This is a genomic window from Luteibacter anthropi (genome assembly GCF_011759365.1).
Taxonomy (GTDB): Bacteria; Pseudomonadota; Gammaproteobacteria; order Xanthomonadales; family Rhodanobacteraceae; genus Luteibacter; species Luteibacter anthropi.
The window spans coordinates 451,343-549,020 of sequence record NZ_JAARLZ010000003.1 but is presented as its reverse complement, the minus strand read 5'-3'; the positions used below and the strand labels follow the sequence as shown (position 1 = coordinate 549,020).

89 protein-coding genes, 2 tRNA genes and 1 pseudogene (1 of these 92 only partly in view) are annotated in these 97,678 nt (G+C 64.1%); 52 read left to right on the top strand and 40 right to left on the bottom strand.

Annotated elements, in window-relative coordinates; all coding sequences use genetic code 11:
* Window positions 1-402: 402 nt before the first annotated feature.
* Window positions 403-1,899, bottom strand: coding sequence for an aminotransferase class III-fold pyridoxal phosphate-dependent enzyme (locus tag HBF25_RS08040; protein ID WP_166947319.1), 1,497 nt, complete (start codon window positions 1,897-1,899; stop codon window positions 403-405).
* 234 nt (window positions 1,900-2,133) lie between these two features.
* On the opposite strand from HBF25_RS08040, the gene HBF25_RS08035 reads away from it, so the two are divergent.
* From HBF25_RS08035 to HBF25_RS07930, 22 genes are all read left to right on the top strand, one after another.
* Complete coding sequence (locus HBF25_RS08035; RefSeq protein WP_166947318.1) at window positions 2,134-3,057, top strand: ABC transporter ATP-binding protein; 924 nt, start codon at window positions 2,134-2,136, stop codon at window positions 3,055-3,057.
* Window positions 3,054-3,833, top strand: coding sequence for an ABC transporter permease (locus HBF25_RS08030; RefSeq protein WP_166947317.1), 780 nt, complete (start codon window positions 3,054-3,056; stop codon window positions 3,831-3,833). The genes HBF25_RS08035 and HBF25_RS08030 overlap by 4 nt, the downstream gene beginning before the upstream one ends.
* A gap of 21 nt (window positions 3,834-3,854) precedes the next feature.
* Window positions 3,855-5,000: a sensor histidine kinase gene (locus tag HBF25_RS08025; RefSeq protein ID WP_166947316.1), complete on the top strand. Its 1,146-nt coding sequence runs from the start codon at window positions 3,855-3,857 to the stop codon at window positions 4,998-5,000.
* Window positions 5,001-5,026: 26 nt separating this feature from the next.
* Window positions 5,027-6,193: a sensor histidine kinase gene (locus HBF25_RS08020; RefSeq protein WP_166947315.1), complete on the top strand. Its 1,167-nt coding sequence runs from the start codon at window positions 5,027-5,029 to the stop codon at window positions 6,191-6,193.
* Window positions 6,190-7,317 (top strand): histidine kinase, encoded by a 1,128-nt coding sequence (locus HBF25_RS08015; protein WP_166947314.1) that lies wholly within the window; start codon window positions 6,190-6,192, stop codon window positions 7,315-7,317. Before HBF25_RS08020 ends, HBF25_RS08015 begins: the two co-directional genes overlap by 4 nt.
* Window positions 7,314-7,916 (top strand): response regulator transcription factor, encoded by a 603-nt coding sequence (locus tag HBF25_RS08010; RefSeq protein WP_166947313.1) that lies wholly within the window; start codon window positions 7,314-7,316, stop codon window positions 7,914-7,916. The genes HBF25_RS08015 and HBF25_RS08010 overlap by 4 nt, the downstream gene beginning before the upstream one ends.
* Before the next feature lie 580 nt (window positions 7,917-8,496).
* Window positions 8,497-9,687, top strand: a complete 1,191-nt coding sequence (locus HBF25_RS08005) for a DUF3142 domain-containing protein (protein ID WP_208392461.1) — start codon at window positions 8,497-8,499, stop codon at window positions 9,685-9,687.
* A complete protein-coding gene (locus HBF25_RS08000; RefSeq protein WP_166947312.1) occupies window positions 9,684-12,053 on the top strand; it encodes a hypothetical protein in 2,370 nt (789 codons plus the stop codon). The genes HBF25_RS08005 and HBF25_RS08000 overlap by 4 nt, the downstream gene beginning before the upstream one ends.
* 147 nt (window positions 12,054-12,200) lie before the next feature.
* Window positions 12,201-13,238: a tRNA preQ1(34) S-adenosylmethionine ribosyltransferase-isomerase QueA gene (gene queA, locus HBF25_RS07995; RefSeq protein ID WP_166947311.1), complete on the top strand. Its 1,038-nt coding sequence runs from the start codon at window positions 12,201-12,203 to the stop codon at window positions 13,236-13,238.
* A gap of 80 nt (window positions 13,239-13,318) precedes the next feature.
* Window positions 13,319-13,636 carry an STAS domain-containing protein gene (locus tag HBF25_RS07990; RefSeq protein WP_166947310.1) on the top strand — a complete coding sequence of 106 codons (318 nt, stop codon included), beginning with the start codon at window positions 13,319-13,321 and terminating at the stop codon, window positions 13,634-13,636.
* A 10-nt stretch (window positions 13,637-13,646) separates the two neighbouring features.
* The gene (locus tag HBF25_RS07985; RefSeq protein WP_166947309.1) at window positions 13,647-14,009 is read left to right on the top strand and encodes a response regulator; all 363 of its coding nucleotides are present in this window, start codon (window positions 13,647-13,649) and stop codon (window positions 14,007-14,009) included.
* 37 nt (window positions 14,010-14,046) lie between these two features.
* The gene (locus tag HBF25_RS07980; RefSeq protein ID WP_166947308.1) at window positions 14,047-16,017 is read left to right on the top strand and encodes a chemotaxis protein CheA; all 1,971 of its coding nucleotides are present in this window, start codon (window positions 14,047-14,049) and stop codon (window positions 16,015-16,017) included.
* A 249-nt stretch (window positions 16,018-16,266) separates the two neighbouring features.
* Window positions 16,267-16,779, top strand: coding sequence for a chemotaxis protein CheW (locus HBF25_RS07975; protein ID WP_166947307.1), 513 nt, complete (start codon window positions 16,267-16,269; stop codon window positions 16,777-16,779).
* 83 nt (window positions 16,780-16,862) lie between these two features.
* On the top strand, window positions 16,863-18,566 hold the full coding sequence (locus tag HBF25_RS07970; protein WP_166947306.1) for a methyl-accepting chemotaxis protein: 1,704 nt from the start codon (window positions 16,863-16,865) through the stop codon (window positions 18,564-18,566).
* Between the two features lie 3 nt (window positions 18,567-18,569).
* Entirely contained in the window at window positions 18,570-19,442 is an 873-nt protein-coding gene (locus HBF25_RS07965; RefSeq protein ID WP_166947305.1) for a CheR family methyltransferase, read from the top strand.
* On the top strand, window positions 19,439-20,098 hold the full coding sequence (cheD, locus tag HBF25_RS07960; protein ID WP_166947304.1) for a chemoreceptor glutamine deamidase CheD: 660 nt from the start codon (window positions 19,439-19,441) through the stop codon (window positions 20,096-20,098). Before HBF25_RS07965 ends, cheD begins: the two co-directional genes overlap by 4 nt.
* Window positions 20,099-20,169: 71 nt before the next feature.
* Window positions 20,170-21,297, top strand: coding sequence for a protein-glutamate methylesterase/protein-glutamine glutaminase (locus HBF25_RS07955; RefSeq protein ID WP_166947303.1), 1,128 nt, complete (start codon window positions 20,170-20,172; stop codon window positions 21,295-21,297).
* 17 nt (window positions 21,298-21,314) lie between these two features.
* On the top strand, window positions 21,315-22,493 hold the full coding sequence (locus HBF25_RS07950) for a methyl-accepting chemotaxis protein (RefSeq protein ID WP_166947302.1): 1,179 nt from the start codon (window positions 21,315-21,317) through the stop codon (window positions 22,491-22,493).
* A gap of 11 nt (window positions 22,494-22,504) precedes the next feature.
* On the top strand, window positions 22,505-22,810 hold the full coding sequence (locus tag HBF25_RS07945) for an STAS domain-containing protein (protein WP_208392458.1): 306 nt from the start codon (window positions 22,505-22,507) through the stop codon (window positions 22,808-22,810).
* Between the two features lie 465 nt (window positions 22,811-23,275).
* Window positions 23,276-25,030: a collagen-like triple helix repeat-containing protein gene (locus HBF25_RS07940; RefSeq protein WP_166947301.1), complete on the top strand. Its 1,755-nt coding sequence runs from the start codon at window positions 23,276-23,278 to the stop codon at window positions 25,028-25,030.
* Window positions 25,031-25,141: 111 nt separating this feature from the next.
* A complete protein-coding gene (locus HBF25_RS07935; protein WP_166947300.1) occupies window positions 25,142-26,812 on the top strand; it encodes a ShlB/FhaC/HecB family hemolysin secretion/activation protein in 1,671 nt (556 codons plus the stop codon).
* Between the two features lie 218 nt (window positions 26,813-27,030).
* Window positions 27,031-28,134 (top strand): catalase family protein, encoded by a 1,104-nt coding sequence (locus HBF25_RS07930; protein ID WP_166947299.1) that lies wholly within the window; start codon window positions 27,031-27,033, stop codon window positions 28,132-28,134.
* Between the two features lie 91 nt (window positions 28,135-28,225).
* Here the strand turns inward: HBF25_RS07930 and phbB are convergent, their stop codons facing one another.
* Window positions 28,226-28,966 (bottom strand): acetoacetyl-CoA reductase, encoded by a 741-nt coding sequence (gene phbB / locus HBF25_RS07925; RefSeq protein WP_166947353.1) that lies wholly within the window; start codon window positions 28,964-28,966, stop codon window positions 28,226-28,228.
* A gap of 61 nt (window positions 28,967-29,027) precedes the next feature.
* Entirely contained in the window at window positions 29,028-29,918 is an 891-nt protein-coding gene (gluQRS, locus tag HBF25_RS07920; RefSeq protein ID WP_166947298.1) for a tRNA glutamyl-Q(34) synthetase GluQRS, read from the bottom strand.
* Window positions 29,919-30,106: 188 nt separating this feature from the next.
* Between gluQRS and htpX the strand changes: the two genes are divergently transcribed.
* The 5 genes from htpX (at window position 30,107) to HBF25_RS07895 (ending at window position 35,228) form a co-directional block, all read left to right on the top strand.
* Window positions 30,107-30,997: a protease HtpX gene (gene htpX, locus HBF25_RS07915; protein WP_166947297.1), complete on the top strand. Its 891-nt coding sequence runs from the start codon at window positions 30,107-30,109 to the stop codon at window positions 30,995-30,997.
* 226 nt (window positions 30,998-31,223) lie between these two features.
* Window positions 31,224-33,089: a molecular chaperone HtpG gene (htpG, locus tag HBF25_RS07910; RefSeq protein ID WP_341778058.1), complete on the top strand. Its 1,866-nt coding sequence runs from the start codon at window positions 31,224-31,226 to the stop codon at window positions 33,087-33,089.
* 183 nt (window positions 33,090-33,272) lie between these two features.
* The gene (locus HBF25_RS07905; protein WP_208392455.1) at window positions 33,273-34,175 is read left to right on the top strand and encodes an AEC family transporter; all 903 of its coding nucleotides are present in this window, start codon (window positions 33,273-33,275) and stop codon (window positions 34,173-34,175) included.
* 39 nt (window positions 34,176-34,214) lie between these two features.
* Entirely contained in the window at window positions 34,215-34,613 is a 399-nt protein-coding gene (locus tag HBF25_RS07900) for an RNA-binding S4 domain-containing protein (protein ID WP_166947296.1), read from the top strand.
* 255 nt (window positions 34,614-34,868) lie between these two features.
* Window positions 34,869-35,228 carry a VOC family protein gene (locus HBF25_RS07895; protein ID WP_166947295.1) on the top strand — a complete coding sequence of 120 codons (360 nt, stop codon included), beginning with the start codon at window positions 34,869-34,871 and terminating at the stop codon, window positions 35,226-35,228.
* 308 nt (window positions 35,229-35,536) lie between these two features.
* Here the strand turns inward: HBF25_RS07895 and mutS are convergent, their stop codons facing one another.
* Entirely contained in the window at window positions 35,537-38,125 is a 2,589-nt protein-coding gene (mutS, locus tag HBF25_RS07890; protein ID WP_243853112.1) for a DNA mismatch repair protein MutS, read from the bottom strand.
* 343 nt (window positions 38,126-38,468) lie between these two features.
* Between mutS and HBF25_RS07885 the strand changes: the two genes are divergently transcribed.
* The 5 genes from HBF25_RS07885 (at window position 38,469) to HBF25_RS07865 (ending at window position 43,308) form a co-directional block, all read left to right on the top strand.
* Window positions 38,469-38,987, top strand: a complete 519-nt coding sequence (locus tag HBF25_RS07885) for a hypothetical protein (protein ID WP_166947294.1) — start codon at window positions 38,469-38,471, stop codon at window positions 38,985-38,987.
* A gap of 102 nt (window positions 38,988-39,089) precedes the next feature.
* Entirely contained in the window at window positions 39,090-39,836 is a 747-nt protein-coding gene (locus tag HBF25_RS07880) for an NAD-dependent epimerase/dehydratase family protein (protein ID WP_166947293.1), read from the top strand.
* 10 nt (window positions 39,837-39,846) lie between these two features.
* Entirely contained in the window at window positions 39,847-40,383 is a 537-nt protein-coding gene (locus tag HBF25_RS07875; protein ID WP_166947292.1) for a cupin domain-containing protein, read from the top strand.
* Between the two features lie 385 nt (window positions 40,384-40,768).
* A complete protein-coding gene (locus tag HBF25_RS07870; protein ID WP_166947291.1) occupies window positions 40,769-41,485 on the top strand; it encodes a lysozyme inhibitor LprI family protein in 717 nt (238 codons plus the stop codon).
* A 32-nt stretch (window positions 41,486-41,517) separates the two neighbouring features.
* Window positions 41,518-43,308 carry a peptidoglycan-binding domain-containing protein gene (locus HBF25_RS07865; RefSeq protein ID WP_166947290.1) on the top strand — a complete coding sequence of 597 codons (1,791 nt, stop codon included), beginning with the start codon at window positions 41,518-41,520 and terminating at the stop codon, window positions 43,306-43,308.
* 151 nt (window positions 43,309-43,459) lie between these two features.
* Here HBF25_RS07865 and HBF25_RS07860 read toward each other — a convergent pair whose 3' ends face one another.
* The 28 genes and pseudogenes from HBF25_RS07860 to HBF25_RS22140 all read right to left on the bottom strand — a co-directional run bounded on the left by HBF25_RS07860 (window position 43,460) and on the right by HBF25_RS22140 (window position 70,074).
* Window positions 43,460-45,142: a type IV secretory system conjugative DNA transfer family protein gene (locus HBF25_RS07860; RefSeq protein WP_166947289.1), complete on the bottom strand. Its 1,683-nt coding sequence runs from the start codon at window positions 45,140-45,142 to the stop codon at window positions 43,460-43,462.
* Window positions 45,143-45,169: 27 nt separating this feature from the next.
* Entirely contained in the window at window positions 45,170-46,648 is a 1,479-nt protein-coding gene (locus HBF25_RS07855) for an XVIPCD domain-containing protein (RefSeq protein ID WP_166947288.1), read from the bottom strand.
* Complete coding sequence (locus HBF25_RS07850) at window positions 46,645-47,241, bottom strand: hypothetical protein (protein WP_166947287.1); 597 nt, start codon at window positions 47,239-47,241, stop codon at window positions 46,645-46,647. Before HBF25_RS07850 ends, HBF25_RS07855 begins: the two co-directional genes overlap by 4 nt.
* Window positions 47,241-48,653 (bottom strand): XVIPCD domain-containing protein, encoded by a 1,413-nt coding sequence (locus HBF25_RS07845; protein WP_166947286.1) that lies wholly within the window; start codon window positions 48,651-48,653, stop codon window positions 47,241-47,243. Before HBF25_RS07845 ends, HBF25_RS07850 begins: the two co-directional genes overlap by 1 nt.
* A complete protein-coding gene (locus HBF25_RS07840; protein WP_166947285.1) occupies window positions 48,650-49,168 on the bottom strand; it encodes a hypothetical protein in 519 nt (172 codons plus the stop codon). Before HBF25_RS07840 ends, HBF25_RS07845 begins: the two co-directional genes overlap by 4 nt.
* 239 nt (window positions 49,169-49,407) lie before the next feature.
* Entirely contained in the window at window positions 49,408-50,700 is a 1,293-nt protein-coding gene (locus tag HBF25_RS07835) for an XVIPCD domain-containing protein (protein WP_166947284.1), read from the bottom strand.
* Window positions 50,701-50,723: 23 nt separating this feature from the next.
* Window positions 50,724-51,248: a hypothetical protein gene (locus HBF25_RS07830; protein ID WP_166947283.1), complete on the bottom strand. Its 525-nt coding sequence runs from the start codon at window positions 51,246-51,248 to the stop codon at window positions 50,724-50,726.
* A gap of 24 nt (window positions 51,249-51,272) precedes the next feature.
* Window positions 51,273-52,478 (bottom strand): XVIPCD domain-containing protein, encoded by a 1,206-nt coding sequence (locus HBF25_RS07825; protein ID WP_166947282.1) that lies wholly within the window; start codon window positions 52,476-52,478, stop codon window positions 51,273-51,275.
* 230 nt (window positions 52,479-52,708) lie between these two features.
* Window positions 52,709-53,977, bottom strand: coding sequence for an XVIPCD domain-containing protein (locus tag HBF25_RS07820; RefSeq protein ID WP_166947281.1), 1,269 nt, complete (start codon window positions 53,975-53,977; stop codon window positions 52,709-52,711).
* Between the two features lie 81 nt (window positions 53,978-54,058).
* Window positions 54,059-54,706, bottom strand: a complete 648-nt coding sequence (locus tag HBF25_RS07815; protein ID WP_243853111.1) for a hypothetical protein — start codon at window positions 54,704-54,706, stop codon at window positions 54,059-54,061.
* A gap of 87 nt (window positions 54,707-54,793) precedes the next feature.
* Complete coding sequence (locus HBF25_RS07810; protein WP_166947280.1) at window positions 54,794-55,336, bottom strand: DUF4189 domain-containing protein; 543 nt, start codon at window positions 55,334-55,336, stop codon at window positions 54,794-54,796.
* The gene (locus HBF25_RS07805; RefSeq protein ID WP_166947279.1) at window positions 55,336-55,842 is read right to left on the bottom strand and encodes a DUF4189 domain-containing protein; all 507 of its coding nucleotides are present in this window, start codon (window positions 55,840-55,842) and stop codon (window positions 55,336-55,338) included. Before HBF25_RS07805 ends, HBF25_RS07810 begins: the two co-directional genes overlap by 1 nt.
* 1 nt (window position 55,843) lies before the next feature.
* On the bottom strand, window positions 55,844-56,299 hold the full coding sequence (locus HBF25_RS22665; protein ID WP_425483449.1) for a DUF4189 domain-containing protein: 456 nt from the start codon (window positions 56,297-56,299) through the stop codon (window positions 55,844-55,846).
* Between the two features lie 339 nt (window positions 56,300-56,638).
* Window positions 56,639-57,151, bottom strand: a complete 513-nt coding sequence (locus HBF25_RS22660) for a DUF4189 domain-containing protein (protein WP_166947277.1) — start codon at window positions 57,149-57,151, stop codon at window positions 56,639-56,641.
* 147 nt (window positions 57,152-57,298) lie between these two features.
* The gene (locus tag HBF25_RS07790) at window positions 57,299-57,670 is read right to left on the bottom strand and encodes a hypothetical protein (protein ID WP_166947276.1); all 372 of its coding nucleotides are present in this window, start codon (window positions 57,668-57,670) and stop codon (window positions 57,299-57,301) included.
* Between the two features lie 125 nt (window positions 57,671-57,795).
* Complete coding sequence (locus HBF25_RS07785; RefSeq protein ID WP_166947275.1) at window positions 57,796-58,374, bottom strand: DUF4189 domain-containing protein; 579 nt, start codon at window positions 58,372-58,374, stop codon at window positions 57,796-57,798.
* A 137-nt stretch (window positions 58,375-58,511) separates the two neighbouring features.
* Window positions 58,512-58,952, bottom strand: coding sequence for a DUF4189 domain-containing protein (locus HBF25_RS22655; protein WP_425483448.1), 441 nt, complete (start codon window positions 58,950-58,952; stop codon window positions 58,512-58,514).
* A gap of 50 nt (window positions 58,953-59,002) precedes the next feature.
* Window positions 59,003-60,076, bottom strand: coding sequence for a TrbL/VirB6 family protein (locus tag HBF25_RS07775; protein WP_166947273.1), 1,074 nt, complete (start codon window positions 60,074-60,076; stop codon window positions 59,003-59,005).
* A 74-nt stretch (window positions 60,077-60,150) separates the two neighbouring features.
* A complete protein-coding gene (locus tag HBF25_RS07770) occupies window positions 60,151-60,927 on the bottom strand; it encodes a hypothetical protein (RefSeq protein ID WP_166947272.1) in 777 nt (258 codons plus the stop codon).
* A gap of 40 nt (window positions 60,928-60,967) precedes the next feature.
* Window positions 60,968-63,433, bottom strand: coding sequence for a VirB4 family type IV secretion/conjugal transfer ATPase (locus HBF25_RS07765; RefSeq protein ID WP_166947271.1), 2,466 nt, complete (start codon window positions 63,431-63,433; stop codon window positions 60,968-60,970).
* A 63-nt stretch (window positions 63,434-63,496) separates the two neighbouring features.
* Window positions 63,497-63,808, bottom strand: a complete 312-nt coding sequence (locus tag HBF25_RS07760) for a VirB3 family type IV secretion system protein (protein ID WP_166947270.1) — start codon at window positions 63,806-63,808, stop codon at window positions 63,497-63,499.
* The gene (locus HBF25_RS07755; RefSeq protein ID WP_166947269.1) at window positions 63,801-64,235 is read right to left on the bottom strand and encodes a TrbC/VirB2 family protein; all 435 of its coding nucleotides are present in this window, start codon (window positions 64,233-64,235) and stop codon (window positions 63,801-63,803) included. The genes HBF25_RS07760 and HBF25_RS07755 overlap by 8 nt, the downstream gene beginning before the upstream one ends.
* 763 nt (window positions 64,236-64,998) lie before the next feature.
* Window positions 64,999-65,487, bottom strand: a pseudogene (locus HBF25_RS22145) (lytic transglycosylase domain-containing protein); the annotation flags it as partial.
* A gap of 55 nt (window positions 65,488-65,542) precedes the next feature.
* Entirely contained in the window at window positions 65,543-66,583 is a 1,041-nt protein-coding gene (gene virB11, locus HBF25_RS07745) for a P-type DNA transfer ATPase VirB11 (protein ID WP_166947267.1), read from the bottom strand.
* Window positions 66,584-66,590: 7 nt separating this feature from the next.
* Entirely contained in the window at window positions 66,591-67,862 is a 1,272-nt protein-coding gene (locus HBF25_RS07740) for a TrbI/VirB10 family protein (RefSeq protein WP_166947266.1), read from the bottom strand.
* Complete coding sequence (locus tag HBF25_RS07735) at window positions 67,859-68,614, bottom strand: TrbG/VirB9 family P-type conjugative transfer protein (RefSeq protein ID WP_166947348.1); 756 nt, start codon at window positions 68,612-68,614, stop codon at window positions 67,859-67,861. Before HBF25_RS07735 ends, HBF25_RS07740 begins: the two co-directional genes overlap by 4 nt.
* 53 nt (window positions 68,615-68,667) lie before the next feature.
* Complete coding sequence (locus HBF25_RS07730) at window positions 68,668-69,726, bottom strand: VirB8 family type IV secretion system protein (protein ID WP_166947265.1); 1,059 nt, start codon at window positions 69,724-69,726, stop codon at window positions 68,668-68,670.
* A gap of 12 nt (window positions 69,727-69,738) precedes the next feature.
* Window positions 69,739-70,074 carry a hypothetical protein gene (locus HBF25_RS22140; protein WP_243853110.1) on the bottom strand — a complete coding sequence of 112 codons (336 nt, stop codon included), beginning with the start codon at window positions 70,072-70,074 and terminating at the stop codon, window positions 69,739-69,741.
* 1,274 nt (window positions 70,075-71,348) lie between these two features.
* Between HBF25_RS22140 and HBF25_RS07720 the strand changes: the two genes are divergently transcribed.
* From HBF25_RS07720 to HBF25_RS07690, 7 genes are all read left to right on the top strand, one after another.
* Window positions 71,349-71,861, top strand: a complete 513-nt coding sequence (locus HBF25_RS07720; RefSeq protein WP_166947264.1) for a CinA family protein — start codon at window positions 71,349-71,351, stop codon at window positions 71,859-71,861.
* An 89-nt stretch (window positions 71,862-71,950) separates the two neighbouring features.
* On the top strand, window positions 71,951-72,997 hold the full coding sequence (gene recA, locus HBF25_RS07715; protein ID WP_166947263.1) for a recombinase RecA: 1,047 nt from the start codon (window positions 71,951-71,953) through the stop codon (window positions 72,995-72,997).
* A complete protein-coding gene (locus HBF25_RS07710) occupies window positions 72,978-73,493 on the top strand; it encodes a regulatory protein RecX (protein WP_166947262.1) in 516 nt (171 codons plus the stop codon). The genes recA and HBF25_RS07710 overlap by 20 nt, the downstream gene beginning before the upstream one ends.
* Window positions 73,494-73,558: 65 nt before the next feature.
* Window positions 73,559-76,192, top strand: a complete 2,634-nt coding sequence (gene alaS, locus HBF25_RS07705; protein ID WP_166947261.1) for an alanine--tRNA ligase — start codon at window positions 73,559-73,561, stop codon at window positions 76,190-76,192.
* A gap of 302 nt (window positions 76,193-76,494) precedes the next feature.
* Entirely contained in the window at window positions 76,495-76,692 is a 198-nt protein-coding gene (gene csrA / locus HBF25_RS07700; protein WP_166947260.1) for a carbon storage regulator CsrA, read from the top strand.
* 71 nt (window positions 76,693-76,763) lie between these two features.
* A tRNA-Ser gene (locus HBF25_RS07695) sits at window positions 76,764-76,856 on the top strand.
* Window positions 76,857-77,012: 156 nt separating this feature from the next.
* Window positions 77,013-77,417, top strand: a complete 405-nt coding sequence (locus HBF25_RS07690) for a globin (RefSeq protein WP_166947259.1) — start codon at window positions 77,013-77,015, stop codon at window positions 77,415-77,417.
* Between the two features lie 66 nt (window positions 77,418-77,483).
* On the opposite strand, the gene HBF25_RS07685 is transcribed toward HBF25_RS07690, so the two are convergent.
* Window positions 77,484-77,560 (bottom strand) — tRNA-Pro (locus HBF25_RS07685).
* Between the two features lie 154 nt (window positions 77,561-77,714).
* On the opposite strand from HBF25_RS07685, the gene hisS reads away from it, so the two are divergent.
* Window positions 77,715-79,097: a histidine--tRNA ligase gene (gene hisS, locus HBF25_RS07680; RefSeq protein WP_166947258.1), complete on the top strand. Its 1,383-nt coding sequence runs from the start codon at window positions 77,715-77,717 to the stop codon at window positions 79,095-79,097.
* A 36-nt stretch (window positions 79,098-79,133) separates the two neighbouring features.
* Entirely contained in the window at window positions 79,134-81,023 is a 1,890-nt protein-coding gene (locus HBF25_RS07675) for an HAL/PAL/TAL family ammonia-lyase (protein WP_166947257.1), read from the top strand.
* Between the two features lie 8 nt (window positions 81,024-81,031).
* On the opposite strand, the gene HBF25_RS22530 is transcribed toward HBF25_RS07675, so the two are convergent.
* Entirely contained in the window at window positions 81,032-81,727 is a 696-nt protein-coding gene (locus HBF25_RS22530) for a response regulator (protein ID WP_166947256.1), read from the bottom strand.
* A 149-nt stretch (window positions 81,728-81,876) separates the two neighbouring features.
* Here HBF25_RS22530 and HBF25_RS07665 point away from each other — a divergent pair, with 149 nt between their 5' ends.
* Genes HBF25_RS07665 through hisIE form a run of 9 tightly spaced genes read left to right on the top strand, consistent with a single transcriptional unit; the run spans window position 81,877 to window position 89,212 of the window.
* Window positions 81,877-82,194: a YerC/YecD family TrpR-related protein gene (locus tag HBF25_RS07665; RefSeq protein WP_166947255.1), complete on the top strand. Its 318-nt coding sequence runs from the start codon at window positions 81,877-81,879 to the stop codon at window positions 82,192-82,194.
* Window positions 82,191-83,084: an ATP phosphoribosyltransferase gene (gene hisG / locus HBF25_RS07660; protein WP_166947254.1), complete on the top strand. Its 894-nt coding sequence runs from the start codon at window positions 82,191-82,193 to the stop codon at window positions 83,082-83,084. Before HBF25_RS07665 ends, hisG begins: the two co-directional genes overlap by 4 nt.
* The gene (gene hisD, locus HBF25_RS07655; protein ID WP_166947253.1) at window positions 83,081-84,388 is read left to right on the top strand and encodes a histidinol dehydrogenase; all 1,308 of its coding nucleotides are present in this window, start codon (window positions 83,081-83,083) and stop codon (window positions 84,386-84,388) included. Before hisG ends, hisD begins: the two co-directional genes overlap by 4 nt.
* The gene (gene hisC, locus HBF25_RS07650; RefSeq protein WP_166947252.1) at window positions 84,385-85,449 is read left to right on the top strand and encodes a histidinol-phosphate transaminase; all 1,065 of its coding nucleotides are present in this window, start codon (window positions 84,385-84,387) and stop codon (window positions 85,447-85,449) included. The genes hisD and hisC overlap by 4 nt, the downstream gene beginning before the upstream one ends.
* Window positions 85,446-86,510 (top strand): bifunctional histidinol-phosphatase/imidazoleglycerol-phosphate dehydratase HisB, encoded by a 1,065-nt coding sequence (gene hisB / locus HBF25_RS07645; RefSeq protein ID WP_166947251.1) that lies wholly within the window; start codon window positions 85,446-85,448, stop codon window positions 86,508-86,510. The genes hisC and hisB overlap by 4 nt, the downstream gene beginning before the upstream one ends.
* Window positions 86,510-87,100: an imidazole glycerol phosphate synthase subunit HisH gene (gene hisH, locus HBF25_RS07640; protein WP_166947250.1), complete on the top strand. Its 591-nt coding sequence runs from the start codon at window positions 86,510-86,512 to the stop codon at window positions 87,098-87,100. The genes hisB and hisH overlap by 1 nt, the downstream gene beginning before the upstream one ends.
* Window positions 87,097-87,849 carry a 1-(5-phosphoribosyl)-5-[(5-phosphoribosylamino)methylideneamino]imidazole-4-carboxamide isomerase gene (hisA, locus tag HBF25_RS07635; RefSeq protein WP_166947249.1) on the top strand — a complete coding sequence of 251 codons (753 nt, stop codon included), beginning with the start codon at window positions 87,097-87,099 and terminating at the stop codon, window positions 87,847-87,849. Before hisH ends, hisA begins: the two co-directional genes overlap by 4 nt.
* Window positions 87,843-88,613, top strand: a complete 771-nt coding sequence (gene hisF, locus HBF25_RS07630) for an imidazole glycerol phosphate synthase subunit HisF (protein ID WP_166947248.1) — start codon at window positions 87,843-87,845, stop codon at window positions 88,611-88,613. The genes hisA and hisF overlap by 7 nt, the downstream gene beginning before the upstream one ends.
* On the top strand, window positions 88,610-89,212 hold the full coding sequence (gene hisIE / locus HBF25_RS07625) for a bifunctional phosphoribosyl-AMP cyclohydrolase/phosphoribosyl-ATP diphosphatase HisIE (RefSeq protein ID WP_166947247.1): 603 nt from the start codon (window positions 88,610-88,612) through the stop codon (window positions 89,210-89,212). Before hisF ends, hisIE begins: the two co-directional genes overlap by 4 nt.
* 145 nt (window positions 89,213-89,357) lie before the next feature.
* On the opposite strand, the gene arsC is transcribed toward hisIE, so the two are convergent.
* The 4 genes from arsC to HBF25_RS07605 all read right to left on the bottom strand — a co-directional run bounded on the left by arsC (window position 89,358) and on the right by HBF25_RS07605 (window position 92,916).
* Complete coding sequence (arsC, locus tag HBF25_RS07620) at window positions 89,358-89,699, bottom strand: arsenate reductase (glutaredoxin) (protein WP_166947246.1); 342 nt, start codon at window positions 89,697-89,699, stop codon at window positions 89,358-89,360.
* On the bottom strand, window positions 89,696-91,192 hold the full coding sequence (locus tag HBF25_RS07615; RefSeq protein WP_166947245.1) for a pseudouridine synthase: 1,497 nt from the start codon (window positions 91,190-91,192) through the stop codon (window positions 89,696-89,698). The genes arsC and HBF25_RS07615 overlap by 4 nt, the downstream gene beginning before the upstream one ends.
* Window positions 91,189-92,022, bottom strand: coding sequence for an SMC-Scp complex subunit ScpB (scpB, locus tag HBF25_RS07610; protein WP_166947244.1), 834 nt, complete (start codon window positions 92,020-92,022; stop codon window positions 91,189-91,191). The genes HBF25_RS07615 and scpB overlap by 4 nt, the downstream gene beginning before the upstream one ends.
* Window positions 92,023-92,112: 90 nt before the next feature.
* Entirely contained in the window at window positions 92,113-92,916 is an 804-nt protein-coding gene (locus HBF25_RS07605) for a segregation and condensation protein A (RefSeq protein ID WP_243853126.1), read from the bottom strand.
* Window positions 92,917-93,315: 399 nt separating this feature from the next.
* Between HBF25_RS07605 and dinB the strand changes: the two genes are divergently transcribed.
* Both dinB and HBF25_RS07595 read left to right on the top strand, forming a co-directional pair.
* Entirely contained in the window at window positions 93,316-94,503 is a 1,188-nt protein-coding gene (gene dinB / locus HBF25_RS07600; protein ID WP_279588185.1) for a DNA polymerase IV, read from the top strand.
* A 133-nt stretch (window positions 94,504-94,636) separates the two neighbouring features.
* Window positions 94,637-94,993 carry a PilZ domain-containing protein gene (locus tag HBF25_RS07595; RefSeq protein WP_166947241.1) on the top strand — a complete coding sequence of 119 codons (357 nt, stop codon included), beginning with the start codon at window positions 94,637-94,639 and terminating at the stop codon, window positions 94,991-94,993.
* A 186-nt stretch (window positions 94,994-95,179) separates the two neighbouring features.
* Here HBF25_RS07595 and HBF25_RS07590 read toward each other — a convergent pair whose 3' ends face one another.
* Both HBF25_RS07590 and acnA read right to left on the bottom strand, forming a co-directional pair.
* A complete protein-coding gene (locus HBF25_RS07590; RefSeq protein ID WP_166947240.1) occupies window positions 95,180-96,877 on the bottom strand; it encodes an AMP-binding protein in 1,698 nt (565 codons plus the stop codon).
* A 510-nt stretch (window positions 96,878-97,387) separates the two neighbouring features.
* Window positions 97,388-97,678, bottom strand: the end of a protein-coding gene (gene acnA, locus HBF25_RS07585) for an aconitate hydratase AcnA (RefSeq protein ID WP_166947239.1). The gene runs 2,451 nt beyond the window's last position; the window shows 291 of its 2,742 coding nt (coding positions 2,452-2,742); its start codon lies off the right edge, out of view; it ends in the stop codon at window positions 97,388-97,390.

Sequence of the window (97,678 nt, the reverse complement as noted above, 5' to 3'; positions counted from 1 at the left end):
AGGAGCGCGCCTCGCGCGCGACCGTTCCAGAGGCCATGAACAGCAGATGCCCAAATGGGCTGCTATCGCAGCCCGTCGCGCGCAGGCGCGCTCCTACAGGGTAGTGCCCTGCGCGGCAGCCTGCCCGCCACCTCACCCTTGTAGGAGCGCGCCTCGCGCGCGACCGTTCCAGAGGCCATGAACAGCAGATGCCCAAATGGGCTGCTATCGCAGCCCGTCGCGCGCAGGCGCGCTCCTACAGGGTAGTGCCCTGCGCGGCAGCCCGCCCGCCACCTCACCCTTGTAGGAGCGCGCCTCGCGCGCGACCGTTCCAGAGGCCGTGAACAGCAGATGCCCGAATGGGCTGCTATCGCAGCCCGTCGCGCGCAGGCGCGCTCCTACAGGGGAAGTAGGGGGCCGAGGTCAGGCGGCCTTGGACTCGCTGCGGCGAGGGCCTTCCATCAGCGCATGGCGCACCTCGTCGACGATGAGGTCGACCTCGGCGCTGGTCACGCGGAAATGCGGGGTGAAGCGCAGCGAATTCGCGCCACCATGGATCACGCCGATACCGCGTTCGCGCATGTATTCCTCGGTGGAACCCTCGCCATAACACTTGAACTCCGACGCCAGCTCGCAGGAGAACAGCAGGCCGGTGCCCTGCACCTTGGTGATGAGCCCGCCCAGCTCGCCCTTCAGTGTCTCCAGCTTCTCGACGAACTCCTTGCCACGCTCGCGGATATTGCGGCGGACATCGTCGGTGAGCTCGTGCATGGTCGCCACCGCCACGTCGAGCGCGCGCGGGTTAGCGGTCATGGTGTTGCCGTAGATGCCCTTGCGGTACAGGCCGGCGACACGCTCGGAGACGGCAAGCACCGACAACGGATACTGGCCGGCATTGAGTGCCTTGGAGAAGGTTTCCAGATCCGGTGCCTCAAGCGACTCGAAGCCCGGGTAATCGATGATCGACAGCACGCCGTGCGCACGCAGGCCGGCCTGGATGGAGTCCACCAGCAGCAGGGTACCGTGGGCGCGGGTTAGCTCGCGTGCGGCCGCATAGAACTCGGGCGTGAGGGCCCGACCCGGGTCGCCTTCGCCCATCACCGGCTCAAGGAACATCGCCTCGATGAACCAGCCCTGGCGATCGGCCTCGGCGAACACCTCGCGCAGCTGCGCGACGTTGTACGGCTCAACCGTGACGAGGGTGTCTTCGTGACGGAAGCTCGCCAGATGCTGCTGGTAATTGCGGCGGGAGGAATCCGAATAGATAGCAGGACGCTCGGTGCGGCCATGGAAAGCACCCTTCACGGCGAGGCGCTTGATGGTGCGGCCGGCGTGACGCGCACCCGGATCGGTCATGAGCTTGGCGTTGACGTCGGCGATGCGGCCAGCGAGCGTCACCGACTCCGACCCCGAATTCAGGCACAGATAATGCGAATAGGGGCTGCCGCCACGGGTACGGCCGAGCTCGCGGTTCAGCGCTTCGGAAAGACGCAGCTGCGCGACGTTGGCGGTCATCACGTTGGCCATGACCTGCGGGCGCGACATCGCCTCGATGATGGCTTCGGGATTGTGGCCGAAACCCAGCATGCCGTAGCCGCCGTTGTCGTGCAGTACGGCGCCTTTCAGGGTAACGACCCAGGGACCACGCGCGGCAGCGGGCACGTAGGGATTCACGCCATCGTCTGGATAGAAGTTGACCAGCCCGGCCTGGAGGTGGTGGATCTGCTCGGCCTCGTCCAGACGCAGGAAGTCGCCCATGTCGGCGCGCAGCGCGCGGTGATAGGCCACGGCTTCTTCGACGGCGCGTACCAGCGAGGCATCGGAGCGGGCGAAACGGTCGACAGTGGCATCAGGCAGCCCTCGCGTACGCTGCTGACCACCAAACTCGCGCAGTTCGCGCAGGAGACCGATCACGTCCATAACCCACTCCTCAACAATGCCTGAAATGACGGCGGTGCCGCCAGGGAATCCCAATGCGTCTATATATCGAAAACGTGCCTAAGTGCAGATAATTAAAGGGATTATTGACCCAGCATATCATGCGGTTTTTACACGCGTAACCCCCTGGGTGACGCTTGTCACATCCGCACAATGACGCAAGCGACTGCCGCCAAGGGCTTGCCTCGGAATATGTTGCATCGCAAGGGAGGACATATGACCGAAGACACCCGCATCGCACGACTCGAACAGGTTTCCAGGCGCTATGGCGCGATCGTCGCGCTGGACCGCATCGACCTCGATATCCACCGCGGCGAACTGCTCGCCCTGCTCGGCCCGAACGGCGCCGGCAAGAGCACCAGCATCGCCCTGCTGCTCGGCCTGCAACGGGCGGACGAGGGGCGGGTGACGCTGTTCGGTCGCGATCCGCAGGACATCGATGCGCGTCGCCGCATCGGCGTCATGCTGCAATCGGCGGCCCTGCCGCCCACGCTCAAGGTACGCGAACTGCTGAGGCTCACGGCCAGCTATTACCCGGAACCGCGTACTGCCGGCGAATGCGCCGAATTGGCCGGCATCGACGACCTGATGGTACGCCGCTACTCCGACCTCTCCGGTGGCCAGCAGCGACGCGTCCAGTTCGCCATGGCACTCATCGGGCGTCCGGAACTGCTGTTCCTCGACGAGCCCACGGTCGGCATGGACCTCGCCGCGCGCCAGGCGCTCTGGGCGGCGGTCCGCCGCCTGGTGGCCGAAGGCTGTGGCGTGGTGCTCACCACGCATTACCTGGAGGAAGCCGAGGCGCTGGCCGATCGCGTCTGCGTCATCGCGAAGGGCCGGGTGATTTCCGAAGGCACCGTCGATGCCCTGCGCGCGCACGTGGCCGTGCGGCGTATCCGTTGCATCACCACGGTCGATGCGGATGTCGTATTCCGCTGGCCCGATGTGGCCAGTGTGGAGCGTCAGGCAGGCGGACGCCTGAGTATCGCCACCGCACAGGCGGAATCCGTGGTGCGTCGACTGCTCGATAGCGACCCCATGCTTTCCGAACTCGAAGTGCAGCGCGCGGGCCTCGCCGAGGCCTTCACTGAAATCACCCGCGAAACCGATGTGGCCGATGCCACTCGGGAGGCCGCATGAGCACCATCGAAAGCACGGCCACGCCGGTGATGACCACCGCGCGACTGCTCAATGCCTACCTGCAGGAGATCCGCAGTGAATGCCTGCGCTACATGCGCAATCCGGGCTTCCTCCTGCCGATCCTGCTCTTTCCGACCACGTTTTACGTGATGTTCGGCATCGTGCTGGCGCACTCCAATTCGCCGGAGGCTACCCGTTACCTGCTGGCTTCCTACGGCACCTTCGGCGTCATGTCCCCGGGCCTGTTCGGCTTCGGCGTGTCGCTGGCCATCGAGCGTGAGAGTGGCCTGCTCACGCTCAAGCGCGCGTTGCCCATGCCGCCGGGGGCCTACCTGTTCGGCAAGATGTGCATGGCCCTCTTCGTCGCTACGGTGGTGTGCTCCGCCTTGCTGATCCTCGCGATCTTCGTGGCCGGCGCTCCGATGACGGCATCGCGGGTGGCGGCGTTCTATCTCGTGGAAATCCTTGGCACGCTGCCGTTCTGCGCCCTCGGTCTCATGATAGGTACCCTTGTGAAGGGCCAGGCGGCACCCGGTACGGCCAACCTCATCTACCTGCCGATGGCCTTCCTGTCGGGGCTGTGGTTTCCGCTGTCGGCCATGCCGCACGTGATCCAGTCGATCGCCCCGCTGTGGCCGGCGTACCATCTGGATCGCCTCGCACTTTCGGCGGTGGGACTGGGCGAGGGGGGCGATGCGGTGCATGTGGCCGTATTGCTCGGGTTCACGGCGGTTTTCCTGTTTGTCGCCGCGCGGCGTCTGCGCCACCAGGGTTGAGGGGGAAAAAGGACGATGGTCATGGGAAGTACGTGGTTTCAGTCGGCGCCAGATTCGCTGTGGTCGCGATTCCGCGACAAGCCGCGCACGCGACTGGCCAGCTATTTCCACCTGATCTGGATCGTCTACGTCTTCGTCGATCTGTTCAACAAGGGTGGCCTGCCCATCGACTGGTACGCCATCACGGCCTTGTCGCTTCCGGTGTTCCTTCTGTTGTACTGGCAGGTGCATCTGCGTCCCGCGCGTTATGCACCGCTCTTTGCACTCACCATGGCCCTGCTCGGGCTGGCGATGCTCGCCGACGGACATAACGGGGGCGTCTGCTACGTCATTTATGGCTGCTCGTTTATCGGTGTGAATGCGTCGCAACGCGCGGCCGTCGTACGCCTCATCGTGCTCACAGTCATCAGTGTCGGCTTGGTCACCATCTTCAATGGATGGCCCTGGCCGGCCTCGCTGATCGTGGCCGTCATGGCTTTTGCAGTCGGCATCCTCAGCCAGTTCTACCGGGCCACCGCGCAACACGATGCCGAGCTGAAACTCTCCCACGACGAGGTGCGACGGCTGGCCGCCACGGCCGAGCGTGAGCGCATCGGCCGTGACCTTCACGACCTGCTGGGGCATACGCTGTCGCTGATCACGCTGAAGCTGGAGCTTTCGCGTCGCCTCATTGATCGCGATGGTGCTGCGGCACGCCGTGAGCTTGAAGAGGCCGAAGGAGTGGCCAGGCACGCACTGGGCGAGGTGCGTTCGGCAGTCACCGGCGTCCGCACCACCGGCATGGCCGCCGAGCTGGCGTCGGCGCGCTTGTTGCTCAACGCCTCCATGGTGCAGTTCGACTACCTCAATGACCTGCCCACCTTACCCGAACGCGTTGAGACGGGTCTGGCGCTGGTACTGCGCGAAGCTGTCACGAACATCCACCGGCACGCCCGGGCGTCTATCGCCGAAGCCCGGGTAGAGATGCGGGGAAACACGCTCATGTTCTGTATTTCCGACAATGGCCAGGGCGGGGTGACGGAAGGAGGTAACGGCCTGAACGGCATGCGCGAGCGGATCCGGGCACTGGACGGCACGCTCAGCATCGACTCGCCGCGAGGAGCAGGCACGCGCCTGCGCATCGCATTGCCGGTGCGTACGTTGACCCACAGGGGTGAAGTAGCATGATACCCAGCCTCCCGACGGATACCCTCATGGCAAGCTCGTGGTTCCAGCCGGCACCGGATTCGTTGTGGACCCGTTTCCGCGACAAGCCGCGCGCGCGCTTCGCCAGCTACTTCCACCTGATCTGGATCGTCTACGTCTTCGTGGACCTGTTCAGCCGGGATGAGCTGCCGCCCTACTGGTACCTGGTCACGGTCGTCTCGTTGCCCGTGTTCCTGCTGATGTACTGGCAGGTGCAGATCCGGCCTGTTCGTTATGCGCCGCTGTTTGCCATCGGCATCGCCGCGCTGGGTTTTGCCACGCTCTATACCAATAACAACGGCGGTGCCTGCTACATCATCTATGCGTGTTCATTCATTGGGGTGAACACCTCGCAGCGCATGGCGATCCTGCGCATCGCGCTGCTGGTGGGCCTGTTCGTCGTTACCACGATGACCTTGCACCACTGGCCCTGGCAGGCGGCGATGATGATTTCGCTCATCGCGTTCTCCGTGGGCCTGGTCAACCAGTTCTACCGGGCCAATGCCCAGCATGATGCCGAGCTGAAGCTTTCACATGACGAGGTGCGCCGCCTGGCCGCCACGGCCGAGCGCGAGCGCATCGGTCGTGATCTTCACGACCTGCTGGGGCATACGCTTTCGTTGATCACGCTGAAGCTGGAGCTGTCGCGGCGACTCATCGATCGCGACACCGACGCGGCGCGGCGCGAGATCGAGGAAGCCGAGCGGGTGGCCCGGCATGCGCTGGCCGAGGTGCGCTCGGCGGTGACGGGTATCCGGGCCACTGGCATTGCCGCCGAACTGGCGTCGGCGCGCTTGCTGCTGAGTGCCTCGATGGTCCACTTCGAGTACGTCAGCGATCTGCCGGCACTCCCCGAGCGCTTCGAGGCGGGACTGGCGCTGGTGCTGCGCGAGGCAGTCACGAATATCCACCGACATGCGCGGGCTTCCATTGCCGAGGCGAAGGTCGAAGTGCAGGGCACCGTGCTGACCCTGTGCATTGCCGACAACGGGCAGGGCGGGGTGACGGAGGAAGGCAACGGCCTCTGTGGCATGCGTGAAAGAGTGCGCGCCATGGGTGGCACGCTGGCGATCGAATCGCCTCGTGGCAAAGGCACGCGCCTGCGCGTATCGGTGCCCTTGCTGCCGGTGGAGCGCCTGCACGCGCCCCTGACGCAGGCGGAACTGCCATCGTGATCCGCCTGCCTGTACCGGCCAGGGATTCGCTGCTTGGCAGCCTGAATTCGCCACCGTTCCTGAAGTGGCAGTTTGTCCTGCAGACGTTCTGGCTGGTGGCGTTGATCCAGGCGCCGTGGTCCCTGAAAGGGGGAGACTGGACATGGCTGGTGCCCACCCTGCTGTCCATTCCGGTCTACTTCGCCTGCTATCGGCAGGTGTTTTTCGGTCCGCAGCATCGTATGAGCCGGTTCGCGGTGGCTATCGTCGTACTCGGCTTTGTGCTCTGGCCGGTCAATCCGCTGGCTCTCGGCTACGTAGTGATCGGACTGTCGTTGCTCGCGTTCGAGGGGCGGTTGCGCCTGTGGTTGAGCCTGTCGGTTGCGGCGTCGCTGTTGACCGCCCTCTGGCATGTGATGTTCCAGGTGCCCTGGCTTCATGTCGCCCTGGTGTTCGTCAGTGGCATCGTCGGCGGGGTGAGCAACTATCTCTATGTCCGCTCGGCACGCCGCGATGCCGAACTACGTTTGTCACAGGCCGAGGTGCGCCGTCTGGCTACGCTGGCAGAGCGCGAGCGCATTGGCCGCGATCTTCACGACCTGCTGGGGCACACGCTCTCGCTCATCACCCTGAAATCCGAACTGGCCCGGCGCCTTGCGCTGGCCGATCCGGCAAGGGCACAGCAGGAGATGGAAGAGGTGGAGCGTGTCGCGCGGCATACCTTGACCGAGGTGCGCAGCGCGGTGAGCGGCCTTCGTTCGGGCGACCTGGCCAGTGAACTGGTATCGGCGCGCGTGATGCTGGAAGCCTCAGGCATCGCGTTCGATATGGATCTGCCCGATTCGCTCGACCTGCCGCCTGCCGTGCAGGCGTCGCTTTCGCTGGTATTGCGCGAAGCGGTCACCAACATACATCGTCACTCGCAGGCCACCGCCGCGCGGGTGGTCATTACCCGGAACGGACAGGAATTCTCGATGCGGATCACGGATAACGGATGCGGCGGTCTCGCCGCGCATGGCAATGGCGTGTCGGGCATGCGCGAGCGCGTGCGCCAGATCGGCGGGCGGCTGGCGATCGACTCGCCGGCGAAGCAGGGCACGTCGCTCCAGATCGGACTGGCGCTGGTTTCGGAGCCGGCCGCATGATCCGCGTCCTGCTGGCGGAAGATCAGGCCATGGTGCGCGGCGCGCTGTCGGCGCTGCTGAACCTGGAGTCGGATATCGAGGTGCTGGGTTCGGCGCCGGATGGCGAAACCGCCTGGCGCGAGCTGCAACGCCTGAAGCCGGACGTGCTGGTGACCGACATCGAGATGCCGGGGCTGACGGGACTGGAGATCGCCCAGCGCGTGCGTCGCCATGAGCTGCCGGTGAAGGTGGTGATCGTCACGACGTTTGCCCGCCCGGGTTTCCTGCGCCGCGCGCTGGATGCGGGGGTGGGCGGTTACCTGCTGAAGGATGCGCCGGCCGAGAACCTGGCCGATGCGTTGCGTACCGTGCACCGGGGCGGCCGGGCGATCGATCCGCAGCTGGCGCTGGAGGCGTGGTCGGAGGCCGATCCACTGAACGACCGCGAGCGGCAGGTGCTGCGCCTTGCGGGGGAGGGCCATTCCGCAAGCGACATCGGCACCCAGTTGAACCTGTCGCACGGCACGGTACGCAACTACCTCTCCGAAGCCATCGGAAAGCTCGGCGCAGCAAACCGCATCGAAGCCTACCGCCTGGCCAGACAAAAAGGCTGGCTCTAACACACCCCTGTAGGAGCGCGCCTCGCGCGCGACCGGTTGAAACGTTGCCGCTCCGTAGTAAAGCAGCCCATGTGGTGCGTCGCTCCGTAGGAAAGGCTCGCCTAACGGCCTCGCACTCGGCGCGTGAGCGTGGCGGCGAACGAGCCGACGGGGGCGGCCCTTGTCGCTCCGGCCTACGGTGTCCCTCGGGAAAGGAGGAGCCGCTGCGCGGCTCAGTGTCTTATGGCTTCGCCCCTTCGGGCACGGGGAGCGGGCGGGGTTTCTCGACTCGGCCTCCGTGCCTCGGCGAGAAAGACGGGTCATCCTGACCCGTCCCCTTCGGGCCTTTTCCGCCCACTCCCCTCACCTCCATCAAGTCGCGCCAAGGGCCGCCCCCGCCGCCTCTGTCCAACGTGGTCGCGGCTTGTTGTAGGAGCGCGCCTGCGCGCGACCGGTTGTCGCGAATATCTTCATCGATTCGATACCACCGGTCGCGCGCAAGGCGCGCTCCTACATGGGTCGGGGTTTTCAGCGTTGATCCATCTGCGGTCTGGATAGAATGGGCCATGCCCGCATCTCGCGCGGGGGAAGGGCTTGCCGTGTGACGAAATTCGTCCGGACCATGTTGACGCTGGCGGTGCTTGTGCCGCTTGCTGCCTGTCATCGTCCGCCGCCGCTCAGCCACGATGCTTATATCTGGCAGCGGCAATGGACGCCGGGGCTGCGCGATGCCATTGCCGCGTCGGCCGATCTGGTGCGCGACTGGCGGGTGCTTGCGGCGCAGGCGGATCGCGACGGTCGTTTCCATGCCTTTACCCCGGACACGGCCTCGCTCGGGGGGCGTCCCGCTATCGCCGTGATACGCATCGATGGACGCCTGGCCCGTTTTGATGCGGATGATCTCGTCGACCGCATCGACGAGGTGCGCAAGCGCTGGCCGGCAGTGGCCGGGGTCGAGATCGACTATGACTGCCCGACGTCGCGGCTGCCGGCTTATGCGGATTTCTTGCAGCGGTTGAAACAACGGCTGGGCAAGACGCCGCTTTCCATCACGGCCTTGCCTACCTGGCTGGGGTCGGCGGATCTGAATGCGTTGCTGGCGATTCCCGATGAGTCCGTATTGCAGGTGCATGCCGTTCAGGCGCCCCAGGCCGGACTGTTCAATCCCGACGTGGCGTCACGCTGGGTCGCTGATTTCGCGAAGCGGACGCGCAGGCCGTTCCGGGTGGCGTTGCCGACGTATGGTTCGCGGGTGAGCTGGAATGCCGATGGCTCGTTGCTTGCGGTGGAGAGCGAATCCGCCGCCCTGGCGGCGGGTGCCGTGGCTTCCGAACTGTATGCCGCGCCGGCCACGGTGCTGGCGTTCGTGGAGCACTTGCGCGATCACCGGCCGCCCCGGCTTGCCGGTGTCGTCTGGTTCCGGTTGCCTACCGTTGAGGATACGCGGGCCTGGAGCCTCGCCACCTGGCGTGGCGTGGTCAGCGGGCATCTCGAAACCGAACCGGTGAAGGTGTCGCTGAGCGTGGCCGGGCCGGATCAACCCTCCGACGTCATCATCGAGAATCCCGGTGCCGTGGATGCCGAGGCGCCGGTACGCGTGGATCTGCCCGCAGGTTGTACGCTGGCCGACGGTATCGATGGTTATGCATTGAAACGTACCGGTGAATCGCTTTCGCTTGTCGCGGTGCAGGCGCGTCCTTTGCCTGCGCATGCCTCCCGTCCCATTGGCTGGGCGCGCTGCGCGCCTGGTACTACCGTATCTCTTTCAGCCCAAGGAAAGCCCGTTTCATGATGAAGCCCTCCACGCTCGCGATCGGTTGCGCCATCGCCTTTGCCGGCGCGGTTGCCTGGGCCTGCGGCCCGGACTTCCCGTCGCAGATGCTGGACAACCGCGCGGTCACGCTTGCCGCCGTACCGCAGAACACGTTCGCTTTCGAGGCGGCGCACCTGTTGCCGGCCACCGATGGCCTGAAGGCGGTCGAGTCCGGTCCCTATGATGCGGAGCCGAAGGCCGGGCCCGATCTGCCGGCGGATCAGGCGGAGAAGGTGAAGGCCCTGATGGCGGCAGGTTCGGGTGACGAGGCTTATTCGGCCGGTGCGGGTCTGCCGGAGGATGTGCGCCTGTATGCCGCCGGCGCCGTGGACTGGAACCTTGCCATGAAGGCTTGCGCTTCTGCATCCGACACGGATGGCAACGCGGGCGGTGGCGGCGATGCGTCGTGCACCACCTTTGATGGCGGTGCGCTCAATCGCGCGCAGGCGCGGTTCGAAGCCGTGCTGGCGTTGCCACAGGATCAGGCCGTGCGGCGGGGCGCATGGGCAGCATACATGCTGGGTCGCTCGCATGCCTTGCGTGCCGGACACGCGAACGGTGCGGGTTTTACGACGGAGCGCGATGCGTCGGCGAAGGCGTTCCAGCAGGTGCGTACTCGCGTACTGGCCGGGGCGTCCGATGCGCAGGGGCTGGCAGTGGCCAGTTTTGGCGAGGAGGCCGCACTCAGCCTCTATGTGGATGGCAAGCCATGCATGTGGGTGGATTTCGTCAATGATCGCGAATGCGTGGCGAAGCTGGCGCCGGGCGATCTGAAGCACGCCATCGCGCTTTATGCCGCGCAGGCCGGTCACGGTTCGCAAAGCGCCGTGCAGTCGCTGGCGTCGATCGCGGGCGCGGTGCTGGGGCATCCGGAGCAGGTGGCGGCACTGGTGGATGGGCCAGTATCGCAGCGTCTGCTGGTTACGTATGCGCTGGCCCGCGTTGCGCCGCAGACGGCGGATGGTAAGCCCGAGCCGGTGCTGGTGACGCTTGTCGAGGCGCTGGCGAAGGTGGCGCCCGACAAGATCGCCTCCGCCGATCGACTGGCTTCGCTCAACTACCAGCTGGGGCGCTATGACGACGCGGAGCGTCTCGTGGCGAAGGCCGACGGTCCGCTGGCCGCGTGGGTGCGTGCAAAGCTCGCGTTGCGCAAGGGCGATCGTGATGCGGCGGCGCGTGCCTATGCCGAGGCCGCGCAGGCGTTCCCGCGTGTGGACGATCCGAAGGCTTCGCTTGAACCATCGAGTATCGAGCAGGTGATGGGCGAGCGCGGCGTGTTGTCACTGGCGCGCGGCGAGTATGTCGAGGCGATGACGCGCATGTACGAGGCCGCGACGAAGGTCGGTGGCGATGGCAATGTGTATGACTACGACGGTGAGGTGTCCGGAGCCGGTTACGGCAACGACATGAACTACATCGCCGAGCGCGTGCTCACGGTGGATGAGTTGAAGTCGTTCGTGGATGCGCATGCGCCGGCATCGCCGCCTCCGGCGACGAAGCCGGACGACAAGGACGCGCCGTACCAGCCTTTGCCTGTGAATGATCGCCTGCGATGGCTGCTGGCGCGTCGGCTTATGCGTGCGGAGCGTTATGACGATGCCTATGCGTACTTTCCACAGGGCATCGACAAGCGCTTCTCCGACGTCGATCTGCGCGCCACGGCGAAGGCCTATGCGGAAGCGCTGCACGATGGCGATCATGCCTGGACGGACATCGGCAAGGCCGAGGCACGCTACACGGCGGCGAAGATCGCCCGCGAGCACGGCATGGAGCTGATCGGCTACGAGCAGGGGCCTGACTACGCCGACAACGGCGGCAACTTCCAGGGTGGCAGCGGCCAGTCGATGGATTCGCTCAAGGGCGACGACGTGACCGAAGGTGAGCGCCAGCGATTCCAGGCCAGCGCGGCGCAGCCGGATCGTCGCCTGCACTATCGCTATCTCGCCTCCGACAAGGCGGCATCGGCCGCCGACCTGCTGCCGCCGCGCTCGCAGGCCTTCGCGGCCAGCCTGTGCATGGCCACCCACTGGATGCTTGAAGGGCCGCCGGATTACAGCGAAGCGGATGATGGCGATACCACCAAGCCATTGAACGAGCGGCAGCGCCGGGCGAAGGCGTACTACGCCCGGTATGTGAAGCAGGGGCCTTACGTGGAATGGGCCGATTCGTTCGGCTGGAACTGCGAGGAGCCGGATTTTGCCAGGGCGCGCGAGTTGAAGCGGGCCGAGCAGATCGTGGCGGCGAAGCGCTTCGTGAGGCACTGGCTGCCAGTGGAAATCGGCGTGGTCGTCCTGCTCCTGGCCGGCATAGGCTGGCGCATCACCCGCCGCCGCAAGCCCATGTAGGAGCGCGCCTGCGCGCGACCGGTTGTCGCGAAAATCGGCAACCTTCCGTATGGAACGGTCGCGCGCAAGGCGCGCTCCTACAGGGGCGGGGCAGGCGGGGGCCGATTGCGCGATAATCCCCTGCCTTGTGCACCACCGGCCTGCTCCGTGAAGAAATCCGACTTCGACTTCGAACTGCCCCCCGACCTGATCGCCCAGGCTCCCCTGGAGCGGCGTTCGGGCAGCCGGCTGCTCGTGCTCGACGTGCCGGGGCATAGCAAGAAGGACCGCAAGTTCTACGAACTGCCCGACATGCTCCAGCCGGGCGACTTGCTGGTGTTCAACGACACTCGCGTGCTGCCGGCCCGTCTTCACGGCCACAAGGAATCGGGCGGGGCGGTCGAGATCCTGATCGAGCGGGTCACCGGGGCCCACGAGGCCCGGGCCCAGCTCGGCGTCAGCAAGAAACCCAAGGAAGGCGGCCGCATCATCCTGGCTGACGGCAGCCTCATCACGGTGCTGGGGCGTGACGGCGAGTTCTTCCTGCTGCGCTTCGAGGGCGACGAGCCCCTGGAGCGCGTGCTGTCCCGCCTGGGCGAGATGCCGCTGCCTCCTTATATCGAGCGCGGCGCCGACACCTCCGACAAGGAGCGCTACCAGACCGTGTTCGCCCGCGAACCCGGTGCGGTGGCGGCCCCCACGGCCGGCCTGCACTTCGACGAGGCCCTGCTGCAACGCCTGCGCGACCGTGGCGTGGACTTCGGCTACGTCACCCTGCACGTGGGTGCCGGCACCTTCCAGCCGATGCGCGCCGAAGACGTGCGCGACCACACCATGCACCGCGAATGGCTCAACGTGGGCGCCTCGCTGGTGGAGAAGATCCGCGCCACGCGCGAGGCCGGTGGCCGCGTGGTGGCCGTGGGCACCACGGTGGTGCGGGCGCTGGAAAGCGCTACGGTCGAGGGTGTGCTGCGCCCGTTCGCGGGCGAAACCCAGATCTTCATCTTCCCCGGGTACCGCATCACCAGCATCGATGCGCTGATCACCAATTTCCACCTGCCACAGTCCACCCTGCTGATGCTGGTGTCCGCGCTGGCGGGCAAGGACGCGATCCTCGATGCCTACCGCTACGCGGTGCTCCAGCGTTACCGCTTCTTCTCCTACGGCGATGCCATGCTGATCCTGCCGCCGCCCCGGCCGGCCTAAAGCTTTCCCATGGGCGGCCGATAAGCCTGCCGAACACCTCCCCGGGGCAGTGTGTGCCGGGGGTTTCGACGGTAGGGATCATGGCCAGGAAATCCTCCAAAGACAGCGGGCGCGCGACGATCGCGCTTGACGCGGACCTGCGCATCGGCGCGGCTCCGGCGCTCCGTGACACCTTGCTGGCCGCCCTGGGCGGCGGCACACCCGTCGAACTGGACGGCACGACGGTGAGCCAGGTGGATACGGCCGGCCTCCAGGTGCTGGCCGCGTTTTCTCGCGACGCACGCGCGGCTGGCTTGGCGGTCAGCTGGACCGGTGCGAGCGACAGCCTCCGGCGCGGCGTGGCCGTGCTGGGCCTCCACGAATTGATTGAACTGCCGGCGCCTGCCGGCGTGAACTGAAGGTGCACCGATGGCAAAGATTCTTGCGGTAGACGATTCGGCTTCCATGCGCAGCATGGTCGCCTTCACCCTGCGCGGCGCGGGCCACGACGTGGAAGAGGCCGATAACGGTCGTGCGGCGATTGACCAGGCCAACGTGCACAAGTTCGACCTGGTGCTGGCTGACGTGAACATGCCCGTGATGGACGGTATCTCGATGGTCCGCGAAATGCGCACCATGTCCGGCTACAGCGGCGTGCCCATCCTCATGCTGACCACCGAGTCGGACACCAACAAGAAGATGGAAGGCAAGGCTGCCGGTGCCACCGGCTGGCTGGTGAAGCCGTTCGATCCCGACCAGCTGCTGGCCACCGTCGCCCGCGTGCTCGGCTGATCCATCCCACGACGTTCGGTCTCTTCAGGGTTCCACCATGTCCAAAGTCGATCTGGCGCAGTTCCACAAGGCCTTCCACGAGGAGAGCCTCGACGGTCTCGACGCCATGGAGCAGGCGCTCCTTGCGTTGGACGAGGGTGCCGACGATCCGGAGCTGATCAACGTCGTGTTCCGTGCCGCCCATTCCATCAAGGGCGGCGCGGCCACCTTCGGCTTTGCCGACGTGGCGGCCTTCACCCATGTAGCCGAAAACCTGATGGACGAGGTCCGCAGCGGCCGTCGTGCGATGGAAAAGGCCGTGGTGGAGCTGCTGCTGCGCTCGGGCGACATCATCCGCGACATGCTTTCGTTGCAGATGGCCGGCCAGTCCGGTGCCACGGCCGAAAGCCAGGCCTTGCTGGCCGAGCTGTCGGCCATGGTGTCGGGCGGTTCTGCGGCTCCCGCGGCCGCGAAGCCGGCCACCCCGACCGAGACGGTCGAAGGCTGGGACATCGCCTTCCGTCCGTTCGACTACCTGCTGAAGTCGGGTAACGACCCGGCGCGCATGTTCCGTGAGCTGGAAACCCTGGGCCCCCTGACGACCACGGTGGATGCCTCGACGCTGCCATCGCTGGCGGACATGGATCCGACGGCGTCGTACCTTGCCTACCAGTTGCGCCTTGATGCCGGTGCCAGGCGCGCCGTCGTGGAAGGCGTGTTCGACTGGGTCGATGGCGACTGCGAACTGACGGTGACTCCGCGCGTGGCCGCTGCGCCGGCCCCCGTGGTGGCGGCGGCCGCGCCCGCTCCGGCCGCGCCGCGTGCCGTGCGCGAGGTGGCGACCAACACCGAGGCCAGCTCGGTTCGCGTGGGCATCGAGAAGATCGACATGCTCATCAACCTGGTGGGCGAGCTGGTCATCACCCAGGCGATGCTGAGCCAGTTCAACGATGGCGTGCCCGCCGCGCAACTGGAAATGTTCCGTCACGGCCTCGGTCAGCTGGCGCGTCACACGCGCGAGATGCAGGAGAGCGTGATGAGCATCCGCATGCTGCCTATCAGCACGGTGTTCAACCGTTTCCCGCGCCTGGTCCGCGACCTGGCGCAGAAGCTCGACAAGAAGGTGGTGCTCGACCTGCGCGGCGAGACCACCGAGCTGGACAAGACGGTGCTGGAGAAGATCGGCGATCCGCTGGTCCATCTGGTCCGCAACGCTATCGACCATGGCCTGGAGGGGCCGGACAAGCGCCTTGCCAGCGGCAAGTCGGATACCGGCACCCTGCGTCTGGAAGCCTTCCATCGCGGTGGCTCCATCGTGGTGGAAGTGGCCGACGACGGCGCGGGCCTCAATCGCGATGCCATTGTCGCCAAGGCCATCCAGCGCGGCATCATCGCCTCGGGCGAGGGCATGTCCGACGACGCCGTGGCCGAGCTGATCTTCGAGGCGGGTTTCTCCACGGCGGCGGCGACAACGGATCTTTCCGGTCGGGGCGTCGGCATGGATGTGGTCCGCCGCAATGTAATGGACCTGGGCGGCACGGTTGGCATCCGCAGCGTGCAGGGGCAGGGCACCACCTTCACCATCACCTTGCCGCTCACCCTCGCGATCATCGACGGCCTCACGGCTGCCGTGGGCGGCGAGACGTATATCGTGCCCCTGGTCTCCATCGTGGAATCGGTGCAGGTGAAGACCGACGCCGTACGCAGCGTGGTGGGCGGCGGCGAGCTGTTCCGGTTCCGCGAGGACTGGCTGCCCATCGTGCGCCTGTACGACGTGTTCGGCTGCGACGGCCAGCGCCTGGGCGTGGAAGAGGGCATCGTCATCGTCGTGGAGGCCGAGGGCACCCGCATCGGCCTGTTCGTGGACGAGCTCATCGGCCAGCAGCAGGCCGTGGTGAAGTCGCTGGAAGCCAACTACCGCCGCGTGGCGGGCATTTCCGGAGCCACCATCCTCGCCGACGGCTCGGTGGCCCTGATCGCCGACGTCACCGGCCTGGTCCGCATGCAGACCCGCCGCAAGGCCGCCTGAAGCCCGCCGTGTAGGAGCGCGCCCTGCGCGCGACCGGCACAGGGCGCCCCGCACACGGCTCCGCACCGCCCCCTGTAGGAGCGCGCCTGCGCGCGACCGGTATTGGCGTAGATGTTGTCTTTCGCGAAAACCGGTCGCGCGCAAGGCGCGCTCCTACATAAAGAGAAAGGGCTCAAGTCCGGGCGGTTGCTGCCGATACCCATGCCGAAGGGGGCCATAGGCTCTGTATCGATTCGCCGTGGGAAGGACATGAACCAGCCAGCCAGCACCGTCGCCGCGACCGCCGAGGCCGCGCAGTACCTGACCGTCAACCTCGGCAACGAGGAATACGGCGTGGATATCCTCGCCGTCCGCGAGATCCGTGGCTGGACGCCCGTCACCCGTATCCCGCAGGCCCCGTCCTACGTACTGGGCGTGCTCAACCTGCGCGGCGCCATCGTGCCCGTGCTGGACCTGCGCCTGCGCTTTGGCCTCACCCGTGAGGAATACACCGCCACCACCGTCTGCGTGATCGTGATGGTGGCCGGCCGCCAGTTCGGCATCGTGGTCGATGCCGTGTCCGATGTGGTGGAGGTCGCCCCCGGCGGCGTCCGCCCGGTGCCCGACATGGGTACCACCGTCGATACCGAATACCTGAAAGGACTCACCTCCGTCGGCGAGCGCATGGTTCTCCTGCTCGACGTGGACCGCCTGCTTCAGCCGCAGGACGCACAGATGCTGGAAGCCGCGCTGGCTTCCGCCGAAGCGAAAGCCGTCGCCTGAGCGTAAGAACGCCGGCGGGGGGGAGCCCGTTCGGTGTGTGAAGCCTGGACCGCCCTTGCCGCACCTTGACGATTGGAACCGTGATGAAGAAGTTCAACTTTAAGATTCCCGCCCTGACCATTCGTGGCCGCCTCTATGGCGTGCTCGGGCTGCTCACGCTGATGTTGTTCGGCGGTGCGGCGGTGGGTCTGGGTGCCATGCACTTCCAGAATGAAGGCATGCGCCAGATTTACGAGGAAGAGCTGGTTCCGTCGGAGCTGCTGAGCCGGATCAACACCGAATCGCTGATGTCGTTCGTGGTGCTGGGCGAGGCGGCCGCCAAGGTCGGCAGCCCCGACCAGGTGAAGCAGAAGATCGCCGAATTCCAGAAGTACCAGACGGAGATGGAAGGCAACAAGGCCGTCTTCGTGAAGGTGCCGATGTCGGACGACATCAAGAAGCTCTTCGCCAAGTGGGAGTCCACCAACGACGACTACGCCTCGGCCAAGAACGACATGGTGGATGCCCTGAACCAGGGTGACCAGGGCGCCACCGACGTGCTCGAGCTGCAGGTCCGTCCGTTGCTGATGGATCGCCAGTCGCAGCTGGGCAAGCTCATCGAAGCCAAACGCGACGAAGCCTCGAAGATCTTCGACAAGGAAACCTCGCAGTACAAGACGATCCGCACGCTGTCGATCGCCTCGCTGATCATCGGCCTGGTGATCTGCCTTGCCATCGCCGTGCTGGTCATCCGCTCGATCATCCGCACGCTGTCGCACACCGTGTCGGTGGCCCACGAAATCGCCGCCGGCAAGCTCGGCCACGATATCCAGGTCACGCGTAACGACGAACTGGGCCAGCTGCAGTCCGCCTTCCGCGCCATGGACGATCGTCTCGCCGCCATCGTCACCGAAGTGCGCCACGGTTCCACCTCGGTCAGCACGGCGGCGCAACAGATTTCGCGCGGCAACGACGATCTCTCGCAGCGCACGCAGGAACAGGCTTCCAGCCTGGAAGAAACGGCCTCGTCGATGGAGGAAATGACCTCCACCGTGAAGCAGAACGCCGAGAACGCCAGCCACGCCAACCAGCTCGCCCGCGGTGCCCGCGAGCAGGCGGAGAAGGGCGGCGAAGTGGTCGCGCAGACCGTCGTCGCCATGCGCGAGATCAATGCCTCGTCGAAGAAGATTTCCGACATCGTCAGCCTCATCGACGAAATCGCCTTCCAGACCAACCTGCTGGCGCTCAACGCCGCCGTGGAAGCGGCGCGTGCGGGCGAGCAGGGCCGTGGCTTTGCCGTGGTCGCCACCGAAGTGCGCAACCTGGCCCAGCGTTCGGCCGGTGCCGCCAAGGAGATCAAGGGCCTCATCAACGACAGCGCCGGCAAGGTCAAGGCCGGTTCGGAGCTGGTAGACCAGTCGGGCAAGGCGCTCGCCGAGATCGTCGACAGCGTGAAGAAGGTGACGGATATCGTTGCCGAGATCGCCGCCGCCAGCTCGGAGCAGTCGGCCGGTATCGACCAGGTGAACCACGCCGTGCTGCAGATGGACGAAATGACCCAGCAGAACGCCGCGCTGGTGGAAGAGTCCGCCGCTGCCGCCCGTGCGATGCACGAGCAGGCCACGGAACTCAGCCGCCAGGTGTCGTTCTTCCAGGTCAGCGGCCAGGCCGCTGCCCGCGTGCAGCGCAAGGACGCCACCCAGGTCGAGATGGAAACCGTGTTCGCCTCCGTGCGCAGCAGCGCCCCGGCGCAGCGTCCGTCCCGTCCGGTGGAATCCGCCGACAACGGCGTGTGGAAGGAATTCTGATCGATGGCCGCGCTCGCCAACAACGGCGATGCCGTCGTGCTGGCGGGCGCCACCGGTCCGTCCCTGGGTGACGCCGATTTTGCGTTCCTGCGCGATTTCGTGCTCCAGCACTGTGGCATCTCGCTGGGCGAGCACAAGCGCCAGCTCGTGCAGGGACGCCTGTTGCGTCGCCTGCGCGCGCTGAACCTCTCCGGCTTCGGCGCGTACTGCGACCTGCTGCGCAGCGATCCGGACGGCGAACTGGGCGAGCTGGCCAGCTGCATCAGCACCAATGTCACCTCGTTCTTCCGCGAGATGCATCACTACGACCTGCTGGTGGACGAGTTGCTGCCTCGCTGGCTGGCCGAGAAGAAGGGCGGTCGCCTGCGCATCTGGTCGGCCGGTTGCTCCACGGGCGAAGAGCCTTATGCGCTTGCGATGGTGCTGGCCGAGGCGCTGGAGCGCAGCGGTTCGTCCATCGACGCGAAGATCCTCGCCACCGACCTGTCGCCGCAGGCACTCGACGTGGCGCGCAAGGGTGTCTACCCGGTGGATCGCCTGGGCGGTGTCGACGAAGCCCGCCGCAAGCGCTGGTTCCAGCGCGGCGAAGGTGCCTACGACGGCTATGCCCGCGTGCATCCGCGCCTGCGTGAACTGGTGACGGTGCAGCCGCTCAACCTGCTGCACGAGTGGCCCATGCAGGGCCAGTTCGATGCCATTTTCTGCCGCAACGTGGTCATCTATTTCGACAAGCCCACGAAGCAGCGCCTGTTCTCCCGTTATGCCGGCATGCTGGAAAGCCGCGGCTATCTTTTCCTCGGGCACTCGGAATCCATGTACGGACTGTCCGAGGACTTCGACCTGATCGGCCGCACGGTCTACCGGAAACGCACATGAGCGACACCTTCGTCGCGCAGCCCCGCACCTTCGTGGGTTTCGACCCGAAGAGCGTGCTGCCCGGCTTCGAGCACGTGCGCCGCTTCTGGGATCCTGCCCAGGAGGTGGTGACGGTAAAGATCCTGCCTGGCGAGTACTACGTCAGCGTGCAGGAAGAAATGATCTCGACCGTGCTGGGGTCGTGTGTCTCCGCCTGCATCCGCGACACGCGCCGGCGCATCGGCGGCATGAACCACTTCATGCTGCCGGAGCCCACGGGTGAGCGCGACGGCTGGAGCTCCACGGTGGGCCGCGCGGCGCGCTACGGCAACGACGCGATGGAACAGCTGATCAACGCCATCCTGAAAGCGGGCGGCCGTCGCGACGACCTCGAAGTGAAGATCTTCGGCGGCGGTCGCGTGCTGTCCACGATGACCGACATCGGCCAGCGCAACATCGCCTTCGTGCAGCGGTACATCGCCACGGAGAAGCTGAAACTGTGCGCAGCCGACGTGGGTGATATCTATCCGCGCCATGTCCAGTTCTTCCCGGTGAGCGGCAAGGTACGTGTGCGCCAGCTGCGCGCCGTCCATGACACTCATCTCGCCGATCGTGAGAAGCGATACCTCAAGCGATTGGCCGACGATCCGATAAAGGGAGAGGTGGAGCTCTTCTGACGCTCCATCTTGCGTTTCACGATCCGGTCGGCTTGCCGACAAGGATGTCCAGCCACTCAGCGGCAGAGCCCATGCAGAAAGTACGCGTTCTCATCGTCGACGACTCGGCCCTGGTTCGTAAGGTGCTGACCGCCATGCTCGAATCCGATCCCGGAATCGAGGTGGTCGGTACGGCCCCGGATCCGCTGATCGCGCGTGAGAAAATCAAGGCGCTCAATCCCGACGTGCTCACGCTCGACGTCGAGATGCCGCGCATGGACGGCCTGACCTTCCTCGAAAACCTGATGCGCCTGCGGCCGATGCCCGTGGTGATGGTGTCCACGCTGACCGAGCGCGGGGCGGACGTCACCCTGCGTGCGCTGGAATTGGGCGCGGTCGATTTCTTCACCAAGCCGGCCGCCGATCTGGCCAACACCTTCATGGACCACGCGCCGGACATCTGCGCGAAGGTGCGCCTCGCCGCGGGCGCGCGTCCGCGCGAGCGCACGGCAGTGAACAAGATCGACGTTACGAAGCTCGATGCGGCCAGGCTGGAGGTGGCTCCGCGCCTGTCCGCCGACGCGGTGCTGCCGCGCGCGCAGTCGGCCGGCACGCGTGGCGGCATGCGGATCATCGCCATCGGCGCGTCCACGGGTGGCACCGAGGCCATTCGCGTGGTGCTCGAAGCCATGCCGCCCACCGCGCCGCCCATCGTCATCACCCAGCACATCCCCGCCGCCTTCAGCGGCCCCTTTGCCGCGCGCATGGACACCTGTTCCGCGATGAAGGTGTGCGAGGCCCGCGACGGCCAGCCCATCCAGCCCGGCCACGCCTATATCGCCCCCGGCAGCCAGCATCTGCTGGTGATGTGGGACGGCGCACGCCACGTCTGTCGCCTGCACGACGGCCCGCCGGTAAACCGGCACAAGCCGTCGGTGGACGTGCTGTTCCGTTCCATGGCCGCCAGCGTCGGCGCCGCCACCATCGGCTGCCTGCTGACCGGCATGGGCGACGACGGTGCGCGAGGCCTCGGCGAGTTGATGGAAGCCGGCGCACCGACCCTGGTCCAGGACGAGGCCAGTTCGGTCGTCTGGGGCATGCCCGGCGCTGCCTGGAAAGCCGGCGCGGCCAGCGAAATGCTGCCGCTGGACGCCATCGCCGCGCGCCTGCTCGCGCTTGCCCATACACCCGTTTCCGCCGCCGCACGCGTCGGCACCTGATAACCGAGAAGTTCATCATGGTCATTCCCAAGAACGAACGCAGCATCGGCTTCGCCGCCAGCGGCGTGGCGCTGGTCCTGGTCCTCGTGTTCCATGCGGCCTGGGTCGCCCCGGTCGTGGTGGCACTGCTTACCGCGACCTGGATCGCCATCAGCCTGCGTCCGGCACCGTTGCCGGCCGTCGAGGTGGTGCTCAACAGCTCGTCCAGCGAGGAAGCCTCGGTACGCGAGGCCATGGAAGACGTGCGCAGCGCCATCGTTGACGAACTGGGCCACGCCAGCCGCGAACTGAACCAGGCCCTCGACCTGCTGCGCGATGCCGTGGCCGAACTGGGCGGTGGCTTCAACGGCCTGTCGCAGAAGACCGGCAAGCAGCAGAAGCTGCTGAGCGAGATCATCGAGAGTGGAGGCAAGGGCATCTCGGTGCAGGACTTCGCCTCGCGCACTGCCGGACTGCTCGAACACTTCGTGGGCCTCATCGTGCAGCTGTCGCGCGAAAGCCTGCGCATCGTCTACCGCATCGACGGCATGGCGAAGGAAATGGACGCCGTGTTCGCCCTGCTGAAGAACGTGAACACGATCGCCGAGGAAACCAACCTGCTGGCGCTCAACGCAGCCATCGAAGCGGCCCGCGCCGGTGAATCCGGTCGTGGCTTCGCGGTGGTGGCGGGCGAGATCCGCAACCTCGCCCAGCACAGCAACCAGTTCAACGAGAAGATCGGCACCCACGTGGAGCGTTCGCGCACGGCGATGGAACAGCTGCGCGAGCTGGTGGGCCACATGGCCTCGCAGGACATGAACGTGGCGCTGCAGGCCAAGGGCGACATCGACGAGATGATGTCGAACATCACCGAGACCAACGCACGCACCAGCGCCGCCGCCGACGAGGCGGCCACGATCAACCGTGGCCTCGGCAACGACGTGTCCACCACCATCCGCTCGCTGCAGTTCGAGGACATCCTGAGCCAGCTGCTGCACCAGACGCGCTCGCGCCTGGTCGATCTGCAGGAGATCACGGCCGACTGCACCCGCGATATCGAAGAGCTGGCCTGCGCGCCGGCCGACGCCAACGAGCTGGCGAGCCGCGCCCAGCGCGTGCGCACCCGCCTGGCCGAGCAGCGCGAACGCGCCCGCCTGCGTTCGCGCGGACCTGCGTTGCAGCAGTCCATGGCCGCCGGCGACATCGACCTGTTCTGAAGGGATAACCCATGGCGATCAACATCCACCACGATACCGAGCAGGGCTGCCTCACCCTTCACCTGGGCGAGCGCTTCGACTTCTCGATCCACCGCACCTTCCACGACGCCTGCCTGGGCGACGTGGCGGCCGTGCGCAGCTACGTCCTCGACCTGGAAGACGTTACCGCCATGGACAGCTCCGCGCTGGGCATGCTGATGCTCCTGCGCGAACACGCCGGTGGCGACCGGGCCGACATCCGTCTGGTCAATGCGAACCCGCAGCTGCGCAATACCTTGCGTATCGCCGGCTTCGACAAGCTTTTCACCGTGCACTGACGGAACCGACACCGAAAGGGATGTCACGGAGACGTCCCGGAAGACCTGGCGCGCCTGTCTGGCGCGTTGGGTTTTCCGGGGCGTTTTTTTATTTGGGGGTAGGGGGCGCCGGACCGGTCGCGCGCAAGGCGCGCTCCTACAACTTAGCCCTACCGGTCGCGCGCAGGGCGCGCTCCTACAACCTAGCCCTGTAGGAGCGCGCCTTGCGCGCGACCGATCAGGCGATACCCCTCGAGAAAATCAATTTAACCATTTCAATCGAACGTCTTTCCGCCCGCTGCGACGCCCCTGAACAACTCTCCGAATTTGCACAGAACAACCCCTGCCCCTAGCCAATTTTGCGTAATCCGTCTTTCGCGCCAGGCGTTTGATGGAGACAAGGATGTGACGTGGGTCACAGTCCTCGAATCGCTCCCACATGGCAGGGGGGCACTACCCAGAACGCAACGCGTTCAGGAGTGAATCATGAGCGAGCAGACATTCGGCAAGGTTTTTACCCGCACTTTGTTGGCCAGTTGCATCCTCGCGGCCATGGTCTCGATCACCGCATGCAGCGGACACAGCTCCACCCATTCCGGTGGTGGCTCCGGTGCGACGGTGAATCCGAGTGGTGCCGGCGGGTCCGGCGGAAGCAGCGATAACGGCGGCGGTTCCGGCGGCTCGGGTAGCGGTGGCACCGGCTCGGGTGACAACGGCGGTTCCGGCTCCGGCGGCACCGGCTCCAACGGCGGTGGCGGCAGTAATGGTGGAGGCGGCACCAACGGCGGTGGCGGAACCAATGGTGGAGGTGGGACCAACGGCGGTGGCGGCACCAATGGTGGCGGCGGGAATAACGGCGGTGGTGGTAACAACGGTGGAGGCGGTAACAACGGAGGCGGTGGCAACAACGGTGGAGGCGGCAACAACGGAGGCGGTGGAACGACGCCCACCCCGCCGCCCAGCAATGCCGTTGGCGCCGTGAGCACCGGCCTGGGCAACATCATTTCGGCCGTCGGCGGCACCGTTTCCGGCGTTGGCAGCCAGATCCCGGCCATCACGGCACTGGGTGGCACCAGCGGCCTCACCACGTCGCTCGGCGGCGCCGTCGGCGATCTCGGCAATGCCGTGACGGCCTTGGGCAACGGCGTCACCAACGGCCTCGGCCAGACCGGCAACATTTCCAACCCGGTGGGCGTGACCCTTGGCAGCACGGATAACGTCGTCACCGATGTAGGCAAGGCGGTGAACAACGTCGGCGCTGGTGTCAGCAGCGTGGGCGGCGGTACGCCGATCAGCCCGATCACGGCCACGGTCGGTACCGTCGTGGACAAGCTCGGTACGGGTGTGCAGCAGCTGGGTGGTCAGCTCGGCGGAGCCCTCGGCTCTTCCGGCGGCACGACCCTGACCCAGACCCTGAGCAGCGTCGTGACGCCGCTCGCCGGCGCACTGGGCAGCAGCGCCAGCCCGGTGAACTCCGGCAACCTCGTGGCAGCGGCGGGTTCGGCGGCCGGTGGGGTGACCGGCGGCGTCGCCACGGGCATCAGCAACCTCGGTGCGCAGGTCTCGGCCACCTCGGCGCCGGGTGCGGCAGGCGGCGTGACCTCGCTGGCCGGCAACCTGCTGTCGAATACCGGCGGCACGCTGGGCGCGCTCAGCACGACGCTCAACACGGGTGTCGGTGCGGCGGGTGGCGCCAACGCGACGATCGCGAATACAGGCACCGGCCTGGGCAATACGATCAACGCGGCAGCGACCACGGTGTCCGGCCTGACGGCGTCGGGCAGCCCGCTGGCCGCACTGTCGCCGGTGACTACGCCGGTGGCGAGCCTGCTGAACAACACGGCCAGTACCGTGGCGACGATCACGTCCGCCAGTTCGCCTGCCGCCGCCGTGACCCAGCCGGTGAACAACCTGGTCAACCAGGTCGCCAATGCCACGGGCCTCACGGGCGCCAGCGGCGGTACCGGCAGCGGCACCGGCGGGGCGGGCAACGTGGTCAGTGCGCTCACCAGCACCGTGGCCTCCACGGTCAGCAATACGGTAGCGACGGTCAGTAATGCCGCAAATGCTGGGACCGGAACGGGGGGCGGCGCGCAGAATGCAGTCAGTTCCCTGGTGGGTGGTGTGGTCAGCGGCGTGAGCAACACGGTCGGGTCAGTGGCCGGTGGCACGAGCAGCACGGGTGGCAGTGTCGACGTGGGCGCGGGCCTCGGCGCGGTGCTGGGCATCAAGAAGCACTAGGGATGGACCGGAGCAGGTGGCGCGATGCGCCACCTGCCTCCCGGGTAGTGGGATCCACCGATGGCGTCGACCGGGCAGGGCGACGTTCGTCATCGTTTGCAGGGAGAACCCATGAATCGATGGTTCGGCTGCCTCGCTGGCATCACCGTCGTATGTTCCGCCCAGGCGCAGGTTCGCGTCCCGGCCAATCCACTGCAAACCCTTCCGCGCGTCGAAGTCCCCAAAGAGGCGCCCGCGGTCAAGGTCAACGTGCAGGCTCCGACCCAGGCCATGGAGGCCTTGCTCGCCAGCCGGATCACGCCATCCCGTTTCGACGTGAGCGGGGTGAAATCGATTTCCTTCGACAAGGTCGCCGACGTCTTCTCGCCGATGCGCGGGAAGGAAGTGACGGTGCGCGACCTGATCGCCGCCTGCGACAAGGTCACGGCGATGTACAAGCAACAGGGCTATGCGCTGTCGTTCGCCTTCGTGCCGTCCCAGGATTTCGCCGGTGGCGTCGTGCGCATCACGGTGGTGGAAGGCTACGTCGCCGACGTGCAGGTCAAGGGTGACACGGGCAACATGGACAAGCGCATCCGCGCCATGGCCCAGCACCTCGTCGACGAACGTCCGCTGCGACAGGAGACCTTCGAGCGTTACACCCAGCTTCTGGGCATGCTGCCCGGCGTGAAGGTGGCGGCCAACGTACCGGCGCCCACGACCACCGACGGTGCAACGCGGCTGGATCTCGATGTCACCCGGCAGCGCTATGACGCGAGTTATGGCGTCGATTTCAACCACCCCGGTACTCAGGGCGTGTTATCGCTGCAGGAGAACGGACTCACGCCACTGGGTGAGCAGCTGAGCATATCGACGCTGATTCCCAATGGTGGCGGGCAGCGCTATTACGCGGCGACCTGGCTGGAGCCGATCGGTTCGCGTGGCTGGCAGGCCAAGGTGGATGCCAGCCGCTACTGGGGCAACCCGGATACCGACAACAGCCAGCTGCCGTCGTACCTCGATCATCGACTGAGCCAGAGCAAGCTGGCGCTTTCCACCAGCTATCCGATCATCCTCACCAACACGAAGCGCCTGAACCTGACGATCGGTTTCTATGGGTCGAAACAGGACGACCGTTATCACAACGTGGATACCGGGGCATTCATCGCGTTGCAGTCGAATGTGCGCGTACTCAATGCAGAGCTGGCATGGCTGAAGATCGCCGAGAAACACACGGAGCAATTCAGCTTCGCCGTGGCACATGGTTTCGACGGCATGGGGGCTTATTCGCGGGCACTGACCAATGTACCGGGAGGCGTGTCGGTGGCGTTGCCAGACACTACGTTCACCCGCTACATGATCAATGGGCTGTGGTCACAGCAGCTAGGCCACAAGTTCGGTGCCGTGTTCCGGCTGACGGGCCAATACAGCAAGGATTCGCTGCCGTCGACCGAGCAGATCAACTTCGGTGGACCGAGCTACGCCTATGCCTATGACCCCGGCGATGCGGCCGGCGACAGTGGCTGGGGTGCATCGGCGGAAGTGAATCGAGCGTTCGTGTCAGGCGATACGTGGGTGAAGTCGATCGTGCCGTACGTGGCGTATCAGAGTGCGCGCGTCTACCTCAACGGTGCACGGCCACTGATCAACCATCTCGACTCGGCGGCGGTTGGCGTGCGTTTCTCCGATGCGAAGCACTACACCATTGATCTCGCCCTGGCCAAACCCACCGGCGACAAGCCACCGGAAAGCACCACCCGCGAGAAGCGCTGGAACCTGACGTTCAGCTATCGCTTCAAGTAATAGCAACGCCTGCGCGCTACCTCACCCACCGGTCGCGCGCAAGCACGCTCCTACAAAAGCGGGGAAGATCGCGCCTCGCGCGACCGCACTCTCCTGTAGGAGCGCGCCTCGCGCGCGACCGGACAGGCGGCTTCGCTCAAGTCGCGCGCAAGCACGCTCCTACATGGAGTTCACGTGGGCGCGGTGACGATCTTCCGATCCCGTCCGGAGGTCGTGCCATGCCCTTGTCGCTTCATCCCGCTCCGATCCTCTACAACGATGCGCTGGAGCACGTCGGCGACGATGAAGCCGAGACGGCCGAGGAATTGATCGAAACCCTCACCGGCATCAACACCACGACGCTGGAACACGAAAAGCACGCCTACCGCTCGGTACATGCGAAGAGCCACGGACTGCTGACAGGCGAACTCATCGTCCCCGGCGACCTGCCCCGGGAACTGGCGCAAGGCATCTTTGCCAGGCCCGGCACGTGGCCCCTCGTGATGCGACTGTCCACGATTCCCGGCGACCTGCTTGACGATAGCGTGTCCACCCCGCGTGGCATGGCGGTGAAGATCGTCGGTGTGGACGGCGAGCGTCTGCCGGGTAGCGAAAACGACGTCACGCAGGATTTCGTGCTGGCCAACGGCCCGGCATTCAAGGCGGCGACGGCGAAGAAATTTTCCGGCTCGCTGAAGCTGGTGGCCGCCACCACCGATCGTGCCGAAGGCGCCAAGAAGGCCCTTTCCGCCGTACTGCGTGGTGCAGAGCGCGTCGTCGAAGCCTTCGGTGGAAAGAGCTCGACCTTGCTGGCCCTCGGCGGGCAGCCGGAGACACACCCGCTGGGCGACACCTATTACAGCCAGGCACCGCTGCGTTTCGGCGATTATGTGGTGAAGCTGTGCATTGCACCGCGTTCGCCGAATCTCACGAAGCTGACCGGCGCGCATGTCGAGGTCAACGGACGGCCCGATGGCCTGCGCGAGGCGGTGCAGGAACACTTCGCAGCGCAGGGAGGCGAGTGGGACGTGCGTGTGCAATTCCTGACCGACCCGGAGACGATGCCCGTCGAGGACGCCTCGGTGCCGTGGCCGGAAGAAAAGAGCCCGTACATCGATGTGGCGCGTATCGTGCTGGCGCCACAGCCTGCGTGGAACGAGTCGCGTCGACAAGCCATCGACGATGGCTTGTCATTCAGCCCGTGGCACGGCATCGCCGCACACCGGCCGCTGGGTTCCGTGATGCGTGCGCGCCGGCTGGCCTATCAGGTGATGGCGAAGTTCCGCGCGCACCACAATAAGGTGGATATCCGCGAACCCCGCGACATCGCAAACCTGTTGTAGGAGCGCGCCTTGCGCGCGACCGGACTGTGCGACGAGCCCCATGGGTTTCGTCAGAACCGGTCGCGCGCAAGGCGCGCTCCTACAGGGGCGTTTACCAGCCCATGTAGTGGCCGCCGTTGATGGCCAGGTTCGAGCCGGTGATCCAGCTGGATTCCTCGGAGGTGAGGAAGGCCACCGCGTGCGCGATTTCATCCGGACGCCCGAGGCGGCCGACAGGAATCTGCGCGACGATCTTGGCGCGGATATCTTCCGGCACGGCCATCACCAGGTCCGTACCCACGTAGCCCGGCGATACGGTATTCACCGTGATGCCGAAGCGGGCGTTTTCCTGCGCGAGCGAGATCGTGAAACCATGCACGCCGGCCTTGGCGGCGGCGTAGTTGGCCTGGCCGTACTGGCCCTTCTGGCCGTTGATCGAGCTGATCTGAACGATGCGACCCCATTGGCGGGAGCGCATGCCCTCGATGACCGGGCGGGTGACGTTGAAGCAGGCGTTGAGGTTGGTGTTCACCACCTCGGTCCACTGCTGGTAGTCCATCTTGTGGAAGGTGGTGTCGCGGGTGATGCCGGCGTTGTTGATGAGGATCTCGACCGGACCAGCCAGTTCCTCCACGCCGCGGATCATGTCCGCCGCCGAATGAGGATCGGAAACGTCTCCCTTGACCATCACCACGTCGATGCCGTCGCGGATCATGTCCTCGCGCCATGCCGCGGCCCTGGCGTCGTCGCGGTAGTTGGTGGCCACCCGGTGGCCCTGGCGGGCAAGGTAGCGCACGATCGCCGTGCCTATGCCCCCGGTGCCGCCGGTGACCAGCGCCGTGCGTTGCGTGATGCCGTGCTTCATCCCAGCCGTGTCCCGTAATGGAGTGGCCCGCGTGGCGGGCAAACGATTTTTATAACGCCGGCGCCGGGGTAAGACTACTGCGGCGAAGCGCCGCAGGCTGGAATCCGTTCAGCGCCGAGGCCAGCAGGGCCCCGGGACTGTCCCCGGCGTCGCCTGCCGGCACGCCCAGCCATGCCAAGGCCCGTCGGAGGGCGGGCAGGGGATCGGCCGGGTCCACCGGTAGCGACGCGGCCGACTTGGACAGCTTGCGGCCCTCGCCATCCAGTACCAGTGGCAGGTGCAGGTAGCCGGGCGTCGTCAGGCCGAGAACGCGTTGCAGATAGATCTGCCGGGCGGTGGATTCCAGCAGGTCGGCTCCGCGCACCACGTGGGTGATGCCCTGGTCGGCGTCGTCCACCACGCAGGCCAACTGGTAGGCCCACAGGCCCTCGACGCGGCGGATGACGAAGTCACCTGCCACGTCACGCAGGTTTTCCTCTTGAGGGCCCTGGAGTTCATCGGTCCAGCGCAGGGTTTCGTCCGGCACCCGCAGGCGCCAGGCAGGCGGACGTTGCGGATCAGGTGCCGCCACACACCGACCGTCGCGATGGATACCCCCATGCGGCGCCAGGTCGGCCCGGCTGCACCAACAGGGGAACACCTCCCCGGCCTCGCGAAGACGCTCGAAGGCGGACTCGTAGAGGGCCTGGCGACGGGACTGGTAGACCACCGGCTCGTCGGCATGCAGGCCGAAGGCATCGAGGGCGGCGAGGATGCCTGCCGCGGCGCCGGGAACCTCGCGCGGCGGGTCGATGTCTTCCACGCGCAGCAGCCAGTCACCACTGGCGTGTCTTGCTACCAGCCAGCTGCCGACGGCGGCCACCAGCGAACCGAAGTGCAGGGCGCCGGTGGGAGAGGGGGCGAAACGCCCGCGATAGCGCGTGCGGGTAGACGGATCCAATGGTGAGACGTTTCTCAGCGCGAGTGGGACGCGAAGCAGACAGTGTAGGACAAGGCTTCATTCGCTGAACGGCGCCATACCGGGACGGGCGCGCTTGTGGGTACATCGGGCATTGAATCGTTCAGCCTAAGCCCCGAAAACTGCATCCGGGCGGCGCCACATAGACAGCCGTCGTGAGAGAGAACCCCATGTTCAAACGTATTGCCCTGTTCATCGCGACCAACCTCGCGGTCATCTTCCTCCTCAGCGCGGTCTGTCACCTGCTTGGTATCGACCAGTGGGCTGCCCAGCGCGGCATGGGCCTTGGCGGCCTGATCGTGTTCGCCGCCGTGTTCGGCATGGGCGGCGCGTTCATCTCGCTGGCCATGTCCAAGTGGATGGCGAAGATGTCCACGGGCGCCAAGGTCATCACCACGCCGAGCAACGAAACCGAGCGCTGGCTGCTCGACACCGTGCGCCGCCACGCCGACAAGGCCGGCATCGGCATGCCCGAAGTGGCCGTCTACGACGCGCCGGAAATGAATGCCTTCGCCACGGGCATGACCCGCAACAGCTCGCTGGTGGCCGTCAGCACCGGCCTGCTCCAGCAGATGGACCGCGAGCAGGTCTCGGCGGTGCTGGGCCACGAGATCGGCCACGTCGCCAATGGCGACATGGTCACCCTGACCCTGATCCAGGGCGTGCTCAATACCCTGGTAATCGTGCTGGCCCGCATCGTGGGCCGGGTGATCGACAGCTGGCTGTCCGGCGGTCGCGAGCGCGACGGCGAGGGCGGCATCGGCTACTTCGTCACCGTGATGATCCTGCAGATCATCTTCGGCCTGTTCGCCTCGATGATCGTGATGTGGTTCTCGCGCTGGCGCGAGTTCCGGGCGGACGCGGCCGGCGCCAACCTGGCTGGCCGGGCCTCGATGATCTCGGCCCTGCAGCGCCTGTCCGGAAACCACGGCGACACCACGCTGCCGCAGACCATCCAGGCCTTCGGCATCTCGGGCCAGCTGGCATCGGGTTTCAAGCGCCTGTTCATGAGCCACCCTCCCATCGAGGAGCGCATCGCGGCGTTGCAGAACGCCCGCTGATCAAAAGGCCGCCCCCGAGGCGGCCTTTTCTTTCCTGTAGGAGCGCGCCTTGGTGGGAGCGGATCGTATCCGCGATGGGTGCTCGCGAAAGCGCATCGATCACCCATAGCCATCGCCGACACGGTCGGCCCCCATCAATGCGCGCTCCTACACGGCTCCCCTGCTTTTGTCCTTCGCCCGGCGCCCCCATAATCCGGTGTCTGTCCCATCCTGAAGGAACGGCATCGTGAGCCAGGAAACCCGTAAGTTCGAAGCCGAGGTCGCCCAGGTCCTGCACCTGGTGACCCACTCCCTCTACTCGCACAAGGAAATCTTCCTGCGCGAGCTGATCTCCAACGCGTCCGACGCCTGCGACAAACTGCGGTTCGAAGCGCTGGCCGATGCCAGCCTCACCGCCGACGACGCCGACCTGCGCATCCAGATCACCTGGGACCCCGACGCCCGCACCATCAGCGTGCGCGACAACGGCATCGGCATGACGCGGGACGACGTGGTGGCCAACATCGGTACCATCGCCAGCTCCGGCACCCGCCGCTACCTCGAAGCGCTGTCCGGCGAGCAGAAGGCCGACGCGCGCCTGATCGGCCAGTTCGGCGTGGGCTTCTATTCCGCCTTCGTGGTGGCCGACAAGGTCACCGTGATCACCCGTCGCGCAGGTCAGCCCACCGGGAGCGGCGTGCGCTGGGAAAGCGACGGCAAGGGCGAATACACCCTCGAAGAAACCAACGTCACCGAGCGCGGCACCACCGTGGTGCTGCACCTGAAGGCCGACGAGGACGAATTCCTCAAGGCCTGGCAGCTGCGTTCGCTGGTGAAGAAGTACTCCGACCACGTCGCCTTCCCGATCCGCATGCCCAAGGAAACCGACGGCAAGCCGGACCCGACCGAATGGGAGACGATCAACTCGGCCTCGGCCCTGTGGGCCCGCTCGAAGAGCGAGATCACCGACGACGAGTACAAGGCCTTCTACAAGGCCCTCGGCCACGATTTCAACGACCCGCTCGCCTGGACGCACAACCGCGTCGAAGGCAGCCAGAGCTTCACCACCCTGCTGTTCGTGCCGGAGCAGCCGCCGTTCGACCTGATGATGGGCGGTCGTGACGAGCGCAAGGGCCTGAAGCTGTACATCAAGCGCGTCTTCATCATGGACGCCGCCGAAGAGCTGCTGCCCAACTACCTGCGCTTCGTGCGCGGCGTGGTGGACGCCGACGACCTGCCGCTCAACGTGAGCCGCGAGATCCTCCAGCAGAACCGCCAGCTGGACAAGATCAAGGGCGCCTGCACGAAGCGCGTGCTTGATCTGCTGGAAAGGCTCTCGCGCGATGAGCCGGAGAAATTCGCCGGCTTCCTGTCGGCCTTCGGCAATACGCTGAAGGAAGGCATCGTCGAGGACGCCTCCAATCGCGAGCGCATCGCCAAGCTGCTGCGTTTCGCGTCCACCAAGGGCGATGGCGCGGCGAAGACGGTGTCTTTCGACGACTACATCGGTCGTATGGTCGTCGACCAGGATGCCATCTGGTACGTCACCGCCGACAGCTATGCGGCCGCCGCCGGTAGCCCGCAGCTCGAAGCGCTGAAGGCCAAGGGCATCGAAGTGCTGCTCATGTTCGACCGTGTCGATGAGTGGATGCTGGGTTACCTCAACGAATACGAAGGCAAGCGCCTGCGTAACGTCGCCAAGGGCGAGTTCCCGCTCGACGAAGCCGACAAGGCGAAGCAGGAAGCGGCAACCAAGGAAGCCGAACCGCTGCTGGAGCGCGCAAAGACACTGCTGGGTGATCGCGTCGGCGACGTCCGCGTGTCCGCCCGTCTCACCGACTCGCCGTCGTGCCTGGCCCTGGCCGATTACGAGATGGCCCCGCACCTGGCACGCCTGCTGCGCGAAGCCGGCCAGGATGTGCCGGACAGCAAGCCGGTGCTCGAAGTGAATCCGGAGCATGCGCTGGTGAAGCGCCTCGCTGCGGAAACAGACGACGCGAAGGCCGGCGATCTCGCCAGCCTGCTGCTGGAGCAGGCTGAAATCACCGCCGGCGCCCAGCTCGCCGACCCCGCTGCCTTCGTGCAACGCATGAACCGCGTCCTCCTGGGCTAAACGCCTCGACCTGCTTTTGCCGGAGCGCGCCTCGCGCGCGACCGGCCGAAGCAAAACGCGCCGAACGCGCTCTTGCAGGAGCGCGCCTTGCGCGCGACCGGTATCGCGATAAGCAACCTTTTTGCGATACCGGTCGCGCGCAAGCACGCTCCTACAGGAAGTGCTCTGGTATGTTCCGGGGCCATGTCAGCCCTGCTCATCCTCTTCACCTGCCTCGCCCTCGGCATCCTGGCCCGCCGTTACGCCAATCTGCCCGATGGCATCGTGCAGGGCATCAACTGGTGGGTGCTCAACGTCGCCTTGCCGGCGCTGGTACTCGCCCTGGTGCCACAGGTGCCGCTGGACTCGCACCTGTGGTTTCCCGTGGCGGCGATGTACGTCACCTTTTTCGGCGCATGGGCCGTCTTCGCATCGCTGGGCCGCGCCTTCGGCTGGTCACGGCACCGCATCGGCTGCCTGATCCTCGTCTGCGGACTGGGCAACACCTCGTTCATGGGCTATCCGATGATGGAAGCCATGCACGGCAAGGCCGGCCTCTCCATTGCCGTCATCGCCGACCAGCTCGGCTGTTTCCCGCTGCTCGCATCGGCCGGTATCGTGGTGGCCTCGCTTTACTCGGGCAGGGCGACCTCGGCGACCGCCATCGTGCGCCGCGTATTCACCTTTCCTGCCTTCCTGGCCTTGCTGGTGGGCATCCTCGTCGGCGTGGCAGGCGGTTGGCCGGTCGCCGTGGACAAGGTGCTGATGCAGCTCGGCCAGACGCTGACGCCGCTGGCGCTGTTCTCGGTGGGTCTCCAGTTCCGTCTGCACCTGCAACGCGAGCAGGTCGGAGCGCTCGTTGCCGGACTCGGCTGGAAGATGCTGCTGGCACCGCTGCTCATGCTGGTCATCGGACTTGCCGCCGGTGTCGGTGGCCTCACGCTGACGGTGGGCGTGCTCCAGGCCGCCATGGCACCGATGATCTCGGCGGCCATCCTTGCCGACCAGCATGGCCTCGAACCGCGGCTGGCCAATACCGTGCTTGGTGCGGGCATCCTCCTTTCTTTACTGACGATTCCCCTGGGCAATGCGCTCCTGCCGGCCTGACGCTTGGGATCGGGCGCCAACGGCCTCACACTTCCCCGCATGACCGAACACTCGACCAATGCCGGCGTACGCGCCGATGTGTGGCTCTGGGCCGCACGCTTTTTCAAGACCCGCAGCCTCGCGAAGGAAGCCATCGACGGCGGCAAGGTGGAGCTCAATGACGTTACCTGCAAGCCGGCCAAGACCGTGCAGATCGGCGACACCCTGAAGGTCACCCGGGGCGAGGAGCGGCTGACCTGTGTCGTGGCGGCACTGTCCACCAAGCGTGGGCCGGCGCCCGAGGCGCGCAAGCTGTATGAGGAAACCGCGGCCAGCATCGCGCAGCGCGAGCGCCAGCGGGAGGACCGGCGTCTTACCGGTGGGGCGTTGTTGCGGCCGGGTTCGCGGCCGGACAAGCGGTCGCGACGGTTGATCCAGGATTTGAAGAAGCAGCTTTAGGTGGTGGGCCTGGATTGTTGGTTGGCGTCGGATGGCTTGCGCAGAAGCGGCAGGTGGCGAGATAGCGCAGAGATGGGTGGTTTGGGGCGGGATTGGCGTTGAGGGCTGGCCGGTCGCGCGCGAGGCGCGCTCCTACGAGGGGGTGCGATGTCAATCGTTTCGTGTTACTTGTGCACGGTGCGCTGGTCACCCGGGGAGTGAACGCCCGGGTTGTTTTCGTTTTGTTGCCCGAGCGCAGGCCGGGTGCAGCAGGAGATGCAGGTGGGGAAGGAACGGATCGACTATATCGAGCTCAATGTCGCCGACACGGGGCGCAGCAAGCAGTTCTACGGCGAGGCGTTTGGCTGGAAGTTCACGGATTACGGTCCGCACTACACCGAGTTTGACGATGGCCGGATGAAGGGTGGTTTTGCCGCAGGTTCGCAGGTGGTCACCGGTGGGCCGTTGGTGATTCTTTATGCCGAGCATCTGGAAAAGACCCTGGAGCAGGTCACGAATGCCGGGGGCAGCATCGCCAAGCCGATCTTCGAGTTTCCGGGTGGACGACGCTTTCATTTCCGCGACCCCGACGGCCATGAACTGGCCGTATGGTCCGATAAACCGAACCCCCTGTAGGAGCGCGCCTTGCGCGCGACCCAGGGGGCACCGCCAGATCCGGTCGCGCGCGAGGCGCGCTCCTACATGAGGCTTTAAAAAAGCCGTCCCCCGAAACATCCGGCCCGGGCTGCTGACTCGGGCGGATGCGGGGGACGTCACGAGGCCGAAGATGGAGAGTCATGAGGCCTGGTGAAACGAACGCGCCACAGGGAGCGACAGCGCGATTGAACCCAACGAAAAACAGGTGGAACGACGTCACTATAGAAAGGCATCGCCCCACAGTGAATTCGATTGTTCAGATCGTTTCGATAGATAGCCTCAATGAATCAGCGCAGCATCTTGCGCAGCTTGTAGAGCTGCTCCAGGGCATCGCGCGGGCTCAGGTCGTCCGGGTCGATGGAGCGCAGCGCTTCTTCCACGGGTGAGGGCAGGGACGGCGCGAACAGCCCCAGCTGCGGCGTAGTGGCCGCAGGCGGCGCAGCTACCGCGGCCGTGACTTCATGGCCCTGTTCCAGCGCAGCGAGGTAGCGCCGTGCATCGGCGATCACCGTCTTCGGCAGGCCGGCGAGTGCCGCCACCTGCAAGCCGAAACTACGGTTGGCCGGGCCGTCCTTCACCGTATGCATGAAGACCAGCTGCTCGCCGTACTCCACGGCATCCAGATGCACGTTGGCGATGGTGCGGAATTCGCCCGCCAGCTCCGTCAGCTCGAAGTAGTGCGTGGCGAACAATGTGAAGGCACAGCTGGTGGCCGCCAGATGCACGGCGGCGGCACGCGCCAGCGAGAGGCCGTCGTAGGTGCTGGTGCCGCGACCCACCTCGTCCATGAGCACCAGGCTGCAATCGGTGGCGTTGTGCAGGATGTTGGCCGTCTCGCTCATCTCGACCATGAAGGTCGACTGGCCGCGCGAGAGGTCGTCGCCCGCGCCGATGCGGGTGAAAATGCGGTCGATCGGGCCGATGGTGGCCGCCGATGCAGGCACGTAGCTGCCCACGTGCGCCAGTAGCACGATCAGCGCGTTCTGGCGCATGTAGGTGGACTTACCGCCCATGTTCGGACCAGTGATCACCAGCATGCGACGACCGCGATCCAGCACCAGATCGTTCGGCTCGAAGGGTTCGTCGCGCACCTTTTCCACCACGGGGTGGCGACCGCGATCGATGTGGATGCCCGGCACGTCGGTGAGTTCGGGGGCGGCCCAGTCCAGCGTCTCGGCACGCTCGGCCAGGTTGGCGAGCACATCGAGCTCGGCAATGGCCGAGGCGGCGACCTTGAGTTCCGAAAGACGCTCGATGAGCTTGTCGAGCAGTAGTTCGTAAAGAGCCCGCTCGCGCATGAGCGAGCGTTCCTTTGCCGACAGCACCTTGTCTTCGAACTGCTTCAGTTCTTCGGTGATGTAGCGTTCGGCGTTCTTCGTGGTCTGCCGGCGCGTGTAGTGCTGCGGTGCCTTGTCGGCCTGCGCCTTGGTGATCTCGATGTAGTAGCCGTGCACGCGGTTGTAGCCCACCTTGAGGGTGGGAATACCGCTGGCCGCCTTCTCGCGTTCTTCCATGTCGACCAGGAACTGGTCGGCATGGGTGGACAGGCGACGCAGTTCGTCGAGGTCTTCGTCGTAGCCTTCGGCAAGCACGCCACCATCGCGCAGCAGCACGGGCGGTGCCTCGACGATGGCTCGGGCGAGCAGGGCGGCGGTATCGGCGTGGTCGCCGATTCGCTGCACGAGGCCATGTAGCAGCGGGCTGTCCAGGCCGGCGATTTCATCGCGCAGTTCGGGAGCGGCGGCAAGGCCGTCGCGCAGCGTGGAAAGGTCACGCGGACGCGCCGAACGCAGCGCGACGCGCGCCAGGATGCGCTCGAGATCGCCCACGCCACGCAGGCGCTCACGCAGGCTGCCATGGCGGCGCTGGTCGATGAGGCTGCCGATGGCCTGGTGACGGCCGCGCAGTACGGCACGATCGCGCAGTGGGCGATTGAGCCAGCGACGCAGCAGGCGCGCGCCCATCGGCGTCACCGTTTCGTCGAGCACGCCGAGCAAGGTGTTGTCGACGTTGCCGCTCTGGTGCGCGTCGATTTCCAGGTTGCGTCGCGTGGCGGCGTCCATCGCGATGGTTTCGCTCGCGTTCTCCACGGCCAGGCCGGTGAGATGCGGCAGCGCGCTCTTCTGGGTTTCCTCGACATAGCCGAGCAGGCAGCCGGCAGCCGCCACGGCCAGCGGCAGGCCTTCCACGCCGAAGCCGAGCAAGTCGCGCGTACGGAAGAAACGGCACAGCTCGCGCGTGGCGGCATCGCCATCGAAATGCCAGGGCTGGCGCTTGCGCACGCCGGGTAGCGTGCTGACCAGCTTCGGCCATGCCACGTCCTCGCTGACCAGGGTCTCGGCCGGTTGCAGGCGCGCCAGTTCGGCGGCGAGGCCTTCGGGCGAGTTCACTTCGGTCAGCAGGAAACGGCCGGTGGAGAGATCCACCCAGGCCAGGCCATAGCCCTTCGGACCGGCGGCGATGGAGAGCAGCAGGTTGTCCCTGCGCTCTTCCATCAGGGCGGCATCGGTGACCGTACCCGGCGTGACGATGCGCACGACCTCGCGCTTCACCGGCCCCTTCGAGGTGGCCGGATCACCGATCTGCTCGCAAAGGGCCACTGACTCGCCCAGCTTCACCAGCCGCGCCAGATAGCCTTCCACCGCGTGGTAGGGCACACCCGCCATGGGAATCGGCGCGCCGGCCGACTGCCCACGCTGGGTCAGGGTGATATCGAGCAGTCGCGCCGCCTTGCGTGCGTCGTCGTAGAACAGCTCGTAGAAGTCGCCCATCCGGAAGAACAGCAGGATGTCCGGATGTTCCGCCTTCGCAGCCAGGTACTGGCGCATGAACGGGGTATGCCCCGCGGCGGCCGAGATGTCTTCAGCTAAAGCCATGATTTTCCAAAAAATGCGACATAAGGCGTGCCGCCCATGGCACGCCGGCCGCCCATGATACCGCCCCACCCCCCTGTAGGAGCGCGCCTCGCGCGCGACCCGGCCCAGCGCGCCCGGCTCGGCACGCGCCCCGTCGCTTCATCCTTGATAGCCGGAAGCCAGCCGGGCCATCAACAAATCACCCCCTCGGCAGCGTTCAGGGCCCGGCCAAGGACAGGAATTTCTTGCGAATCAATGCACGTTTCTGGCAATCGCACATGCAACATCGGCAGCTGCCCAGCGGCAACACTATATTGCGACCTCGGCATCACCCACCATCCCACCGCGCCCACAAGGAAACCGGATGACCCTGCGCAAAGAATGGATTGCCGCCCTGGCACTGACGGCTCTGGCCGGTCCCGCGCTGGCCCAGTCGCTACAGCCCGACACCCAGGAATACAAAATCAGCGATTCCAGCCAGACCTTCGTGCTGACGCCGGGATCGAAGCTTTACGAGCAGTGGGCGGCCTGGATCAAACACCAGCAGGCAACCACCAGGAAAGCAGATGGCACGCCATGGGGGACGGAGGCAGGCCAGATCTCGATCACGATGACCACCTCGTCGGCAGACGCGAAGCAGGCCATGGCGGCTCAAGCCGGTGTGCCGCAGGACAAGGGTCCGCCAGTGCGATTGCCGCCATCAGGGGAGGAGGGCCAGATCATCGAGCTGATAGACCAGAGCCCAGCGGTTTTCCAGCAATGGATCTACGAGTGGCATGGAAAGGCGGGTAGTGCCGGCGGCTGGTCCGAGAAGTCCTATGCTGCCCGTGCATGCGCAGTCAGCGACGACACCGGCAAGCTTTGCCCCAGCCCTCCGAAGTGATGCGTCGGCGGGCGTTGGTACATTCTTCTGCCCTGAACTTGGGCCTGCCCTGGCCGCCATGCCAGGCCTAGAGTGTGCCCATCGTTTCCCAGGCGCACCCTCATGAACCACCCATCATCCACCACCATCCTGGTCGCTGGCGCCACGGGCGTCATCGGCCGTCGTCTGGTGCCTGAGCTTGTGTCGGCCGGCTACAGGGTCTTCGGCCTTACCCGCGATCCGGCCAGAGCCAGCGAACTTCTTCATGCCGGTGCCGTGCCGCTGGTGGTCGACGTGTTCGATGCGTCGCGGTTGCAGCAGGCGGTAGTGGCGGCGCGACCGGATATCGTCGTTCATCAGCTCACCGACCTGCCGCGCAGTCTCGATCCGTCTCGCATGGAAGAGGGTATCCAGCGCAATGCGCGCATACGTCGCGAAGGCACCGCCAACCTGGTGCAGGCAGCGAAGGCAGCGGGTGTTCGCCGGATCGTGGCACAGAGCATCGCCTGGGCCTATGCAAGTGGACCGGAGCGATTCGTCGAAAGCGATGCACTGGATGTGGCGGCCAATGGCCTGCGCGCCATCAGCGTCGGTGGCGTCGTGGCGCTGGAAGCAGCCGTGCTGGATGCAGACGGGATCGATGGGCTCGTGCTGAGATACGGTCAGCTGTGGGGCGATGGCACTGGAGCGGATACCTCCGAGGGCAAGGACATGCCCCTGCATGTAGACGGCGCGGTGAGTGCCGCCCTGCGAGCGGTCGGGCACGGCCAGCCGGGCGTCTACAACATCGCCGACGACGAGCGCCGCCTCGACCTGAGTCGCGCCCGGCAGGTGCTGGGCTGGTCGCCGACGTCCGGCGTGACCGCGTAGGGAATGAGTCATGGCGGTCCTGTCCGCCTCGCTTCGCCATCCAGCCCGGCGATCAATGCTCGTGCTGCTCGTCGCTACCGGTGCCATGGGGCTGATAGCGGCGGTCTCCATCGACAGGGTTCCTTCCATGCCTGCCTGGACCGATGCCCTCTGCGGCGGCGTCACCCGGATGTTCACCACACCGTTCGCAGGCACCGATGCGCGCCCACAAACGACGGTAAAGCCGCTCTCCTGCGAACGGTTGCCACACCTACCAGGAAAGGCGATTACAACGGCACTTGTCTACTTTCCGCCAGGTGCGTACACCCCCGCACACCGTCATCCGGGATCCGTCACCGCCGTGGTGCTGAAGGGGCTTATCCGCTCGCAACTCCAGGGCACGCCAGCCAAGAATTATGCAGCCACGCAGACATGGTTTGAACCGCCCGGCGCGCTTCACTTGTTTGCCGAAAATCCCAGCCTGACGGAAGACGCAGAGCTGCTTGCCACCTTCGTGGCGGATGAGAACTGCGGACCGCTGACGGTTCCCGAGCCTGTTGCTCGGTAGAAACCCGCCCTTTGTACGCGGGATATGAATGCACGTTCAGGATGGCGACTTCGGGAATGTCTGCACGTTTTCGTGATGCCTGTCTCTGCTATCCTCCGAGTGGGGATCAGGATGACGATCACAGGAGTTCCATCATTTCTCGGACGAAAGCGCGGGGCGCCTACTGGAGCCCTTATTGTGTTGCGCGCGCATCGGACATCATGGCCGATGACAGTCTTTCTGGAGCTAGGCCCAATAAAAGGCCGATACCACGGTTGCCTCAATAGCTGCATCGGCGACGAGTACACCTGCCAGGAGACGTATTGCGCGGCAGTCCGCACGGTTTTCCAGGCGTTACCTTGATAACCTCGCGCAGGAAATGAGTGACCCAATCACAGGAGTTGCAATGTTTTTCAGGCAGAAGGACATATCCAGGGTGCTGTGCGCCGCATTGGCCGTAGCGATGTCGCATGCAGCCGTCGCGCAGGCCAGCGATTACGATGCGCAGGACGCCCGGCTCAACGCGGCCTACAAGAAACTCTCGCAAGGGCTCGATGACGCGAATCGCAAGGCCCTGCGCGACGAGGAGCGTCAATGGATCCTCGGACGCGACAAGGCCTGTGGTGCCACTGCCGGCCAGGTGCTCAAGAATGCGTGTACGACGGCCAGCACCCGCACTCGTGCAGATGAACTCGAACGACGCGCCGGTAGTGCGGCTTCTGCCGGCAAGCCGTCGGCCGACACGGCGATAAGCGGTGACTGGGGTTATCGCACCGACTGCGATTTCGGCCATTACGTCAATGTCACCGTGACCAAAGCGAGCCCCGATGCGGAAGGAAAATGGGGCGATGGCACCCGTAATGACGGCAGCCAGGGGCTTTTGAAGGGGCAGTGGCGCGACGGCAAGCTCTATGTGCGTTTCTGTTCCGACGACGGGCAGCAGGGCGACTACCCGGCCTGTCCGGCCTACAGCGAAGAAGTTGCTTATTTCACGCCACAGGGCAGGCAGCTCGTGTGGTTCCAGCGTTCAGGAGAAACCTATGACAGGTATGTCGCCCTCGATCGCGTTCCCAAGGGCGGAAAGGCTCCGCTCGACACCCATTGCAAAGGTGGCGATCGCTAACCCTCAGTAGCAGGTAAACCAGGAGTTGGACCATGGCAGGATTGACTGACAATGAGCTTCGCGCGCTGTCGTACTTCGCGATAGGCGTGAGCTCCGAAGGCGGCGATGTCGCCTACCGGCTTAGTTTCGCCGGCAACATCCGCAACGATGCCCACGGCAATCCCGTGATGCATCCCGCGGGCAACAGTGGCTATTCCATCGGCACGCTACAGACTGACCTCGGCCAGCGACCGGCCGTGGCCACCGAGCTGACCGACGCGTACCAGAACTGGGCGCGCACGGCTCATCCGGACTGGGTACTCTCCGATGCGCAACGCACGCATACCATCGCCGACCTCAGGCGTACCGGGCACCAGATCAACGACCAGCACGGCCGGCCTCTCGACGCCACGGTGAAGTCGCATCTCGACGCTTTCATGGCCAGCGAGGCTGGCATGAACTTCGTCCACCAGCACGATATGGCCCAGGTCGACAAGTTGATGACGAATGTCATCGGCCCGCTGCAGAAGACGGATCTGTACAAGCATGCTTCGGAACAGGAGCAGGCCCAGCTCGCCACCATCACGGCCAAGCTCTACAACCAGAGCGAAAAGTACGGCAAGGATGTGCTTGGCCAGATCGAGCGCGGTGAGCTTCATAGCGTGAAAGAAGTGAGCAGCGCGCTCAATGGCTACCCCGACTATGTCACCGCGGGCCGCGACCACGCGCTGGCCGGCACGGCGTTGTTCAACGACCTGCGGGCCGCAGGTGCGAATAACCCGATGCATGCGGCGTGGCAGGATGTGGCGGCGAATCCGGGTGTCAATCCGACGCGCCTGGGCGCAGACTCCACGCATCCCCATCTTCCTCACGAGTATGCGGTGATCAAGGGTGCCTTCGTCGATCCGCATCATTCGCGATCGATGGTGCAGGCCCTGGAGCAGGGCGGTTCATACGCGAACACCCAGAACAACCGTGGATATCTGTCAGAAGGCCGCGATATGGTGGTCTGGGACAGGGCGGGTCATGGCCATGCCCTGGTCAACGGCCAGTGGAGCGACGTCAACAGCAAGGACATCTCGCTGCACAATAATGCCGACAAGACACTGGACGTCAACGTGCATCGCGATGGCGCGGACCAGCGGCTGCTTCATGTAACCCATCCGGGTAATCACGTACGCGTCCAGCCGGCCCACGCTTCTCCGGGAGTGGCATCAGGGGATCACATCCAGCGCGCGGGTACCCTCCGCGAGCATGATCACGCGCCGCCGGTAAAGGATCTCCAGCAGCAGCTGGCGAATCTCGGTTACAAGGGAGGCGACGGCAAGCTCATTCACCCGGACGGCGACTTCGGCAAGAACACCCGGGTGGCTCTGGAAGCCTTCCAGAAAGACCATGGCCTGACATCCGATGGTATCGCTGGCGCAAAGACGATGGACGCCTTGCGCAACGCCAATCGCGTGGCAGCGCCGGGGCTTGCCGACAAGACCCATCCGGGTCATGCCATGTACGAGCAGGCATTGAAGGAAGTTGCCAACCTCGACGCGAAGCTTGGCAGGGCATCGGATCATGCCAGTAGCAATCTTGCGGGCGTGGTTGCCATCGCGGCGCACGAGAAAGGGCTGACCCGTGTCGATAGCGTGGTGCTGAGCGACGACGGCAAGCGCGCTTATGCGGTGCAGGGTGATCTCAACTCCCCGCACAAGCAGATAGCCGAGGTCGATGTCTCGAAGGCCGTCGGCCAGCCGCTGGAGCAGAGCAGCCAACAATGGCAGCCGGCGGCGCAGCAGCAGGATGCTTCGCAGCAGCAGCAACAACAGCAGCAGGGTCAGATGCAGCGTTAATCCCGCCAGGGTGTTGCTCGTATCATCGCGGATACGATCCGCTCCCACCCCTTCGGTAGTGAACCTCCCACTCCTTCGGCAGCAAATTCTCTACCGAAGGAGTGGGAGCGGACCGTGTCCGCGATAACGCTTCATCAGAAGCGGCCTGCTGTCACACCGTGAGCTGCGGCACCTTCACCTTGTCCATCAGGCGCGAGGTGAAGTACTTGTCCTGGTAGTAGCGGATCTTCTCGCACATCACCGGATGCGGAATGCCTTCATAGAACAACACTTCCTTTTCCATGCCAAGGGCCTTCAGTTCCTGGGGAAGCATGAGTGCGCGCTTCTCCTCGGAATGGCTGCGGCTCACGTCACCCTTCTTGCTCTTGGTGATGTTCTCCCGACGCACGGTCGTATACCCGAGCATCTCGGAATAATCGTTTGCATCCTGCTGTTCGCGGGGAGCGTAGACGATCTGCAAAGCATGGTTGGTGATGACCGTGCGCGATACGTCCTTGCCGTATACCGCATCGAGCTGCGCCATGCTCTGGATGATGGGCAGCAGGCGGATGTTATAGCCAGCCATGTACGACACGGCAGAAGCGATGATCTCTACCTTGCCGATCGACGTGAACTCATCCATCAACAGCAGGCACTGGTGCTTCAGCTCCGGATTGTTCTGCGGAAGCTCCTTGGTGTTGAGGTTGATGAGCTGGCTGAAGAACAGGTTGACGATCAGGCGGCTTTCGGCCAGCTTGTTCGGCTGGATGCCGATGTAGATCGTCATGCGCTTCTTGCGCACGTCGGTGAGCTGGAAGTCATCGTCGCTGGTGGCCGCATCCAGTACCGGGTTGATCCACGCGTTCAGCGGCTCCTTGAAGGTGCCCAGGATTGACGCGAAGGTTTCGGCGGCCTGTGACAGCATGTTGGCGAAGGCCGACCTGGCATTGCCGCTCAGGAAGGGCTCCTTCGACAGGCGCGTATACAGCTCACGAAGATCGGTGCCGTCACCTGAAGACAGGCGATAGATCATGCCCAGCGTGGGCTTGCTGCGCAGGATCATGGGCAGCCCGTTCTTCTCGTCGTGCTCCCACTTTTCGCACAGGTACAGCGAGAAGGCCATGAAGGCATTGCGCGCCTGGCTGACCCAGAATTTCTGGTCGTCCGAGCCATCCGGATAAAGCATGGAAGAAATGCTCATCAGGTCGGATACACGGAATGCGGGATCCTTCGAGACGTAGCTCAGGGGATTCCAGCGATGCGTGCGGCGATCTTCGGCGAAGGGGTTGAACAGGTAGATCTCCTGCCCCTGGCTGGCGCGCCAGCCGCTGGTGAGGTCGAAGTTCTCCTGCTTGATATCGAGTACGACCACCGACTCCTGGTAGTCGAGCAGGTTCGGGATAACCACGCCGACACCCTTGCCCGAGCGGGTGGGGGCCGCGAGGATCACGAACTGCTGGCCGGGCAGGCGGACCAGATCGCCCTTGAACTTGCCGACGAGGATGCCGTTGGGCGCTTCGGAGAGCATCTTCTGCTTGCGCAGGTCGCCGGTAGTGGCGAAGCGGGCATCGCCATGCATCGACTGCTTGCGCTTGCGGAAGATGAAGTAGGCAACGACTGCCCAGATCAGCAGCGGAATCAGGAATCCGACAGCGCCGGCGACCTTGATCTTCCACGCGAAGGGCTGCACCTGGGGCAGATCGAGCGCCTGCAGATAGCCGATATAGGTGTTCCACTGTACCGGCACATCACCTCGGCCGATGGACAGCAGGCTGAAATAGCCTGCCAGGTATTCGCCTGCCACAAGGGCGGCCAGAAAGAGGCCGGCCGCCCAGTATCCCCTGGTTTTACTCATGATCTGATCTACCTTTCCGATGGTTCGTCACAGTCCTGGCGCTGGGTTGTCGCGGCCGGGTACGTGTTGTTGGTTGGCCTGCATGGCAAGCGCCTGCTCATGTTGCTTCGCTGCCTGGTGCCAGGCATCACTGCTAGCGGCGACCGGGGTGGCCACGGCCTGCCGGGTATCCACCTCGGCCACGCGTTTGAGCGGTGAATCCAGCGGTCCCTGCACCGCGTAGGTGCGGGAAGCATCCGCGCTCATCACTGCCCGGTCGATGCGGTCCAGCCCCTCGCGCCTCGCCGTAACGGCCAGCACGCCAGCGAGATTATCGCTGGAACCGTCGGGCTTGCGCTGGTGCGCCGCATCCAGTTCATGCACGGCCTTCTGTGCCTGCCGGAACATGGCGTGGTCAGGATGCGCCTCGTGGTCGAGGGGAACGGCTGGCTTGTCGTGCTCGAACCATTCCTTGGGGTGGGTAAGGGTGTGCCAGGCGCCGGAGGCCTTTTCCTCGATGGCATGAATGCCTTCGCCGATCTCGTGCGCCATGTGTCCGACGCCCTCCTTGAGATGTTCGAAACCTTCCCGGGCCTCGTGGACTACGTGCTCCACCCCATGCTCCACGGCCGTGACGCCTTCGGCCACGGTCTGCATGGCCTTGTGCTCGATGGCATCCTTGATGTCACCCAGGGTCTTGGGAATCTGCCAGGGAGCGGAGATGCCCTTGCGGATATCCATGACATCGTCGCGATAGCGGTCGACCATGCCCTCATGGGCACGATAGCGGGCCTGGCTTTCCTCGCTGATGATGGAGTGACCCAGCAGCTTGCTGCCAGGCACGAAATTGTCGATGGCGTGTGCGCTGAAATCGGTGGCTTTCAGGGGATTGCGCAGCGAGAACAGGCCGCTGTCGTCCCGGTAGCCGGCCTTCGTCAGGGTGTCGATATCCTGCTGGGCCGCATAGACGCGTACCTCGCCGAAGTGAGCGCTGGCCGCGCTCACGAGATCGCCGGCGCGCACATGGTCGATGACCTGGTTGCCGCCCTCAGGAATGCCCTGGCGAAGTCCAGCCGCACCATAGGCGTTGAAGGTCTCGCCATGCAGGCCGAATTTCGCGGCGCTGATTTCGGCCAGCGTGCCGCCGAGAGAGTGGCCGGTGACGGTGATCTCCGGCGGTTTGCGATCCTCGTCCGCAGCGGCCTTGTTGACCTTGTCCATGACACGTTTCGTGAAGGCAAGGGCGTCGCCGCTCTGCAGGTTGATGCCGGTGAGCACCATTCCTGCATCGACACCACCGTCGCGTACAGGCTGCCGGTCGAACTCGGTGCCGCGGAAGGCGACGATCACCTGCTGGGGCTGGACATCTTCACGTACGTAGGCCTGGGCCTGGAAGCCGGTGATCGGATCGTCGGCCGCGTCGATGACACGGTAGGTGATGCCGTCGAGCTCGACGGTCTTGTTGATGGCGGTGTCGTGATAGACGTCCTGCGAGAGCAGGGCGTAATCCGTCGACCGCGGGCTCACGGCAGCCGCTCCGTCGCATGCAGGCGGATGGAGAACGTGGCGTGCGGATCGTTGAAGGCGCTGGCCTCATTGGCGCCGGTGTCGATGCGCTCGTCGTCGGCACGCTGGTAGGACTTGTGTGAGAAGTACTTCACGACCTCGCGCTTGCCAAGGATGTCGTCCTTGTAGATCGCGGGGCTGAAGTTGACCTGCCGGTGATGGAAGTCGGCCGTGGCACCGACCACGGCCCAATGGCAAACGCCATGGCCGAAGTAGTCCTCGTCCTGGATGCGGTCCATGAAGATCTCGCCGCGGAATTCGTTGTCGCTCGTACGCGTGAATTCGACCGGAACCCGTTTCTCCGGCACCACCGTGGCGCCCATGACCGGTGTCATGGGTACGCAGGCCGGGTTGTCCACGCGGTAGTCCACGTGGCCGTCGATACGATCGAACTGCCCCGGCGCGCCATCAACCTTGACGGTGATCTCGTAACGCATGCGCGGCGCGGGATTGAGTTTGACTTCAGGCTGGTTCATGGCTTCACCGTAGGATGGGACGGTCAGGAAGAGGGACAGGGTGGTCAATGAGCAGGCGAGGTAGCGTCGCAGGGTCATCAATGCAGGCTCCTTCCGGGGGATGGCACAGCTTGATCCTGGGCAGCCTGCTGGCTGCGCTCCATGGCCTGGGCAAGCTCCGCCTGCTGTCGTTGTGCGGATGCCTGCGTCCATTCCTTGCTGCTCTGCTCGATGGACGCGGAGATTCCTAGTTCGGTCTGGACCTGGGCGATTTTCTTGAAGGGCGAGGACAACTCACCTTGCACGGCATACGCCTGGCTGGCGTCATCACTGAGCAGGACGTGGTCGATACGGTCCATGCCCTGGCGTTGGGCGGCCACGGCGAGGGAGCCTGCCAGGTTGGTGCTGAGTTTGTCGGGGGAGCGGCCCTGTTCGGCGTCCAGGCGCTGGGTGCCTTCGAGGGCTTGCTTGAAAAGAGCATTGCCGGGGTGTGCGGCGTCGGTTATCCGAGGGTCCTTTTTTTCTTCCGACTGAGGGAGTGAAGACCACGTTCCGCGAAAGCTGGACGATGAAAAGGCAGAAGTATGCATCGATTTATCGACTACATACCCCTGATCCGCTACCGCCGTTGCCGCATCCCGTATGGCCTTCACCTCGTTCCTCAGTTTTGCAGTATAAGCGTGGGCAGCCAGACCCACACCAAGTGTTGCGACAGCCTGCGGGTGGTTGATGGACAGTGCTGAGAGCTCGCGTGCGCTCATTACATCCGATCGGTAGTTATCAATCATTTTCTTGTTATTTTGATAGAGCCTTTCAGCATCTTCGTTTAGCAGAGAGTATCCTTTTTCGTCAGGTACAAAATTGGAAATCTCGTGCGACTCGAGGCTTATGGATCTAACGACGTTTCCGATTCCCCGACTGCTTTCATATCCGGCCTTACTAAGTGCGGATATGTCATTTTCTGCTGCGTATATCTCGACATCCCCGAAATGCGGGTTGGCAGCGCTCACGGGGTCTCCTGCGCGAACATGGTTGATCAGCGAATGGCTTGGCTTGATTGTTTCGGAGGTCAGTCCGCTGGCTCCGTAGGCATTGAAAGTTTCACCTTTCAGACCGAAATGCGCGGCATTGATTTGTGCAAGAGTGCCTCCGAGCGAATGCCCTGTAACGGTGACGTCCAGCGGCATGTTGTTGGCATCTGCATATTGTCTGGCAATAGATATGGCATGATCGGTAAATGCTTCAGACTCAAACTCTTGAGCATTTACCTTGGCTATCACCATACCTAGATCAACAGCTCCGTCATCAAGCGCCTGGGTTCCCCTGTAGGCGAGGATAGTTTTTCCGCTGCTGTCCTCTCGGAAGGCTGTCGCCTGGAATCCTGTAAAGGGGCCTGAAGCACTGTAGATGGCTTTGAAATGGTGGCCGCCCACGTCAATGGACTCACCGACCGAAAGGTTGTTATACGCCTCGCTGGATAGCGTGGCGTAAATTCGTGATTCTTTAGTCATGGCCTGGATTCCTCCAGGCTAAGCGCGAGGGAAAACGCGGTCGAAGGGTCTTTTATTCGTTCCTTATCCGTGCTTCCGGTGTCAATGAAATCATCTGAGGCGGAATCGTAGCCAGATTTCGAGAAGTACTTGACGAGCTCACCATGAGGCGACTTCCCCTGGGTATACATATCCACTGAAAACGTAGTACGTCCCCTTTTTGCTGATGCCTCAATAGAGACAAGTTGCCAATGGCATACCCCAAGACCAAAGTAGTCCTCATCCAGGAAGGGAGACAGGGCGAATTGTCCACTGTAGGTGGCGTCATCTTTCTTGATAAGTTCAATCGGGAGACGCTTGTGCGGAATGAGGCGAGCTCCAGAGACGGGCTGCTTGGGCACGCATTCCGGGTTCGTCACCCGAAATTGTGCGAAGGCGAGGACATTGTCAAATATCCCTGGCGTATTTCCAGTCCTGACAAGAACGGAGATGTCGTTCGAGGTGGTCGGGTTTAACTGTACTTTCGGTTCTTCCATGTTTCCACCACATGCGGCAAGTGAGAGAAACAGGCCGGGGACGGCGACCTGTGCGAGTCGCCTGGCGAGCCGGTATGGGCTCGCCAGGCTGGACGCGTCAGGGGCATAACGCGTGGATCGAGTGGCACGCGGTGGTGACGATGAGCGTGCACAACCGGACGCCAGCGATGCTGGCACGGTGGGTGGTGCGGGCGGGCGTCCGTCGTGTGCCATGGGTTTGCTTTCCTTCGCGGTTTGGATCAGCGGTGCTGGGACTGCTGGTGTTGTTGCTGTTGCTGCTGGGATTCCTGGGTCTGCTGAGCAGCCTGGCCCTGCTGCGTGGCGTGATGCTGGCTCGCCATCTCGCTGCTCTTCTCCAGTGGCGTGGCCAGGGCCTTCTGCATGTCGACCTCCGCAGTCTGCTTGAACGGCGAATTGAGATCGCCCTGCACGGCGTAAGCCTTGCTCGCGTCCTGGTTGGTCACGACGTGGTCGATGGAGGTCAGGCCCTGCTGACGGGCGGTCAGCGTGGTGAGGCTGGCGACGCGTTCGCTGCGCTCGTCCCATACGTGACCATGCTGGGCGTCGAGGCGCTTGATGGCATCGCGGGCCTGTTCGTACAGCTTGTGATCGGGGTGTTCGGGCGAGTCCATGCGGGGGCCGTGAGCGCGTAATTTTTCCGCTGCTTCGATGGCATCGAGGGTCTTCTTGCCTACCACGCCGTCCGGATCGAGCTTGTGTTCGCGCTGGAATCGTTCCACGGCTTCCTGCGTGTGCTTGCCGAAGTTGCCGTCTGTATCCAGGTGCTTGCCGTTCGTATCCGTGACGCCGAGGGCGTTGAGGCGCTCCTGGAGGCGATGAACATCGTTGCCTCGGTCACCTTCGCGAAGCGTGCCGGCGTGTGTCGGCGGTGTGTGGCTTTCCGGCTTGACGGTTGCGGCCGGCTGCCTGGGCGTGGCCGGTTCCTGGGCCTTGTCGTGCGGGGCCTGGCCACCGTGCAGCGGCGCCTTGGTCTGAAATTCAGGCTTGGCGCGCAGAGCCCCGACGATTTCCATCTTGTCGCCATCCCAGTAACGGCCGGGCTGGACGGTAACTTCGGCAGGGCCGGTGCTCACCTGTGAGCCGATGAAACGGATATTCCCGTGGGAGTCGTAGTCGCGAACGATGCCCACGTGCTGACCGGTGCCACCCTTGTCCTTGAACATGATGATGTCGCCCGGCTGCAGATTGCCGTGCGGCTTGCGCGCCTCGCCGGCGGGAATTACGTCGAAATGCGACTTGGCGTAGTCGGTGGTGTGGGTGCCGTTGAACAGCTTGCTGGTCGCGAATGGCTCCTTGCCCACGTCGTAGCCGGCATCGTGCAGGCCGCGCCAGACGAACGACGAACAGTCCACGCCACGCTTGCCGTCGTGGTCGAGATCCTGCTCGGTACGGCTGGGATCGGTGGTGCCGTTGTGCTTGGTATGGATCGTCATGTCCGGTCGGCCGTATTCGAACTTCTGGCCCGACTCGAAGAAGTGGATCCGCGCTTCGTTGTAGATATCCGGATTCATATGTAACTCCTGGTTGATTGACGTCAGATGCCGTCGGCGTACTGGTCGAGTTCTCCTTGGTCGACCCATCCCGCCGCACAATCGCCGGTGTACTTGCCGTCACCGACACGCTGGCACGACTGTCCCGTCGTCGCCGTTTTCCACTGGACGGGCAGGTCGGCTTTCTTGCACAGATCCTTGCCCTTGCACTCCGGCACGCTCGCGGTAGGCACGGCGATGACGTAGTGGCGCTGGTTGTCGTTGCCGCGAGCCGTCGCGGCGATGCAGACGAACTGGCGATCCTTCAGGCGCGCGACGGCCCGGCCCTTGCCGTCGAGCTTGTCGTTGAGGTCCACGCCGTCGGCGCCGTCCTGGGCGGCGATCGAGCCGAAAAGCGCGCCCTTGCCACAACCGGCGTAGTCGACGCTGAAGCCATCGATCTTGCAGGACGACTTGCCGTCGCATGGCGCAGCCGGTGTCGCATGGGTGGCAGCCCCTTCGGCGTGGACGGTTGCGACCGCCTGCGCGGCGAGAAGGGCGCTGGCGAGAACGGCGAGGGAAATCTTCATGAAGGCATCCATGGTGTCGATACGTTAGTGGCCGTGCGGTGGCTTGATCGCCGGCGCGGGGGGGATGGATTCGGGGGCGGCCTTGGCCGTCGCCTCGGTGGGCGTACTGCTGTCCTTTTCCTTGGGCCCCAGGACGGCCTGCTCGGTGTTCACCTCGGCGATTTTCTTCAGCGGCGAGTTGAGGTCGCCTTCCACGGCGTAGGTACGCTGGGCATCATCACTCAATGCCACATGGTCGATACGGGTCAGACCCTTGTCGTGCGCTTCCATGGCGAGGGCGGCGGCGAGGTTCTCGCTGCGCTCGTCCGATCGGCGATGATGGCTTTCGTCGAGTTTGTGCACTGCTGCGAGTGCCTGGGTGTAGAGCAGGTGCTGCGGGTGGGCGTGATGTCGGAGCGCCGCCGCGTTGGCATGCTCGTGGCACGGGTGATGAGGATGGAACCAGTGCCTTGTTTCGAGCATGCGTCGCTGCTGTTCGTACAGCGCGTCCTGATCGAACTCGGGTGCATCCGTTTCCGTGGTGGATTTGCGTCGCTTCTTCGTACGCTCTTTCACCGCGGCCTCTTTCTTTTCCTGGGCCGCCGCCGGAGAAAGCGTCGCGCGGGACCGGGGTGACGCGGTCTTTGCCACATCGCTTTCGGCCAGGCGTCCCATCAGCGACGGCGTCAGTCGTTTCTCCCACGTGTCGAACCGCGTCTTGCGGTCGTCCAGGCCGTAAAGGCGGCCGTTCAATGCCTGCGTGGCTGCCCTGACGTCCTCGCGAGCCTCCTGGGGCACGTGGCTGCGCCAGTACCAAACCGCGATGGTGGCTGCGTGGGCGGGTTCCGCGGCAAGTTCGGGCCTGCCGACGAGATCGATGCCGAGCGCGCGACCTGCGGCGCGATAGTGGTCTTTACCTGGGATGGGGAGATAACCCCGGCCGTGGTAGCGAAAACCGTCGCCCGGGCGATCGTTGCCATTGCGCTCGCCGTACATCAGTTCGGCCAGCTGCTGGGGCTTGCCTTGCAAGGCTTCCCGGCGCGCGGTTTCGAGCGCCTGCGGACCTTCCCGCCAGGCGGCCTGTCCGGGGATCTGCGCCACGCCCCGCATATATCGAAAACTCTCCTCGAGACGGTTCAGGCCATTGGATTCATGGCCAATCTGGGCCATGAAATTAGCCAGCTCCCTGGGAGAGCGGATCCCGCCCGCATAGGCCGCGGCCAGGACCTGGGTCTCACGATCAATCGCCATATGGAACTCCTGGTTGACCATCGTTCGGCGTCGCTTCCAGCGTGCCGTTCACTCGTCATCCCGACGAGTCTGTCGAGGCCCCGCGAATCGGCATGTTCCCCTGTGCCAATGGACCCCGGTCCCACGAACTTACCCTGTTTTCCGCTCCCGAAATGTGCACGATCCGGCAACTTCGGCATGTTTTCGTCCAGACACTATCGCCTGAGGAATGTCATGGCATCGCCAACGTGTCAGTGCCCCGATCCCGGCAGCATGGGGCGTTGTTGCGGTTGTTCAGGTTGCGGCTGCGGCTGTTTCGATGTCGTCTGCTCCATCGCCGCCTTGCTTTGCTCTAGCGGGGTATTCACGGCCTGCGCGGTCTGTACCTCCGCCATTCGCTTGTGCGGGGAGTTCATGTCGCCCTGCACCGCGTAGACCTTGCTGGCGTCGTCGCTCAGGACGACATGATCGATCCGCGTCAGTCCGTCGCGCTTTGCCGCCGCGGCGAGGGATCCGGCGAGGTTTTCGCTGAGCTGGTCGGATTTGCGACCGTGCTGGGCGTCCACCGCGTGCACGCCTGTCCTGGCCTGTTCGAGCAGGGCGAGGTCGGCAGCGCGGGTTCCCTGCGGGTGGGCATGTTCCTGCCTGATGGCATCGGCATGCTTTTGCGCCGTAATGGCTTCTTGAGTCTTCGCTCCGGCGACGCCATCGGCGGAGAGATGATGATCGCGCTGGAAACGTTCCAGGGCGCCGCGTGTGCCGGGGCCGAACTGGCCGTCGGTATGCAGTGCCTGCCCTTGGGCATCGGTGTAGCCCAGGCGCGCCAGGTTGGCCTGCAGCATCCGGACATCCTCTCCCTGCATGCCTTCCTTGAGCAGGCGCTGCTCCGCCGTGCGCGGCTCCGGCGCCGACTGGCCGACGCTGCCGCTGGCGAGGCGCTCCATGACCTGCGGGTTGAGCTTGCGCTGCCAGTCCTGGAACCGGTGCTCCCGATCCTCTAGGCCGTTGTATTTGCCGTTGACCGCATGGGTGGCGGCCTTGACGTCCTCCTTGGCCTGGTCGGGGACGCGGTTTTCCCAATACCAGGTGGCGATCTTCGAGGCGTTCTTCGGGTCGGCGGCGAGCTCCGGTTTGTGGACCAGATCGAGGCCCAGTGCTTCGCCGGCAGCGCGGTAGTTGTCCTTGCCGGTGAGCTGGATGTAGCCACGGCCGTGGTACTTCCAGCCGTCGCCGGGCTCGTCGTTGCCGTTGCGACCGCCGTACATCAGCTCGGCAAGGCGCTCGGGCTTGCCCATCAGGGCATCCTTGCGGGCGCTCTCCAGGGCGGCAGCGCCTTCGCGCCAGGCCGACTGGACCGGAATCTGGGAGATCCCACGGGTGTACCGGAAGCTTTCTTCCAGGCGGTTCAACCCATTGGACTCATGTGTCACTTGTGCCATGAAATTGGCCAGTTCCCGGGGCGAACGGATGCCAGCGGCATACGCGTCCGTCAGGACCTGGGTCTCACGATCAATCGCCATGTGCAGCTCCTGTCTTACTTTCAATGGCGACAGCTTGTCCCGCTGTCTTTCATCTTCCTCCGTTCAAGCGGAGGTCTCGACTCAAGGGAGGGTCACCTCAGGCACCTTTCCCGGGTCGAATTCGTGGAACGACACCTTCCCCAACTCATGTGGGGTCAATTCGATCTTTTTCTCGTGGCCGGTCTCACTGTCGGAGACCTGACGATTCACCTTCGTGACGAACCAGTCTTGGCTATCCTTCGCATAAGTGAAAGTGAATTCATCCGTCCAACGCTCTCGGCTTCCACCCCCGTTCACGATGGTGAACGAGCCGGCGTCGATCCGTACGTAGCCGAATGGATCGCCCGATACGCCACCGCAGGTGGCACAGAGCACGATGTGGCCGTTGGAGGCCTTTCGTACCAATTGGCCCGACGCGTCACGCAGAAGCAGAAGAACGGTGCGATTGGGCCCCTCGCCGAGCTTTTCCTTGCCCGTGGTCGGCGGATCCAGCACCAGCAGGACATCCTTGTGCCCTGCGCCTGTGAGGTCGCCCGTCTTCGATTCGAGGATCCGGTTCCCTTCCGTCGCAAACGACTTCAAGTCATCCATCTTGCTTCCTTTGTCCGTCGGAACGGACGTCGTGGCGCGGTTCTGCGTGGCATAGGGGTTCGCGTACTGGGCGAACGCGCCCTCCGCGGAGAGGAGCAGGGCAAGCAATGTCGTGCCCGCTCTTTTAAAGGACATCATGGAAAGCTCCCTCCCTGTAGATCGTGAAGCGCATGCGTAGCTGACTCTGCGTTAGGCTCATCCGACACGATTCTGCGCTATCCATAGTTATAGAACCTTGATCGTGATCGCGCCGGAGCACGCGGCGTAAATTACCGTACAGCCGTTGCGGTGATCTTTCTGGCATTGATTCATGCCTATGCCAACGGCGACGTCTTCCGTGGTGCCCGTGCCATAGACCTCGGTCGTGTCATGTGTCACGACGGCGAGGCACTCGTTGTGGAACGTGCGGGTCGCCCTGCAACCTACGCCACCGTAGAACCGACAGTCGCTCACCGCCGCCTCGCGGGCGTCGTCCTCGCTTTGTGCCTGTACCGCTGCGCCAAAGGTGCCGCCCGTGGCATCCGCAGCCAAGGCGCCCCAGGTCTGACGTGTTTCGTCATGAGGTACCGGAGGTGGCGGCGGAGGCGGTGGCGGTTGGGGCTGATAGCCGGGAGGAATCGGCATGCAGGACTGCAGGTTGCTTCCTTGAGCCGGAACCATGCCGGGTGGACATCCACCTTCGGCCATGACCTTCAACGGCAACAGGAGCAACGCCAGAAGCGCGACCCGGATCGCCAGCGAGTACGAGCGTACGAATGCTGGCGTCATCACAGATCCTTGGAGCAAGCGGACAGCTTCGTCTGGCATGCGCTTGCACCGCTGGCGGCACAGGCAGCCTGCAGATGTTCCTCCACATCGATCTTCGTCTTGCCGGATGCGGTGAAACTGAGGGTCTTGCGCCCGCCCTCCGAAAGCGCCAGTCCAGCGCATTCGTCCGTGCTGGCCAATGGGACGGCGCAGTGGGTTCCTGGTACGGATTCGCACATGGATCGGGCCTTGGCGACAGCCGCGTCCTTGGTCGATTCCTTGAAGGCAAAACCGTAAAGCCCATCCACCGACGTGGCGATGGCGACCCACGATGCCGTGTCGACAGCCATGCCCGCCACGCGCTGCTTGCCGATATCGCGGTAGCCCTGCATCGGGATGCAGGTGCGCCAGCCACCCTGGCGTTGCATCTGGTCCGCTGGGCAGTCGATGTGCGTATCGGCATGAACCGTGGTCGCGGATAAACCGAGCAAAGCGATGATTGAAAGCACCGTACACCATGACTTCATATTAGTTGACCATGATCGGGCTCGCGCACGCTGAGTAATGCAGTTCGCAATTGGCATCCTTTTTTTTACAGTCATTTAGGCTCTTGGATTCGGCCCTGTCCTTTCTGACATCGGAATTGGTCCAAAGCTGCTTATCGCCGATAGTGATAGCCAGGCAAGGGTTGAGGACTGTTCCCGCTGTATCGCACAACTTCCCGCCCTTCGCCTGGCAGTGGTCAATTGCCGTGCTCATAGCAAATTCGCGGGAGGACGGATCCGACGAAATGTCGAACGCCCCGTTACTAGGATCTACAGCGAAGGAAAGCCATTGGTTTATGAAACGAGGCTGTTTTTGTCGAGTCGGCGGTTCCGCGCCATGACCGTGAATCGGTACGCAGGTCTGCCAACCGGCCCCTTGCTGAGGATACTGTCCTGTCGGGCAGCCTCCCTTAGCATGGGCTAGGGCACTCAAAAACATAAAACCAATAGAAGTAAGAGCGCGGCGAAAGGTTGTCATGGCGGATTCGGGACCGAATTGTTTTTTCTGACGGCCTCGGGCGTGGGCGCACTGGTGTTTCTGGGTGCGGCGAGGTATCGCATGTGATATGGACTCACTGTTTGATACGTCCCGTATGTCAGGCAACGGCGACCCACCCATCGATCCCGCTGACTGTCCCTGGGTCCCCGTCGCACACCCGGCGTAAATGCCGAGCACGCCAGCTCACCACCGAGGGCACCCTGGAAAAACATGCCCGCCAACGGCGGTGCCGATGCGATAAGCACGGCACTGAAGAGGGAGAGTGAACATGATTACGGTTTAGGGACGATGGGTAAGATTCTGAGATTCATGTGCCATCACTATGTTGGCGCACATTGAGTAATTTAGCTCGCAATTGTCATCATTTTCCTTGCACGCTTGAATGCTCTTGGTCTCAGCATTTACCTTCGTGGTTCCCGAGTTCGTCCACCACTTCTTGTCCCCTTCGGTAATCGCTAGGCAAGCATTCAGAACTGTTCCCAGGTTCGTACAAGTCTTTCCGCCTTTCGCACGACAACCATCGGTGGCACTCCGGATCGCCGATTCCCTGCTGGATGGATTTGAGGATATTCCGAATGCGCCATTGTCTGGGTCAGCAGAAAAAGATATCCACTGGTCGATATATCTCACCTGCTTTTGATTGGATGCGGGATTTGATTCGTAGCCTGGGATCGGTACGCAGGTCTGCCAGCCAGGTCCTTGCTGGGGATATTCACCCGGAGGGCAGCCACCTTCCGCGTGGATAGCGAAAGAGCAAAGGAGGAGTAGGAGCGCTGGAAAGAACTGTTTCATAAAGAAGGTTGTGATCCGAATCCTTCTTGCCATTCGTTCGTCACCGGGAGGTGATAAATCGAAAAGCATATTGGTACTGGATGAGGTGTACGCATTCAACGCACGTCCTTGGCGTGACGAGTTACCTAGCCATCAATCAATTGAAAATCAAGGGCTGGCATCAGCGGGATCCCTGGCGACGAAATTCGCCTTGGGCACGATGTCCGGATTGGGTGTCAGGTTCGGATTGGGCATTTTCGGCTGGTCGGCCGATTCCTGGCCGGTTGGCTTGCCGTTAGCTCCGTTGGGGAATGCCTGTGGGCAGACGCGGCTATAGAGGTTGGCAGAGTATGGATTGAAGCAATGGCGGCCAGTTTTGTGGTAAGTCCCATATTCCTTCTGATCGGGCACCCAGCAATCCTGGGGGACGCCGAGTGTGCAGAACAGGAACGGATTGTTTCCATAGTACGGAATGAATTCGCCAGCTGTCGCGCTGGCGCTAAGGCCGCCAATAAGAAGAGCGATGATGTACTTGTTCATAAAAGTTCCTCTTGGAGGATCGCACGCCGTGAACGCGAAACGAGTGTCATCGCTTATGTCATTTCAAGTCACAGGCAGATGGTTAATGATGATCTGTTTTATCGAATCGTCGCGGCGAGGCATTCCTACTGAATGATGATCGGTGCGCTGCATGCGGCGAAGTATCGCTGACAATCGGAATCGTCTTTTTGGCACACCTCTAGAGTGTTTCTTTCAGCCTCCGATTTGCTGAGGCCCGGCTTTACCCATATGTTCTTGTTACCGGTGTACATGGCAAAGCATTCGTTAAGTACGCTGACCATGAGCGTACATTCCTTGCCTCCCTTGGATTTGCAGTCTTTTGTGGCTGCTTCGGAAGCTTCTTTTTTTGTGTCAGCCGTCAGAATGACGCCAATTACGCCATGATCAGGGTCCACGGAGAGCGCGCCCCATTGATCCTTGATGCGGGGGCGTCGGGCTTGAGGTGCATTGTCGTAGCCAGGGATGGGCACGCATGATCGCCAGCCGGGTCCTTCCTGAGGATATTCACCCGGAGGGCAACCGCCTTCCGCGTGGATAGCGAAAGAGTAAAAGAGAAATAGTGCCGCTGAGAGGAACTGTTTCATAAACAAGTAGTGATCCGAATCCTTCTTGTCATCCGTGCCATCACCGAAAGGTGATGAATCGAAAAGCATGTTGGCGCTGGATGAGATATACGCATTCAACGCACCTCCTTGGCGTGACGAGTTACCTGGCCATTTTAAAGATGTGATGACGGTGATCTTGCGGCATCATCTGGTCGCCTTGAACTATGTGTTGTTGGTGATGGTTGGTTTATTGCATGTGCTCGGGTATTCACATCTCAATTGACTATGATGGGGCTTGCGCAACCTGCGTAGTGAAGGCTGCAGTTTTTATCGCTCAACTTGCAATCGTCGAGACTTTTGGATACAGCTTTTTCCTTGCGTACATCTGAGTTGAGCCAGAATTTTTCGTCACCTTGGGATATAGCCATGCACGCGTTAAGAGCCGTGCCTACGGTGGCGCAAGAGCGCCCGCCTGCCGCATGGCAATCAGAAATTGCCGTGCGAATCGCCGACTCGCGAGAGGACGAATCTGAACTTACGCCGAATCCCCCGCTATCAACGTCCACCGCGAAAGATATCCATTGGCTGATGTATCGAAGTGGCTTCTGGCTGGGGGTGGGTTCTGTATCGTACCCAGGGATGGGGACGCACGCCTGCCAGCCAGGGCCTTGCTGCGGATATTGCCCCGGTGGACAACCGCCCTCGGCGCTAGCCATTCTGGTTGTGAGCATGAGTCCAATGAGTGCGATAGTGCGAAGAACAATTGTCATTTCTGATTCTGTCCTGCTTGATGATTTCGAATTGCTTCAGAGGCAGGTGTATTGGCGTTGCCTGACGACGAAACAAGTCGGGCGTGCATTACTCCGGCGTTTTGTGGAGCTTGATTATCAATTTTGTGCAGGCCTCCCATAGACCCAGCCGGTTGCCCCTGCGGCCCCGGGCGCCCACCTGGCGTGAACGCCGAATACGTCAGCGCACTACCCAGAACGCCCTGGAAGAACATGGCTGCCATCGGGGGTACCGACACGATAAGTACGGTGAGCAGCAAGCCGATGCCGCCTTGCTGCAAGGCAAGGCTGGAAAGGCCTTCGGTCGCTCCGGGGATGAAGCTGCTGGCAAGCTTCGATCCCCAGGTGGCGACGCTGACGCGAATGGTGAGTTCGAGAACCATGCTGGATACGGCGCTGAGCAGGGCCATGGAGAATAGCGTGCCCAACCCGTACATGAGCCAACGGCGGAACAGCTCCTTGGTCTGGTCGAAGATCAGGCAAAGGATGAACAAAGGTCCAAGACCGATGAACAAGGCCATGGCGAACTGGTAGAGCAGCAGCATGGCGCCGGCGGCCATCGGAGGTGACGAGCTGCCGAATCCGGCCATGAAGAGCGAACGGGTTTTCTCGGCCTGCATTTCCGGGTCGGAACCGACGATCTGGACGGCGTCGATGGATGCCAGGGCCAGCTGCGTGTAAGCCAGGTTCTTGTCGATGGCGTCCGCAGTGGTCGTGCCGCTGTCTCCGGTGAACAGGTAATGGATGTTCTTGTCGAGATCCGTGGTCAGGAAGGTGTTGATGTTGGTGCTGCCGATTGCCATGGCCGTCGCCGCGGAGACGATGACGACGATGCGGCCGAGATTGATCACCAGTTCCATCATCGGCTCGCGGGCGCGACCGGTCATGACGCGGTAGCCCTGGACGATGATGTAGATAGTCACCAGGATCAGCGCGAAGAACGCCGCCCAGCTCATCATCCGGCCCATGAGGTCCATGCCGAACTTGTTGATCTTATCTACGAGGTAGTCGTAAATAAGTCGGTAGAATACGTAGTCACCAATATTCGCCATGTCTGCCTTTCTTCCTGATCTTGCCGTGCGCTAGCGCCGCCGGCTGAATGGATGTGTTCGTCTTCCGTGAACGGTCAGTGGACTTCCAGCGCCGCCTTGAGGATGCCGGCGTTCACCACCGTGCCGAGGGGGGAGGGCGCACCCTTCAGGACGATCCGCGACAGCGTCTTCTGCTTGTCTTCGAGGGCGGTGATCTGAGCCGTTAGCTGCTCGTCGGTGGTTTTCCAGGAGTCACGGGCTTGCTGGACGTTGACATTGAAGCGCGCCGTGTCGTCCTGGAGGGCCTGCAGCTTGCCGGGCGAATCGCCCACGCTGGTGAGGCGCATCTGGGCAAGCTGCGACAGGAAGCCAGTCTGGGTAGATACCTGCTGGAGATAGTCCACCGTGTTGTTGTAACGCTGGTTGTAGGTACGAGCGATCAATACGCAAACCATGTCCTGCTGACTCTTGTAGTCGCCCGAGAGCTTGCCGAGGACGGACGTCAGCGCTGAGGTGATATCACCCTGCATGAGCGAAGCACCGGGGCACTTTTCGGCGACGCCGAAGTTGTCGTCGACTTTCTGGAACTGCTGCTGGGTACGAAGCAGGTCGTACTGGAGGCTTTGCAGCTTGATGAGATTGTTTTGCCAGAACGCTACCTGGTCGGTGTAGTGCTTGGCGGTTTCTCCCCAGCGCTTGGCCTGCTCAAGGAACTCCTCGATGCTCTTTCCCATGGAAAGCGGGTCGTTCACGATCCACTGGGCCTTCGTGGGGGCGGCATACATGCCGACAGCCACGGTCATGCCGATCGCGATTGCTACCCGGCTGACGTAGCCGACCCATGACTGGCGCTTGTTCTGCTTGGTGTTCATGTGGCTCACTCCGATGTGATTACCCATGCGGCTGAATTGGTCAGGCGGCACGTCGGGACGAATTGGGAGTAGGGCGTGGCGAGGGATTGCCCTTGCCGCTGCCCTTGCGGTTTTCATAGAAGGTTTCCAGCCACTGCTCGGGACGCAGGTCGGCGGTGGAAACTCCTTCGGCCTCGGCACGCACCTGGAGCACCTCGTGCATGATCTCGATGTTGTCCGTGGAGGCGGAGATGACCGCCAGCGCATCGTCCATGCCGCGCAGGTTGAGCTGGCAAACGGCCGACGCGTGGCCTTGCTTCACCAGGAAGCAGCGCGAGCGTTCGTCGAGGCTGACCACCACCTGGTATTCGGCATCGGTCAGCTTGAGGCCGTCGACGTAATCTTCGCGGCTGGCGTTCGGGTTGGGCAGGAGGATCATCGTGGCGGTCTGCTCGATCAGCGCCGATGCGATATCGCTGGCCAGCGCGTCCTCCGGGCTCTGCGTGGCGAAGATGCCCATGCCGTTCTGCTTACGGATGGTTTTCTGCTTGTTCTTGGCGAACTCCTTGAGGCCTCCCTTGCCATCGAGGATCTTCCAGAACTCGTCCATCACGTAGATCAGGCGGCGGCCGTCGATCAATGCCTCGAGGCGGTGCAGCAGGTAGTTGATGACCGGCACGCGGACTTCGGCGTTGTCGATGATGTCCGTGTAGTCGAAGCCGATGATGTTGGCGCGCGTCAGGTCGACCGTATCCTGGGGGTTGTCGAAGACCCAGCCCAGTGAATTGCCCGCTGTCCACTTGCGCATGCGAATGAACAGGCCGTCGTCTCCCAGGTTGGGAAGGCTCTTCTGGAAGTTGGTCATGTTGCGCAGGTGCATGGGCGTGTCGAGCATGTTGTCGACCGCCCGATAGATGTCTTCCTCCTCGCGGGAGCTGTAGACGCTCTTGCCTGCCAGCACCTTGATCAGTTCGGCAAGGAACTGCGCGTTCTCTTCGTTGCGCTCGCAGTGGAACGGATTGAAGCCGGTCGGCTTGCCGTTTTCCAGGGCGAGATAGTTGCCGCCACATGCACGCACGAAGATCTCGGCGCCGCGATCCTTGTCGAAGAAGAATATGGTGGGCGACGGGTCAAGCTTCTGCACCTGGCTGAGCAGGAAGTTGATAAGCGCCGTCTTGCCGGTACCGGACTTGCCGATGACCATGGTATTGGCGATCGCCTTCTCCCCTAGCGAGTTTTCGGCGGGGTGCGTGGCGTGGAAGTTGAAGTAGTAAGGCTGGCCGTTGGTCGTCTGCAGCGTGGTGACGCAGGCGCCCCAGGGATTGTTTTCCTTCTTGCCCGTCGCGAAGTTGTGCAGCGGCGAAAGGCCGAGGAAGTTGAGCGAGCTGACGTTGGCCAGGCGGGTGCGATATTTCCAGTTACCCGGAAACTGCGCGTAGAACGCCGCGGTCACGGCCAGGTCCTCTTTCACCGTGACGAAGCCCGCGTTGGACAGTTCCGCTCGCGTCGTGGCGATCTGCGAGGACAGTGCTTCCTGGGTCGGCGCGTAGATCGAGATGGAAAAATGATACTCACCAAGCACGAAGTTGCCGGATGCCAGCTGGTCCATGGCGTGGTCGAGCTCGATGATCTGGCTCACGGCCTTGTCGCCGGACGACACCATCATGCCCTTGGTGCGCTCCAGGGCACGTAGCGCGTCCTGGCGGCCCATCGGCGTGAATGAATGCGTGATCACATACTCGAAGTCGAGGAACTTCAGTCCATTGAGGATCCCGGGGTAGGTTCCGTCGACATACTCCTTGATATTGAGGATGGCGCCGAAGTGATTCTTGCCGTCCGGTGCGGTGAGCACGAAGTCACCGGTCTTGGCCGAAAATCGCTGGCGGCTGACGGCGAGGTAATCGTAGATCGGCGCCTTCAGCACGGGCACCGGCTCGTCGATGCGGTTGAGGATGAAGCCGAACAGCTCCAGGACTTCAGAGAAGACGAGGCCGTTGGCGGCTTCGTACATGCCCAGGCGAGTGGGAGCGTAGTCCTTGAGCACCGCTTCGATATTGCCGGCGAGTTCCAGGATGGTAGCGACCGCCTGGGCCTGCTCGGCCTCCAGGCGTTCTATGTTCGAGGTTTTTTCAGCGAAGCGCTTGCCGTGCACGATGGGGCGATAAATCATCGTCAGGTAGAGCTCGTTCTGCATGAGCTTCTGGCTGGCGAGCGAGCTGTAGTACGCGTCGGACAGCTCCTGGTTGAAGGCCTGGCCGAACTTCGACTTGTCACGGATGCCCCGGCGGCGACGAATATCGTGCACCCAGAAGGCGACGTTGGTGTAATCCGGTGCTCGCAGCGTCTGCAGCATGCGATTGAAGGTGTTGTGGCGGTGCTCGAGCTCCCATTCTTCGCGACCGACGAATGGCAGGCCTTCGAGGCGCCAGGTCAGCAGGTAATCGCCTCCGGTCGTCTTGACGACGGAAGGGGATACATGCGCGGACAGCGTGATGTGGGTCGAGATGGGAGCGTCGGGTGTGAACATGGTCAGGAGCCGTGAAGATCGATAGATGCCCCGGCAGATGGGTCTGCCGGGGCGCCTGTTCTACTACTTGCGTCTATCCTTGGAAGGATCGCGATAGCTGTTCGGCGTGAATACCCACATTCCGTCGTGCTGGGGAACATTCCGTACGCGGGTCTTGAACTGAAGGCGAAGGGCCAGCAGTCGGAAGATCATCTCGTCGCGTCGAGCCATCATGCGCATGATGAAAATCACGCACGGAATGAACAGCAGGAACCAGAAGTTGAAGTACATGCTGAGGAGCAGCCCGGTGCCCGCACCCATGAAGAATGGGATGTAAGGCACACCCATGAACATGGGCGGTCGGGTGCAACCTCGGAACAGCGGATTCTTATGCATGGATCTGCAGCAGATGCATCGCGGTGTTGACGGCATCCATCAGGAACGCGCCGCCGCTGCTCGACTGGCAGGCCGTGGCACCCGAACCCGTGCCATTGCCGCCAACGACCATGCGAGCTACCTGCGCCGCGGCGCCGATCAGTACGCCACCGACCAGGGCCGGCGCCACTTCGGCGATACGCTTGTGGGCGAAGGCGATCTGGTAACCGGAGAAGATCACCGCAATCGTCACGACGACAATCGATGCCGCGTTGAGAAGAGAGTTGATGTTCTGGAAGAAGCCGCACACTTTGGTGCCGGTCTGGTCGATCTGGGCGAACGCCAGGCTCGGCATCAGCAGGGCGGTGACGAGGGCGGCGAGGGCAAGAGCATGCTTCGCCGGGGTCTTCGACTTCGCGATAACCTTGGACAGGGCGGACAGGGCCATCTGGTAGTTCCTTTCGACTGAGTAGGACGGTGTGAAACGGCGATCGCGTGATGCCGTGTGTGGGTGCGACGTATGGCTCACGCCCACGTCGTGAACCTGCCCAGCACGATGGTCATGCGTGGCAGGGGTGGCCCGAGGGCCGGCACGGCGGGACAGGGACCCTTCCGTGCTTATGCATGCGCCGTATGCGCGATCAGAAGACAAAGGCACCATCGCCTCCTCCTGTTCGCAGATCGGCCGGGTCGCGTGCCGGGGCGGCGGGCTGGGCCTGCGTTGGGCGCGCGACATTCATCTGGGCAGGATCGTTGGGGCCGTGCACCTGAGGCACGAACACGCCATTGTCCTGGGCTTGGGGCATGGGGGCCGGAGCGTTGCCGTTTGCGTTGGCTGACACGCCGATCTGCGACATCACGGCGGCCGTGGCGGGATCGGTCGCGATACGGCCAGCCTGGGTATTGAGATCGCTCTGCGGCAGGCGAGGCCCCACCAGCGACATCGCGGCGGCGGTGCCCGGGTCGGTGGGAATGCGTCCCGGCGGAGGCGTGGGCCCCTGGTCGAGCACCGGGTTCATACCGGGATATCCCGTACCGATGGGCAGGTTGTTCTGCACGTCAGCCGGCAGCTGTTGCTGGGCCACCGTCTGGGGGGCAGCGTCCGCGGCCGATGCGACGGGAACCAGCGCCGATGCGGCGGCGTCCAGGACGCTACGCATGGCGACGCGGTAGGCCGGTGTATCGGCGACCATTCCGGTGACGCCATTGCCGACCTTCACCACCCTGACGGGGATTTTCTGGCCTTGCAGGGGAATCGCACTGGCGGAGGCCAGGGTGCTCCGGGCGATGGATTCGTATACGCGCTGGACATACCCATCGCGGTAACCCGTCGTGAAATTTCCCGAGTAGTAGCAGCTGAACGCCTTGCCCCAGTCCTTGCCGGCGCTGGCATAGCACTGCGCGAGGATCTGCGAGCCCGCCTGCACGTTGGGACATACATCGAAAGCTTTCTCGAAGGTGTCCAGGCCGTACTTGCCGAGATTGCTGCGGTTGACCTGCGCGACGCCCAGCGAGTAGTTGTATCCCTTCTCCTCGAGCATACGCACGGTGGCTACCGCCTCAGGAAGGTTCTGGGGCTGGCGCACGAGCTGGCCACCCACGACGCCGATGGCGAAGGGGTTGCGGCTCGACTCCACATTGACGACGTGCTGCATCACCTCTGCCGGTACGGCAAGGTTCTGGCAACCCATCATTTCCAGTCCTGGTAGCACGGTGGCAACTCCTGGTCGATGACCCGATATACGTTTTCGCGCGTTACCCGCCGTCTGCGCCAAGGGTGCGCGCAGGGTTGAAATCGATGCCGGTGATGTAACGTCGACCAGCGTGTGCCTTGATATGCACGACGATGTCGATGGTCAGCATCAACAATCGCTTGATCGTGGCGAACTCCAGCCCTGCGCCTTCCGTGGAGGCCTTGACCATGAGGGCGAGCTGGTCCCACGTCTGTTCCACGCTGCCGGCATGGCAGCTGGTGATCGAGCCGGGGTGGCCGGACGCGCAGTTACGAATGAAGTAGAACGACTCGTCACCGCGAAGCTCCGCAAGGATGATCCGGTCTGGCTTCATGCGCAGGCAGGCTTCCATGCAGCTCTTGGCCGTGACGTTGCTCGCGCTCTGCCCGCCTTTGGAGTAGAGCAGGTGCACGACATTCGGCTGGTCGATGAACAGCTCGCGTGCATCTTCGATGGTGACGAGGCGCTCATCGGCCGGAATGTGGTTCACCAGCGACTTCATGAAAGTGGTCTTGCCACTGCCCGTGGCGCCAGCGACGACAATGTTCTTCTTGCTCAGCACGGCGTGCCGGAAGAAGTCCGCGTAACGGCGCTCCGCGCGCAACTCGAGAAGCTCCTTGTCGGAATCGCTGATGGTGTTGGCGCCTTCGAGGATTTCGTCGAAGAAACCATCATCGCTGTATTGGGCGAGGGTGCGCGTCTGCTTCGAAGGCAGGCGGATGGTGATGGATACCTTGCCCGCCTCGCATGCCGGCGGGATGACGAACTGGGCGCGCTGTCCGGTGGGGAAGGTCAGCGAGACCACGGGGTCCACGTCCGTGATGCGTTGTCCCGTGTTGCTCTCGTTGACCACCGCCGTACAGAACTGGCGTGCACGCTCGAATGTGAGCGTGGGCACTTCCATCCGCTGCCAGCCGCCACGGCGCTCAAGGTACAACTCGCCCGGGCGATTGATGCAGATTTCGGTGACATCCGGCTCGGCAAGGAAATCCTTTACTCCCAGCACTTCGTACTGGTAGTCGAGGAAGTCGTTGCCGACGGCGGCTAGCGTGCTTTCGCTCATGCTGTTCTCAGTACCGTGCCACGACGCCGGAGAAATCCACGTCCTTCGCCACGTAGATAGCGAGGATGGTGCCCTGGTTGATCGTCACGGTAGCCGGACGGTTGGCTTGGCGGCGCACGGCCTGGTTGGCGAGCTGCTGGATCGTTTCCGCCGTGTTGCTCTCGAACGGGGTGTCCGTAACCATGTTGTTGGTCACCGTGGTCGTTCGCGGGCCGTGCTTGGCGGCTTCGTACTTGAACGCGTCGCTGAGCATGCTGATCAGCAATGCGGCACCGATACGGCTACCCCAGTGCGCATTGTAGTAACCGGGATGGCCGGCACCGCCCAGGGTATCCACGCCAGGGCTGGCCATGTTCACGTCGATACCCGTCGGAGTGATGATGCGGTCCCAGATCACGGCGACGCGCGGACCACTCGGCTCCATTTCGTACTTGCCCATGACCTTCGAGCCCTTGGGCAGGAGCAGGCGCTTACCGGTGAAGGAGTACACGGGTTCGGTCACCACGCATGAGGTGAAGCCGGGCATGTCCGTGATGATGCGTGTCTCGAGCACGCAACGGATGAAGGTACCACGCGTCATCAGCGTATCGGGATGCTGCAACGGCGTGGCGCTGGACACCTCGGGCAAGTCCTTGCCGTTGTAAGCGATATTGTCGTTGGCGCTGAACGGATTGCGGACCGGCGTCGGGCCGCCGGCTCCCGGCATTCCCGGAAAACCGGGGACGCCGCCGGCTCCGGCTCCAGCCTGGGTCTGGGCCGCCGCGTCACCAGGTGTCTGCACACCCCCATTGGCGGCCGCGATGCGACGCTCCAACAGGGTGGGCACGTGCGGCGCCGCCGCAGCCTGTGCGACCGGGATCGCCGGCGCCTCTTGCCTCTTCTCCGGCAGGGGAAGGGTGGGGGCGAGCTGGATCGGCTGTGCAGCAGTCTGATTGGGCATCGCAGGCATCGCGGTGGGCGCGTCGGGCACGCTCACCGTCTCTTCCTTCGGTTTTGCCGCGGGCGAGTTGTTACCGCTGCTATGGAAAAGCCAGAACGCGACAACGACCAGCAACAGGACGATACCGGCCAGGAGGCCGAGCGCGCTGCGATTCATGCGGCGCAGGTCGTTCGATGTCAGCTGGGGCGCCGATGCGTCGAGGTCAGGCTGCGGCGCTTGCCGCTGCTGTGACGCATACGGATTGCTCGCCAGCGGATCGGCGGCCTGTTCATGATTGCCGTTCGGCACGTGGCCGTGGTTGGACTCGTCGTCCGGGGTATGGGGAGTGTTCGGGCTCACTTCTTGGTATTCCTTCGCAGACCCACGACGTTGGTGTCGTGACGAATAACCAGGTAGGGATACGTACCGTGGACAACGATGGTGTTGCCCTCGATGGTCGTGTTCACTACCGAGTCCTCTCCGTGTTCCTTCTCGCGCATGTACACCGTCGGGAAGTTGCCCGTCGGAAACTGCTTCAGGTCGGGCATCTTGATGTAGGTGAACCGACCATCGTCGTAGACGTTGACGGGTACCATCCAAGGAGCGGTGCGACGGGTCTTCGCGTAGTCATAATCGAAGTTGTAGTCGCGGCCCTTCACCAGGTCGGTGTCGAGCATTGGGCTTTCCTCGACCTTCTTGGATTCCGACATGAAACTGGTGTCGGATGGGTAGGTGAAGACCACCTTGTACTGCACGCCAGCACGGCGCGCCTGGTCGAGGGTCTTCCAGTCGGTGGCCACCACCTTCAGCTCGATGATGTACGAGTGCGTCTCGGTACGGATCATCATGTTGGTGTCGACGTCGACGTTCTTGGGTTTGACGTAGAACACGTTGTCGCGACGCGTCAGGTCCCAGCCGCTGCTGAAGCCGGTGCTGTAGTCGAGGATCTTTTCGTGCGGACTGAGCTGGATCTGAGTGGCGATGCCCAGGCCGGTGCGTACCGTGTAGATACGATCTGCCTGATATTCATAGGATTCCACGGCCGGTGCGCCGGCATTCTGCGGCGAAGGCATGGTTCCCGGGGCGGTTTCCGCCTGGGCGGTAGGAAGCATGGCGGCGAGGGCGATACCCAGGCTGCACGCCAGGCTCAGCTTGCTGGATGGATTCATCGACGGCGCCCTCCATTGGCGGCGCTTCGGGGCTCAGGAGATGCCGCGGGCGCGGCGGGAGTGGGGGTGGCGGCACCGGGCGCCTGGGTGGGATAACCCGCTTCGGTCGGTATCGTCGATGCCGGCATGCCATTGGCCATGGCCGGGGATGCGCCGCCCTGTGCATACGGCTGGGCCTGGGCGCCATTGGCAAGCGGCACCGGAGCGACACCGGCTTGCGGCAGCCCGGTGACGGGCTGTCCTGGTACGGTCGGCTGGCCAGGCGCCGCCGTCGCGGGTGCCGTCGACGGGAGCGCGCCCTCCGGCGCGGCCGTCGGCACTTCGCCGGGGGCGGCGTTGCCGTAGTCGTTGTCGACACGATAGGACGTCACCTGGAACCCAAGCGGGTTTTCGAGGCGATTCTGATCGTCCATGCGCAGGTTCGGTTTGTACGCGAACGCCATCGTGGCGATCTTGCTGTCCAGGGGGTACGTCGCCCCGTTCACCTTGTCGTAGACGCTACGCTGAAATCGCACCGTGGCGCCGGTTGGTGGCTGGCCCTGGCCGCCACCGATCATGACGATGCTGAGGATCTTCACCCGTATGGCGCGGTTCTTTCCGTAAACCTTGAACGGCGCTTCCGGGTTCGCCTGGGAGTGCAGGTCGAGGTAGGGCTGGGCGACGGTGCTTGACGACATGGTCAGCACGGTTGGCCAGTCACGCATGTTGCTGATGGCGAGGTCGTACGACTCGCGCGCGATGATGAAGCGAGCGATATTGCTTCGGTTCACCGCTTCGCTGCTGGTGATCTGGCGATTGATCACGTCGTCCGAGAGGCGGGCCAGCGAGGTGGTTCCCGTATAGGCGTCCGCCATGATGAAGTAGGGCACCTTCTCCTTCAGCGGAAGGATGTAGAAGTAGCCACCCACCAGGCATAGCGAGACGATGACGGACGCCGTGGCAACCATCCAGGCGCGCCGCTCGCTTTTCCTGGCCAGGTCCGCGATGGTTACCTCGAAGTTCACCGATTGGGCGAGCACTTCGTCGATCTTTGGCGATTGTTTTTTCTTGAGCATGTTCGCGGTCCGTTACTTCGTATCAGGGGTAACGGGCTTGGCTGGCGCGGACGCCTGCGTATTTGCCGGTGCGGTGTTGCCTGCCGGCGGCGCCGTCACGCTGCTGACTTCCTCGACGATGATCTGCGGGCCTTCGATCACCACGGCGATGCCCTGCGGCGCGTAGATGGCGCTGAGCTGAGACGCTGCGTCCCGTGCTTCCGAGGTGTGGATTTGTGACGCAGCCTTCGGAAGTGTGTAATCGGAACGGAGACGATAGGACAACTTAAGGCCCGTATCGGTGCTCCAGCGACTGAGCATGACCTTGAGCGTGCCGTCCATGGGCGCCGCGTAGTAGGCGTAGGGCACAGCCAGAGGAATTTCGGTAGGCGTGTCGTCGTACCGGTTGACCGGCTTCCAGGAGCCCCCGAAGTCCTTGGCTGGCGGGGTTCCGCATCCAATTAGGGCAAGGCAAATCACGGAAGACGTGCCAATTTTTCGCAAAATGTGAGGGTCTGTTTTCACGTTTGACTCGTAATGCGTTGAAAGATAGATACTTTCTGATTACGGGCTACGGCATCGGTCCATCGACGGACACCGGATTCAACCCGGTACGACTCGACTGCTATTCGGCAAAAAAGCGTTCGTGCGCGCACACTGCGCCGCAGCGATCGCTGGTGCATCCGTAAAATGGGCACGCGCCTGCATTCGCGCAGGGCGCGGCCCCTTGATGATGATCGCAGGCCACCATGGCCCGCTTCATCGGTTTGTCATCCATACAACTTCCAACTCCTGGCGACCCCTGTCGCTCTTCTCCACTTGGTGTCTCCGAGAGGGCACCGTCGAGGCCGGGAGCCGCTCTGTCGAAGACAGCAGCTCATCGAAAGAACCGGCGAACGATAGTGGACTCCCCGTAGCGGACTCAGTCCGCGTCAAAAAAATAACTCATCATTCATCATTTGGCTAGACCGGAAAAAATTTATCTTCGTGATTGATTTCACAGAATAAAGACGCGAAACATGCCTTGACATCCATGGCATGTATGACGGTTGCGTATTTGACCATTGTCATAAAGTCGGAATGTTGACGGTCGTATTTTTTGTTGGTGACTCGTGTGGAAAGCGGGAGACTTGTCCATCCATGCGTACGTGTCGGCGCGACTTCGGCGGCTCTATCCTCGACCCATATCGACATGCATTACCCCTTTGACTGGACGTCCAGACGGCCATCACCAAGTCATTCGAAAAGCAACGGCCAGCGATGCGCGTTAATGACGTTCCGCGATATGTATCGTCGAATTTCCTCCCCTTTTTGGAGGAGAATGCGAGATAAAAAGCATACGCACGCGCATGGCTTTCATAACGTGTATTGGCTATTTTGACCGTCACAAAAGGGTTGCGTTAGTCGGTCTGGCCCGCGGCGCCCCTCAGCCCGCTGTCCCTGTGTTGCGTGGATGAAACAGTAGGTGGCGTGTAGGCGGCGTCAGCGACTTCATGCTGTTTCGGGTGTGACCGAGGCTGTTTGGCTCTGGGCCGGGCAGGAGTACCTGGCAAGCAGGCCTGTCTGCCCCCAATTGCGCTTGGCGCCCCCTTTGCGAGGGTGTAGAACGTGCCGATTCCGCATTGCACTAGAAGGCAGCCTTTATGACCCCGATCCCCGTTCCTGCCGATTCCGACCTCATGGCCCTGGCCGAACAGGTGGCGACGGCCGCCATCGAGCGCCGCGTGATGGTTGCCACGGCCGAATCCTGTACCGGTGGCTGGATCGCCAAGTCGCTCACCGACCTGGCGGGCAGTTCGGCGTGGTTCGAGGCCGGCGTGGTCACCTATAGCTATAGCGCCAAGGAATCCCTGTTAGGGGTCAACCCGCGCACCCTGGAGCGCACCGGTGCGGTGAGCGAGGAGACCGTGCTGGAGATGGTGTCCGGTGCCGTCGCCCGCTATGGCGCCGGCGTGGCGGTGGCGGTCACCGGTATTGCGGGCCCCTCCGGTGGTACCGCGGACAAGCCCGTGGGTACGGTCTGGATCGGCTGGAAGCGCCGCGGGGGCTACGCCCACGCCACGCTCTTCCATTTTGCAGGCGATCGCGAGGCGGTGCGGCGGCAGACGGTGGCGGCCGCACTCGCTGGAATGGTCGAGGAACTGAAGAAGCCCTGAGGCTATGGCACACTTGGGGATTGCGGATCGCAGTCCCTGAGACCACGGTCGGGCAACATAACCTCACTACTTACGAGACCGGAATCACGATGGACGACAATAAGCGCAAGGCGCTGGCCAGCGCCCTTGGCCAGATCGAGAAACAGTTCGGCAAGGGTGCCGTGATGCGTCTTGGCGACCGGGTCGACGACCAGATCGACACCGTGTCGACCGGTTCACTGGGTCTCGACATCGCCCTCGGCATCGGCGGCCTGCCTCGCGGCCGCATCGTCGAGATCTACGGCCCGGAATCCTCGGGCAAGACCACGCTTACCCTGCAGGCCATCGCTTCGTGCCAGCGTGGTGGCGGCACGGCGGCCTTCGTGGATGCCGAGCACGCACTCGACCCGTCCTACGCCGAAAAGCTGGGCGTCAACGTGGCCGACCTGCTGGTCAGCCAACCGGATACCGGCGAACAGGCGCTCGAAATCGCCGACATGCTCGTGCGCTCCGGCGCCGTCGACATGGTGGTGGTCGACTCCGTGGCAGCACTCACGCCCAAGGCCGAAATCGAAGGCGAGATGGGCGATTCCCACGTGGGTCTGCACGCCCGCCTGATGAGCCAGGCCCTGCGCAAGCTCACGGCCAACATCAAGAAGTCGAACTGCCTGGTCATCTTCATCAACCAGATCCGCATGAAGATCGGCGTGATGTTCGGCAGCCCGGAAACCACCACCGGTGGTAACGCGCTGAAGTTCTACGCCTCGGTGCGCCTCGACATCCGCCGCATCGGCGCAGTGAAGAAGGGCGAGGAAGTCATCGGCTCCGAAACCCGCGTGAAGGTGGTCAAGAACAAGGTGGCGCCGCCGTTCCGCCAGACCGAATTCGAGATCCTCTACGGCGAGGGCACCTCGCGCGAAGGCGAGATCATCGAGCTGGGCGTTCGCGAGAACCTCATCGACAAGTCCGGCGCGTGGTACAGCTACAAGGGCGACCGCATCGGCCAGGGCAAGGAAAACGTCCGCCAGTTCCTGCGTGACAACCCGGCCATTGCCAACGAAGTCGATGCCGAACTGCGCGCGCGCCTGCTCGTGAAGCCGGGCAACGGCAACAGCGCCTCGAACGACACCGAGCAGGATGAGGCCGAGGAAGCCTGACCGTAGCGGCGGGACGGGCGAGTCCGGCAACGCCGGCCGCCCCTCCCGCAGCGCCTACGACAAGGCGCTGGGCCTGCTGGCCCGCCGTGAACACTCCCGTCGCGAACTCCGGCAGAAGCTGGAGCGCGGCGGTTTTGCGCGTGAGGAAACCACGGCCGCCGTCGAGCGGCTGGAAGGCCAGGGCTATCAGGATGACCGGCGATTCGCGGAGTCGTTGCTCCGCACCCGGGTAGGGCAGGGCTATGGGCCGGCCCGCATACGGGCCGAGCTGCGCAGCCAGGGCCTTGCCGACAGCGAGGTCCGCACCCTGCTGGAGGAGGCCGGTGTCGATTGGCACGAAATTGCCGCGGATCAGTTGCGCCGACGCTATGGCGCGGGCAGCGCGGACCCGGCTGAGCGGGCCCGAAGGGCGCAGTTCCTCTTGCGTCGAGGCTTCGCGGCCGCCACAGTACGTGTTCTTACCCACGCCGATGCGGAAGACCCCGACGACGACTGAAGGCAACGAGCCTTGATTCCGGCCGGAGCGTCTCCGTGACACGCAGCCGCCAGCCACGATCGCTCATGAAAACCGCCGACATTCGTTCGACCTTCCTCGACTTCTTCCGTTCCAAGGACCACACCATCGTGCCTTCGGCATCGCTGGTGCCGTCGAACGACCCCACGCTGCTGTTCACGAACTCGGGCATGGTCCCGTTCAAGAACGTGTTCCTGGGCAGCGAAAAGCCGGGCTACGTCCGGGCTGCCGACGTCCAGCGCTGCCTGCGCGCGGGTGGCAAGCACAACGATCTCGACCAGGTGGGCTACACCGCCCGCCACCACACCTTCTTCGAGATGCTGGGCAACTGGTCGTTCGGCGATTACTTCAAGCGCGACGCCATCGCCTACGCCTGGGAGCTGCTTACCAGCGTCTACAAGCTGCCGGCCGACCGCCTTTGGGTCACCGTGTATCACACGGACGACGAGGCCTTCGACATCTGGAACAAGGAAGTCGGCGTGCCGGCCGATCGCATCGTGCGTATCGGCGACAACAAGGGCGCACCGTTCGCCTCGGACAATTTCTGGCAGATGGCCGATACCGGCCCCTGCGGTCCGTGTACGGAAATCTTCTTCGATCACGGTCCGGATGTTGCCGGCGGCCCCCCCGGCTCGCCCGACGAAGACGGTGATCGCTACATCGAAATCTGGAACCTCGTGTTCATGCAGTTCGACCGCGCACCGGATGGCACGCTGTCGCCCCTGCCGGCGCCGTGCGTCGACACGGGCATGGGCCTGGAGCGCCTTGCGGCCGTACTCCAGCACGTGCATTCCAACTACGAGATCGACCTGTTCGCCCACCTCATCGGCGAGGCATCGCGCCTGACCGGCACGGCCGACTTGTCCAACAAGTCGCTGCGCGTCATTGCCGATCACATCCGCGCCGCATCGTTCCTCATCGTCGATGGCGTGCTGCCGTCGAACGAGGGGCGTGGCTACGTTCTTCGCCGCATCATCCGCCGCGCATTGCGCCATGGCTGGATGCTGGGCGTGCGCGGTGACTTCTTCTGGAAGATGGTCGCGCCGCTCGTGGAGGAAATGGGCGAGGCTTATCCTGAGCTGGCCGCAAAGCGTGCCTTCGTTGAGCAGGCGCTCCGGACGGAAGAAGAGCGCTTCGGCGAGACACTGGAACACGGCATGCGCCTGTTCGACGACATCGCCGCGAAGTCGGGCCAGGTTATCCCGGGCGCCGATGCGTTCCGCCTGTACGACACCTATGGTTTTCCGGTCGATCTCACGGCAGATATCGCGCGTGAGCGTGGCATGACCGTCGACATGGCCGGCTTCGAGCAGGCCATGGGCGAGCAGCGTGCACGTGCACGTGCCGCCAGCAACTTCGCCACCAAGGCGCAGCTGCCTGCCGAAGTGGCCAGCGTGCTGGCGCCGACGGTGTTCACCGGCTACGAGGTTCTGGATCTCGCCGATGCACGTGTCGTCGCCATCGTTCGCGAGGGCAAGGCGGTGGATACCCTCGCCGATGGCGAGGAGGGTTTCCTCCTGCTTGATCGCACGCCGTTCTACGCCGAATCCGGCGGCCAGGTTGGCGACACGGGCATGTTGCGCAATCCGTCGGGCGCGCTGGCCGTGCAGGACACCCAGAAGGTCGGTGGCGTGTTCTTCGCGCATTTCGGCACGTGGCAGGGCTCTGCCGCGTTAAACAAGGGTGACCTCGTCACGGCCTCGGTGGATGCCGCGCAGCGTCAGTCCACCGTGCTCAATCATTCGGCAACGCATCTGCTGCATTCGGCCCTGCGCACGGTCCTGGGTGATCATGTGGCGCAGAAGGGTTCGCTGGTGGCGCCGGAGCGTCTTCGCTTCGATTTTTCGCATTTCAAGGCACTTTCGGCCGAAGAACTCGCGCAGATCGAGCGCATGGTCAACGATGAGATCCGTCGCAACGATCAGGCCGAAGTGCATCACATGGGCTACGACGACGCGATCGAATTCGGTGCCATTGCCCTGTTCGGCGAGAAGTACGGCTCGGAAGTGCGTGTGTTGAAAATGGGTGACTTCTCCACCGAATTGTGCGGCGGCACGCATGTGTCGCGCACGGGTGATATCGGCCTGTTCAAGATCGTGTCCGAGTCGGGCGTGGCCGCCGGTGTGCGCCGTATCGAGGCCGTCACGGGTGCCGGTGCCATGGCCCGTATAGCCGACGAAGAGCGCATTCTCGGCGAGGTGTCAGGCCTTCTTGCCGCCACGGGTGACGACGTCATCGAGAAGCTGCGGCAGCTGTTCGATCGCCAGAAGAAACTCGAGCGCGAGATCGAATCGTTCAAGGCCAAGGCCGCCAGCTCGGCTTCGGCCGATCTGGCCGCTTCCGCTGCCGATATCGCGGGTATCAAGGTGGTTGCCGCACGCCTGGAAGGCCTCGATGCGAAGTCGCTGCGCGACAGTCTCGACGTGCTGAAACAGCAGCTCGGCGATTGCGCGGTGGTCCTTGCCGGCGCGGCCGATGGGCGCGTGTCGCTCGTGGCCGGTGTGGGCGGTTCTGCCCTGGGCCGGATCAAGGCGGGCGACCTCGTTGCCGAGGTTGCCTCGAAGATCGAAGGCAAGGGCGGCGGCCGACCGGACATGGCCCAGGGCGGCGGCCTGGATGCCCCCGGCCTGCCTGCCATCCTGGCCGGCATTCCGGCATGGATCGCGGGCAAGCTGGGCTGATCCAAAGTTCTTGCGAGGTGCCGGCCGCTCCGATCGAGCAGCCGGCGTTGGTCTTCACGGTCGCGTGCGTTGCGCCAGTCGGTTTGGCTCAGCTAGTATCAGCCGAATGTCGAGCGCATCCTTCGGCATCGATCCGGCAAAGGGTCGAAGGCAGGACAGCTGGTCAGCGACAAACACAACTTATGAGCCGGGGAAGGCAGTTCGGCCTTCGATGGTCGAAACGTCGATCCATCGGCGACAAGCACTCGGGGTGAGTTGTCGTTGGTGGGGAAGCCAATACCTGATTTTATGGAGTATCAATCATGCTGATTCTGACCCGCCGGGTCGGTGAAACCCTGATGATCGGCGACGAGGTGACCGTCACCGTCCTGGGTGTGAAAGGTAACCAGGTCCGCATCGGTATCAATGCGCCGAAGAACGTTGCGGTTCACCGCGAAGAGATCTACCAGCGCATCAAGAACGAAGGCGATACCGGCGACCATTCCGGTAACGATCAATAAGGCTTTACGAGCCGCGCAAGGGCAAGTATCCTTGCTGGCTCGTTGAGTTGGTCAGATCGGCGAAACAATCCGGAGAGTTGCCCGAGAGGCCGAAGGGGCTCCCCTGCTAAGGGAGTATAGGGTCAAAAGCCTTATCGAGGGTTCGAATCCCTCACTCTCCGCCAGTTACGTAAAGCGCCCCCTTCGTGGGGCGTTTTGCGTTTCAGCGCATCGTGTTTCCGGCTCGTACTCCAGGCACATCCCAGTCAAGGAATTGATCCAGGTCAGGGGCGCTGCGCGTGCTTCGTCCTAGTCTGGGCGTTTTCTGGCGGGAATGACCCATGTCGACGGGATACGACGATTTGCAGGCCAGTTACGGTCGCTGCCTGCGTTCGCGCGGCTTCATCGAGCGCTTCTACGAAATCCTTCTTTCCCGGGATCCGGATATCTCGCCACTGTTCGCGCGCACCGATTTCCAGAAACAGCATATGGCCCTGCGCCGAGGTATCAGCCTGGCGATTTCCTGGGCAGCGGGCGATGGCATGGCGAGGCGGCCGGTTGATGAGATGGTTCGCGTGCATGCGAGAACGGGCAGGGCGCCGGTTTCTCCGGTATTTCACCAGCACTGGCTGGAAAGTCTGATGCTCGCGGTGCGCGAACGGGACGACCAGCTCACCCCGCAACTGGAGCGGCGCTGGCGCGAGGCGATGGGCAAGGTGGTGGAGGTGTTCGTCGCGGCATACTGAGTGTCGCCGCGCATGGATCGCGCATACAAAAACACCGGCCAGAGGCCGGTGTTTTTGTTGATTCATTGGTCGGGGAGACAGGATTCGAACCTGCGACTTCTACGTCCCGAACGTAGCGCTCTACCAGGCTGAGCTACACCCCGACGGGAGCCGCGTATATTAGCCATGGCGGCCCCGGATGGCAACAGGTGTTCTCAAATTTTTTACACGGGGCTCCCGGAGCGCCCTGACGCCATCTGGTACTCTAACGGGCTGCCGCCTGGCGGCTTCCGTACAGCCTGTCCCAAGAGGAATTGCATGGCACTCACCCCGGCCCGCACCATGCCTGGTGTCCTCGAGCTCCTGCCGCTCGACCAGATTGCTTTCCAGCGCATGCTGGACACGATCCGCCGCAACTACGAGCGTTTCGGCTTCCTGCCGATCGAGACGCCGGTGATCGAGCATAGCGACGTCCTCCTGACCAAGACGGGCGGCGAAACCGAGCGCCAGGTCTACTTCGTGCAGTCCACCGGCTCGCTCAACGCCGAGACGAAAAACGGCGTGCCCGAGCTGGCGCTGCGCTTTGACCTCACCGTGCCGCTCGCCCGCTACGTGGCGGAGCACGAACACGATCTCAGCTTCCCGTTCCGTCGCTACCAGATGCAGCGCGTCTATCGCGGCGAGCGTGCCCAGCGTGGCCGTTTCCGCGAGTTCTACCAGTGCGACATCGACGTGATCGGCAAGGATTCCCTCTCGGTGCGTTACGACGCCGAGATTCCGGCCGTGATCCACAGCGTGTTCCGTGAACTGAACATCGGTGCGTTCACCATCCAGCTCAACAACCGCAAGCTGATGCGCGGTTACTTCGAAAACCTGGGTGTCACCGATCCGGAACAGCAGATGCTGGTGCTGCGCGAGGTCGACAAGCTCGACAAGCGCGGTCCTGACTATGTCCGCGAAACACTCACGGGCGAGGGCTTCGGTCTCTCGGCCGAGGCGGCGGAAAAGATTCTCGCGTTCGTGCAGGTGCGCTCCACGTCGGTTGACGACGCCTTCGTGAAACTCGATGCGCTGGGCAATGGCTCGGAAGTGTTCGAGCAGGGCAGGGCGGAGCTGAAGGAAGTGTTGGGGCTCATCCGCGACTTCGGCGTGCCGGAATCCTATTTCGCGCTTAACCTTTCGATCGCGCGCGGCCTGGATTACTACACGGGCACGGTCTACGAGACCACGCTCAACGATCACCCGGGTATCGGTTCGATCTGCTCCGGCGGTCGCTACGAAAACCTGGCGGGGCAGTACACGAAGTCGCACCTGCCCGGCGTGGGCATTTCCATTGGTCTTACGCGCCTGTACTGGCAGTTGCGCGATGCGGGGCTCATCTCGACGGCGCAGAGCACGGTGGATGTGCTCGTGACGCAGATGGACCCCTCGCTGCTGCCCACCTACCTTGCCGTTGCCAACGACCTGCGCGGTGCGGGTATTGCCACCGAGGTGGTGATGGAAAGCGGCAAGCTCGGCAAGCAGTTCAAGTACGCGGACCGCGCCGGCATCCGTTTCGCCATCGTCATCGGTGAAGACGAAGTCGCCAAGGACGTCGTCACCGTGAAGGACCTGCGCCGCGAAGACCAGTTCGAGGTATCGCGCGCCGATCTGGTGAAAACCTTGCGTGTCGAACTGGCCCAGGCCGAAATCGGTCGCTGAGTTTTCTTCGTACCCCCCTTTCCCCCGGGATTCCCCATGACGAACAGCATCCTCCTCGACGGGCGCAGCCTCACCCGCGCCCAGGTCGCCGCCATCGCCCGTCAGGGCGCCTCGATCCGCCTCGACGAAACCCAGTTGCTGAAGGTGAAGCGGGCGGCGGACTTCCTCGCCGAGAAGGTAGGGGGCGGGGAGCCGATCTACGGCGTGACCACGGGTTTCGGCAGCAATGCCGACAAGCTGCTCGGTGCGCATCGCGTGCGCGACGAGCTGCCCGGTGGCAACCCGGAAACCACCGAAGGGACGCTGCTCGAAGAACTTCAGCGCAATCTCATCATCACGCACGCGGTGTGCGTGGGTAAGCCGTTCTCGGTAGACGTGGTGCGCGCGATGCTGGCCATCCGCGTCAACACGCTGATGCGCGGTCACTCGGGTATTCGCGTGGAAACACTGCGCGCCCTGGCCGAACTGCTCAATCGCGACGTTATCCCCGTCATTCCGGAAAAGGGCTCGGTGGGCGCCAGTGGCGATCTCGCCCCGCTGTCGCACCTGGCCATCGTCCTGCTGGGCGGTGGCGAGGCTTTCTATCAGGGCGAGCGCCTGAGCGGTGCCGATGCCCTGGCCAGGGCCGGTCTCGAACCGGTGCGGCTGTCGTTCAAGGAGGGCCTGGCCCTCAACAATGGCACCACGCAGATGCTCGCCACGGGCGTGCTCGCGCTGGACACCATGGACATGCTGATCCGCACGGCCGACCTGGCTGCCGCGATGACGCTGGACGCCTTCGCCGGTCGCACGGGCGCCTACGCCGAACAGGTGCACGAGCTTCGCCCCCATCCGGGACAGGTCGAGGCAGCCCGGAGCATCCGTGGCCTGCTGGAAGGCTCCACGCTGGCGGACATCGCCTATCACCTCGTGCCGCGCTTCCGGCCCTGGCTGGCGGATTCGTGGTCGGAGCCTGCCGACCAGGCCCATCGCTTCGACATCGGCTGGGACTGGGTGCCGGCCACTCAGCGTCATGGCAAGGAGGCGTTCTATGCGCGCTTTCTGCCCTTCAAGGGTGGCAAGAAGCACCAGCCGCAGGATGCCTACTGCCTGCGCTGCGCACCGCAGGTGCACGGTGCGGTGCGCGATGCGTGGGAGCAGGCTTGCCGCGTCTTCGATATCGAACTCAACGCCGTCACCGACAACCCGCTGGTGTTCCCGGACGCAGAGAATGCCCAGGTCATCGAAGACCAGGTGATCTCCGCCGGCCATTTCCACGGCATGCCGCTGGCCCTGGCCATGAGCTACGTGAAGGCGGCGATTCCGGTGCTGGCCTCCATCTCGGAGCGTCGCACGGCAAAGCTGGTGGACCCGGCCAACAACGACGGCCTGCCGGCCTTCCTCATCGGCAATGAAGACGCCACGGATTCGGGCTTCATGATTGTTCAGTACACCGCCGCCGCGCTGGTGAACGATCTCGCCACGCGTGCGCACCCGGCCTCCGTTTACTCGGTGCCCACCAGTGCGAATGCGGAAGACCACGTGTCCATGGGCGCCAACGAGGCCCGCCACGTGCTGGAGATGACCGAAGACCTCGGTCACGTGCTGGCCATGGAGCTGTATACCGCCGCCCAGGCGCTGGAATACCGTCAGGACATGCTCAATGCCGCCCGCACGCTGGCTCATCGCGGCGACTGGCAGGCCCTGGCCGCCAAGGTCTCCGGTGCCCCGCGCAGCGATTCGCCGCATTACGCCCGCTTTGAAGAAGAAGTGCGGGCGCTGATGCAGGCACTGGCCAGCGCCGACGACTTCCACGGCGGTCACGCTGTACGCAAGGCGCTGTCGAGCCTGCGCGAGCACATCGCCTTCATGCAGCGCGACCGGGCGATGGATGGCGAGGTGCGCCTCGTCTGTGAGCTGGTGGCTTCCGGCCGCCTGGTGGCTTGATCCGCCTCTCAGGCGGTGGCCGTCAGTGCGGCGGCCGCCTTCAGGTGCACGGAGCGTGACCCCAGCCGGCTGGCGGTGACACCGGCCAGGAACTGGTAGAGCTGGGCATCGTTGGCGAGGCCCAGCTTGCCCATCGCCGAGCGCTTCTGCCGGCTGATCGTCTTGAAGCTGCGCCCCATCGCGCCAGCGATATCCGATAACGAAAACCCCTCGGCGAACGCGCGAAGCACCTCCACCTCGCGCGGGGAGAGTCGTGCGTCCAGGTCGTTGCGCTGGTCGGCGCAGTCGGCCTGATGAAACAGGCGGCGTACCGCCGGGCTCAGGTAGCAGCGACCGACGTCCGCCGCATGGACCGCCACGGGGATGTCCTTCAGGTTGGTCCGTTTGTCGAAGATGGCTGCCACGCCCATGTCGAGCAGGGTACGCAGGATGGCCGGGTTGCTGAGCATGGTGAGCACCACGATACCCACGTCGGGCCGGAGGCTGCGGATGCGGCGGATCATCGGCATGCCATCGGGGTGGGTGCCGTCGGGCATGGAGAAGTCCGTGACCAGTACATCGCAAGGGTTCTCGGTGATGTCCCGGAGCAGGGTGTCGGTGTCGTAGGCCCGGGCCATGATGGTGTAGCGGTGCGCGGTGAGGACGGTCTCGACGCCTGCGACGACGACGGGATGGTCGTCGGCGATGATCACGGTGCAGGTCACGGCAGGGGCTCTCCTTCAAGGCGATTTCCGCCATGTTGGCGAGCCATTGCCCCTCGGGATATGGAAGAAAAGCGCAATCGCATGTGGGCGCTTGCCTCGGCCGGGTTACAGCGTTACGATGAGTTATCGTATTAACGCGTTAGTACACTATGAAGCGTCGCTCGCTCGATCCCGATACCCCGGCCGATTCGGCCGAAACCAGCCTCTGCGAGGCCCTGCTGGGCCTGTCCTCCGTGGAGGAAATGCGGGCGTTCCTCCACGACCTTTGCACCCCGGCCGAAATCGAGGTCATGGTGGATCGCTGGCGGGTCGTGCCGCACCTGCTGGAAGGGCGCTCCTACCGGGAAATCCATGAGCGCACGGCGGTGAGCATCACCACCATCGGCCGGGTCGCCCGGTATCTCAACCAGGGCAACGGGGGCTACATGGCCGCCGCGGCCCGCCGCAACCTCGGGGGTGAGGCATGAAGCCGCGTGACCGCCTGCGCATCGCCATGCAGAAGTCGGGCCGGCTGACCGAGCCGGCGCAGGAGCTGCTCGCCCGCTGCGGGCTGAAATTCCGACAGAGTCGCGACAAGCTGTTCTGCTTCGGCGAGGGCGAGCCCGTGGATCTGCTCCTGGTCCGCGACGACGACATCCCCGGTCTTATCGCCGAGGGCGTCTGCGACATGGGCATCGTCGGTCGCAACGTGCTGCAGGAATACCAGTACTCCCATCCCGAAGCCGGGGTGGCACTGGATGAGCTGCGCCCGCTGGGCTTCGGCCGCTGCCGCCTTTCCATTGCCCTGCCGCAGGACGAACCCTACGACACCCCGGCACAGCTGGGCGGCCAGCGCATCGCCACGTCTTATCCCGGCCTGCTGGGCGAATGGCTGCGCAGCAACGGCGTGGACGCGAAGGTCGTCTACCTGGCCGGCTCCGTGGAAATCGCCCCCCGCCTGGGCACGGCCGATGCCATCTGCGACCTCGTCTCCAGCGGCGCCACCCTCGTGGCGAACCAGCTGCGCGAAACCGCCGTGCTGGTGGAGAGCGAGGCCGTGCTGGCGGGGCCTCGCGACCTGCCGACCGACGAACGCGGCGAGATTGCCGAGCTGCTGCTGCGCCGTCTCGATGGCGTGATCCAGGTGCGCGATTCGCGCCTGATCCTGCTGCAGGCACCACGCAACGCACTCGACGAAATTACCCGCCTGTTGCCCGGCCTGCCGATCCCCACGCTCACGGCGGTGGACGGCGCACCGGACCAGGTGGTGGTGCAGGCGCTGTGCGCCGGCTCGGTGAGCTGGCGGCAGCTGGAAGACATGAAACGCGCCGGTGCCCGCGACATGCTGGTGCTGCCGGTGGAGAAGATGCTGGCATGAAACGGATCGACTGGAACACGCTGGACGAACCCGGCCGCGACGCGGCCCTGGCGCGACCGGCGCAATCGCGGGCTGAACCGCTTCGCGAAGGCGTCGAGGCCATCGTCGCCGATGTGCGCGCACGCGGTGACGTGGCACTGCGCGAGCTGACCGAGCGCTACGATGGTGCATCGCTGGACGCACTCAGCGTGAGCGACGACGAATTCGCTGCTGCCGAAGCGCGGCTTGCGCCGGAGCTCAAGGCAGCCGTACGCGAAGCCGCGTCACGTATCGAAAGCTTCCACCGCGCTGCGGCGCCCACCGCTGTTTCTGTCGAAACAGCGCCGGGGGTACGCGTCGAACGCGTGTTGCGTCCCATCCGCCGCGTCGGCCTGTATGTGCCGGCCGGTGGTGCGCCGTTGCCGTCCACGGCCATCATGCTCGGCGTGCCGGCCGTGATCGCCGGGTGCCGCGAAGTGGTGTTGTGTACGCCGGTACAGGCGAACGGCCGATGCGATGATGCCGTGCTGTATGCCGCGAAGGCCACGGGGGTTAATCGCGTCTTCAAGCTCGGTGGCGCGCAGGCCATCGCCGCCATGGCGTACGGAACCGACACGGTACCCCGTTGCGACAAGCTCTTCGGCCCCGGCAACGCCTGGGTCACCGAGGCGAAGCTCCAGGTGGCCGGCGATCCGGCCGGTGCGGCGATCGACATGCCGGCCGGCCCCTCCGAAGTCCTGGTGATCGCCGATGCCGATGCGGATGCACGCTTCGTGGCGGCCGACCTGCTATCGCAGGCGGAGCACGGGCCGGACTCTCAGGTGCTGCTGGTAAGCCCGTCGGCGGATCTGCTCGATCGTGTGGCCGACGAGGTAGAGCGCCAGCGTCTCGCCTTGCCTCGTGCCGAGGTTGCGGCGAAGGCGCTTGGCGAAAGTCGCCTGGTGCTCGTAAGCGATCTTGCCCAGGCGGTGGAAGTCAGCAACCGATATGCGCCGGAACACCTGATCATCCAGACCGCCGATCCGCGTGCACTGCTCGACGATATCGAGTCGGCAGGGTCCATTTTCCTCGGTGAATGGACGCCGGAATCGGTGGGTGACTATTGCAGCGGCAGCAACCACGTGCTGCCCACCTACGGCTATGCACGCAGCTACAGCGGTGTCTCCGTGGCCAGCTTCCAGAAGCAGGTCACCGTGCAGGAACTCTCGGCGGATGGCCTGCGCAACATCGGGCCGTGCGCCGCGATTCTTGCCGAGGCCGAGCAACTGGAAGCCCACCGCCGGGCCGTGACGCTGCGTCTTGCCGCCATGGATGCCGTGGCATGAGCGTGCTGGATCTTGCCCGCGAGGAAATCCGCGCCCTTGCCCCGTATTCCAGCGCACGGATGGAAGCATCCGGTGGCACGGTGCTGCTCAACGCCAATGAATCGTCACGACCGGCGGATATCCCGGGAGGCGAGGGGTTGAACCGTTACCCGGACCCGCAGCCGCGTGCGCTCGTCGAAGCGCTGGCCGAGCTGTACGGTCGCGATGCATCGCAGCTGCTTGTCACCCGAGGCAGCGACGAGGCCATCGACCTGCTGGTACGTGCCTTCTGTCGCGCCGGTCGCGATGCCATCGTGATTTCACCGCCGACGTTCGGCATGTACGCGATCTGCGCACGCATCCAGGATGCAGCCGTCATCGAGTCGCCGCTGGATGCCTCCGGTGCACTCGATGTCGATCGTCTGTTGGCCAGCGTGACGGAGCGTACGCGCCTGGTCTTTGTGTGCTCGCCCAACAATCCCACGGGCAACCTGGTCGAGCATGAAACCCTTCGTCGTATTGCTCGCGAACTGGCAGGCCGTGCCGTGCTGGTGATCGACGAGGCCTATGCCGAGTTCAGCGGCGCGCCGGGTGCGGCGACCCTGCTTGATGAATTCGACAACGTTGCCGTGCTGCGTACGCTGTCCAAGGCCTGGGCCCTGGCAGGTGCGCGCGTGGGTACGGTGATGGCGCGGGAAGACGTGATCGGCCTGCTGCGCCGGATCATCCCGCCGTATCCGCTACCCACGCCCTGCGTCGAGGCGGCACTGTCTGCACTTTCGTACGAAGGGCGCCGCGTGCAGCGCCACCATGTGAGCGAGACCCTGTCCGAGCGGGCGCGCATGACGCAGGCGCTGGCGACATTGCCCGGCGTACGCGCCGTGCTTCCCTCGCATGCCAACTTCATCGCCGTGCGTTTTGACGATCCGGCCGGCACCTATCGTCGCCTGCTTGCCGCTGGCATCGTGGTGCGTGATATCACCCGTTATCCGGGGCTTTCCGATGCCCTGCGCATTACGGTGGGCACCGGTAACGAGAATGACCGCGTGCTGGCGATCCTGCGGGCGGGAGAAGGCGCATGAGCCGGAAGATTCTTTTTGTCGATCGCGACGGTTGCCTCATCGAGGAACCGGCCGACCAGCAGATCGACAGCTACGAAAAGCTCGCCTTGCTGCCGGGTGTCATCGCCGCCTTGCAGCGCTGTGTCGCGGCGGGATACGAGCTGGTGATGGTGACCAACCAGGACGGCCTGGGCACGCCATCGTTCCCGCAGGATACCTTCGACGGCCCACATGCCCTGTTGCTGCGCATCCTGTCGTCGCAGGGCATCGTGTTCCGCGAGCAGTTGATCGACCGCAGTTTCCCGCACGAGAACCGGGATACGCGCAAACCGGGCACGGGTCTCGCCCGTCACTGGCTGGCCGACGACAGCTGGAGCCGTGCCCAGTCGGCCATGATCGGCGACCGTGAGAGCGACATGATTTTCGCGGCGAACATGGGCGTGCGCGGTTTTCGCGTGGGGCCTGATGGACAGGACTGGGCGTCGATTGCCCATGGCCTGCTCGACGCACCGCGCGTGGCCGAGGTCATCCGTCGCACGAAGGAAACCTCCATTCGCGTCCGCGTGGATCTGGACCGCATCGCCGAGCCTGTCGTGCACACCGGGCTCGGCTTCTTCGACCACATGCTCGAACAGATTGGCAAGCACGGCGGTTTTGCGCTGGATCTGCGCTGCGATGGCGACGTTCAGGTCGACGAACACCACACCATCGAGGATTCCGCACTGGCGCTGGGGCAGGCCTTGCGCCAGGCACTGGGCGACAAGCGCGGCATCGGCCGATATGGGTTTGCCTTGCCGATGGACGAGAGCGCCGCGCGTGCCGAGCTGGATCTCTCGGGCCGACCGTACTTCGTCTTCAACGGTGAGTTCCCGCGTGACCGCGTGGGCGATGTGCCGACCGAACTGGTGCCGCACTTCTTCCGCTCCCTGTGCGAAACGCTGGGCGCCAACCTGCACCTCACGGTGGAAGGCGAGAACGCCCACCACATGGTGGAGGGTTGCTTTAAAGTCGTAGCGCGTACCCTGCGCCAGGCGATCCGTCGCGAAGGTGCGGAGCTGCCGAGCACGAAGGGGAGCCTGTGATGCGTGTGGTCCTTGTCGATGCCGGTGGCACCAACATCGGCTCGGTGCGCTATGCGTTGCAGCGGTTGGGCACCGATGCGGAACTGACCGCGGATGCCAGTCGTATCCGCGAGGCAACGCACGTGATCCTCCCCGGCGTCGGCGCGGCCGCGCCTGGGATGCGACGCCTTCGCGAGGCGGGTCTCGTGGAGGTCTTGCGTGGCCTCACCCAGCCGGTGCTGGGCGTCTGCCTCGGCATGCAGCTGCTGTGCGAGCGCTCGGAAGAGGGCGATACCGAATGCCTGGGTGTGATCCCGGCGACGGTACGACGCTTTGCCGAGTCTCCCGGATTGCGTGTACCGCACATGGGCTGGAACAGCTTGCGCCGCGAAGCGGAGCATCCGCTCACGGCGGGGCTGGAAGCCCACGACACCGCCTACTTTGTACACAGCTATAGGGTGCCCAGCGGCGATTACACGCTGGTTTCCAGCGAGCATGGCGTGCCGTTCTCCGCGATGGTCGCCTCCGGCAATTTCATGGGCATGCAGTTCCACCCCGAGCGTTCCGCCGGCGTGGGCGCCCGACTCCTGAAGAATTTTCTTTCGCTATGACCCTCCCGATTCCCGCCATCGATCTGCGCGACGGCAAGGTGGTGCGCCTGTTCAAGGGCGACTACGCGCAGCAGACCACGTTCGACGTGGAGCCCCTGGCCCTGGCCGGCCGTTATGCCGATGCAGGCAGCGCGTGGCTGCATGTGGTCGATCTCGACGGCGCGCGGTCGGGGCAGTTCGAAAACCTGCCGACGCTGTCGCGCATCGTGGATGCCGGGCGCCTGCATGTTCAGGCCGGTGGCGGGGTGCGCGACGAAGACGGTGTGAAACGACTGCTCGATGCCGGGGTGTCTCGTGTCGTTGTTGGCAGCATCGCCATCCGCGAGCCCGATACCGTAGCGCGCTGGCTGGCGACCTATGGCGCCGAGCGTATCGTGCTTGCACTGGATACCCGCTTCCGCGATGGCGAATGGAAGCTTCCCAGTGCTGGCTGGACTGCCGACGAGGCGCGCACCCTCGACGACTTGCTGCCTTTCTACGTCGCGGCAGGTGCAAGGCACCTGCTATGCACCGACATTGATCGCGACGGCACGATGACCGGTCCCAACACGGCGCTCTATCGTCATCTGGAGCAGCTGGCGCCGTCGATGGACGTGCAGGCCTCCGGCGGGGTCCGTTCACTCGACGATATTGCTGCGCTCACCTTGCAGGGCGTTTCCGGGGTAATCCTCGGCAGAGCCTTGTTACAGGGCGAATTCACCCTTGGCGAGGCATTCGACATGGCGGCCAGGGCAGGTGCCACATGCTGAACCGACGTATCGTGCCGTGCCTGGATGTGCGTGACGGCCAGGTGGTGAAGGGGGTGCGTTTCCGTAACCACGTGGTCGTGGGTGGCATCGTGGAGCTCGCTCTGCGTTATCGCGACGAGGGCGCCGATGAACTGGTGTTCTACGACATCACGGCAAGTCCGGAAGGACGCCGCGTGGATCGCGACTGGGTGGAACGGGTCGCGCGCGAGATCGATATTCCGTTCTGTGTGGCCGGCGGTATCCGCAGCGTGGAAGACGCGCGCGAGGTGCTGCATGCGGGCGCCGACAAGGTGTCGATCAATTCACCCGCACTGGAACGTCCGGCGCTGGTCGGGGAGATCGCGGAAGCGTTCGGTGTGCAGTGCGTGGTGGTGGGTATCGACAGCCTGCGCGATGACGACGGCCAGTGGCGCGTGCGCCAGTACACCGGCGATCCGTCGAAGACGAAGGCGCTGCGCAAGCGCACGCTCGACTGGATCGACGAAGTGCAGGCGCTGGGCGCCGGTGAGATCGTGCTCAACTGCATGGGAACCGATGGAGTCCGCCGCGGTTACGACATCGAGCAGCTGCGCGAGGCCCGCCAGCACTGCCGCGTGCCACTGGTGGCCTCCGGCGGTGCCGGCACGCCCGGACATTTTGTGGAGGTATTCCGCGATGCCGACGTCGATGCGGCCCTGGCGGCCAGTGTGTTCCATTCCGGCGAGATCGCCATTCCCGCCCTGAAGCGCGAACTGCGCGCGCAGGGTATCGAGGTACGTGTATGACCGCGACAATTCCCGATTTTGCCAAGGGCGATGGCCTGGTTCCCGCGATCGTGCAGCACGCGCGTACGGGCGAGGTGCTGATGCTTGGCTATATGGACGAGGCCGCGCTGGCGAAGACGCGTGAGAGCGGTCTGGTGACGTTCTACAGCCGCAGCAAGCAGCGCCTGTGGACCAAGGGCGAGACCTCCGGCGATGTGCTGGCGCTGGTCGACCTGAAAATCGATTGCGATGCCGATACCTTGCTGGTGCGTGCGTTGCCTGCGGGCCCGACATGTCACACGGGTACGACGAGCTGTTTCGGTGACGACGTGGCGCCGCGACTCGGTTTTCTGGCGGAGCTCGATGCGCTGGTGGCATCGCGCCACGCCGAGCGTCCCGAAGGCAGCTACACCACGAAGCTGTTCGACGGCGGTATCCGTCGCATGGCGCAGAAAGTGGGCGAAGAGGGCGTTGAAACGGCGCTGGCAGCCGTGGCCGAAGATGACGACGCCCTGCTGGGCGAGGCCGCCGACCTGGTCTTCCACCTGATGGTGGTGTTGCGCGCACGCGGAATCGGCTTCGAGCGCGTGGTGCAAAAACTAGCCTCACGCCACCGCTGACCTCCTCTTGTAGGAGCGCGCCTCGCGCGCGACCGGGGAAACCGATAACGCACGAACTTCTTCGGCGGACCACGAGAAGCCGTGGTCTGCGGTGCGCTTGGGATCTATCGCGTACCGGTCGCGCGCGAGGCGCGCTCCTGCACGGTTATAGGATGGCCAGGACGGCTTCCGGGGGGCGACCGATGGCCGCCTTCTTCCCATGAATGACCACCGGACGCTCGATGAGCTTCGGGGTGGTCGCCATCGCATCGATCAGCTGCTGGCGCGTCGCATTCGCCGATACATCGGCGTATTCCGCCTCGCCCTTGCGCATCAGCTCACGCGGCTCGATGCCGAGCGCTTTCAGCACGGCATCGATCTGCGCCGCCGAGGGCGGGGTCTTCAGGTATTCCACGATCGTCGGCTCAAGGCCCTGCTGTTGCAGCAGGGCCAGGGTGTCCCGCGACTTCGAACAGCGCGGGTTATGCCAGATCGTGAGCGTGTTCAAAAGTTGCCGCCGCGATTGCCGCCACCGCCACCGGGACGACCGCCACGGTTACCGCCGCCACCCGGGCGACCACCGCGGTTGCCACCACCGGACGGGCCACGGCTGTTGCCGCCGCCCGGACCGCGGGCGTTACCGCCACCGGGGCCACGGCTGTTGCCGCCGCCCGGACCACGAGCGTTACCGCCCGAAGCACGGTTGCCACCGGCACGTCCCGGGCCGCCCTGGCCCATGCCGCCACCGCCCTGGGCGCGGTTGCCACCGCCGCCCTGGCCGCTGCGCGGGCCACGGGGGCCGCGATTGCCGCCACCCGGATTACCCGCCACGTTACCGTTGGCGTTGCCGCCACCGGTGCGGCTGTCGCCGGCAAACCAGGTGCGCAGGGCCGGCAGTTCCTGGCCGGGTGCCACGCGACGCGACGACTTGCGCTGGCCACCGGCCGGACGGTCCGGACGATCGACGTTGCCATTCACCTCGCGACGGCGGCCCCCGGCGTTTCCGCCACGGCCGCCACCCTTGCCACCGCGCGGATTGTCGTCGCGGATACGGTCGAAGGCGGTAAGTTCACGGGCCTCGTCATGACGGGCCGAGCTCCAGCCACCGGAGGTCGCCTTGTCCGGGCGGTATTCGGTGACGTGGCGCGGTGCGCGGCGCTGGTGCACCACGGCGTTGAGCGTGAGCACCGGATCGGGAGCACCGAGCCCGGCGCGCTCGCGCAGTTCCTTGATGGCGGTTTCGTCCAGCGACTCGCAGTCGCCACGACGCAGGGCGCGGGGCAGCTCGACGCTGCCGTAGCGGATGCGCTTCAGGCGGCTGACCAGAAAGCCCTGCGAATCCCACAGGCGGCGGACCTCGCGGTTGCGACCTTCGCGGATCGTCACGCGGAACCAGCTGTGGCTGCCGCCGCGGCTGATGACGCCGATCTCGTCGAAGCGGGCCGGGCCGTCTTCCAGTTCCACACCGGCCTTGAGGCGCTCGATGATCTCGTCGGGCACTTCGCCGTGGACGCGGCAGAGGTATTCGCGCTCGAGGCCGCTCTTCGGATGCATCAGCGCGTTGGCGAGTTCGCCGTCGGTGGTGAGCAGCAGCAGGCCGGTGGTGTTGATGTCGAGGCGACCCACGGCGACCCAGCGCGCGCCCTTCAGGCGCGGCAGCTGTTCGAACACGGTGGGGCGGCCTTCGGTGTCGTCGCGGGTGGTCACCACGCCTTCCGGCTTGTGGTAGACCAGCACTTCGGCATCGCTGCGGGTATCGGTGGCGACGACGAACTGCTTGCCGTCGAGCACCACGCGGTCACCGGCGTGCACGCTCTCGCCAATGCTGGCGACCGTACCGTTGACTTCGACCTCGCCAGCCTGGATGCGCTGTTCGAGCATCCGGCGCGAGCCGAGCCCGGCGTTGGCAAGCACCTTGTGCAGGCGCTCTTCGAGCTGGGCGGCTTCTTCGGCGCTACCGCCGCGTTTCAGGGTAAGCAGGGATCGCTGGGGCGCATTCATGCGCGTGACTCCTCGGGGTTCTTCTCGGCACCGTCGTCGTCTTCGTCGGCGGTGCTTGCGGTGTTCTCTGCCTCGTCGGCAGTGGGGGATGCCGCGGCGACGTCGTCGCCGGCAGGCCGTTCGTTCGTGGTTTCGTCGTCGTCGTGCGAAACGACCTCGGCGTCACCAGGGAGGGGGGCCGTGGCGAAAGCCTCGGCGGGAAGATCGATATCGGTGTCGTCGCCCTCGACGTCGTCGGGCAGCGCCACCCGGGCCGGGGCGGGTTCCGTGTCGCCATCGAGGCGCAGCTGCGGATTGATCTCGTCGAGGTCGCGGATCTCGGACAGCGGGGGCAGCGCGTCCAGCGACTTCAGGTTGAAGTAGTCGAGGAAGGTGCGGGTGGTGCCGAACAGGGCAGGGCGGCCCGGGACATCCCGGTAGCCCACCACGCGGATCCATTCGCGCTCTTCCATCGTCTTGATGATGTTGGAGGAGACGACCACGCCGCGGATCTGTTCGATCTCGGGGCGGGTGATCGGCTGGCGGTAGGCAATGAGCGCCAGGGTTTCCAGCAGGGCCCGCGAGTAGCGGCTGGGGCGTTCGGCCCACATCCGGGAGACCCAGCCGTGGACTTCGCGGCGAACCTGGTAGCGCCAGCCGGAAGCGACTTCCACCAGCTCGACGCCACGCCCTTCGCAATCCGCTGTCAGCGCCGCAAGGGCTGCCGCCAGCTCGTCGCTGCCGATCTCCTCTTCCTCGCCGAAGATCGCCTTCAGCTGAAGAATCGTCATCGGCTGGGTCGACGCCAGCAGCGCCGCTTCCACGATGGGTTTGAGTTGTTCGGGTTGCATAGGCCTTCGGTGTGCCGCGCCGGGGCGCGGATGGGTTTCGCGAACGCGCCGCGCGCGGCGGCAGATTCCATGTCTGGCCCTCGGGGGCCGTCAGGCGAGCGCTTCCTCGTGCTCGGCCTCCGTCTGGACCTTCGTGCGCAGGTAGATGGGCCCCAGGGCTTGCTCCTGCACGATCTCGACCAGCATTTCCTTTGCGAGCTCCAGCATCGCAAGGAAGGTGACCACCACGCCGAGCCGGCCTTCGCTGATGTCGAACAGCGTCTCGAATCGGTGGAACGAGCCGCCGGTGAGCGAGCCGAGCACTTCACCCATGCGCTGGCGGACACTGAGTGGTTCGCGCTGGATCGCATGGTGCGTGAACAGTTCGGCGCGGTTGAGCACGTCCTTGAGCGCGAGCAGCAGTTCCTTCAGGTCGAGCGGGGGCGGGACGCGTACCACAGTCTGTTCGCCGACAAAGGCATGCACCACGGTGGTGTCGCGTTCCAGGCGCGGCAGTTCTTCTATGTCCTGCGCGGCCCTCTTGAAGCGTTCGTACTCTTGCAGTCGGCGTACCAGTTCGGCACGCGGATCATCCTCGAGGCCTTCTTCCGCAGGTGGCCTGGGCAGCAGGAGCCTGGATTTGATCTCCGCGAGGATCGCGGCCATCAGCAGGTATTCCGCGGCCAGCTCCAGGCGCATCACTTCGCGCATCATCCCGATGTAGTCCATGTACTGCCGGGTGATTTCGGCGACAGGGATGTCGAGGATGTCGAGGTTTTGCCTCCGGATCAGGTAAAGCAACAGGTCGAGCGGACCTTCGAACGATTCCAGGATGACTTCGAGCGCGTCCGGCGGAATGTACAGGTCCTGCGGCATCTGCAGCACCGGCTGCCCGCGCACCAGAGCCAGGGGCATTTCCTGTTGCTGCGGAACGCCTGCAAAAGCGTCACGGGTTGTTTCGACCACCTGGACTTCGGTTGTCTCGTTAGTCATCGGCACACGTCAGAAGGGCCGCCAGGGCGACCGGGTACGCAATCAACCATCGATGCCGTCCGGCGGCCACACCGCCGGTCGTCCGGCATGCCCCGCATCGTCGCCGACGAGCGAAAGACATCACCGTTGGATACCCCGGAAAGGGTCACTACCTCTGAGGAACGTCGGAGGGTGGACCTTGGCCGGCAACATCCATAACGCCGGCTAGGGCGAGACGCCCGCAATAAGTACACCCGATGAGGATACAGGGTATCGCCTGTGGCGGCCCAAGTCCAGCGGACCCAGCGGCGGGCCGCCTGTCGATCCGGCACAATACGGGCCATGCAGCCGGCCCAGCGCGCAATTATCCATGTAGACATGGACGCCTTCTACGCGTCGGTGGAGGAGCTGGACGACCCCTCGCTGGTGGGCAAGCCGGTGATTGTGGCCGGACTGGGGCGCCGGGGCGTGGTTTCCACGGCCAATTACGAGGCCCGCAAGTACGGCGTCCGCTCGGCGATGCCTACGGCAGAGGCCCGTCGCCGCTGCCCCCACGGCCAGTACATCTTTCCCCGCCATGACCGCTACAAGGCCATTTCCGACGTGGTGTTCGAGGTGTTCGGCCAGTTCACGCCGATGATCGAGGGCCTGTCGCTGGATGAGGCCTTTCTCGACGTGAGCGCCAGCCTGCGGCTGTTCTCATCCATCGAAGCGATCGGGCGCCAGATCAAGGACGACATCAAGGCGCGGACGGGCCTGAACGCTTCCGTGGGCATGGCGCACAACAAGCTGCTGGCCAAGCTGGCCAGTGAGCTGTCCAAGCCCGACGGGTTCCTGGTGATCCGGCCCGACGAGGTGCGTGGGTATCTCGACCCCCTGCCGGTCGGGCGCATGTGGACGGTGGGCAAGGTCGCCGAAGAGGCCTTGCAGAACGTCGGCATCCGCACCATCGGCGACCTGCTGCGGGCCGACGACTGGCGCCTGCACAAGGCGGTGGGTCCCCGTCACGGCGCCCAGCTGCGGGCGCTGTGTCGCGGAGAGGATCAGCGGCCCGTCGTGGCCGATGCTGCCGAGGTGTCGATCAGTGCCGAATGGACCTTCGAGACCGACCTGGACACCCTGCCCATCGCCGAGGCCTGGCTGCTGCGCCAGTGCGAGCGGGTGGGCGCCAGGGCCCGTGCCAGGGAGCTGGAGGGGCGCACAGTGTCGGTGAAGCTGCGCGAGCCGCCCTTCGTCACCCATAGCCGCCAGGCCCAGCTGCCGGTCCCCGGCAATGCCACGCCCGAGATCTACGCCGTGGCACGTCGCTTGCTTCAGGTCTGGTGGAACCAGCATCCGCGACCGAGGCTTCGCCTGCTCGGGGTGGGGCTGTCGGGGTTCGATGCCCGGCATGGCGACGAGCAGCAGGATATGTTCGCCGCGCCGGTAGCGGAAAAACGCTCCGATGGCGTCCAGGACCGGATCAACCAGCGCTTCGGCGCCGGGGCGCTGGTCCGGGCTGGCGTACTGAAGACGCGCGGTAAGGAGTGACGCGAAAAGACGGTGAACGGAGCCCCGGACTGCGCTAATGTGTCGATAAGTGACACGGAACGTAAGTTTGTGAGGTGCGGTCATGCCGATCGCGACAGACAAAGGCAAGGCACCGGGATGGGTGGAACAACTGATGTCTCTTGATAAGGCCGGCGCACAGGCGCACGAGCGCCATGCACGCATGAAGGTACCTGCGGCCGTATTGATGAGCCGTGGGCACGAAGCCTTTTCCACCGATCTGATCGATATCTCGGCCACGGGCGTGCTGCTGAAGCGTCCGCAGCGCTGGAGCGGCGTAGTGGGGCAGGTATGGGTGCTGGATATCGTGTTCGCCCACGACCTGCACATCAACATGGAAGCCGAAGTGGCCCGCGCCTCGGCGCGCCAGATCGGCCTGCGCTATTCCCTCATCCCCGAAGACAAGCAGGCCCCCCTGTGGGAGCTGCTGGGCGGCTACGCTGACACCCTCGAAGCCTGGCACCAGGAGTAACTCCCTCACCCTTGCAGACGTTGCAAGAACAAAGACGAGAGCTTCTGTGGGAGCCGACCGTGTCGGCGATTCCGCGGCAGCGGGCAACCTGGCCCGCTGCCGCGGAATCGCCGACACGGTCGGCTCCCACCAGGCAGGGGTGTCGTTGACGAGATGAAAAAAGGGCCGCTTTCGCGGCCCTTTTTGTCAGGCCTGCGCGGCCTTTTTCTTCTTCCGTTCCTCGTCGCGCAGCTCGCGGCGGAGGATCTTGCCCACGTTGCTCTTGGGCAGCGAATCGCGGAACTCGATCTGCTTCGGACGCTTGTAGCCGGTGAGGTTTTCGCGGCAGTACTCGCGCAGGGCTTCCTCGGTGAGGGAAGGATCCTTGCGCACCACGTAGATCTTCACGATTTCACCGGAGTGCTCGTCGTCCACGCCAACGGCGGCCACTTCGGCTACGCCGGGGTGATGCATGATCGTGGCCTCGATCTCGTTCGGATACACGTTGAAGCCCGAGACGAGGATCATGTCCTTCTTGCGATCGACGATGAAGGCCTGGCCCGTTTCGTCCATCTTCGCGATGTCGCCCGTGCGCAGCCAGCCATCGTCGGAGAGCACCTTCGCGGTTTCCTCCGGCTGCGCCCAGTAGCCCTTCATCACCTGCGGACCACGGATGCAGAGCTCGCCTTCCTGGCCCAAGGGCAGGGGGTGGCCTTCGTCGTCGCGGATTTCCGCATAGGTGTTGGGGATGGGGTAGCCGATGGAACCGGTGTACTCGTTGACGTCCACCTTGTTGGCGAGCGCCACGGGCGAGGTCTCGGTAAGACCGTAGCCTTCGATGATGGCGCGGCCGGTGACCTTCTTCCAGCGCTCGGCGACCGCCCGCTGCAAGGCCATGCCACCGGCCATGGCCAGATGCAGGCGAGAGAAATCCACCTGGTCGAAGCCCGGTGTGTTGAGCAGGCCGTTGAACAGCGTGTTGACGCCGGTGATGGCGGTGAAGCTGGTCTTGCGCAGCTCCTTCACGAAACCCGCCATGTCGCGCGGGTTGGTGATGAGCACGTTGAGGCCACCCAGGCTGGTGAAGATGAGGCCGTTCACCGTGAGCGAGAAGATGTGATACAGCGGCAGCGCCGTGATGATGGTCTCTTCGCCCGGCGTGGCGTGATGCGCCACCCACGGACGGGTCTGCAGCATGTTGGCGACCATGTTCGCGTGCGTGAGCATCGCGCCCTTGGCCACGCCAGTGGTGCCCCCGGTGTACTGGAGGAAGGCCAGGTCTTCGGGATTCACCTCGACCTTGGGCATCGGATGCTTGCGGCCGCGTTCGAGGGCGTCCTTGAAGCGCACGGCCTTCGGCAGGCGGAAGGCGGGTACTTCCTTGCGGATGTGCTTCACCACGAAGTTGATGATCGCGCCCTTCGGGAAGCCGATGAGATCGCCCACGCCGGTGGTGATGACGTGCTGCACCTTCGTACCGTCCAGCGCCTGTGCGGCGGTGTGGGCGAAGTTGTCCAGCACGATGAGCACCTTGGCGCCGGAGTCTTCCAGCTGGTGGTGCAGTTCGCGTGCGGTGTACAGCGGATTGGTGTTGACCACCGTGAGACCGAGGCGCAAGGCGCCGAACAGGGCTACGGGATACTGCAGCAGGTTGGGCAGCATGATCGCGATGCGGTCGCCCTTGCGCAGGCCCAGCTCGCCGTGCAGGAAGCCGGCGAAGGCCTTGGACTGCTCGTCGACCTCGCGATAGGTCAGCGTGTGGCCGAAGTTGCGGAAGGCAGGGCGATCGCTGAATTTGGCGAAGGACTCTTCGCACAGGGCAGCGACGGAGCGATAGGTGTCGACGGGAACATCTGCCGGCACGCCTTCGGGGTAATGATCAAGCCACGGACGCTCGGTGCTCATGGATGGGGCGGACTCCATTGGTGACGTTCGCACGGCAATCCGTCGTACGATCGCGGCATTGGAGCATACGCACGCGTATAGCGGCAAGCCGCATTGCAGCGTCGTTTATCGACGAAATCCCCCTTGGTTATTGTGAATTTTCGTGTGGGCTTTGTTCTGGGGGCGAGTGGTTGCTTGCTTATGCGTCGCGGCGGGCTGGGGCGGTCTTTCGTGTTCGGGGGCCTGGGCTTGCTTGCCCCAGTGTAGAAAAGCCGTAGCTGCGGCGCGGCGAAAACCCGGCGTCCGGCGCTGGGTTCCAGCGTTCGCTGGAACGACGGATCGCATGTTTGCAACCACTTCGATATCCCTCATGTCGTCCCTGCGAAAGCAGGGACCCAGCGGCGGGCACGGGTTTTCGCCCCACCGCCACCTACGAAAACCGCCCACCGCATCCGCAACGAAAAAAGCCCCGGAATACCGGGGCTTTTTTCCAGATCAGCTCCCGAAGGAGCCGACCTTGTCGACGACGGCTTACGCCTTCGCCAGCGAGCGCAGCACGTACTGCAGGATGCCGCCGTGGCGGAAGAACTCGCGCTCCTTCGGGGTCAGCAGCAGCACCTTCACGGTGAACTCCTTGACCGAGCCGTCCGGACGCGTGGCCTTGACCGATGCCGTCTTCGATTCGCCGCCGTTGAGGCCGGTGATGTCGAACACTTCGTCGCCCTTCAGGCCCAGCGACTGCGCGTTCTCGCCGTCCTGGAACTGGCAGGGCAGCACGCCCATGCCGACCAGGTTCGAGCGGTGGATGCGCTCGAAGCTCTC

Excerpts from the sequence above, each read along its gene's own strand:
- HBF25_RS08040 (WP_166947319.1), bottom strand. The coding sequence starts at position 1,899 with ATGGACGTGATCGGTCTCCTGCGCGAACTGCGCGAGTTTGGTGGTCAG.
- HBF25_RS08035 (WP_166947318.1), top strand. The coding sequence starts at position 2,134 with ATGACCGAAGACACCCGCATCGCACGACTCGAACAGGTTTCCAGGCGC.
- HBF25_RS08030 (WP_166947317.1), top strand. The coding sequence starts at position 3,054 with ATGAGCACCATCGAAAGCACGGCCACGCCGGTGATGACCACCGCGCGA.
- HBF25_RS08025 (WP_166947316.1), top strand. The coding sequence starts at position 3,855 with ATGGGAAGTACGTGGTTTCAGTCGGCGCCAGATTCGCTGTGGTCGCGA.
- HBF25_RS08020 (WP_166947315.1), top strand. The coding sequence starts at position 5,027 with ATGGCAAGCTCGTGGTTCCAGCCGGCACCGGATTCGTTGTGGACCCGT.
- HBF25_RS08010 (WP_166947313.1), top strand. The coding sequence starts at position 7,314 with ATGATCCGCGTCCTGCTGGCGGAAGATCAGGCCATGGTGCGCGGCGCG.
- HBF25_RS08000 (WP_166947312.1), top strand. The coding sequence starts at position 9,684 with ATGATGAAGCCCTCCACGCTCGCGATCGGTTGCGCCATCGCCTTTGCC.
- HBF25_RS07990 (WP_166947310.1), top strand. The coding sequence starts at position 13,319 with ATGGCCAGGAAATCCTCCAAAGACAGCGGGCGCGCGACGATCGCGCTT.
- HBF25_RS07985 (WP_166947309.1), top strand. The coding sequence starts at position 13,647 with ATGGCAAAGATTCTTGCGGTAGACGATTCGGCTTCCATGCGCAGCATG.
- HBF25_RS07980 (WP_166947308.1), top strand. The coding sequence starts at position 14,047 with ATGTCCAAAGTCGATCTGGCGCAGTTCCACAAGGCCTTCCACGAGGAG.
- HBF25_RS07975 (WP_166947307.1), top strand. The coding sequence starts at position 16,267 with ATGAACCAGCCAGCCAGCACCGTCGCCGCGACCGCCGAGGCCGCGCAG.
- HBF25_RS07970 (WP_166947306.1), top strand. The coding sequence starts at position 16,863 with ATGAAGAAGTTCAACTTTAAGATTCCCGCCCTGACCATTCGTGGCCGC.
- HBF25_RS07965 (WP_166947305.1), top strand. The coding sequence starts at position 18,570 with ATGGCCGCGCTCGCCAACAACGGCGATGCCGTCGTGCTGGCGGGCGCC.
- cheD (WP_166947304.1), top strand. The coding sequence starts at position 19,439 with ATGAGCGACACCTTCGTCGCGCAGCCCCGCACCTTCGTGGGTTTCGAC.
- HBF25_RS07955 (WP_166947303.1), top strand. The coding sequence starts at position 20,170 with ATGCAGAAAGTACGCGTTCTCATCGTCGACGACTCGGCCCTGGTTCGT.
- HBF25_RS07950 (WP_166947302.1), top strand. The coding sequence starts at position 21,315 with ATGGTCATTCCCAAGAACGAACGCAGCATCGGCTTCGCCGCCAGCGGC.
- HBF25_RS07945 (WP_208392458.1), top strand. The coding sequence starts at position 22,505 with ATGGCGATCAACATCCACCACGATACCGAGCAGGGCTGCCTCACCCTT.
- HBF25_RS07940 (WP_166947301.1), top strand. The coding sequence starts at position 23,276 with ATGAGCGAGCAGACATTCGGCAAGGTTTTTACCCGCACTTTGTTGGCC.
- HBF25_RS07935 (WP_166947300.1), top strand. The coding sequence starts at position 25,142 with ATGAATCGATGGTTCGGCTGCCTCGCTGGCATCACCGTCGTATGTTCC.
- HBF25_RS07930 (WP_166947299.1), top strand. The coding sequence starts at position 27,031 with ATGCCCTTGTCGCTTCATCCCGCTCCGATCCTCTACAACGATGCGCTG.
- htpX (WP_166947297.1), top strand. The coding sequence starts at position 30,107 with ATGTTCAAACGTATTGCCCTGTTCATCGCGACCAACCTCGCGGTCATC.
- HBF25_RS07905 (WP_208392455.1), top strand. The coding sequence starts at position 33,273 with ATGTCAGCCCTGCTCATCCTCTTCACCTGCCTCGCCCTCGGCATCCTG.
- HBF25_RS07900 (WP_166947296.1), top strand. The coding sequence starts at position 34,215 with ATGACCGAACACTCGACCAATGCCGGCGTACGCGCCGATGTGTGGCTC.
- HBF25_RS07895 (WP_166947295.1), top strand. The coding sequence starts at position 34,869 with ATGCAGGTGGGGAAGGAACGGATCGACTATATCGAGCTCAATGTCGCC.
- mutS (WP_243853112.1), bottom strand. The coding sequence starts at position 38,125 with ATGGCTTTAGCTGAAGACATCTCGGCCGCCGCGGGGCATACCCCGTTC.
- HBF25_RS07885 (WP_166947294.1), top strand. The coding sequence starts at position 38,469 with ATGACCCTGCGCAAAGAATGGATTGCCGCCCTGGCACTGACGGCTCTG.
- HBF25_RS07880 (WP_166947293.1), top strand. The coding sequence starts at position 39,090 with ATGAACCACCCATCATCCACCACCATCCTGGTCGCTGGCGCCACGGGC.
- HBF25_RS07875 (WP_166947292.1), top strand. The coding sequence starts at position 39,847 with ATGGCGGTCCTGTCCGCCTCGCTTCGCCATCCAGCCCGGCGATCAATG.
- HBF25_RS07870 (WP_166947291.1), top strand. The coding sequence starts at position 40,769 with ATGTTTTTCAGGCAGAAGGACATATCCAGGGTGCTGTGCGCCGCATTG.
- HBF25_RS07865 (WP_166947290.1), top strand. The coding sequence starts at position 41,518 with ATGGCAGGATTGACTGACAATGAGCTTCGCGCGCTGTCGTACTTCGCG.
- HBF25_RS07860 (WP_166947289.1), bottom strand. The coding sequence starts at position 45,142 with ATGAGTAAAACCAGGGGATACTGGGCGGCCGGCCTCTTTCTGGCCGCC.
- HBF25_RS07850 (WP_166947287.1), bottom strand. The coding sequence starts at position 47,241 with ATGACCCTGCGACGCTACCTCGCCTGCTCATTGACCACCCTGTCCCTC.
- HBF25_RS07845 (WP_166947286.1), bottom strand. The coding sequence starts at position 48,653 with ATGACTAAAGAATCACGAATTTACGCCACGCTATCCAGCGAGGCGTAT.
- HBF25_RS07840 (WP_166947285.1), bottom strand. The coding sequence starts at position 49,168 with ATGGAAGAACCGAAAGTACAGTTAAACCCGACCACCTCGAACGACATC.
- HBF25_RS07835 (WP_166947284.1), bottom strand. The coding sequence starts at position 50,700 with ATGAATCCGGATATCTACAACGAAGCGCGGATCCACTTCTTCGAGTCG.
- HBF25_RS07830 (WP_166947283.1), bottom strand. The coding sequence starts at position 51,248 with ATGAAGATTTCCCTCGCCGTTCTCGCCAGCGCCCTTCTCGCCGCGCAG.
- HBF25_RS07825 (WP_166947282.1), bottom strand. The coding sequence starts at position 52,478 with ATGGCGATTGATCGTGAGACCCAGGTCCTGGCCGCGGCCTATGCGGGC.
- HBF25_RS07820 (WP_166947281.1), bottom strand. The coding sequence starts at position 53,977 with ATGGCGATTGATCGTGAGACCCAGGTCCTGACGGACGCGTATGCCGCT.
- HBF25_RS07815 (WP_243853111.1), bottom strand. The coding sequence starts at position 54,706 with ATGATGTCCTTTAAAAGAGCGGGCACGACATTGCTTGCCCTGCTCCTC.
- HBF25_RS07810 (WP_166947280.1), bottom strand. The coding sequence starts at position 55,336 with ATGACGCCAGCATTCGTACGCTCGTACTCGCTGGCGATCCGGGTCGCG.
- HBF25_RS07805 (WP_166947279.1), bottom strand. The coding sequence starts at position 55,842 with ATGAAGTCATGGTGTACGGTGCTTTCAATCATCGCTTTGCTCGGTTTA.
- HBF25_RS22665 (WP_425483449.1), bottom strand. The coding sequence starts at position 56,299 with ATGTTTTTGAGTGCCCTAGCCCATGCTAAGGGAGGCTGCCCGACAGGA.
- HBF25_RS22660 (WP_166947277.1), bottom strand. The coding sequence starts at position 57,151 with ATGAAACAGTTCTTTCCAGCGCTCCTACTCCTCCTTTGCTCTTTCGCT.
- HBF25_RS07790 (WP_166947276.1), bottom strand. The coding sequence starts at position 57,670 with ATGAACAAGTACATCATCGCTCTTCTTATTGGCGGCCTTAGCGCCAGC.
- HBF25_RS22655 (WP_425483448.1), bottom strand. The coding sequence starts at position 58,952 with ATGGCTAGCGCCGAGGGCGGTTGTCCACCGGGGCAATATCCGCAGCAA.
- HBF25_RS07775 (WP_166947273.1), bottom strand. The coding sequence starts at position 60,076 with ATGGCGAATATTGGTGACTACGTATTCTACCGACTTATTTACGACTAC.
- HBF25_RS07770 (WP_166947272.1), bottom strand. The coding sequence starts at position 60,927 with ATGAACACCAAGCAGAACAAGCGCCAGTCATGGGTCGGCTACGTCAGC.
- HBF25_RS07765 (WP_166947271.1), bottom strand. The coding sequence starts at position 63,433 with ATGTTCACACCCGACGCTCCCATCTCGACCCACATCACGCTGTCCGCG.
- HBF25_RS07760 (WP_166947270.1), bottom strand. The coding sequence starts at position 63,808 with ATGCATAAGAATCCGCTGTTCCGAGGTTGCACCCGACCGCCCATGTTC.
- HBF25_RS07755 (WP_166947269.1), bottom strand. The coding sequence starts at position 64,235 with ATGGCCCTGTCCGCCCTGTCCAAGGTTATCGCGAAGTCGAAGACCCCG.
- virB11 (WP_166947267.1), bottom strand. The coding sequence starts at position 66,583 with ATGAGCGAAAGCACGCTAGCCGCCGTCGGCAACGACTTCCTCGACTAC.
- HBF25_RS07735 (WP_166947348.1), bottom strand. The coding sequence starts at position 68,614 with ATGCTTCCTACCGCCCAGGCGGAAACCGCCCCGGGAACCATGCCTTCG.
- HBF25_RS07730 (WP_166947265.1), bottom strand. The coding sequence starts at position 69,726 with ATGCTCAAGAAAAAACAATCGCCAAAGATCGACGAAGTGCTCGCCCAA.
- HBF25_RS07720 (WP_166947264.1), top strand. The coding sequence starts at position 71,349 with ATGACCCCGATCCCCGTTCCTGCCGATTCCGACCTCATGGCCCTGGCC.
- recA (WP_166947263.1), top strand. The coding sequence starts at position 71,951 with ATGGACGACAATAAGCGCAAGGCGCTGGCCAGCGCCCTTGGCCAGATC.
- HBF25_RS07710 (WP_166947262.1), top strand. The coding sequence starts at position 72,978 with ATGAGGCCGAGGAAGCCTGACCGTAGCGGCGGGACGGGCGAGTCCGGC.
- alaS (WP_166947261.1), top strand. The coding sequence starts at position 73,559 with ATGAAAACCGCCGACATTCGTTCGACCTTCCTCGACTTCTTCCGTTCC.
- csrA (WP_166947260.1), top strand. The coding sequence starts at position 76,495 with ATGCTGATTCTGACCCGCCGGGTCGGTGAAACCCTGATGATCGGCGAC.
- HBF25_RS07690 (WP_166947259.1), top strand. The coding sequence starts at position 77,013 with ATGTCGACGGGATACGACGATTTGCAGGCCAGTTACGGTCGCTGCCTG.
- hisS (WP_166947258.1), top strand. The coding sequence starts at position 77,715 with ATGGCACTCACCCCGGCCCGCACCATGCCTGGTGTCCTCGAGCTCCTG.
- HBF25_RS07675 (WP_166947257.1), top strand. The coding sequence starts at position 79,134 with ATGACGAACAGCATCCTCCTCGACGGGCGCAGCCTCACCCGCGCCCAG.
- HBF25_RS07665 (WP_166947255.1), top strand. The coding sequence starts at position 81,877 with ATGAAGCGTCGCTCGCTCGATCCCGATACCCCGGCCGATTCGGCCGAA.
- hisG (WP_166947254.1), top strand. The coding sequence starts at position 82,191 with ATGAAGCCGCGTGACCGCCTGCGCATCGCCATGCAGAAGTCGGGCCGG.
- hisD (WP_166947253.1), top strand. The coding sequence starts at position 83,081 with ATGAAACGGATCGACTGGAACACGCTGGACGAACCCGGCCGCGACGCG.
- hisC (WP_166947252.1), top strand. The coding sequence starts at position 84,385 with ATGAGCGTGCTGGATCTTGCCCGCGAGGAAATCCGCGCCCTTGCCCCG.
- hisB (WP_166947251.1), top strand. The coding sequence starts at position 85,446 with ATGAGCCGGAAGATTCTTTTTGTCGATCGCGACGGTTGCCTCATCGAG.
- hisH (WP_166947250.1), top strand. The coding sequence starts at position 86,510 with ATGCGTGTGGTCCTTGTCGATGCCGGTGGCACCAACATCGGCTCGGTG.
- hisA (WP_166947249.1), top strand. The coding sequence starts at position 87,097 with ATGACCCTCCCGATTCCCGCCATCGATCTGCGCGACGGCAAGGTGGTG.
- hisF (WP_166947248.1), top strand. The coding sequence starts at position 87,843 with ATGCTGAACCGACGTATCGTGCCGTGCCTGGATGTGCGTGACGGCCAG.
- hisIE (WP_166947247.1), top strand. The coding sequence starts at position 88,610 with ATGACCGCGACAATTCCCGATTTTGCCAAGGGCGATGGCCTGGTTCCC.
- HBF25_RS07615 (WP_166947245.1), bottom strand. The coding sequence starts at position 91,192 with ATGAATGCGCCCCAGCGATCCCTGCTTACCCTGAAACGCGGCGGTAGC.
- scpB (WP_166947244.1), bottom strand. The coding sequence starts at position 92,022 with ATGCAACCCGAACAACTCAAACCCATCGTGGAAGCGGCGCTGCTGGCG.
- HBF25_RS07605 (WP_243853126.1), bottom strand. The coding sequence starts at position 92,916 with ATGCCCCTGGCTCTGGTGCGCGGGCAGCCGGTGCTGCAGATGCCGCAG.
- dinB (WP_279588185.1), top strand. The coding sequence starts at position 93,316 with ATGCAGCCGGCCCAGCGCGCAATTATCCATGTAGACATGGACGCCTTC.
- HBF25_RS07595 (WP_166947241.1), top strand. The coding sequence starts at position 94,637 with ATGTCTCTTGATAAGGCCGGCGCACAGGCGCACGAGCGCCATGCACGC.
- HBF25_RS07590 (WP_166947240.1), bottom strand. The coding sequence starts at position 96,877 with ATGAGCACCGAGCGTCCGTGGCTTGATCATTACCCCGAAGGCGTGCCG.